At 65.1% G+C, this 112854-nt stretch carries 106 protein-coding genes (2 of these 106 only partly in view); 78 read left to right on the forward strand and 28 right to left on the reverse strand.

The genetic code is table 11. The features are described from left to right. The 6 genes from BLT66_RS09575 to BLT66_RS09600 form a co-directional block, all read left to right on the forward strand. On the forward strand, positions 1 to 1110 hold the 3' portion of the coding sequence (locus tag BLT66_RS09575) for an ABC transporter ATP-binding protein (RefSeq protein ID WP_092757859.1). 609 nt of this gene lie to the left of the window's left edge; the window shows 1110 of its 1719 coding nt (coding positions 610-1719); its start codon lies off the left edge, out of view; it ends in the stop codon at positions 1108 to 1110. Positions 1111 to 1148: 38 nt separating this feature from the next. Further along, positions 1149 to 2345 (forward strand): mandelate racemase/muconate lactonizing enzyme family protein, encoded by a 1197-nt coding sequence (locus tag BLT66_RS09580; RefSeq protein WP_092757454.1) that lies wholly within the window; start codon positions 1149 to 1151, stop codon positions 2343 to 2345. Continuing rightward, entirely contained in the window at positions 2338 to 3258 is a 921-nt protein-coding gene (locus tag BLT66_RS09585) for an aldose 1-epimerase (protein WP_092757455.1), read from the forward strand. The genes BLT66_RS09580 and BLT66_RS09585 overlap by 8 nt, the downstream gene beginning before the upstream one ends. Before the next feature lie 12 nt (positions 3259 to 3270). Next, positions 3271 to 4548 carry a glucarate dehydratase family protein gene (locus BLT66_RS09590; protein WP_218922588.1) on the forward strand — a complete coding sequence of 426 codons (1278 nt, stop codon included), beginning with the start codon at positions 3271 to 3273 and terminating at the stop codon, positions 4546 to 4548. A gap of 91 nt (positions 4549 to 4639) precedes the next feature. Next, on the forward strand, positions 4640 to 5221 hold the full coding sequence (locus BLT66_RS09595) for a DJ-1/PfpI family protein (protein ID WP_092757456.1): 582 nt from the start codon (positions 4640 to 4642) through the stop codon (positions 5219 to 5221). Between the two features lie 62 nt (positions 5222 to 5283). Beyond that, positions 5284 to 5649 (forward strand): ribbon-helix-helix domain-containing protein, encoded by a 366-nt coding sequence (locus tag BLT66_RS09600; RefSeq protein ID WP_092757457.1) that lies wholly within the window; start codon positions 5284 to 5286, stop codon positions 5647 to 5649. Positions 5650 to 5728: 79 nt separating this feature from the next. Here BLT66_RS09600 and BLT66_RS09605 read toward each other — a convergent pair whose 3' ends face one another. Together BLT66_RS09605 and trxA are read right to left on the reverse strand one after the other, a co-directional pair. Further along, positions 5729 to 6247, reverse strand: coding sequence for a DUF4124 domain-containing protein (locus tag BLT66_RS09605; RefSeq protein WP_092757458.1), 519 nt, complete (start codon positions 6245 to 6247; stop codon positions 5729 to 5731). An 11-nt stretch (positions 6248 to 6258) separates the two neighbouring features. Further along, positions 6259 to 7218 (reverse strand): thioredoxin, encoded by a 960-nt coding sequence (gene trxA, locus BLT66_RS09610; RefSeq protein WP_092757459.1) that lies wholly within the window; start codon positions 7216 to 7218, stop codon positions 6259 to 6261. Between the two features lie 57 nt (positions 7219 to 7275). Here trxA and purE point away from each other — a divergent pair, with 57 nt between their 5' ends. From purE to BLT66_RS09630, 4 genes are all read left to right on the forward strand, one after another. After that, positions 7276 to 7779: a 5-(carboxyamino)imidazole ribonucleotide mutase gene (gene purE / locus BLT66_RS09615; RefSeq protein WP_092757460.1), complete on the forward strand. Its 504-nt coding sequence runs from the start codon at positions 7276 to 7278 to the stop codon at positions 7777 to 7779. Beyond that, positions 7776 to 8936, forward strand: coding sequence for a 5-(carboxyamino)imidazole ribonucleotide synthase (locus BLT66_RS09620; protein ID WP_092757461.1), 1161 nt, complete (start codon positions 7776 to 7778; stop codon positions 8934 to 8936). Before purE ends, BLT66_RS09620 begins: the two co-directional genes overlap by 4 nt. Before the next feature lie 2 nt (positions 8937 to 8938). After that, the gene (locus BLT66_RS09625; protein WP_092757861.1) at positions 8939 to 9940 is read left to right on the forward strand and encodes an L-threonylcarbamoyladenylate synthase; all 1002 of its coding nucleotides are present in this window, start codon (positions 8939 to 8941) and stop codon (positions 9938 to 9940) included. Positions 9941 to 10005: 65 nt separating this feature from the next. Next, positions 10006 to 10980: an SGNH/GDSL hydrolase family protein gene (locus BLT66_RS09630; RefSeq protein ID WP_092757462.1), complete on the forward strand. Its 975-nt coding sequence runs from the start codon at positions 10006 to 10008 to the stop codon at positions 10978 to 10980. Positions 10981 to 11182: 202 nt separating this feature from the next. Here the strand turns inward: BLT66_RS09630 and BLT66_RS09635 are convergent, their stop codons facing one another. The 3 genes from BLT66_RS09635 to dacB form a co-directional block, all read right to left on the reverse strand. Continuing rightward, the gene (locus BLT66_RS09635) at positions 11183 to 11851 is read right to left on the reverse strand and encodes an OmpW/AlkL family protein (RefSeq protein WP_092757463.1); all 669 of its coding nucleotides are present in this window, start codon (positions 11849 to 11851) and stop codon (positions 11183 to 11185) included. Between the two features lie 19 nt (positions 11852 to 11870). Continuing rightward, the gene (locus BLT66_RS09640) at positions 11871 to 13103 is read right to left on the reverse strand and encodes an SGNH/GDSL hydrolase family protein (RefSeq protein ID WP_092757464.1); all 1233 of its coding nucleotides are present in this window, start codon (positions 13101 to 13103) and stop codon (positions 11871 to 11873) included. Between the two features lie 91 nt (positions 13104 to 13194). After that, complete coding sequence (gene dacB, locus BLT66_RS09645; RefSeq protein WP_092757465.1) at positions 13195 to 14670, reverse strand: D-alanyl-D-alanine carboxypeptidase/D-alanyl-D-alanine endopeptidase; 1476 nt, start codon at positions 14668 to 14670, stop codon at positions 13195 to 13197. A gap of 161 nt (positions 14671 to 14831) precedes the next feature. Here dacB and tsaB point away from each other — a divergent pair, with 161 nt between their 5' ends. The 7 genes from tsaB (at position 14832) to BLT66_RS09680 (ending at position 20545) form a co-directional block, all read left to right on the forward strand. Next, complete coding sequence (gene tsaB / locus BLT66_RS09650) at positions 14832 to 15527, forward strand: tRNA (adenosine(37)-N6)-threonylcarbamoyltransferase complex dimerization subunit type 1 TsaB (protein WP_092757862.1); 696 nt, start codon at positions 14832 to 14834, stop codon at positions 15525 to 15527. Beyond that, entirely contained in the window at positions 15524 to 16000 is a 477-nt protein-coding gene (gene rimI, locus BLT66_RS09655) for a ribosomal protein S18-alanine N-acetyltransferase (RefSeq protein WP_092757466.1), read from the forward strand. The genes tsaB and rimI overlap by 4 nt, the downstream gene beginning before the upstream one ends. Beyond that, positions 15997 to 16749 (forward strand): uracil-DNA glycosylase, encoded by a 753-nt coding sequence (locus BLT66_RS09660; RefSeq protein WP_092757467.1) that lies wholly within the window; start codon positions 15997 to 15999, stop codon positions 16747 to 16749. The genes rimI and BLT66_RS09660 overlap by 4 nt, the downstream gene beginning before the upstream one ends. 21 nt (positions 16750 to 16770) lie before the next feature. Continuing rightward, entirely contained in the window at positions 16771 to 17595 is an 825-nt protein-coding gene (pyrF, locus tag BLT66_RS09665; RefSeq protein ID WP_092757468.1) for an orotidine-5'-phosphate decarboxylase, read from the forward strand. A 15-nt stretch (positions 17596 to 17610) separates the two neighbouring features. Further along, positions 17611 to 18507: a LysR family transcriptional regulator gene (locus tag BLT66_RS09670; RefSeq protein WP_092757469.1), complete on the forward strand. Its 897-nt coding sequence runs from the start codon at positions 17611 to 17613 to the stop codon at positions 18505 to 18507. Positions 18508 to 18602: 95 nt separating this feature from the next. After that, complete coding sequence (locus BLT66_RS09675) at positions 18603 to 19568, forward strand: Bug family tripartite tricarboxylate transporter substrate binding protein (RefSeq protein ID WP_255406857.1); 966 nt, start codon at positions 18603 to 18605, stop codon at positions 19566 to 19568. A gap of 2 nt (positions 19569 to 19570) precedes the next feature. After that, a complete protein-coding gene (locus BLT66_RS09680; RefSeq protein WP_255406858.1) occupies positions 19571 to 20545 on the forward strand; it encodes a M14 family metallopeptidase in 975 nt (324 codons plus the stop codon). Between the two features lie 72 nt (positions 20546 to 20617). Here BLT66_RS09680 and BLT66_RS09685 read toward each other — a convergent pair whose 3' ends face one another. Further along, positions 20618 to 20809: a hypothetical protein gene (locus tag BLT66_RS09685; protein WP_092757472.1), complete on the reverse strand. Its 192-nt coding sequence runs from the start codon at positions 20807 to 20809 to the stop codon at positions 20618 to 20620. Between the two features lie 203 nt (positions 20810 to 21012). Between BLT66_RS09685 and BLT66_RS27405 the strand changes: the two genes are divergently transcribed. From BLT66_RS27405 to BLT66_RS09705, 4 genes are all read left to right on the forward strand, one after another. Next, positions 21013 to 22761 (forward strand): methyl-accepting chemotaxis protein, encoded by a 1749-nt coding sequence (locus tag BLT66_RS27405; protein WP_304442136.1) that lies wholly within the window; start codon positions 21013 to 21015, stop codon positions 22759 to 22761. A gap of 132 nt (positions 22762 to 22893) precedes the next feature. Continuing rightward, entirely contained in the window at positions 22894 to 23214 is a 321-nt protein-coding gene (locus BLT66_RS09695) for an ElaB/YgaM/YqjD family protein (protein WP_092757474.1), read from the forward strand. 35 nt (positions 23215 to 23249) lie between these two features. Continuing rightward, positions 23250 to 23648, forward strand: a complete 399-nt coding sequence (locus tag BLT66_RS09700; protein ID WP_092757475.1) for a phage holin family protein — start codon at positions 23250 to 23252, stop codon at positions 23646 to 23648. Next, complete coding sequence (locus BLT66_RS09705) at positions 23629 to 23958, forward strand: YqjK family protein (RefSeq protein ID WP_176955025.1); 330 nt, start codon at positions 23629 to 23631, stop codon at positions 23956 to 23958. Before BLT66_RS09700 ends, BLT66_RS09705 begins: the two co-directional genes overlap by 20 nt. A 70-nt stretch (positions 23959 to 24028) precedes the next feature. On the opposite strand, the gene BLT66_RS09710 is transcribed toward BLT66_RS09705, so the two are convergent. After that, positions 24029 to 24961, reverse strand: a complete 933-nt coding sequence (locus tag BLT66_RS09710) for a DMT family transporter (RefSeq protein ID WP_092757476.1) — start codon at positions 24959 to 24961, stop codon at positions 24029 to 24031. A 61-nt stretch (positions 24962 to 25022) separates the two neighbouring features. Continuing rightward, complete coding sequence (uvrA, locus tag BLT66_RS09715; protein ID WP_092757477.1) at positions 25023 to 27956, reverse strand: excinuclease ABC subunit UvrA; 2934 nt, start codon at positions 27954 to 27956, stop codon at positions 25023 to 25025. Positions 27957 to 28095: 139 nt separating this feature from the next. On the opposite strand from uvrA, the gene BLT66_RS09720 reads away from it, so the two are divergent. From BLT66_RS09720 to BLT66_RS09800, 17 genes are all read left to right on the forward strand, one after another. Then, positions 28096 to 29268, forward strand: coding sequence for an MFS transporter (locus BLT66_RS09720; protein WP_092757478.1), 1173 nt, complete (start codon positions 28096 to 28098; stop codon positions 29266 to 29268). A gap of 25 nt (positions 29269 to 29293) precedes the next feature. After that, on the forward strand, positions 29294 to 29845 hold the full coding sequence (gene ssb / locus BLT66_RS09725) for a single-stranded DNA-binding protein (protein ID WP_092757479.1): 552 nt from the start codon (positions 29294 to 29296) through the stop codon (positions 29843 to 29845). Between the two features lie 186 nt (positions 29846 to 30031). Continuing rightward, the gene (locus BLT66_RS09730) at positions 30032 to 34444 is read left to right on the forward strand and encodes a response regulator (protein WP_092757480.1); all 4413 of its coding nucleotides are present in this window, start codon (positions 30032 to 30034) and stop codon (positions 34442 to 34444) included. 3 nt (positions 34445 to 34447) lie between these two features. Continuing rightward, positions 34448 to 35473 (forward strand): HD domain-containing phosphohydrolase, encoded by a 1026-nt coding sequence (locus BLT66_RS09735; protein ID WP_255406859.1) that lies wholly within the window; start codon positions 34448 to 34450, stop codon positions 35471 to 35473. 152 nt (positions 35474 to 35625) lie between these two features. Continuing rightward, positions 35626 to 36444 carry an ABC transporter ATP-binding protein gene (locus tag BLT66_RS09740; protein WP_092757481.1) on the forward strand — a complete coding sequence of 273 codons (819 nt, stop codon included), beginning with the start codon at positions 35626 to 35628 and terminating at the stop codon, positions 36442 to 36444. Next, a complete protein-coding gene (locus BLT66_RS09745; protein WP_092757482.1) occupies positions 36431 to 37324 on the forward strand; it encodes an ABC transporter permease in 894 nt (297 codons plus the stop codon). Before BLT66_RS09740 ends, BLT66_RS09745 begins: the two co-directional genes overlap by 14 nt. A gap of 122 nt (positions 37325 to 37446) precedes the next feature. Then, positions 37447 to 38268, forward strand: a complete 822-nt coding sequence (locus BLT66_RS09750) for an ABC transporter permease (RefSeq protein WP_255406860.1) — start codon at positions 37447 to 37449, stop codon at positions 38266 to 38268. A gap of 34 nt (positions 38269 to 38302) precedes the next feature. Then, a complete protein-coding gene (locus BLT66_RS09755) occupies positions 38303 to 39310 on the forward strand; it encodes an ABC transporter substrate-binding protein (RefSeq protein ID WP_092757484.1) in 1008 nt (335 codons plus the stop codon). Then, a complete protein-coding gene (locus BLT66_RS09760) occupies positions 39286 to 39948 on the forward strand; it encodes a TetR/AcrR family transcriptional regulator (RefSeq protein WP_092757485.1) in 663 nt (220 codons plus the stop codon). Before BLT66_RS09755 ends, BLT66_RS09760 begins: the two co-directional genes overlap by 25 nt. Then, positions 39945 to 40862 carry a PfkB family carbohydrate kinase gene (locus tag BLT66_RS09765; protein ID WP_092757486.1) on the forward strand — a complete coding sequence of 306 codons (918 nt, stop codon included), beginning with the start codon at positions 39945 to 39947 and terminating at the stop codon, positions 40860 to 40862. Before BLT66_RS09760 ends, BLT66_RS09765 begins: the two co-directional genes overlap by 4 nt. A 14-nt stretch (positions 40863 to 40876) precedes the next feature. Then, positions 40877 to 41803 (forward strand): pseudouridine-5'-phosphate glycosidase, encoded by a 927-nt coding sequence (locus BLT66_RS09770; RefSeq protein ID WP_092757865.1) that lies wholly within the window; start codon positions 40877 to 40879, stop codon positions 41801 to 41803. A 6-nt stretch (positions 41804 to 41809) separates the two neighbouring features. Further along, the gene (locus BLT66_RS09775; protein WP_092757487.1) at positions 41810 to 42682 is read left to right on the forward strand and encodes a phytanoyl-CoA dioxygenase family protein; all 873 of its coding nucleotides are present in this window, start codon (positions 41810 to 41812) and stop codon (positions 42680 to 42682) included. Between the two features lie 181 nt (positions 42683 to 42863). Continuing rightward, on the forward strand, positions 42864 to 43835 hold the full coding sequence (locus tag BLT66_RS09780; protein WP_092757488.1) for a BMP family lipoprotein: 972 nt from the start codon (positions 42864 to 42866) through the stop codon (positions 43833 to 43835). 134 nt (positions 43836 to 43969) lie between these two features. After that, complete coding sequence (locus tag BLT66_RS09785) at positions 43970 to 45535, forward strand: ABC transporter ATP-binding protein (RefSeq protein ID WP_092757489.1); 1566 nt, start codon at positions 43970 to 43972, stop codon at positions 45533 to 45535. Next, positions 45532 to 46662 carry an ABC transporter permease gene (locus BLT66_RS09790; RefSeq protein ID WP_092757490.1) on the forward strand — a complete coding sequence of 377 codons (1131 nt, stop codon included), beginning with the start codon at positions 45532 to 45534 and terminating at the stop codon, positions 46660 to 46662. The genes BLT66_RS09785 and BLT66_RS09790 overlap by 4 nt, the downstream gene beginning before the upstream one ends. After that, positions 46655 to 47623, forward strand: a complete 969-nt coding sequence (locus BLT66_RS09795) for an ABC transporter permease (RefSeq protein WP_092757491.1) — start codon at positions 46655 to 46657, stop codon at positions 47621 to 47623. The genes BLT66_RS09790 and BLT66_RS09795 overlap by 8 nt, the downstream gene beginning before the upstream one ends. Before the next feature lie 112 nt (positions 47624 to 47735). Then, a complete protein-coding gene (locus tag BLT66_RS09800) occupies positions 47736 to 48530 on the forward strand; it encodes an outer membrane protein OmpK (protein ID WP_218922589.1) in 795 nt (264 codons plus the stop codon). 90 nt (positions 48531 to 48620) lie between these two features. Here the strand turns inward: BLT66_RS09800 and BLT66_RS09805 are convergent, their stop codons facing one another. Continuing rightward, complete coding sequence (locus BLT66_RS09805; RefSeq protein WP_092757493.1) at positions 48621 to 50636, reverse strand: UvrD-helicase domain-containing protein; 2016 nt, start codon at positions 50634 to 50636, stop codon at positions 48621 to 48623. A gap of 230 nt (positions 50637 to 50866) precedes the next feature. On the opposite strand from BLT66_RS09805, the gene BLT66_RS09810 reads away from it, so the two are divergent. From BLT66_RS09810 to BLT66_RS09855, 10 genes are all read left to right on the forward strand, one after another. Next, positions 50867 to 51868 (forward strand): LLM class flavin-dependent oxidoreductase, encoded by a 1002-nt coding sequence (locus BLT66_RS09810; RefSeq protein WP_092757494.1) that lies wholly within the window; start codon positions 50867 to 50869, stop codon positions 51866 to 51868. A gap of 25 nt (positions 51869 to 51893) precedes the next feature. Continuing rightward, positions 51894 to 53243 (forward strand): LLM class flavin-dependent oxidoreductase, encoded by a 1350-nt coding sequence (locus tag BLT66_RS09815; RefSeq protein WP_092757495.1) that lies wholly within the window; start codon positions 51894 to 51896, stop codon positions 53241 to 53243. After that, on the forward strand, positions 53243 to 54433 hold the full coding sequence (locus BLT66_RS09820; protein WP_092757496.1) for a M20 aminoacylase family protein: 1191 nt from the start codon (positions 53243 to 53245) through the stop codon (positions 54431 to 54433). The genes BLT66_RS09815 and BLT66_RS09820 overlap by 1 nt, the downstream gene beginning before the upstream one ends. Positions 54434 to 54449: 16 nt before the next feature. After that, entirely contained in the window at positions 54450 to 55040 is a 591-nt protein-coding gene (locus BLT66_RS09825) for a GNAT family N-acetyltransferase (RefSeq protein WP_092757497.1), read from the forward strand. Beyond that, entirely contained in the window at positions 55037 to 56830 is a 1794-nt protein-coding gene (locus tag BLT66_RS27410) for an amino acid ABC transporter permease/ATP-binding protein (RefSeq protein WP_092757498.1), read from the forward strand. The genes BLT66_RS09825 and BLT66_RS27410 overlap by 4 nt, the downstream gene beginning before the upstream one ends. Positions 56831 to 56950: 120 nt before the next feature. After that, positions 56951 to 57886, forward strand: coding sequence for an ABC transporter substrate-binding protein (locus tag BLT66_RS09835; protein ID WP_092757499.1), 936 nt, complete (start codon positions 56951 to 56953; stop codon positions 57884 to 57886). A gap of 31 nt (positions 57887 to 57917) precedes the next feature. After that, positions 57918 to 58865 (forward strand): ABC transporter substrate-binding protein, encoded by a 948-nt coding sequence (locus BLT66_RS09840; RefSeq protein WP_218922590.1) that lies wholly within the window; start codon positions 57918 to 57920, stop codon positions 58863 to 58865. 2 nt (positions 58866 to 58867) lie between these two features. Next, the gene (locus BLT66_RS09845) at positions 58868 to 59911 is read left to right on the forward strand and encodes an LLM class flavin-dependent oxidoreductase (RefSeq protein ID WP_092757501.1); all 1044 of its coding nucleotides are present in this window, start codon (positions 58868 to 58870) and stop codon (positions 59909 to 59911) included. 107 nt (positions 59912 to 60018) lie between these two features. Next, entirely contained in the window at positions 60019 to 60990 is a 972-nt protein-coding gene (locus BLT66_RS09850) for an MYG1 family protein (protein ID WP_092757502.1), read from the forward strand. Beyond that, positions 60990 to 61664: a hypothetical protein gene (locus tag BLT66_RS09855; RefSeq protein WP_092757503.1), complete on the forward strand. Its 675-nt coding sequence runs from the start codon at positions 60990 to 60992 to the stop codon at positions 61662 to 61664. Before BLT66_RS09850 ends, BLT66_RS09855 begins: the two co-directional genes overlap by 1 nt. An 82-nt stretch (positions 61665 to 61746) precedes the next feature. Here BLT66_RS09855 and BLT66_RS09860 read toward each other — a convergent pair whose 3' ends face one another. Beyond that, entirely contained in the window at positions 61747 to 62649 is a 903-nt protein-coding gene (locus BLT66_RS09860; protein WP_092757504.1) for a LysR family transcriptional regulator, read from the reverse strand. A gap of 93 nt (positions 62650 to 62742) precedes the next feature. On the opposite strand from BLT66_RS09860, the gene BLT66_RS09865 reads away from it, so the two are divergent. Then, the gene (locus BLT66_RS09865; RefSeq protein WP_092757505.1) at positions 62743 to 63624 is read left to right on the forward strand and encodes an aldo/keto reductase family oxidoreductase; all 882 of its coding nucleotides are present in this window, start codon (positions 62743 to 62745) and stop codon (positions 63622 to 63624) included. Between the two features lie 37 nt (positions 63625 to 63661). Then, the gene (locus BLT66_RS09870; protein WP_092757506.1) at positions 63662 to 64072 is read left to right on the forward strand and encodes a hypothetical protein; all 411 of its coding nucleotides are present in this window, start codon (positions 63662 to 63664) and stop codon (positions 64070 to 64072) included. Positions 64073 to 64156: 84 nt separating this feature from the next. Here the strand turns inward: BLT66_RS09870 and BLT66_RS09875 are convergent, their stop codons facing one another. Next, complete coding sequence (locus BLT66_RS09875; RefSeq protein ID WP_092757507.1) at positions 64157 to 65143, reverse strand: SphA family protein; 987 nt, start codon at positions 65141 to 65143, stop codon at positions 64157 to 64159. Between the two features lie 235 nt (positions 65144 to 65378). Between BLT66_RS09875 and BLT66_RS09880 the strand changes: the two genes are divergently transcribed. After that, complete coding sequence (locus tag BLT66_RS09880; RefSeq protein WP_176955026.1) at positions 65379 to 66359, forward strand: helix-turn-helix domain-containing protein; 981 nt, start codon at positions 65379 to 65381, stop codon at positions 66357 to 66359. Positions 66360 to 66364: 5 nt separating this feature from the next. On the opposite strand, the gene BLT66_RS09885 is transcribed toward BLT66_RS09880, so the two are convergent. The 3 genes from BLT66_RS09885 to BLT66_RS09895 are packed head-to-tail and all read right to left on the reverse strand — an operon-like array spanning position 66365 to position 70510. Next, a complete protein-coding gene (locus BLT66_RS09885; RefSeq protein WP_092757509.1) occupies positions 66365 to 67813 on the reverse strand; it encodes an aldehyde dehydrogenase in 1449 nt (482 codons plus the stop codon). Positions 67814 to 67822: 9 nt separating this feature from the next. Then, positions 67823 to 69280 (reverse strand): carotenoid oxygenase family protein, encoded by a 1458-nt coding sequence (locus BLT66_RS09890; RefSeq protein ID WP_092757510.1) that lies wholly within the window; start codon positions 69278 to 69280, stop codon positions 67823 to 67825. A 45-nt stretch (positions 69281 to 69325) separates the two neighbouring features. After that, complete coding sequence (locus tag BLT66_RS09895) at positions 69326 to 70510, reverse strand: MFS transporter (protein ID WP_092757511.1); 1185 nt, start codon at positions 70508 to 70510, stop codon at positions 69326 to 69328. A gap of 265 nt (positions 70511 to 70775) precedes the next feature. Here BLT66_RS09895 and BLT66_RS09900 point away from each other — a divergent pair, with 265 nt between their 5' ends. The 5 genes from BLT66_RS09900 to BLT66_RS09920 all read left to right on the forward strand — a co-directional run bounded on the left by BLT66_RS09900 (position 70776) and on the right by BLT66_RS09920 (position 76001). After that, the gene (locus BLT66_RS09900; protein ID WP_092757866.1) at positions 70776 to 71612 is read left to right on the forward strand and encodes a VOC family protein; all 837 of its coding nucleotides are present in this window, start codon (positions 70776 to 70778) and stop codon (positions 71610 to 71612) included. Positions 71613 to 71619: 7 nt separating this feature from the next. After that, positions 71620 to 72405, forward strand: coding sequence for an IclR family transcriptional regulator (locus tag BLT66_RS09905; RefSeq protein ID WP_092757512.1), 786 nt, complete (start codon positions 71620 to 71622; stop codon positions 72403 to 72405). Beyond that, positions 72402 to 74069: a bifunctional 3-(3-hydroxy-phenyl)propionate/3-hydroxycinnamic acid hydroxylase gene (locus tag BLT66_RS09910; RefSeq protein ID WP_092757513.1), complete on the forward strand. Its 1668-nt coding sequence runs from the start codon at positions 72402 to 72404 to the stop codon at positions 74067 to 74069. Before BLT66_RS09905 ends, BLT66_RS09910 begins: the two co-directional genes overlap by 4 nt. Before the next feature lie 65 nt (positions 74070 to 74134). Next, complete coding sequence (locus BLT66_RS09915) at positions 74135 to 75118, forward strand: Bug family tripartite tricarboxylate transporter substrate binding protein (RefSeq protein WP_092757514.1); 984 nt, start codon at positions 74135 to 74137, stop codon at positions 75116 to 75118. 43 nt (positions 75119 to 75161) lie between these two features. Next, on the forward strand, positions 75162 to 76001 hold the full coding sequence (locus BLT66_RS09920; RefSeq protein WP_092757515.1) for a fumarylacetoacetate hydrolase family protein: 840 nt from the start codon (positions 75162 to 75164) through the stop codon (positions 75999 to 76001). 25 nt (positions 76002 to 76026) lie between these two features. Here the strand turns inward: BLT66_RS09920 and BLT66_RS09925 are convergent, their stop codons facing one another. Next, positions 76027 to 76491 carry an Lrp/AsnC family transcriptional regulator gene (locus tag BLT66_RS09925; RefSeq protein WP_092757516.1) on the reverse strand — a complete coding sequence of 155 codons (465 nt, stop codon included), beginning with the start codon at positions 76489 to 76491 and terminating at the stop codon, positions 76027 to 76029. A 353-nt stretch (positions 76492 to 76844) separates the two neighbouring features. Continuing rightward, positions 76845 to 79013 (reverse strand): catalase/peroxidase HPI, encoded by a 2169-nt coding sequence (gene katG, locus BLT66_RS09930; RefSeq protein WP_092757517.1) that lies wholly within the window; start codon positions 79011 to 79013, stop codon positions 76845 to 76847. A 339-nt stretch (positions 79014 to 79352) separates the two neighbouring features. Here katG and BLT66_RS09935 point away from each other — a divergent pair, with 339 nt between their 5' ends. Next, the gene (locus tag BLT66_RS09935) at positions 79353 to 79568 is read left to right on the forward strand and encodes a DUF4287 domain-containing protein (RefSeq protein ID WP_092757518.1); all 216 of its coding nucleotides are present in this window, start codon (positions 79353 to 79355) and stop codon (positions 79566 to 79568) included. Then, entirely contained in the window at positions 79565 to 80578 is a 1014-nt protein-coding gene (add, locus tag BLT66_RS09940) for an adenosine deaminase (protein WP_176955027.1), read from the forward strand. Before BLT66_RS09935 ends, add begins: the two co-directional genes overlap by 4 nt. An 85-nt stretch (positions 80579 to 80663) precedes the next feature. Here the strand turns inward: add and BLT66_RS09945 are convergent, their stop codons facing one another. From BLT66_RS09945 to BLT66_RS09975, 7 genes are all read right to left on the reverse strand, one after another. Next, a complete protein-coding gene (locus BLT66_RS09945; protein WP_092757520.1) occupies positions 80664 to 80996 on the reverse strand; it encodes a type II toxin-antitoxin system RelE/ParE family toxin in 333 nt (110 codons plus the stop codon). Next, a complete protein-coding gene (locus BLT66_RS09950) occupies positions 80993 to 81232 on the reverse strand; it encodes a ribbon-helix-helix domain-containing protein (RefSeq protein ID WP_092757521.1) in 240 nt (79 codons plus the stop codon). Before BLT66_RS09950 ends, BLT66_RS09945 begins: the two co-directional genes overlap by 4 nt. Before the next feature lie 75 nt (positions 81233 to 81307). Next, the gene (locus BLT66_RS26430; protein WP_143029185.1) at positions 81308 to 81694 is read right to left on the reverse strand and encodes a hypothetical protein; all 387 of its coding nucleotides are present in this window, start codon (positions 81692 to 81694) and stop codon (positions 81308 to 81310) included. Positions 81695 to 81877: 183 nt separating this feature from the next. Continuing rightward, positions 81878 to 83146, reverse strand: a complete 1269-nt coding sequence (locus tag BLT66_RS09960; RefSeq protein WP_092757523.1) for a Zn-dependent hydrolase — start codon at positions 83144 to 83146, stop codon at positions 81878 to 81880. A gap of 13 nt (positions 83147 to 83159) precedes the next feature. Then, complete coding sequence (hydA, locus tag BLT66_RS09965; RefSeq protein ID WP_092757524.1) at positions 83160 to 84602, reverse strand: dihydropyrimidinase; 1443 nt, start codon at positions 84600 to 84602, stop codon at positions 83160 to 83162. A 72-nt stretch (positions 84603 to 84674) separates the two neighbouring features. Beyond that, a complete protein-coding gene (gene preA / locus BLT66_RS09970) occupies positions 84675 to 85982 on the reverse strand; it encodes an NAD-dependent dihydropyrimidine dehydrogenase subunit PreA (RefSeq protein ID WP_092757525.1) in 1308 nt (435 codons plus the stop codon). Further along, positions 85975 to 87330 carry an NAD(P)-dependent oxidoreductase gene (locus BLT66_RS09975; protein ID WP_255406861.1) on the reverse strand — a complete coding sequence of 452 codons (1356 nt, stop codon included), beginning with the start codon at positions 87328 to 87330 and terminating at the stop codon, positions 85975 to 85977. Before BLT66_RS09975 ends, preA begins: the two co-directional genes overlap by 8 nt. Before the next feature lie 222 nt (positions 87331 to 87552). Between BLT66_RS09975 and BLT66_RS09980 the strand changes: the two genes are divergently transcribed. Together BLT66_RS09980 and BLT66_RS09985 are read left to right on the forward strand one after the other, a co-directional pair. After that, entirely contained in the window at positions 87553 to 88788 is a 1236-nt protein-coding gene (locus BLT66_RS09980) for a zinc-binding metallopeptidase family protein (protein WP_092757527.1), read from the forward strand. Between the two features lie 145 nt (positions 88789 to 88933). Beyond that, entirely contained in the window at positions 88934 to 90484 is a 1551-nt protein-coding gene (locus BLT66_RS09985; RefSeq protein ID WP_092757528.1) for a methyl-accepting chemotaxis protein, read from the forward strand. A gap of 97 nt (positions 90485 to 90581) precedes the next feature. Here the strand turns inward: BLT66_RS09985 and mnmA are convergent, their stop codons facing one another. Next, positions 90582 to 91703, reverse strand: coding sequence for a tRNA 2-thiouridine(34) synthase MnmA (gene mnmA, locus BLT66_RS09990; protein ID WP_092757529.1), 1122 nt, complete (start codon positions 91701 to 91703; stop codon positions 90582 to 90584). A 129-nt stretch (positions 91704 to 91832) separates the two neighbouring features. Then, a complete protein-coding gene (locus tag BLT66_RS09995) occupies positions 91833 to 92753 on the reverse strand; it encodes a LysR family transcriptional regulator (RefSeq protein WP_092757530.1) in 921 nt (306 codons plus the stop codon). A 135-nt stretch (positions 92754 to 92888) separates the two neighbouring features. Between BLT66_RS09995 and BLT66_RS10000 the strand changes: the two genes are divergently transcribed. The 8 genes from BLT66_RS10000 (at position 92889) to BLT66_RS10035 (ending at position 101439) form a co-directional block, all read left to right on the forward strand. Then, positions 92889 to 93890, forward strand: coding sequence for a Bug family tripartite tricarboxylate transporter substrate binding protein (locus tag BLT66_RS10000; RefSeq protein ID WP_092757531.1), 1002 nt, complete (start codon positions 92889 to 92891; stop codon positions 93888 to 93890). 31 nt (positions 93891 to 93921) lie between these two features. Further along, positions 93922 to 94725, forward strand: a complete 804-nt coding sequence (gene hpaH, locus BLT66_RS10005) for a 2-oxo-hept-4-ene-1,7-dioate hydratase (protein ID WP_092757532.1) — start codon at positions 93922 to 93924, stop codon at positions 94723 to 94725. A gap of 11 nt (positions 94726 to 94736) precedes the next feature. Beyond that, a complete protein-coding gene (hpaI, locus tag BLT66_RS10010) occupies positions 94737 to 95537 on the forward strand; it encodes a 4-hydroxy-2-oxoheptanedioate aldolase (RefSeq protein ID WP_092757533.1) in 801 nt (266 codons plus the stop codon). 1 nt (position 95538) lies between these two features. Continuing rightward, a complete protein-coding gene (locus BLT66_RS10015; protein ID WP_092757534.1) occupies positions 95539 to 96954 on the forward strand; it encodes an FAD-binding oxidoreductase in 1416 nt (471 codons plus the stop codon). Positions 96955 to 97011: 57 nt separating this feature from the next. Further along, entirely contained in the window at positions 97012 to 98487 is a 1476-nt protein-coding gene (locus BLT66_RS10020; RefSeq protein WP_092757535.1) for an aldehyde dehydrogenase family protein, read from the forward strand. A gap of 71 nt (positions 98488 to 98558) precedes the next feature. Continuing rightward, complete coding sequence (locus tag BLT66_RS10025; protein ID WP_092757536.1) at positions 98559 to 99434, forward strand: DODA-type extradiol aromatic ring-opening family dioxygenase; 876 nt, start codon at positions 98559 to 98561, stop codon at positions 99432 to 99434. Continuing rightward, positions 99431 to 100375 (forward strand): fumarylacetoacetate hydrolase family protein, encoded by a 945-nt coding sequence (locus BLT66_RS10030; RefSeq protein ID WP_092757537.1) that lies wholly within the window; start codon positions 99431 to 99433, stop codon positions 100373 to 100375. The genes BLT66_RS10025 and BLT66_RS10030 overlap by 4 nt, the downstream gene beginning before the upstream one ends. Before the next feature lie 80 nt (positions 100376 to 100455). Continuing rightward, positions 100456 to 101439 carry a 2-dehydropantoate 2-reductase gene (locus BLT66_RS10035; protein WP_092757538.1) on the forward strand — a complete coding sequence of 328 codons (984 nt, stop codon included), beginning with the start codon at positions 100456 to 100458 and terminating at the stop codon, positions 101437 to 101439. On the opposite strand, the gene BLT66_RS10040 is transcribed toward BLT66_RS10035, so the two are convergent. Then, on the reverse strand, positions 101436 to 101909 hold the full coding sequence (locus tag BLT66_RS10040) for an NUDIX hydrolase (protein ID WP_092757539.1): 474 nt from the start codon (positions 101907 to 101909) through the stop codon (positions 101436 to 101438). The genes BLT66_RS10035 and BLT66_RS10040 overlap by 4 nt on opposite strands. Positions 101910 to 102140: 231 nt before the next feature. Between BLT66_RS10040 and BLT66_RS10045 the strand changes: the two genes are divergently transcribed. From BLT66_RS10045 to BLT66_RS10065, 5 genes are all read left to right on the forward strand, one after another. Continuing rightward, on the forward strand, positions 102141 to 103283 hold the full coding sequence (locus BLT66_RS10045; protein ID WP_092757540.1) for a Re/Si-specific NAD(P)(+) transhydrogenase subunit alpha: 1143 nt from the start codon (positions 102141 to 102143) through the stop codon (positions 103281 to 103283). Positions 103284 to 103321: 38 nt separating this feature from the next. Next, the gene (locus BLT66_RS10050) at positions 103322 to 103648 is read left to right on the forward strand and encodes an NAD(P) transhydrogenase subunit alpha part 2 (protein ID WP_092757541.1); all 327 of its coding nucleotides are present in this window, start codon (positions 103322 to 103324) and stop codon (positions 103646 to 103648) included. 88 nt (positions 103649 to 103736) lie between these two features. Further along, entirely contained in the window at positions 103737 to 105173 is a 1437-nt protein-coding gene (locus BLT66_RS10055; RefSeq protein WP_092757542.1) for an NAD(P)(+) transhydrogenase (Re/Si-specific) subunit beta, read from the forward strand. Positions 105174 to 105315: 142 nt separating this feature from the next. After that, complete coding sequence (locus BLT66_RS10060) at positions 105316 to 106992, forward strand: long-chain-fatty-acid--CoA ligase (RefSeq protein WP_092757543.1); 1677 nt, start codon at positions 105316 to 105318, stop codon at positions 106990 to 106992. Beyond that, entirely contained in the window at positions 106989 to 107732 is a 744-nt protein-coding gene (locus tag BLT66_RS10065; RefSeq protein ID WP_092757544.1) for a 5'-methylthioadenosine/adenosylhomocysteine nucleosidase, read from the forward strand. Before BLT66_RS10060 ends, BLT66_RS10065 begins: the two co-directional genes overlap by 4 nt. A gap of 122 nt (positions 107733 to 107854) precedes the next feature. Here the strand turns inward: BLT66_RS10065 and BLT66_RS10070 are convergent, their stop codons facing one another. Beyond that, complete coding sequence (locus BLT66_RS10070) at positions 107855 to 108844, reverse strand: magnesium and cobalt transport protein CorA (protein WP_092757545.1); 990 nt, start codon at positions 108842 to 108844, stop codon at positions 107855 to 107857. A 297-nt stretch (positions 108845 to 109141) separates the two neighbouring features. Between BLT66_RS10070 and hpf the strand changes: the two genes are divergently transcribed. The 3 genes from hpf (at position 109142) to hprK (ending at position 111023) form a co-directional block, all read left to right on the forward strand. After that, positions 109142 to 109471, forward strand: coding sequence for a ribosome hibernation-promoting factor, HPF/YfiA family (hpf, locus tag BLT66_RS10075; RefSeq protein WP_092757546.1), 330 nt, complete (start codon positions 109142 to 109144; stop codon positions 109469 to 109471). A gap of 105 nt (positions 109472 to 109576) precedes the next feature. After that, complete coding sequence (locus BLT66_RS10080; protein WP_092757867.1) at positions 109577 to 110044, forward strand: PTS sugar transporter subunit IIA; 468 nt, start codon at positions 109577 to 109579, stop codon at positions 110042 to 110044. A gap of 28 nt (positions 110045 to 110072) precedes the next feature. Beyond that, positions 110073 to 111023, forward strand: coding sequence for an HPr(Ser) kinase/phosphatase (gene hprK / locus BLT66_RS10085; protein ID WP_092757547.1), 951 nt, complete (start codon positions 110073 to 110075; stop codon positions 111021 to 111023). A gap of 188 nt (positions 111024 to 111211) precedes the next feature. On the opposite strand, the gene fur is transcribed toward hprK, so the two are convergent. Continuing rightward, entirely contained in the window at positions 111212 to 111628 is a 417-nt protein-coding gene (gene fur, locus BLT66_RS10090) for a ferric iron uptake transcriptional regulator (RefSeq protein WP_092757548.1), read from the reverse strand. 81 nt (positions 111629 to 111709) lie between these two features. On the opposite strand from fur, the gene BLT66_RS10095 reads away from it, so the two are divergent. Next, complete coding sequence (locus BLT66_RS10095; RefSeq protein WP_092757549.1) at positions 111710 to 112255, forward strand: outer membrane protein assembly factor BamE; 546 nt, start codon at positions 111710 to 111712, stop codon at positions 112253 to 112255. 18 nt (positions 112256 to 112273) lie between these two features. Further along, positions 112274 to 112854, forward strand: the 5' portion of a protein-coding gene (gene dapB / locus BLT66_RS10100; protein ID WP_092757550.1) for a 4-hydroxy-tetrahydrodipicolinate reductase. It continues 259 nt past the right edge of the window; the window shows 581 of its 840 coding nt (coding positions 1-581); the start codon lies at positions 112274 to 112276; its stop codon lies off the right edge, out of view.

The following is a 112854-nucleotide window of genomic DNA, read 5'->3' on the forward strand; positions in this document are numbered from 1 at the left end:
GCGCTCGACGTGACCACGCAGGCCGAGATTCTGGACCTGATCAAGCGCCTGCAGAAAAGCCACGGTATGGCGGTGATGTTCATCACCCACGATATGGGCGTGGTGGCCGAGATTGCCGACCAGGTCATCGTGATGCACAACGGCAGGATCGTGGAAACCGGCCCGGTGGACCAGATCTTCCATGCGCCGCAGCACGACTACACCCGCATGCTGATCGGCTCTGTGCTCAAACTGGGGCGCAAGGCCGATATCCGGGTGCGTCGCAAGGCACCTGATCCTGCGCAGCAGCCCATTTTGGAGGTGAACGATCTGAGCATGCATTTTGGCGGCCCCAAATCGTCCACCAAGGCCGTGGACGGGGTGTCCCTGAGCCTCATGCCGGGGGAGTCGCTGGGCATTGTGGGCGAATCTGGCTCCGGTAAAACCACCATGGGCCGCTGCCTGCTGCGGGTCTACGACCCTACGGCCGGAGCCATCAACTACCGCCAGCCCGACGGCACCGTGATCGATCTGGTGACAGCAGACAAACATATGCTCAAGCAGTGCCGGCGTGAGATGCGGATGATTTTTCAGGACCCGGTGAGCTCCCTCAACCCGCGCATGACGGTCGCACAAATTGTGGGTGAACCATTGCTGGTCAATGGCTTGGCCAGCGGCAAGGAGCTGGATGAGCGCGTGGCCGACCTGCTGCAGAGCGTGGGGCTGGAGCCGGCCTGGCGCGAGCGTTATCCCCATGCCTTCTCGGGCGGCCAGCGCCAGCGCATCGGCATTGCGCGCGCCATTGCACTTAACCCGCGCATCATCGTGGCCGACGAGGCTACCGCGGCGCTGGACGTGTCCTTGCGTTCCCAGATGCTGGATCTGCTGCTGAACCTGCAGGACAAGCTGGGCCTGTCCTTCATTTTCATCAGCCACGACATCGCGGTGATCCGCTACTTCTGCGACCGGGTTGCCGTGATGTACCGGGGCAAGGTGGTGGAAACCGGCCCAACCGAGCAGGTGTGCGATGCACCAACCCATGCCTACACGCAAGCCCTGCTATCCGCCATACCGAAGCCGGACCCGCGTGCGCGCAGCATGCACATGCGGTTTCGCTATACAGGAGCCTAGTGCCGCGCGGGTGCCCTTTTTCATTACGGAGATACAGCATGAAAATTGACAGACTGCGCGTGTTCATGTCGCGCGACAAAAACCGGCCTCGTGTGATTCTGGCGATGGACACCGACGAGGGCATTACCGGCTGGGGCGAGTGCTACAACCACGGGCCAGACAAGGCGCTGTTTCCGCTGTTTGACTACCTGGTCACCTTTCTCAAGGGCCAGGACCCGCGCCGCATCGAGTTTCTGGTGCACTATCTGATGCAGCAGACACGCTTTCCACCCGGCGCATTGGGCTTGGCAGCGATCGCGGCGATTGACCACTGCCTGTGGGACATTTCGGCCAAGGCCCTCGGCGTACCTGTGTACATGCTGCTGGGCGGTCACGTGCGGGACCGGGTGCAGGTCTACGCGGGCATGTACACCGCGCCCGACGCAGCCCAGGCGCGCGACGAAATGGACGCGCTCAATGAGCAATGGGGGCTCAAGGCATTCAAGCTCAGCCCCTACCGCATTGACATGCACCGCCACCGCTGGGGCGAGGTGGTCAAGACCTCGGCAGACTACTTTCGCACGCTGCGCGAAACGGTCAAATCCGAGTATGAAATCGCCTTCGATGCGCATGCCAAGATTTTTGAACCGGCCCAGGCCATGCAGCTAGGCAACGCACTCGCACCCTACGACCCGCTGTTTTTTGAAGAGCCGATCCGGCCCGAGAACTTTGAGGCCTGGGGCGAACTCAAGCGCGGCCTGCACTGCACGCTGGCCACGGGGGAGTCGCTGTACAGCCGCTTCGAGTTCCTGCGGCTGCTGCAGGTCCGCGGCTGCGACATCATCCAGCCCGACGTGTGCGTCGTCGGAGGTCTGCTAGAGATGTGCAAGATTGCCGCGCTGGCGGAAGCCCATTTTGTGACCATTGCGCCGCACAACCCGATGGGCCCGCTGGCCACCGCCATCAATGTGCATTTCAGCGCCGCCCAGACCAACTTCCGCATTCTGGAGTACCGCCTGCCGCAGGGCGCCGGCTATGTGTACGGCACCGAAGCCACCGTCACCGCAGAAAGCCGCGATGAAGGCGCCTGGTACGTAAAAGACCCGTACCTGCCCAAGGACGGCTATCTCGAGTTGCGCCCTGATCGCCCGGGTTGGGGGGTAGAGATGAACGAGGAGCTGCTGGGCACCGAGGAATACATCCACTGGGAACGCAAGGTGCCGGTCAAGCCGGACGGTTCGACCGGGTATGCCTGAGGCCGCCCAGAACCCCGTCATCACCTTGCATGCAGGCGGCGCCTCCGCCCGCCTTGTTCCGCATGCGGGTGGGCGGGTGTCCGCCCTGCGCCTGGTCAGTGCGACGGGTGAGGCTGTGGACGTTCTCCACCCGTACCCCGAAGACTTCTTCGACCCCATAGCGTGGGCCAAAGGTGGCATCTATCCATTGATGCCGTATTCCAACCGCATTGCCAACGCACTGCTGCGTGTCCAGGGTGAAACCCATGCCCTGCGCCCGCACCCCGGTTCCATGCCCCACAGCCTGCACGGTAACGCCCACGCACAGCCCTGGCAGGCCACACAGTCGGGCCCCGAAACCGCCACGCTGACCCTGGACAGCCCGCCTGGCCCGGCCTGGCCCTGGCACTACACGGCCAGCCTGCACTTCGAACTGGCGCCTTCGCAGCTGCGTGTCGGCCTGACCCTGCGCAATGCAGACACGCGCACCATGCCCGCCGGCATGGGCCTGCACCCCTTCTTTCGGTATGACCCCGCAGCGCGGCTCAGCTACCGTGCCACCACGCTATGGCCGGTGACGCCGGACTACCTGGCCGGTACCGCGCGGCCACTGCGGCCCGATGAACAGCATGCAAGGCCACGCCATCTGCCACAGGGGGCTGTGAACGCCTACCTGGGGGGATGGGATGGAACGGCGCTGGTCGAACTGCCGCAGGGTGCGCTGCTCAGCATGCAAGCCGACCCCTTGTTTGGCCACCTGGTGGTGCACCGGCCAGACCCGCCTGTTTATCTGTGCCTGGAGCCTGTTAGCCATGTGGCAGACGGCTTCAACCTCGCGGCCCGCGGGGTCGCAGACACCGGCACACACCTGCTGGAACCTGGCGGCAGCCTGAGCGGCGAGATACGCTTCGCGACCCTGCCAAATCACCTCTGAAAGGATATTGGAATGAGCCTGTCGACCACCCGCATCGTGGCTGCCCGTGTGACCCCCATCGCGTTCCGTGACCCACCGCTGCTGAATGTGGCCGGTGTGCATGAGCCCTGGGCACTGCGCAGCATCATCGAGGTGGAAACCGCCGATGGCCGCGTGGGCTTGGGCGAAAGCTATGGCAATCTGGAAACACTGGACCACCTGGCAAAGATCGCGCCCCAGCTCGTGGGGCTGGACCCTTTTGACCTCAACGCCCTGACCCGCGTGGTCTACAGCCTGGTGGGCAACAACCCCGATACCGGCGCTACCTTCGCACCCGAAGGCGACAAGGCGCGTGCCAGCGCACTGGCGGCATTTGAGGTGCCCTTCCTCGACCTGCAGGGCCAGATTCTGGATCGTCCTTTGTACGAGGTGCTAGGGGGTGCGGTTCGACCCCACGTGGCCTACAGCGCTTATCTGTTTTACAAGTTTGCCCAGCACAAGGAAGACCCCGGCTACCCGACCGACGACTGGGGCGAGGCACTCACACCGGCGCAGCTGGTGCAGCAAGCCCGCCGCATGATCGACAGCTACGGCTTTGGCTCCATCAAGCTCAAGGCGGGCGTGTTTGCGCCCGAAGAAGAAATTGCCGGCCTGAAGGCCTTGCGTGCGGCCTTCCCGGGCTACCCGTTGCGGATCGACCCCAATGGGGGCTGGTCGGTGGAGACCACGCGCCGCATCATGCCCCTGCTGGCTGCCAAAGGCTTGCTGGAATACCTGGAAGACCCCGTCAGCACGCTGGAGGAAATGGGCGAAGTGGCCAAGTTTTCGCCCATGCCCCTGGCGACCAATATGGTGACCGTGGCCTTTGGCCACATCCCCAAAACGGTTCAGCTGAACGCCGTGCAGGTGATCTTGTCGGATCACCACTACTGGGGCGGCCTGCGGGCCACCCAGCACTTGGCAACCATCTGCCGCACTTTCGGCATCGGTATTTCCATGCACTCGAATTCGCATATGGGCATCAGCCTGGCCGCCATGACCCATGTTGGCGTCACACTGCCCAACCTCAGCTATGCCTGTGATACCCACTACCCCTGGCAGGAAGACGAAGTGATTGCAGGCGGCAAGCTGTCTATCCGCAACGGCGTGCTCGCACCACCACCAGGCCCGGGACTGGGCGTCACACTGGACCGCCAGGCGCTGGCCAGACTGCACCAGAACTACCTGGACTGCGGCATCCGCAAGCGTGACGATGCAAAAGAAATGCGCAAGCACCAACCCGACTTCAACCCCCAGTGCCCCCGGTTCTAGCCCAACCGTCCCGCATGTAGTAGCCGGCTAACACCCAGCACGTACTCCGCAGGCCAACAATGGACTCCCAACCACCCTTGAGGAGACGAATATGGCGGCGAAAAAGATACTCATGCTGTGCGGCGACTACTGCGAAGACTACGAGACCATGGTGCCGTTCCAGGCGCTGCTGGCCGTCGGCCACACCGTCCATGCGGTGTGCCCGGACAAGAAGGCCGGCGACCACATCAAGACCGCGATCCACGACTTCGAGGGCGCGCAGACCTATAGCGAAAAGCCCGGCCACAACTTCACCCTGAACGCCACCTTTGCCGGCCTGGATGTGGCCAGCTACGACGCGCTGGTGATTCCCGGCGGCCGTGGCCCCGAATACCTGCGCACCTACCCGGCGGTGGTCTCGGCGGTCAAGCATTTCTTCGAGGCCAACAAGCCAGTGGCGGCCGTGTGCCATGGCGCGCAGCTGCTGGCCGGCGCCGGTGTGCTCAAGGGCCGCACCTGCTCGGCCTACCCGGCCTGCCGCGCCGAAGTGGAGATTGCCGGCGGTACCTATGCCGAGATCGCCATCGACGCAGCCGTCACCGAAGGCAACCTGGTATCGGCCCCGGCCTGGCCTGCGCACCCGGCCTGGATTGCCCAGTTCCTGGCCCTGCTGGGCACGCGTATCAGTTTGTGACCAGGCATTGACGCTGGGTATGCAGCCTCCGATGATGCGGGGCTGCATCCAGGGAATTCACCATGTGCCAAGTCTTCATCAGCGCCGACCCCACTCTCTACGACAGCCGCGCCCGCTCGGTGCGGCTGCACGGCGTGGCGACCAGCATCAAGCTGGAAAACCTGTTCTGGCAGGTACTGGACGAGATCGCCCAGCGCGACGGCATGGGCGTGCCCCAGCTCTGCGCCAAGCTGTACGACGAACTGGTGGCCGAGCGCGGCGAGGTGGAGAACTTCGCCTCGTTCCTGCGCGTCAGCTGCGGCCGCTACCTGGCCTTGCAGCTGTCTGGCGGCATTCCGCAAGACGCCAGCATCTCCATCCGCAGCCTGAACGCCCAGCAGGTGCTGGCGACCGAAGGGCACCGCAGCCTGCTGGCGCGGGCGGCCTGAGCTGATAAGCGTTCTGCTATTGAATTAAGAGCTGTTAGCGCAGGTGTTTCCTGCGCTACAGGTCTTTTTTATCTAAAAACTACTGCACCGCCCACCCGAGGCGTTTGAGGTGGATCTTTGTCCAGCCGTCGTCGAGCCGGCCGTTCTTGATCTCGCAGGCTGCGGGTTTGCTGGTGTAGCCACCGAGCGCGTTCTTGGCGTACAGCTCCATCGACAGCACCGTGCCCTCTTTTTGCAGGTTGCGGTAGTAGGGGCTGCCGGGGTCTTTCAGCAGCGGCTTCAGGTACTCCAGGCACATATCGCCTTCAGGCTCCAGGCCGCTGCGGCCGGCGCCCATGGGTACGGGCGCGGGCAGGTCGGCCGGCGATGGGGTGATGCTGGGCGAGGGGTTTTTTTCCATCGACAGCGTGGCCGGGTCGATGGTGACGATGCGCGGTCGCGGAAAGGTCTGGATCGGCTGCGTCTGCGCGGTGTTGGGGCACACGGCCTGCTGGTAGCTGATCTTGCCGTCGGCGCCCACGCACTTCACCACCGCCAGCGCCGGGCCGGCGGCCAGGGCCAGCAGCGCGGCCAACAGGGGGAGCTTGGGGGCGGGCATGGGATGCGGGCCTAGTTCAGCACCATGCTCAGCCGGCGCCGGTAGGTGGCGATCAGCTGGGCCTGCGGGTCCTGGGCGGCGACGGAATTGCCGGACAGCTCGATGCCCCCCGCTGACTTGTTGCCGGCCTCGGCGCTGGCTTTGGGCTTGGGCGGGGTCAGCAGCTCCAGGATGGCGACGAAGACCTTGCGCGGCGCTTCATCGTTCCATTTCTTGTCGCGCATGATGATTTCCAGCAGCTCGTCCATGGACGCAGTCCACTCGCCCACGGCCATCAGCACGCGGGCTTTGCCGAAGCGGGCGTCGAAGTCGCGCTTGTTGGCGGCAATCTTGGCATCAAATTCGGCCATGGCGCCCGCGTCTTCTGCGACAGTAGCTGCGAAATTAAGAGCAGATATCCACTGCGACAAGGCCTCGAAGCGCAGCTGCGCGGGGATGTACTTGCGCGTGGGCTGCAGCGCGGCTTCGGCTTCTTCGAGGTGGCCGGCCTGGACCAGCAGGCGCACGTAGTCATAGCGGGCGTCGTCGTTGCTCGGGTCCAGCGCCAGGGCTTCGTGCAGCTTGTGCAGGGCGGCATCGGTGTCGCCGGCCTCGGCCAGGGCCAGGGCTTGCTCGGCTTCGGAGGGCTCGGCGTCCAGCGGCTCGCCGGCAGGCACGTGCTTGTCGAGGAATTCCTTGATCTTGCCCTCGGGCAGCGCGCCCTGGAAGCCGTCCACCGGCTGGCCGTTCACCACCAGGATGCAGGTGGGGATGCTGCGGATGCCAAAGGCGGCGGCCAGCTGCTGCTCTTCGTCCGAGTCGATCTTCACCAGGCGGAAGCGGCCTGCGTACTCTTCTTCGATCTTCTCCAGCAGCGGGCCAATGACCTTGCAGGGGCCGCACCACGGCGCCCAGAAATCGACCAGCACGGGCGTGGTCATGGAGGCGGCAATCACCTCGGTTTCAAAGTTTTGGACGGTGACGTTGATCATTTCTGAGGGCCTGTGGGGGCAAAAAGTAAAATTCGAGGTTAATCAGAACAAAGCCTTATGAACTCTATTCAAATTGGTGTGGTGATGGGTTCCAGCTCCGACTGGGACACCATGCAGCATGCGGTGCAGATTCTCCAACAGTTTGGCATCGCCCACGAAGCCCGCGTGGTATCTGCCCACCGCATGCCTGACGATATGTTCGCCTACGCCGAAGCCGCGGCCGGCCGCGGGCTGAAAGCCATCATCGCCGGTGCCGGTGGCGCCGCCCATCTGCCGGGCATGCTGGCGGCCAAGACCACGGTGCCGGTGCTGGGTGTGCCGGTGGCCAGCCGGCACCTGCAGGGCGTGGATTCGCTGCACAGCATTGTGCAAATGCCCAAGGGCATTCCGGTGGCCACGTTTGCCATCGGCACCGCCGGTGCGGCCAACGCCGCCTTGTTTGCCGTGGCTCTGCTGGCCAACGAGAACCCGGCTCTGCGCGCCCAGCTGGAAGCCTTCCGCGCCGCCCAGACCGAAGTGGCCCGCAATATGACCCTGCCACCCCCGGCCCCCGTGCTATGAAGCCGGCCCTGCTCCCCGGTGCGACTCTGGGCGTGATGGGTGGCGGCCAGCTGGGCCGCATGTTCGTCCACGCGGCCCAGACCATGGGCTATTTCACCGCCGTGCTGGACCCGGATGCGGCGTCGCCCGCCGGCCGCGTCAGCCACCACCACATCGCCACCGACTACCTGGACACGCAAGGCCTGGCCCAGCTGGCCGGCTTGTGCGATGCCATCACCACCGAGTTCGAGAACGTGCCGGCGCCCGCTCTGGCAGCGCTGGCCGACAGCAAGCCCGTGTCGCCCGCGGCCTCGGCCGTGGCCATCGCCCAGGACCGGGCCCAAGAGAAAGCCCATTTCGTGCGCTGCGGCGTGCCCTGCGCGCCGTATGCGGTGATCGACACGCCCGAGCAACTGGCTGCCGTGGACGAGGCCTTGCTGCCCGGCATCCTGAAGACCACCCGACTCGGCTACGACGGCAAGGGCCAGGCCCGCGTCGCCACCCGGGCCGAGCTGGCCAGCGCCTGGGCGGCGATGAAGAACGTGCCCTGCGTGCTGGAGAAAATGCTGCCGCTGGCCGCCGAATGCTCGGTGATCGTGGCGCGCGGCGCCGACGGCCAGATGGTGAACCTGCCGATCCAGCGCAATCTGCACCGCGACGGGATTCTGGCGGTGACCGAGGTTTATGCAGAAAATATGCCTCTAGCGCAGGTAGAGTCTGCGCTGGCAGCTGCGAAATCCATAGCATCTGGCCTGCAGTACGTGGGCGTGCTGTGCGTGGAATTCTTTGTGCTGCAAGACGGCAGCCTGGTAGTCAACGAGATCGCCCCGCGCCCGCACAACAGCGGCCATGCCAGCCTGGACTGCTGCGATGTGTCGCAGTTCGAGCTGCAGGTGCGCACCCTGGCCGGCCTGCCGCTGGTGCAGCCGCGCCAGCACAGCCCGGCCCTGATGCTGAACCTGCTGGGCGACCTGTGGTTTGTGCGCTCCGAGCAATCCACCACACCGCCCTGGGCCGAGGTGCTGGCACTGCCCGGTGCGCATCTGCACCTGTACGGCAAAGCCACTGCGAGCAAGGGCCGCAAGATGGGCCATCTGACGCTGACCGGCCCCACGGTCGAAGCCGTGCGCGCCACCGCCTTGCAAGCCGCAGCGCTGCTGGGTATCGACGCGTTTTGAACATGCTGCTAGACGGCCAAGACCCTGCCGCCATCCAGCAAGCCGCGCGCGCGCTGGCGGCGGGCGACTTGCTGGGCCTGCCCACCGAAACGGTGTACGGCCTGGCGGCCGATGCGTCCAGCGACACGGCCGTGGCCAAGATATTCAAAGCCAAGGGCCGGCCCAGCGACCACCCGCTGATCGTGCACATCGCGCCCGGCCCTGCGGGCGTGGCCCATTTCGCCACCCAGGTGCCAGCCTTCGCCCAGGCGCTGATGGATGCGTTCTGGCCCGGCCCGCTGACCCTGATCCTGCCGCGCCGCTCCGGCGTGGGCGCGGCGGCGGCCGGCGGCCAGGACTCCATCGGCCTGCGCTGCCCCGCCCACCCGGTGGCCCAGGCGGTGCTGCAGGCCTGTGCGACCCTGGGCGTGGCCGGGCTGGCGGCACCCAGCGCCAACCAGTTTGGCCGCGTCAGCCCGACCACGGCGGCCCATGTGCAGTCCGAGTTCGGTGCCGATCTGCTGGTGCTGGACGGCGGCCCCTGCACCATGGGGATTGAGTCCACCATCGTCGACTGTAGCCGCGGCGTGCCGGTGCTGCTGCGCCCTGGCAGCATAAGCCGCGACCAGGTCGAGCAAGCCTGCGACCAGCCGCTGCGCGACAAGGATGCGGTGGCGGCGACGCCCCGCGCCTCCGGCACGCTGGAGGCGCATTACGCGCCCACCGCCAAGCTGCGCTTGATGGGCACGGCGGCGCTGCAGACCGCGCTCGATCTGCTAGGCCAGGACCTGGACGGCAAGCCCGCGCGCATAGGCGTGTATTCGCGCACCGCGATGCGCAGCCGCTCGACCCAGGTGGTGTGCCGGCGCATGCCGGCCGACGCGGCGGCGGCGGCCCAGGAGCTGTTTGCCGCGCTGCGCGATTTCGACACCCAGGGCGTGCGCCTGATCTGGGTCGAAACCCTGCCCGACAGCCCCGAATGGGAGGGCGTGCGCGACCGTTTGCAGCGGGCCTCGGTGGCTTGACGGTTCTTTACTCCGTGTTACTTCTGGGTCTCGTTAAACTCAGCCATCGAAATTTGGAGTTACCTATGACCGTATTGAGCTTGCGCCGTGCCTTTCTGGGGCTGGCCTGCGCCTCGGCCGCCTTGCTGGCTGCCTGTGGTTCCAGCACCACCGAATCGGCGCTCACGCCTTCTCGCATCATTGCTTTCGGCGATGCCTTCAGCGTGGTCACCCCCGGCGCCAAGTACACGGTGAACGACAGCAGCATCAACAACTGGGTCACGCAATTCGCCTCCAGCTACGGCCTGTCGGTGGCGCCGAACGCCAGCGGCGGCCAGGTGTATGCGCAGGGCAATGCACGCATCGGCACCAAGCCCGATGCCGCCGGCAGCAGCACCACCTTGACCGTGACCGAGCAGATCGACACCTTCCTGGCCGGCAATAGCCTGGGCGCGAACGATGTGGTGCTGATCAACGGCGGCATCAGCGACCTGGTGGTCGACATGGCGGCGGTGACCGCCGGCAGCATCAGCGAGTCCCAGATGCAGACCAATGCCGCCCAGTACGGCAAGGACCTGGGCGCGCAAGTGCGCCGCCTGGTCAACGCCGGTGGCAAGCATGTGGTGGTGGTTGGCCCCTACAACCTGGGCATCACGCCCTGGGCGACGACCCTGGGCAAGACCGATCTGCTGAAGCAGTCCAGTAGCAAGTTCAATGAAGCCATGCTGGTGTCCATCGTCGACCTGGGCTCGACCGTGCTGTACATCGATGCTACCTATTACTTCAACCTGGTCTCGGCCACGCCTACGGGTTATGGCTTCGTGACGGAAAGCACCTTGCACGACAGCTACACGCCGAAGATCGCCTGTACCTCGGTGGATAGCGGCGCGGGCATCGGCACCGGCACCAACCAGGTCAACTCGTCGCTGTGCAGCGCGTCCACCATTGCGTCCGGCGTAACCTACGACCAGTATCTGTTTGCCGACAACCTGTACTTCACGCCGCTGGGTCAACGCTTGTTTGGCCTCTACGCCTACGACAAGGTGCATCTGCGTTGGTAAATTGGGCTCACCCCCAGGCTGCGCGCACTGCATGTCGCTGCGCCAACCCCCTTGCAGGGGGCGATACCTGCGGCCTGGCGTAGCCAGTTCCGCGGTATCTCTGGAAGGGGCGGCTCAGGCCCTTGGGCTGAGTTTGAGCCGTTCGCTGCCACACAGCAAAAAGCCGACCCATGGGTCGGCTTTTTGTTTGGGGGCTTGGCGCCTAGAAGCGGTAGCCCACGCCCAGGGACAGGGTCAGCGGGTCGAGGGTGACCTTGATGGTCTGGCCGGTGGACAGCGTGCCCGTGGTCTTGACGAAGGTCTTGGCGACCATGCCTTCGACAAACCAGCGCTCGTTCAGCGCCAGCGTGCCACCGACCTGCAGAGTCAGCCCCAGCTTGGACTCCAGCGACAGCGTGGTGGGCGTGCTGGCATTGCCGCCGGTGATGGCCGTCAGGGTGGCGGTGCTGCGCTCTTTGAAGAACTTGGCATAGGTCAGGCCGGCGCCGACAAATGGCCGGAACTGGGCATTGGCCTCGCCAAAGCGGTACTGGCCCAGCAGCGTGATGGGCAGGGCCTTGGTCTCGCCGATCTTGCCGGAGCCGGCAATCGAGCCCGCGCCGGTGAGCGTGTGCTTGAACGGCACGGCGATCGGCACGTCCAGTGCCCAGTGGTCGTCCAGCATGTAGGTGATGCCGCCGGACGGCCGGGTGCTGCCGTTCGAGTCGATCTGGGTGTTCGGCAGGCTGGAGGCCGACAGATTGCCGCTGTCGACATCGGGGGTGATGTTCATCACGCCGCCGCGCAGCATCCAGGTGCCGGCCGTTTGGGCTTGGGCCGCCGCTGCGCTCAGCAATACAGCCAGCGCCAGGCAGAGAGGGGTGGTTTTCATCGTCAGTCCTTCGCGGGGGTTACAGCCAGCCAGCCTTGGCCATCTGCAGCGCGATATAGCGGTTCAGCAGCTTGTAGCCGGCGGGGGTGGGGTGCACGGTGTCGGCGTACTGGTAGCTGCTGACGTCCACGCCGCTGAGGGTGTTGCTGGTGGTGCAGGCCAGCGACGAGCCCGCCAGGATGTTGCTGCTGTCGGCCCGGCAGGCCGGCGTGGTGACATTGGTCAGGCCGTACTGCGCGGGGTTGGCGGTCTGGTCCAGGCCCTGGGTGTAGGCGTCCACATAGAGCACACCTGCCTTGCCGGCCAGAGCGCTTTGCAGCGTGTTGTTGTAGGTGGTGGCCATGCTGGTCAGCAAGGCCTGGGTGTTGGCCGACTGGCTCAGGCCCAGCGGCGTATTTGCCACGCTGGGCAGGTTGACCACGAGCACGTACTTCGCGCCGCGGTCCAGCAGCGAGGTCTGGACCAACGCCGCCTGGGTAGTGGCGGCAATCGCCATCTGGGTCACGGCCGCGGTGGTGGCCATGGTGGTGAAGGCATTGGCGGTGGCCAGGGTCACGCCGCCGGCAATCGTGGCCTGGTCGGCTGGCGACCATTCGGCCACCAGGGCTGCAGCCTGGGCCACACCCTTGGCCGTAGCGATCTCTGTGGGGGTGGCGGTGCCGCCCAGGGCTGCGTTCACATAGTCGACCACGGCGGCCACGGCATTCAGGTGCATGAACACATCGTTGCCGCCAACCATCACCGTGACCAGCTCCTTGCCGGTGTAGTTGCCGTGGGCGGTCAGGTGCTTGGTGAACTGGTTCGCCAGCGGCAGGGCGATCAGGCCGATATTGCTGGCCCCCAAGGTGGCTTGCAGCGTCGTGCTGTTTGGCGCGTAGACCGAGGTGACGCGCGCGCTACCCTGGGCGTAGTTGGTGCAGGTCGGGTGGTCGACCACGGCCACGGCGGGCAGGGCGCTCAGGTTGGATTGCAAGCCGGTTTGGGCTGCGCAGGGGGCTGGCAGGTTCAGCTGGCTGGCCAGCAGCTCGGTCCAGTTGACCGGGCCGGTGGTCGTGCCGTTGACGGTCCATTTGCCGCCGCCGACGGCGGCAATTGCGCCCACCTTGTAGGTTCCCACGTCGCTGAGGCTGTCACCAAACGACACCATGCTGCTGAAAGACAGCTTGGTGGAGCTGTCGCTACCCCCGCCGCCGCAGGCGGACAAGGCCAGCGCAGCCATCAGCAGCGCCATTTTGGTGGGAATCCAGTTCATCGGGGGTACTCCTGTGTGAGAAAAAGAACGGTCGTTCGTTTGTGGCCGGAATGTTAAGCGTCCCCGCCCACTTACTGCAAAGGGTTACTACCTAGTTGGGCTTCGCGGCCTGGTCCTTTACCGTCCATTCCACCAGCGCGTCCAGTGCCGGACGGGCGGCTGCGGCCAGCGGATGGTTGACGATGCCGACCACCACGTAGCGCTGGCCGCTGCGCCCGGTGGCATATCCGGCTACCGACGCCACGTCGCGCAGGCTGCCGGTTTTCAGCCGGGCATTGCCCAGGGCTTCGGGCGCCAGGCCGCGGTCGCGCATGCGCTGGGTGGTGCCGTCGACGCCGGCGATAGATAGCGACTGGGCGAACACTGCGCCCTGCGGGTGGCTGGCGGCGCGGCGCAGCAGCTGGCCCAGCGCGCGGGCGCTGGTGCGCTCGTCGCGGCTCAGGCCCGAGCCGTTCTCCAGCGTGGGGGCGGGCACATCCTTGCCGATAGCAGCTGGCCACCAGGCGGCCACGGCGGCGCGCGAGGCGGCCAGGTTGCCGGGCCGGCCGGGCTGCAGGCCCAGGGTCAGGAACAGCTGCTGGGCCATTACGTTGTTGCTGAACTTGTTGATGTCGGCGATCAGCTCGCCCAGCGGCAGCGAGGGCGCGTCCATCAACCAGCGCGCGTCGGCGGGCGTGCTTCCGTCGCGCACCTTGCCGCTGAATTCGCCGCCGGCATTGGTGAACATGGCCTGCAGCACCCGGCGCGCATAGCTGGCCGGGTCGACATAGGCCACCGGCCAGCTGCGTTCGCCGCAGGCCGCCGGGTAGCGGCCCAGGAACTGCACCCGGTCGGGGTCGGCAAAGTCGGCGCCCAGCTCGCTGCGCCAGTCGCCGCAGCTGGCGTTGCTGAGCGGTACGCGGGTGTCGATCTGCACGCCGGCGATGGGCGGCTCGGTCTTGACGAAGGCGGTTTTGCCGTCGGGCTCGGGGGTGAAGGTGAAGATCAGCGACTTGAAGTTGACCAGCAGGCCGTCGGGCGCGGCGTTGTAGGGGCTGAGCGCCTGGCCATCGAAGTCGGCCGGGTTGCGTTCTACGGGCTCGAAGATGCCGTGGTCCAGCACGATGTCGCCGCGCACTTTTTGCACGCCTAGCGCCTGTAGCGCCTGGAAGGCCGGGGCGATGCGCTCCAGCACTAGCTTGGGATCGCCACCGCCGCGGATGTACAGGTTGCCGGCCAGCACGCCGCCGCGCACCGGGCCGTCGGCGTAGAAGCGGGTCTTCCAGGTGTAGTCGGCACCCAGGGTGTCGAGTGCGGCATAGGTGGTCACCAGCTTCATCACCGACGCCGGGTTCATCAGCACATTGGCACGGTGGTTCAGCCGCGGCGAGCCGGCGCCGTCGGCCTTGGCGACCAGCAGGCTGACGGCGCTGGGCGGCACTTTGGCGCGGGCCAGCGCGGCGGCAATCTCGGGCGGCAGGCGTTGCGCCAGGGCGCTGCCGGCGCAGCAGGCCAGGCCGAGCGCAAGCGCGCCGAGTCTGCGCCAAAATCGGGCGGTATGTGTGCGGTGGGGTGTGGAATGGGTCATATGCGCAAAGCTATAGAAATCATAGCTGGTTGCGCTAGATAATCCTGCGCTAACTGCTTGTTTGACCAGGACTTTACGCAAGTTCCCGTGTGCGCCTAAAGGGCGGCACAAGGGGCGATGCGTAAATCCTATTGATACTGAAGATTCTGAATTTTTTGCCCATGCCCCTGCTTGCCTTCGATACCAGCACCGATACCCTGTCCATCGCCGTGACCGATGGCGCGCGGGTGTGGCAGCACAGCGGTGCGGGCGGCGCACAGGCGTCCAGCACGCTGATTCCGGCGATTCTGGCGCTGCTGGAGCAGGCCGGGTTGCGGCTGGACCAGCTGGACGCCATCGTGTTCGGCAGCGGCCCGGGTTCATTCACTGGCTTGCGTACCGCATGTTCGGTGGCCCAGGGCCTGGCTTTTGGTGCCAATAGGCCGGTGCTGCCCATAGACACCCTGATGGCCGTGGCCGAAGAAGCCCGCGAACAACACGGCGTGCTGCAGGTGCAAGCGCTGCTGGACGCGCGCATGGACGAGGTCTACACCGGTTTTTACGCCTATGACCAAGGTCGCTGGACCCAGCGCGACGACTTCCAGCTGGTCCGGCCTGAAAACCTGCTGCAGCAGGACGGCTGGGCCCAGGCTGGCAATGCGCTGGCCGTGTACGCCGAGCGCATCCCCGCGTCTACTGGGCAACGCATCGCCGCTTTACCCACCGCCACTGCCATGCTGCGCCTGGCGCCGGCCCTGCTGGCTGCCGGCCAGGCCGTGCCCGCCGACCAGGCCTTGCCGCGCTACATCCGCGACAAAGTGGCCAAGACCACCGACGAGCGCATGGCCGAAAAAGCCGCGCTGGCGGCCGCCCCATGAGCGCCCAGCTGCAGGTCACCGAGCCTGACCAGGTGCGCTTTGAGCCGCTCACCGGCCTGTGGCTGGACGAGATCGCGGTCATCGAGCAAAGCGCGTATGTGCACCCCTGGTCGGCTACCAACTTTAAGGACACGCTGGCGGCGGGCTACGAGGCGCAGATCCTGCTGGCCGGCGACACCGTGCTCGGCTACTTTGTGGCCATGAAAGGCGTGGACGAGGTGCATCTGCTGAACATCACCGTTGCCCCGGCCTACCAGCGTCAGGGCTGGTCGCGCCTGATGCTGGATGCGCTGGCCCTGTGGGCGCGCGGCCAGGGCGTCGAATGGCTGTGGCTGGAAGCCCGGGTCAGCAATCTGCGCGCGCTGCAGGTCTATACCCGCTACGGCTTCAACCGCGTCGGCCTGCGCAAAGACTACTACCCCGACGGCCAAGGCCAGCGCGAGCACGCCATCGTCATGAGCTTGAAGCTATGAGCCTGGAACTCGACACCCGCCAACGCGCGATGCTGGCCGAGATGCACGTGCCGGTCTGGTGGCCCGAAGCCGCGGCCGAGCCGCTGCCCGAGCCCGTAGCGGCACCGGCCAGAACTGCGCCCAAGAGCATTGCCCAGGCGATTGCCGATGCTCCTGAATTGGTAGCTGCCCGCGCAGCTTCCATAAGCGCCAGAGCCCAAAATGACGTCGAACCCGTAGCTGCCGCCGCTTCCAGCGACTGGACCGGGTTGCGCGCTGTCTGGACTACGGCCCAGGCCTGCGTACCGTTGAACACCGCGCTGGGCGCCCAGGCCGACTGGCTGGTGCTGGGCGAAGCCCTGGGCGTCAATGAAGGCGCCCAGCCATTTGATGCGCCCGAGGCCCAGCTGCTGGCGAATATGCTGCAGGCCGTCGGCATCAGTGCCCGGCCGGATGCGCGCAGCGCCTGCATCACCAGCCTGCTGAAGACCCCGGCGCTCGACGGCAGCGACCCGCTGGCCGCCAGCGAACCCCATCTGCGCCAGCTGGTCGCGCTGCTGCAACCCAAGCTGATCCTGGCGCTGGGCCCGTTTGCCGCCCAGCTGCTGCTGCGCGACAGCACGCCGCTGGGCCAGATGCGCGGCCGCGTGCACCGCTTCCACGGCGTGCCGGTGGTGGTCAGCTACCACCCGGCCATGCTGCTGCGCAATCGCCCGGAAAAAGCCAAGGCTTGGGCCGACCTGTGCCTGGCGCTGGGCGCGATCGCTTAGACAGGCTCGTAAAATCGGAGCATGACCTTTTTAGACATGCTCCAAACCGCCGGGCAGCGCAACGCCTCCATGCTCTGCGTCGGGCTCGACCCCGATCCCGCGCGCTTCCCCGGTGGCTGGCGCGGCGATGCCAGCAAGATTGCCGACTTCTGCGCCCGCATCGTCGAAGCTACGGCCGATCTGGCCATCGCCTTCAAGCCGCAGATCGCCTACTTCGCCGCCCACCGCGCCGAAGAACAGCTGGAGCGCGTGGTGGCCCACATCCGCCGCGTCGCGCCGCACGTGCCCATCATCCTGGACGCCAAGCGTGGTGACATCGGCTCCACTGCCGAGCAGTACGCGATCGAGGCTTTTGAGCGCTACCAGGCTGACGCCGTCACCCTGTCGCCCTTCATGGGCTTCGACTCGGTCCAGCCCTACCTCAAGTACCCGGGCAAGGGCGCGTTCCTGCTGTGCCGCACCTCCAACCCTGGCGGCGACGACCTGCAGAACCAGCGCCTGGCCGATGTGCCCGGCCAGCCGCTGCTGTACGAACACGTGGCGGGCCTGGCCCAGGGGCCGTGGAATCTGAACGGCCAGCTCGGTCTGGTGGTCGGCGCCACCTACCCGGCGGAAATCGCCCGCGTGCGGGCTTTGGCGCCCACCCTGCCGCTGCTGGTGCCCGGCGTTGGCGCGCAAGGCGGCGATGCGCGCGCCACGGTGCAGGCCGGCTGGACCGACAACGGCCCGCTGATCGTCAATTCCTCGCGGGCCATCCTGTACGCATCGTCCGGCGATGACTTCGCCGACGCAGCCCGCCGCGCGGCGCAGGACACCCGCGACCAGCTGCAGGCCGCGCGCAGCTAAACCGCCGCCAGCCACATGCAACTCAAGTGGCTGGAGGACTTTGTGGCGCTGGCCCAGACCCGCAGCTACACCCGCGCAGCCGAGCTGCGCCACGTCACCCACCCGGCCTTTGGCCGGCGTATCAAAGCGTTGGAAGCCTGGGCCGGTGCGCCGCTGCTGGAGCGTGGTAGCGGCCCGGTGCGGCTGACCACGGCCGGCGAGGGCTTTCTGGACACGGCCCAGCAAATGTTGCGCGGTCTGGACAGTTCGCGCGAAGAGCTGCGCGCCGCCGCCGGCCGCGAGGCCCGTGCCGTGACCCTGGCGACCGGCCGGACGCTGGCCTGCACCCTGGTGGCCGAATGGCTGCCGCGGCTGCAGCCGACGCTGCAGCAGGGTGAGGGCGAGCTGCGCATCCTGACCCGCGCGCTGGCCGAAACCGTGCTGCTGCTGGAGCAGCACGAGGCCGATTTCTCGCTGACCTACCACCACCCCGTTCTGGCGCTGCGCCTGGATGCGCGGCAGTTCAGCCACCTGACCCTGGCATCCGACAAGCTGGTGCCGGTGGTGCGCGCCGATGTCCAGGGCCAGGCCCTGCACGTGTTTGGCGACAGCGCCGTGCCGTACCTGGCCTATGCGCGCAGCCTGGCGCTGGGCCGCCTGGTCGAAGACCACCTGGCGCAGAACCGGCATGCGCCGCTGCTGCAGCGCTGGGTGGAGTGCGATTCGGCGGATGCGGTCTACCAGTACGTGCGCCAAGGCCAGGGTGTGGCCTGGCTGCCGTGGTCCATGGTGCATGCCGACTGCAAGGCCGGCCAGCTGGTGGTGCTGGGCGATGCGCGCATGGAGGTGCGCTTCGATGTGCGCCTGTACCGGCCCAAGCGGCGCCTGGGCCCGTTGGCCGAAGCCGTCTGGCAGGTGTTCGCACGCCGCTAATCCGGCCTGAAATAGCACGGACTGGTGCTGTTTCGGCACCATCCGTTAGGGCGGCTGTCTGCAGAATCCAGTCCAACCTAACCAAGATGCCCACCATGAAAACTTTGCTTCTTCGTTGCCTCGCGGCTGCTGCGTGCAGCGCCGCTGTGCTGGCCAGTGCCCAGACTGCCTACCCGGCCAAACCCATCACCATCGTCGTCGGCTACCCGCCGGGCGGCAGCACCGACCTGATGGCCCGCACCCTGGGGACCGAGCTGTCGACCCGGCTCGGCGTGCCGGTAGTGATCGACAACGTGGGCGGGGCCGGCGGCAGCATAGGCGCGCAAAAAGTGGTGCGTGCCGCGCCCGATGGCTACACCTTGCTGGTCGGCGCGAACAACGAGATCGCCATCAGCCGCCTGGTGTCGGCCTCGGTCAAATACGAGATCAAGGACTTCACCCCGCTGGGCCTGATTGCTTCTCAGCCTATGCTGCTGGTGGCTTCGGCCAAAAGCGGGGTCAAGAACCTCGACCAGTTCATGGCCCAGGTCAAGGCCAACCCCGGCAAGTTCAGCTACGGCAGCTCGGGCGTGGGCACAGGCCTGCACCTGGCCGGCGAAATGGTCAAGGACCAGGGCGGCCTGTTCCTCACCCACATTCCCTACCGCGGCGTGGCGCCGCTGGTCAACGATTTGCTGGGCAGCAATATCGAGTTCGGCGTGTTTGTGCTGTCCAGCGGCCTGCCCTATGTCCAGAACGGCCAGATGGTGGCGCTGGGCACCACCGAGCAAAAGCGCTCGGCCGTCACACCGCAGATCCCGGCGCTGGCCGAGAACCCCAAGCTCAAGGGCATCGACATCAGCACCTGGTTTGCGTTGATGGGCCCGGCGAACCTGCCCGAGCCGGTGGCCAGCCGGCTGAAGAAAGCCCTGGCCGAGTCGCTGCAATCGCCTGATCTGCGCAAGAAGCTGGAGGCCTCCGGCTCGGCCATCGCGCCTTTGAGCGTCGACATGCCCAAGTTCCTGGCCGAAGAGACGCTCAAGTACAAAAAGATCGTCGACTTCGCCAAGATCAAGGAATGAGCATGCTGACCCCGACCCTGGCCTGCCCCGACATCAGCCCCTGGCGCGCCGGCAATACCGGCACCGAAGGTGTGTGGCAGTTCGACTCCGGCCAGCCCGGCCGCCATGTGATGCTCAGCGCCCTGGTGCACGGCAACGAACTCTGCGGCGCCTGGGCGCTGCTGGGTTTGCTCGAAGCCGGCTTGCGGCCGCAGCGCGGCAAACTCACCCTGGCTTTCTGCAACCTGGCGGCCTTCGACCGTTACGACCCGGCCCAGCCCGATGCGGCACGCTTTGTCGAGGAAGACCTGAACCGCCAATGGGTGCCCGAGCGCATGGCACTGGGCGATACGTTGGAGCGCCGCCGCGCCCAAGCCCTGCGCCCGTTCGTCGCGCAGGCCGACTGGCTGCTGGACCTGCATTCCATGCATGAGCCCTCGGCCCCGCTGCTGCTGACCGGCCTGCAGCCGCGCAATTTGGCTCTGGCCCATGCGATGCGCAGCCCGGCCCATGTGGTGGTTGATGCAGGCCACCAGGACGGCGTGCGCATGCGCGACTTCGGCCGTTTTGGCCAAGCGGACACGCCGGGGGCGGACGACGGCACGCGTTCCCTGCTGGTTGAGTGTGGACTGCACAGCGATCCGGCCAGCCGCGACCTGGCCCAGGACCAATGCGTACGCTTTCTGCACGCCGCGGGCACGCTGGACCCGGAGGCGTTGGCGCAGCAGTTGCCCGGTTGGCGCCTGGCCGATGCGCCGCAGCAGTGGGTGCTGGAAGTCACCGGCCCGGTGGTGGCGCGCAGCAAGGACTTCTGTTTCGCCGCGCCCTATACCGGCCTGGAATTGTTTGCCCAGGCGGGCACGGTGATAGGTTGGAACGACGGCGAGCCCGAATGCACACCCTACGACGACTGCGTGCTGGTCATGCCCTCGCTGCGCCAGCTGCGCGCCGGCGTCACCGTGGTGCGCTACGCGCGGCAACGGCTGTTGGTTGTGTAAACCTGTTTGCTATTGAATAGATAGCTGCTGGCGCTGTTGGAATATGCGCTAGAGCCTGATTTTTCTTGAATTTCAGGGCGGCGTTTCAAAGCTGATGTTGTTGATCAGCATCAACCACATGATGAGCGCCGGTATCACTACCGGCAGGGACAGGGCGCAGAACATCAGCGCTGTCATCAGGAACGCAGCAATATCGTTCCACCAGAGCAGCAGCAGCGCACCCAGGTCTATTTCCCAGAACCGTTGTTGTGCTTGATTTTTCATGGTGGACCTCTTGTCGGGCCAGTGTAGTCCGTTGTGCGGGACTTTTCAGCTTTGTTGGGCCGTGGGGGGCTGTCGGGAGCCGCGAAAAGAAATCATCGTCTATTTGATGGATGTACGGCGCGGCACACGCTTTACATTCGCTTGCACCGTGGCGCATGCTTTGAAAGCTGCCATGCCGGCAGTCCCAAGCAGAAGGGCACGCGATGAACTTTCGGAACATGACGGTAAAAGGGCAGTTGACGTTTGCGTTTGGCCTGTTGGTGGCCTTGGTGCTGGGGGTCGCACTGGTGGCGGTGCAGGCCCTGGTCAATGCGCATGAAAAGTTCACCTTCTACAACGAGGTGACGGTGAAGCAGAACCATCTGGTGGACGATGTCCGTGCGGCCATCAGTGCCCGGGCGATTGCCGCGCGCAACCTGGTGCTGGCCACTGAGCCGGCAGACCGTGAAATGGAATATGCGGCTGCGGTCAAGGCGCACCATGCCACCGAGGAGTCCATGGCCCGGTTGAACCAGGCCCTCAAGGACAACCCCAGCCCGCTGGCCGGCGACGTGCGCATGGTGGCTGAAATGGGCCGGATCGAATCGCTGTACGGGCCGGTGGCCTTGGCCATTCTCAAACTGGCGATGGAGGGCAAGAACGAGGAAGCTATCGCCCGGATCAACAAGGACTGCCGTCCGCTGCTGGTGGCCCTGGTGAAGGCCAGCCAGCAAGGGGGCGACAGCGTTTTGGACGAGGGCGGAGGCTACAACCAGGCGCGCGCCTTGCTGCTGCTGGCCAGTGCCTTGGCGATTGCGGCTGCGCTGGTGATGGGCTTTTTGATCACCCGTAACCTGGTGGGTGCGCTGGGCGGTGAGCCGCGGCAGGCGGCCGATCTTGCGCGGTCGGTAGCCCAGGGCGACTTGACGACGCCGATCCAGCTGAAGGTCGGCGATATGTCCAGCCTGATGGCCCAGCTCAAGCGCATGCAGGAAAGCCTGGTCGGCGTGGTCAGCACCGTGCGCCAGGGGTCGGACGGCGTGGCCACGGCCAGCGCCGAAATCTCCCAAGGTAACCATGACCTCAGCAGCCGTACCGAGCAGCAGGCCAGCGCGCTGCAGCAGACCGCAGCGTCGATGGAACAGCTCAGCTCCACCGTGCGGCAGAACGCCGACAACGCCCGTCAGGCGAACCAGCTGGCCGTGAGCGCCTCCAGCGTGGCGGTGCAGGGCGGTGCCGTGGTGTCCGAGGTGGTGGAGACGATGAAAGGCATCAACGACAGCTCGAAGAAGATCGCCGACATCATCGGCGTCATCGACGGGATTGCCTTCCAGACCAATATCCTGGCCTTGAATGCTGCGGTGGAAGCCGCGCGCGCCGGCGAACAGGGGCGGGGCTTTGCCGTGGTGGCCAGCGAGGTGCGCAACCTGGCCGGTCGATCGGCCGAAGCCGCGAAGGAGATCAAGAGCCTGATTTCTGCCAGTGTGGTCCGCGTCGAACACGGTTCGGCCCTGGTCGACAAGGCGGGCACCACCATGACCGAAGTGGTCGCCGCCATCCGCCGCGTGACCGACATCATGGGCGAGATCAGCGCCGCCAGCAGCGAGCAAAGCACCGGGGTGAGCCAGGTCGGCCAGGCGATTTCACAGATGGACCATACGACCCAGCAGAATGCCGCGCTGGTAGAGCAGATGGCGGCAGCGGCCAGCAGCATGAAGGTCCAGGCGCAGGATTTGGTGGAAGCCGTGGCGGTGTTCAAGGTGGGCAACGGAGATACGGCAGCGGTTCCTCCTGCCCGCGCCGCGGCCGTGCCGCCGCGACCTGCAGCCGCGGCGCCGGTGCGAACGGTGGGGGCTGCTGCAAAGGCAAAACCGGCTGCAAAGCCGGCGACCTTGGGCGCTGCGCGGCGCTTGCCACTGCGCGCGGTGGCCACGGCCGGCGCGGGCAGCCAGGACGACTGGGCGGCATTTTGAGCGGCATCCACTGCGTGGGCAGACCGGGCTGGTAAAGTGTTTCAAAGTGTCAACACGTGGCGGTAGGCACCGAAATCCGCAGAGCGAATCTGCTACCCTTTATTTACTTTTTATCCACCAGAAAGATGCGCCATGTCCAAAGTCAACCAAGCCAGCATTGAGTCCCAAGAAAAATTGGTCAGCGACATCAAATCCGTGATTACCGACGCCGAAGAAATGCTCAGCGCCACCGCTGACCAGGCCGGCGACAAGATCAGCCAGCTGCGCGCCCGCGTCAAGGCCCGCCTGGGCGATGCCCGCGAACGCCTGATCGATGCCGAAGCCGCGTTGATCCACAAAACCAAGGCCGCGGCCCGCGCCACCGACGACTACGTGCACGAGTCCCCCTGGACCGCCGTGGGCGTTGCCGCCACTGTAGGCTTGCTGGTCGGCCTGATCATTGGCCGCCGTTAAGCGGCTACAGCCCTCGTCCCGGCAGCAGTCTGGCCATGCGTAGCGCAGGCGGCGGCCCTTTCGCCGCGCTCAGAAGCATTCCCATCACCCTGCTGACCATGGCGCAGACGCGCCTGGAGCTGCTGGGCAACGAGCTGCTGACCGAAAAGAACCTGGCACTGCGCCAACTGGCGCTGGTGCTGGCCATGGTGGCCTGCGCTGGCCTGGGCCTGTTGCTTGCCGTGGTTCTGGCGCTCAGTCTGCTGTGGGAACAGCGGGTGATCGTGCTGTCGGTGCTGGCGGTGGTCTTCTTGGCGGCGGCGGGCGGCTGCTATGCAGCGCTGCGCCAATCCAGCCGGACGTCGGCTGGGGTGTTCGCCAGCAGCCTGGCTGAACTGCAAGAAGACCTGCGCCAACTCAAAGCCGCGTCCCAGCATGGCCAAAACCCGGATTGAACTGGCCCAGCAACGGGCCCAGCTGGTCGAGCGGATTGCCGCCCAGCGGGTCTTGCTGGCCCACGATCTGGCGCCCTTGCAGCGGGTGGGCCAGGCCGGCAACCGCGTGAGCAGCCTGGTGGGTGATGTCGTCGCCTATCTGGGCCAGCACCCGTTGGCGCTGGCGGCGGCACTGGGCAGCCTGATGCTGTTCAAGCCGCGTGCGGCCTTGCGCTGGGCCAAGCGCGGTCTGTTCCTCTGGCGCAGCTGGCGCGCAGTGCAGGTCTGGCAGCCGGCCATCTTGCTGGGCTTGCTGCGCCGCTTCATTTAGCCAAGCGCTATTGAATGTATAGCTGCTCGCGCTGGTTGTATCTGCGCTGAAGCCCTAAAACGCTTGAATTTCAGCGGCGCGGCGCTTCTTCTTTGGTGACCAGCCAGATGCCGCCGCAGACCAGCAGCAAGGCCACGCCGTTCTTCCATTCCATAAAACTCTCGTCCAGGAACAGGGCCGACAGCAGGGTGCCGAATACCGGCACCATGAAGTTGAATACCGTGATCATGCTGACCCGGTTGTACTTCAGCAAAATCGTCCACAGCGAGAACGCCACCGAGGTCAGCGCCACCATGTAGAGCATCAGGGCCGCGGAGACCGGCGTGAAGGACTCCAGGTCACCGCCGGTGGCAAAGCCGATCAACAGCAGCGCCACGCCGCCGATGGCCAGCTGGTAGCCGGTCAGCACCACCGAGTCCACCTGCTGTGAGATCTTTTTGCCGTAGATGCTGGCGGCCGACAGGATGAAGGCCGCTAGCACGATCGCGCCTTCTCCCAGCAGGCTGAAGTCGAAGCTCAGCAGGCCGGGGCGGAAGTTGACCACCATCACCCCCACAAAGCCGACCACGCAGCCCAGCACCTTGTTGAAGCTCAGCCGGTCGTTCTTGTAGATGAAGTGCGCGAGCAGCACGCTGAAGAAGGTGCCGGTGGCGTTCATGATCGAGCTTTTCACGCCGGTGGCATAGGCCAGGCCGATGTAGAAGAACACATATTGCAGGCTGGTTTGCGTCAGGCCCAGCAGGGTCATCTGGCCGAAAGTGCGCAGCTTGATGGCGAACACCGGCTTGCGGCTGATAACGGCAAAGGCCAGCAGCACCAGGCCGGCAAACGCAAAGCGGTAGCCGGCAAACACCAGCTTGGTGGGGATGTCGTCGGCGGCGATATGGAACAGCGCATAGCCATTCTTGATCGCCGGGTAGGCGCTGCCCCAGAGCAGGCAGCACAGCGAGGCCAGGAGGAAGACCACCTTGCGGTGGGTGAAAACAGAAGGGCTTTGGGGCACGGGAGATCCGGATCAGGTTGAGCGCCCGCTGCGCTCGATGGGGCGGCAGCGGGGGCAGGGATTACAGCAGGCGTGCCAGGTATTTGCCGGTGTGGCTGGCCGGGTTGGCGGCAATTTGTTCGGGCGTGCCGACGCCCACCACGGTGCCGCCACCGGCGCCGCCTTCGGGGCCCATGTCGATCAGCCAGTCGGCGGTCTTGATCACGTCCAGGTTGTGCTCGATCACCACGATGGTGTTGCCCGCGCTGCGCAGCTGGTGCAGCACCTTGAGCAGCAGGGCGATGTCGGCAAAGTGCAGGCCGGTGGTCGGCTCGTCCAGAATGTACAGCGTGCGGCCGGTGTCGCGCTTGCTCAGCTCCAGCGCCAGCTTGACGCGCTGGGCCTCGCCGCCCGACAAGGTGGTGGCCGACTGGCCGAGCTTGATGTAGCTCAGGCCCACGTCGAGCAGGGTGTGCAGCTTGCGCGCGATGGTCGGCACGGCCTTCAGGAACTCGTAGGCCACCTCTACCGTCAGCTCCAGGATCTGCGCAATGTTCTTGCCCTTGTACAGCACCTCCAGGGTTTCGCGGTTGTAGCGCTGGCCCTTGCAGACGTCGCAGGGCACATACACATCGGGCAGAAAGTGCATCTCCACCTTGACCATGCCGTCGCCCTGGCAGGCCTCGCAGCGGCCGCCGGCCACGTTAAAGCTGAAGCGGCCCGGGCCATAGCCACGCTCGCGCGCCATCGGCACCTCGGCCATCAGCTCGCGGATGGGGGTGAACAGGCCGGTATAGGTGGCCGGATTCGAGCGCGGCGTGCGGCCGATCGGCGACTGGTCGACGTTGATCACCTTGTCGAACTGCTCGATGCCGATGATTTCCTCGTGCTCAGCCGGCTCGTCGTGCGCGCGGTACAGCTGGCGCGCCACGGCGGTGTACAGCGTGTCGTTGACCAGGGTGGATTTGCCCGAGCCGGAGACGCCGGTGACGCAGGTGAACAGGCCGACCGGGATGTCCACATTCACCTTCTTCAGGTTGTGGCCGCTGGCGCCGACGATGGACAGCCAGCCTTCGCCGGGTGCGGGCTGGGTCTGCTTGTGGCGTTCTTTGGGCACTTCGATCTTCAGCGTGCCTGCCAGGTACTGGCCGGTCAGCGACTCGGGATTGGCCTTGACCTCGTCGAACGTGCCCTGGGCCATGATGCGACCACCGTGCACGCCCGCGCCAGGACCCAGGTCGATCACATGGTCGGCAGCGCGCATCATGTCTTCGTCGTGCTCGACCACCAGCACGCTGTTGCCGATGTCGCGCAGATGCTGCAGGGTGGCGATCAGGCGGTCGTTGTCGCGCTGGTGCAGGCCGATGCTGGGCTCGTCCAGCACGTACATCACGCCGGTCAGGCCCGAGCCGATCTGCGATGCCAGGCGGATGCGCTGCGACTCGCCGCCGCTCAGGGTTTCGGCGCTGCGGTCCAGGCTCAGGTAGTTCAGGCCCACGTCGTTCAGAAACTTCAGGCGCAGACCGATTTCACGCACGATCTTGTCGGCTATCTCACCCTTGGCGCCGCTCATCTTCAGCTGGCTGAAATAGGCAAAGGCCTCGCGCAATGTGGTGTGGCTGATCTCGAAGATGGCGCGGGCTTGCGCGCCTTCGCCCACCTTGACGTGGCGGGCTTCGCGCCGCAGCCGGGAGCCGTTGCAGGTGTTGCAGGGCTGGGTGGTGCGGTAGCGGGCCAGGTCTTCGCGCACCAGGTTCGAGTCTGTTTCGCGGTAGCGCCGCACCATATTCGGGATGATGCCCTCGAACGGATGCTTCTTGCTGACTTTTTTGCCTTGCGAGGCGCCCGAGTCCATCACATAGCTGAACTTGATGTCTTCGCTGCCCGAGCCGTGCAGCAGCGCATGCTGGGCCTCGGCGGGCAGGCTTTCAAAGGCCTGCTCGATGTCGAATTTGTAGTGCTTGGCCAGGCTTTCCAGCATGGCGAAGTAGTAGGCGTTACGCCGGTCCCAACCCTTGATGGCGCCGCTGGCCAGACTCAGCGACGGAAAGGCCACCACACGGCTCGGGTCGAACAGCTCTTGCGCGCCCAGGCCGTCGCAGGCCGGGCAGGCACCGACTGGCGAGTTGAACGAGAACAGCCGCGGCTCCAGGTCGCTGATGGAGTAGCTGCAGATGGGGCAGGCAAACTTGGCGTTGAACAAATGCTCCTTGCCCGACTCCATTTCCACCACGATGGCCTTGCCTTCGGCCAGGCGCAGCGAGGCTTCGAAGCTCTCGGCCAGGCGTTGGCGCTGGGCGGCACGGGCTTGCGGATCGGCATCGGCATGTACCTTGATGCGGTCCACCACCACGTCAATATTGTGTTTCTCCGTCTTTTTCAGCTTGGGCAGCTGGTCGAACTCGAAGGTTTCGCCGTCCACCCGGAAGCGCACATAACCCTGGGCCTGCATTTCGGTAAACACGTCGGCGTATTCGCCTTTGCGTTCACGGGCGATGGGTGCCACCACCAACAGGCGGGTGTCGGCCGGCAGAGCCAGCACCGCATCCACCATCTGGCTGACGGTCTGGGCCTGTAGCGGCAGATCGTGGTCGGGGCAGTAGGGCGTGCCGGCGCGGGCGAAAAGCAGGCGCAGGTAGTCGTGGATCTCGGTCACCGTGCCCACGGTGGAGCGCGGGTTGTGGCTGGTGGCCTTTTGCTCGATGGAGATGGCCGGGCTCAGGCCTTCGATCAGATCCACGTCCGGCTTGTCCATCAGCTGCAGGAACTGGCGGGCGTAGGTGCTCAGGCTTTCCACATAGCGGCGCTGGCCTTCGGCGTACAAGGTGTCGAACGCCAGGCTGGACTTGCCCGATCCGCTCAGGCCGGTGATCACCACCAGCTGGTTGCGCGGGATGTCCAGGTCGATGTTCTTCAGGTTGTGGGTGCGCGCGCCGCGGATGCTGATGCGCTGCAGCTGCAAGGCATTGCGCAGGTAGGTGCCTTCAAAAGAGGCATTGGAAAGGGCTTGATTCAAAGTAGTGCCGGCTTAGGGGTAACCCGCCATGATAGACAATCGCAGAGTTTGTGCTTGCCTACGGTCTACGGTGTCCTGCGTGTCTCAACCCTCTGTCTCTATTTCCCCCACTCCCGCCTCGCCTGCGGCGTCTGCTGCCATGACGCCGCTGGAGCTGCGCTCCAGCCTGTCGCTGGCCACGATTTTTGCGCTGCGGATGCTGGGTTTGTTCCTGGTGCTGCCGGTGTTTGCGCTGGAGGCGGCCAAGTTCCCGGGGGGCGATGATCCGGCCAAGGTCGGCCTGGCCATGGGGATTTACGGGCTGACGCAAGGCCTGCTGCAGCTGCCGTTCGGCATGGCATCGGACCGGTTTGGGCGCAAGCGCGTCATCGTGCTGGGCTTGCTGCTGTTTTCGCTGGGCAGCTTCATGGCCGCCGTGGCCGATAGCCTGACCGGGCTGATGATCGGCCGCAGCGTGCAGGGCGCGGGCGCCGTGTCTGCCGCTGTGACGGCGCTGCTGGCCGACCAGACCCGTGATGTGGTGCGCACCAAGGCCATGGCCCTGGTGGGCAGCAGCATTGCGCTGATGTTCGCCTTGTCGCTGGTGCTGGCGCCGGCGCTGGCCGCCCTGGTGGGCCTGAACGGCTTGTTCGCCCTGACCGGCAGCCTGGCGCTGGCCGGTGTGGCGGTAGTGCTGTGGGTGGTGCCGACCGAGCCCTTGCAGCATAAGAATCAGCCGCGCGGCAAGCTCAGCGAGGTACTGTCGCACGCCGGCCTGCTGCGCCTGAATTTCGGGGTTTTCGTACTGCACGCGGTGCAGCTGGCGATGTGGATGGCCATACCGGCCTTGCTGGTGCAGGCTGGGCTGGACAAGGCCCAGCACTGGTGGGTGTACCTGCCGGCGGTGCTCGGCTCGTTTTTGGTGATGGGTGGCAGCCTGTTCCCACTGGAGCGCCGGGGCTATCTGCGGGCGGTGTTTTTGCTGGCGATCGGCTTGATTGGGCTGGTGCAGGTCGGCTTGTTCCTGCTGGTCGACACGCCGCAGATCAGCACGCTGGCCGGCTTGTTGTTCTTGTTCTTCTGCGGCTTCAATGTGCTGGAAGCCAGCCAGCCGAGCCTGGCCTCGCGCCTGGCGCCGGCCCATGTGCGGGGCAGTGCGCTCGGGGTGTACAACACTTTGCAGTCGCTCGGCTTCTTTGTGGGCGGGCTGCTCGGGGGGACTTTGCTGAAAATATGGGGCCCGCACGGCCTGTTTCTGGCTTGCGGGCTGGCGATGCTGGCTTGGCTTGCCGTCGCATGGCCCATGCGGGCTCCGGCCAAAGTGACCGCATAATCTACCCCCTCAAGAGGAATTCACCATGGCATCCGTTAACAAAGTCATCATTGTCGGCAACCTGGGCCGCGACCCCGAAGTGCGCACCTTCCCCAGCGGCGACCGGGTGGCCAATGTCACCATTGCCACCACCGAAACCTGGAAAGACAAGCAAACCGGCGAACGCCGCGAAGCCACCGAATGGCACCGCGTGGTGTTCCGTGGAGGCTTGGCCGGTATCGTCGAGCAATACCTGCGCAAAGGCTCACAGGTGTACGTGGAAGGCTCAATCCGCAGCCGCAAATACAACGACGCAACGGGCATGGAGAAGTCGATTACCGAAATCGTCGCCACCGAAATGACCATGCTGGGCAGCCGCCAGGGCATGGGCGGCCCACAAGGTGGTCAGGGCGGAGGCAATGACGGCGGCTACGACGACGGTGGCTATGACAATAGCCCGCCACCCGCGCGCCGCGCGCCTGCTGCAGCCCCTGCCAGCCGTCCCGCGCCGCCGCCCATGCAGCGCCCAGCCGCGCCAGCACCTGCGGCCCGCGCGTCCAGCGGCTTTGACGACATGGACGACGACATCCCGTTCTAAACTGCAGCTCTGCCGCAGAGCAGCCGCTAAAAAACCCCGACAAGCCCGCCGCTTTCGGGGTTTTTTGTATTCGGGGCACGGAACCTTTCCATTTTTCATGCAAATGGGGGATGCGAAACCAAGGCATAAGGCGCTGGAGTGCACGAATGATTGTGTCTGTTACATAAAGTAGCTAGCATGGGGTGAATGTCAACTCACATTGCGCGCCCGGTGCCACGGCGAAAACGGTCTGAATGGCTGCTGTTGTTTGCCGGACTCTCGCTGGTGGGGTTTTTTGTGATCTACGTGCACCTCACCGCGGTGGACAGAGTGGACACCAGCGAACGCAACCGCTTGCAGGTGCAGGCCGATGTGATCGCCTACGAAATTCAGCGCAACCTGACAGCGACCAATCTTGCTTTGACCGGCGTGCTGCAGGATTACGTGGACAGCCCCGGCGTAGTGGGGCCGGTGTCGGATATTTCTCGGCGCTTGCGGGCATTGGGGGTGGCGGTTCCGGGTCTGCGCGCGGTCGTCATGCTGGATGCCAATGGCGAGGTGATCGCCGCCAGCCGCACCGATTTGATCGGCCTGAACCTGGCCCACCGCGATTACTTCAAGCTGGCCCGGGACAAGCCGGACGCGCACAAGCTGTATCTATCGGCGCCCTATACCTCCGTCATGAATGACCTGGTCGTTTCGGCCACCCGCGTGGTGGTAGGGGTGGACGGCGTGTTTGCCGGCGTGCTGGTGGCAACGCTCGACCCTGAGTATTTCACCGGTATCTTCCGGCCGACCATGTACGCACCCGATGTATGGGGCTTCGTGGTGCATGGCGATGGCCAGCAGGTGCTGAATTTCCCGCGCAAGCGCAATATCGACGGCACCAACCTCAACCAGCCTGGTTTCTTTTTCAACCAGCATCGGCAGAGTGGCCAGACTGCCAGCGTGCTGACCGGCGCGGCCTACGCCGCCGGGGAGCAGAGGGTGATGGCCTTGCGCACCATCCAGCCTGCCGTGCTGGAAATGGACAAGGCGCTGGTGATCGGTTTGAGCCGCGAAACCTCTGCCATTGCGCGGCCATTGCAAACCCAGGCCACGATTTACGGCCTGTTTTATGCCACGCTGGTGTTGCTGTGCTGTGGCGGGCTGTACTGGATGCAGACCCGCCGCACCCGCCTGGAGGTCCTGGCGTCGGAGCGCGACCATGAACGGCTAGAGGCCGCCGACCGGTTGAAGCTGGCATTGCGCGGTGCCAATCTCGGGCTGTGGAGCTTCCATGCACCGACCGGGGCGCGCACATTTGATGAGAACTCGCGGGCCATGCTGGGTTACACCATGACGGACCTGCAGGACGACCCAGAGTTCTGGCGCCGCCGTATCCACCCCGACGACATGCCCGCCTACAACGCGGCGAGGGCAGCCTGCATGGACGGCAGCGTGCCCTTCTATGAAGTGATCTACCGTGTCCAGCACCGGCTGGGCCATTGGGTCTGGATTCTCGGGCGGGCCCAGGCGATCGAGCGCGATGCGCAGGGCCAGGCTATCACCATCATGGGCACGCACATGGACATCACGGCGGCCAAAACCGCCGAGCAGGAGGTGATCCGCACCCGCAACGAATTGCAGGCCGTGTTTGAGAACATGAACGACGCGGTGTTCGTGTTCGATCCCCAGCACCGGATCGCCCGTATCAACCGTGAAGGGCGGACCATGCTCGGGCTGTTTGACGTGGACACGCCGTTTGAGGAGGTGCTGGCCAGCGTGGACGCGGTGTTGCCCAACGGAGACCCGGTACCCCCTGACCAATGGCCTAGCCGGCGCGGTTTGCGCGGGCAATTTGTGCGCGACATGCAGATGGAAATCCGCCGCCGGGGTTCCGACAAGTCGGTTTTCGTGGAGCTCAGCACCGCGCCGATCCGCGAAGCGTCGGGGGCCATCGAGCTGCTCATCGTGACCTGCAAAGATGTTTCCGAGCGCCTGCTGACCCATGCGCTGCGGGAAAGCGAGGCCCGGTTCCGCACCCTGATCGAGGATGCGCCGCTGGCCATAGCGATTCTGCGGGCCGGTTTGATTGTGTATTGCAATCCGCGGTACCGGGCGCTGCATGGCTTTCCGCAGACAGAGGACCTGAACGGCATCCCCTGGAGCGAGATGGTTGCCGATGAATCCCGTGTGCTCTTGCAAGAACAGGAAGCCTTGATCCAGCAGGATTCGCATACCGACCTGATGTTTGAAGCTCTTGGCATAGGCAAGGATGGTCGCCGGGTGCCGGTTTTCAAAACCACCACCCGGGTGGTGCTGGCAGACGGACCTGCCACCCTGGTGTTTGCGCAGGATATTTCGGCCCAGAAGCTGGCCGAGGCCGAAATGCTGGAGGCCCGTAACGCCGCCGAAGCCGCAAACCGCAGCAAGGCCGAGTTCCTGGCCAATATGAGCCACGAGATCCGTTCGCCCCTGAATGCCATCCTCGGGCTGGCCTACCTGCTGGAGCAATCGCGCCTGGATGCGGGGGCCCAGGACATGGTGCGCAAGATACGGGTGTCGGGCCGTTCGCTGCTGGGCATCATCAACGACATTCTGGACATCTCCAAGATCGAAGCCGGCCACATGCTGCTGGAGCACGCGCCTTTCCGGTTGAGCGACGTGGTGGACAACCTGGCAACCACCATGGGCATCGCTGCCGGCGATAAAAACATCGAGCTCATCATCCACCCGCTGCCCGCAGCCATGGCCAACCTGCAGGGCGATGCCTTGCGGCTGGAGCAGGTGCTGGTGAATCTGACGGGTAATGCGATCAAGTTCACCCATGCAGGCCAGGTAGAAGTGCGGGTCGAGCTGGTGTCCGAGAAGCCGGAATCGCCCATGGTGCGCTTCTCGGTCAAAGACACCGGGATCGGTATCCCGCCGGAGCTGCAAGCCAATGTGTTTTCGGCCTTCACCCAGGCCGACAGCTCGACCACCCGGCGTTTTGGCGGTACCGGTCTGGGCCTGGCAATCTGCCGCCAGTTGGTGCAGCTGATGGGCGGTGAGATTGGGGTGATCAGCACGCCGGGGCGCGGCAGTGAGTTTTGGTTCACCTTGCCATTGCGGCAGAGCGATATGGCCGACGCCTCCTCGCCCGATATGGTGCATGTGGATGCGCTGGTGGCCGACGACAGCGATGTTGCGCTTGACGCCGTGGTGTCGATTGCCCAGCGCCTGGGCTGGCAGGTGCATGGCGTGCATTCCGGCGAGGCGGTGCTGAACCAGGTGCTGGAAGCCCCGCGCGACAAGTTGCCCAATGTGGTGGTGCTGGACTGGAAGATGCCCGGCCTGGATGGCCTGGCCACGGTGCGCGCCATCCGCGAGGGCATGCCCCAGGAGCTGTGCCCGATTGTGATCATGGCCACCGCCTATTCGCTCTCCAGCCTGGCCATGCAGCCCGGCGTGGACATGGTGGATGCGATCCTGAGCAAGCCGGTCACCAGCTCGACCCTGTTTAACGCGGTGATGGAGGCGCAGCGCCGGCGCTCTGCGGCCGCCGGCCTGCCCGCCGCGTTGCGCCAGGTCAGCAGCCCGAGCCTGGCCGGTGTGCGGGTGCTGGTGGTGGACGACAGCGAAATCAACCGCGAAGTGGCGCAGCGGATTTTGTCCGACCAGGGCGCCACCGTGTCTTTGGCGGAGCACGGCCAGGCCGCGCTCGACTGGTTGAAGGCCCAGCCCGATGCCGTGGACCTGGTGCTGATGGATGTGCAAATGCCGGTGATGGACGGCATCGAGGCCACGCGCCAATTGCGCTTGCTGCCACAGTTCCACAACCTGCCCATCGTGGCGTTGACCGCGGGCGCCTTCAAATCGCAGCAAGAGGCTGCCTACGCGGCGGGCATGACGGACTTCATCAGCAAGCCGTTCGACGTGCCCAGCACCATCGCCCTGATCCAGCGGCTGCGCCGCCGTGCCAACCCCGATGCCGCCCCGCCAGAGCCCAGCGCGCCCGCGCAGCTGGCCCCTGAGCCGCAGGTGCAGGACGCGCCCACCGAGTTGTCGGTGATCGATGTGGGCAAGGGCTTGCGCATCTGGACCGACCTGAAGGTCTACAAAACCTATCTGCGGCGCTTTGTGGATACCTACCGCCGGGCGGTAGACGAGATGAACGCCAGCCTGGCGCTGGACCAGCGTGATGCAGCCGCCGCGCTGGCCCATAAGCTGTCGGGCGTGGCGGCCAATATGGCCTTGCCCGAGACCCAGCGGCTCGCTGGGGAGGCCGAGCGGATTCTGCTCTCCGGCTACGACCCGACCGGGGTGTTGGCACGCCTGGATGCCGCCTTGCAGCTGGCCATTGAGGCGGTGGAGCGGTTTGCGCCGTTGGCGGCGGTGGTGGACATGCCACCCGCACCCAGCGTGCCCACGGCCCCCGAAGTGCTGGACGAACTCGCTCCGCAGCTGGAGGCCTTGTTGGCGGCCCTGGATACCGACAACCCCACGCCCATAGAGGCGATCCTGGCCCAGCTATCGTCCGTCCTGCCGGCCTCGGAGCTGGCCGCGGTCCAGGAGGCTGTCCGCGACTTTGATTTCCGCGGCGCCGAAGCGCATACCCGCAAGCTTGCCCAGGCGCATGGCGTCAGATTCAAGGAGTAGACCGTGTTCCTACCGACGATTTTGGTGGTGGATGACGAGCCGGGCAACCTGGCCATCATGCGCAGCATCCTGCAGGACACCTATTCCCTGGCGTTTGCCCGCAACGGCGATGAAACCCTGGCCGCCGTGGTGAAGCACCAGCCCGCCATGGTGCTGCTGGACATTGGCCTGCCCGACACCAATGGCTACGACCTGTGCCGGCGCATCAAGCAGCTGGACACCACCCACACCACCCAGGTGATTTTCGTGACCGGCTACACCGACCTGGTGCATGAAGCCGCGGGCTTCGAGGCGGGTGCCGTGGATTACATCGCCAAGCCGGTGTCGCCGCCCATTGTGCGGGCCCGGGTGGCGGCCCATTTGTCGTTGGTGCGGGCGGCGGCGCTGGAGCAAAGCCACCGCGATGCGGTGCTGATGCTCGGCCAGGCCGGCCACTACAACGACAGCGACACCGGCTCCCACATCTGGCGCATGGCCGCCTATGCGCGGGTGATTGCCCAGGCCTGCGGCTGGGATGCCGAAAGCTGCGCCCGCATGGAGCTGGCTGCACCCATGCACGACACCGGCAAGCTGGGCGTACCGCAGACGATTCTGCGCAAACCGGGGCCGTTGAACGCCGAGGAATGGGACACCATGAAGACCCATTCCCAGATTGGCTACGAGATTCTGAGCAAGAGCAAGGCCCCGGTATTCCAGCTGGCGGCCGAGATCGCTTTGCGCCACCATGAGCGCTGGGACGGCAGCGGCTACCCCGATGGTCTGCAGGGGCAGGACATCCCCAAATCTGCGCGTATCGTGGCGCTGGCCGATGTGTTGGACGCCCTCAGCATGCGCCGGCCCTACAAGGAGCCCTGGCCGATGGATCGGATCGTGGAATACATCCACGCGGCATCGGGCACGCACTTTGACCCGATGGTGGTCCATGCATTTACCAGCGTCCTGCCCGAGCTCATCGAGATCGGTCGCCGCTGGGCAGAAATGGACCAGAGCGAACAGGAAAAGCCGGACACGCCGGAGCGCAGCCGCTGATTTCCCGCCGCGGCGGCGGGCCGCTGCCTGCACCCCATCGGTGCAGATAGCCGAAAAATATTGGCATAGAACTAGCTTAAACCCCAAGAAGCTGACCGTTTGGTTAGCTTTATAGTGGGTTTTTATGTCTGTCCCTACGCTGTGCTGTGCCCATGAAACCATCTGACCTGCCCGCCGGGGCTATCGCTGCTGCCGTGCCGGCCGCGCTTGCCGTGGAGGTACGCCAGGCAAACGTGGTCTACCCCGCGGCCGATGCCCCGGTGCATGCGCTGCAAGACATCGACCTGTCGGTGCGGCAAGGCGAATTCATCTCGCTGATCGGCCCCTCGGGCTGCGGCAAGACCACGCTGCTGCGCGCCATTGCCGACCTGGAGCCCATCAGCTCCGGCAGCATGCTGGTCAACGGCGTGAGCCCGCATGCGGCGCGCATGGCGCGATCCTACGGCTATGTGTTCCAGGCGCCGGCGCTGTTCCCCTGGCGCACGGTGCTGGCCAATGTGGTGCTGCCGCTGCAGATCCAGGGCCGCGGCAAGGCCGACAGCCAGCGCATTGCCATGGAGCAGCTGGAGCGCGTGGGGCTCAAAGGCTTCGAGAAGAAATACCCCTGGCAGCTCTCCGGCGGCATGCAGCAGCGGGTGTCGATTGCCCGCGCGCTGGCCTTCGAGCCGCGCATTTTGATGATGGACGAGCCGTTTGGCGCGCTGGACGAGATCACCCGCGACCGGCTCAACGAGCAGCTGCAGCAGCTGTGGCAGCGCGAGCGCCGCACCGTGGTCTTCGTCACCCATTCGATTGCCGAGGCAGTGTACTTGTCGACCCGCATCGTGGTGATGTCGCCGCGACCGGGGCGCATCGTCAAGGTGATCGATTCCACCTTGCCCGACGAGCGGCATCTGGGCCTGCGCGACACGCCCGAATTCATGGCCCTGGCGCACGCGGTGCGGGAGTCGCTGGCCGATGGCCACCATTAAGCGCAGCTCCGCTTTCGATAGCGGAATCCCCATAGCCAGTGTGCTGCTGGCGCTGATTTGCCTTTGGTATGCGGGCGCCGTCTGGCTGAACGCGCCGGGGGCTATCGAGCGCGTGCTGGCACCGCGTGGCACGGCCTGGAGCTTCACCGATCTGGTGCAGACCACGCTGTCCATGCAGCGCCCGGTGCTGCCTGCGCCGCAGCAGGTGGCGCTGGATTTCTGGTCCAGCCTGGTCGACTGGCCGGTGGATTCGCCGCGCAATCTGCTGTACCACGTAGCCGTCACCGCGCAGTCCAGCCTACTGGGCTTTGCCATGGGCACGCTGTTCGGCCTGCTGCTGTCGGCCGGCATCGTGCATTCGCGCACCTTGGACAAAGCACTGATGCCCTGGATCGTGGCTTCGCAAACCATTCCGGTGCTGGCCATTGCGCCCATTGTGCTGATCATTCTGGGCAGCCTGGGTTTCTCCGGCGTTTGGCCGAAAGCGGTGATCGCCATGTATTTGTGCTTCTTCCCGGTCACCGTGGCCATGGTGCAAGGCCTGCGCTCGCCGCAGCAGATTGACACCGAGCTGCTCTATACCTACGCGGCCTCGCCCTGGCAGGCGTTCTGGCTGCTGCGCCTGCCCGCTGCCCTGTCGTTTCTGTTCCCCGCGCTGCGCGTTGGCATCGCGGCCGGTCTGGTCGGCGCCATGGTGGCCGAGCTTCCTACCGGCGCGCAGGCCGGCCTGGGCGCCAAGCTGCTGCTGGGCTCGTACTACGGCAACACGGTGGCCATCTGGTCGGCGCTGCTCATGTCGGCCCTGCTGGGCCTGGCTTTGACCGCGGCGGTGCTGGGTGTGGAGCGCCTGGTGCTGCGCCACCATGGGGTGCGTCCATGAAGGCGCGCAGTCCGCAGGCCGTGGCGGCTGGGGTGCTGGCCAGCATGCTGTTTGCTGCAGTTTTTATAGCTACTTCCGCAGGTATATCCAGCGCTAGTGGCCTATTTTTGCCAGGACTTTTGTTGACGCTGGTCTTGGCAGGCTGGACGGTGCGCGCAGCCGCGGCCCTGGAAGGGCGGGCGATTTACGGCCTGTTGACGGCTGGCCTGTTCGGCCTGTGGCTGCTGTACTTCTGGCAGCTGTTGGTGACGGCTTTCGACGTGCCGCGGGTGCTGCTGCCGGCGCCGGCGCTGATCGTGCAAGCCATGGCCGAGGGCTGGCCTGTGCTGTTCAAGGACTTCGTGCAGACCGTGCTCAAGTCGGTGCTGACCGGCTGGCTGCTGGGCTGCGGCCTGGGCTTTGCGGTGGCGGTGGCGATTGACCGGCTGCCGTTTCTGCAACGCGGCCTGCTGCCCATCGCCTCGCTGACCAGCACCGTGCCCCTGGTGGGCGTGGCACCGATTGCGGTGATGTGGTTTGGCTTCGACTGGCAGTCCAAGGCGGCGGTCGTGGTGTTGATGACCTTCTTCCCGATGCTGGTGTCCACCCTGGCGGGCCTGAAGGCCGCGGGCAAGCTGGAGCGCGAGCTGATGTACAGCTATGCCGCCGGCTACGGCCAGACCCTGCTGGCGCTGCGCCTGCCCAGCGCCATGCCCTTCATCTTTGGCGCACTCAAGGTGAACGCCACCTTGGCGCTGATCGGCGCCATCGTGGCCGAGTTCTTCGGCTCGCCCACGGCCGGCCTGGGTTTTCGCATTTCCACCGAGGCGGCCAAGATGCATATGCCGCTGGTGTGGGGCGCGATCGTGGTGGCCGCCATCACCGGCTCGGCCGCCTATGCCTTGCTGGTGCAGCTGGAGCGGCGCTTTGCGTTCTGGCATCCGTCGGTGCGTTCCCAAAAATAAGTTTCCCCCACCTGTCCCCACCTAGGAGTATTTGATGAACAAGCTGTCCAAGTTGAGTCAATGCCTGCTGGCCGCCGCATTGGCGGTCGGCGGCCTCGCCGCCCAGGCCCAAGAGAAGGTCACCGTGCAGCTCAAATGGGTGCCGCAAGCCCAGTTTGCCGGCTACTACGTGGCAGCGGCCAAGGGCTACTACAAGGCTGAAGGACTGGACGTAACCATCAAGCCCGGCGGCCCGGACATCTCGCCGGTGCAGGTGATTGCCGGCAACAACGCCGACGTGATCGTCAACTGGATGCCCGATGCGCTGGCCGCCCGCGAAGCCGGTGTGCCGCTGGTCAACATCGCCCAGGTGTTCAACCGTTCCGGCCTGATGCTGACCTGCAAAAAAGCCAGTGGCGTGACCACCCCGAAAGACCTGAAGGGCAAGACCTTGGGCGTCTGGTACGGCGGCAACGAATACCCGTTCCTCAACTGGATGGGCAAGCTGGGCTACAAGCCCGATACCGACATCAAGGTGCTGAAGCAGGGCTTCAACGTCGACCCGCTGCTGCAGAACCAGGCGGCCTGCGTGTCCACCATGGTCTACAACGAGTACTGGCAGATCATCGACGCTGGCGTCAAAGAAAGCGACTTGGTCACCTTCTTCTACGAAGACCAGGGTGTGGCCTCGCTGGAGGACGGCTTGTATGTGCTCGAATCCAAGCTCAAAGACCCGGCCTTCGTGGCCCGCATGGGCAAGTTCTTGAAGGCTACCTTCAAGGGCTGGAACGACGCGGTGAAGAACCCCGAAGAAGCCGCGAAGATCGTGGTGTCCAACGACATGTCGGGCAGTGCCACCCTGGCCGTGCAAAAGCGCCAGATGGAAAACGTGGCCAAGCTGATCACCACCGCTAACGGCCCCAAGATGGGCTACCTGGAGCCCGCCGCCTATGAGCGCACCGTCAAGGTGCTGATGTCGGGCGGCAGCGCACCGGTGATCAAGAAAGACCCTGGCAATGCCGCCATGAGCCACGTGGTGTGGGACGCCGCGACCAAGAAGTGAAGATAGCTGGTCCTCTTTCGGCGGAGGCCAAGGGCCAGATCCGCCAGGCCAACGAGGGCCTGATCCTCGCCGCCGCAGAGCGTGTCTTTGCGGGGGCGGGGTTCAGCGGCGCCACCATGGCCCAGATCGCCGAAGAATCGAGCCTGCCCAAGGCCAATCTGCACTACTACTTTGGCAACAAGGAGGCGCTGTACCGCGCGGTGCTGGCCCGCATTCTGGACGACTGGCTGGCGCCCACGCACGGCATCACGCCCGAGGCCGACCCGGCCCAGGCGATTGGCGACTACATCCGCAGCAAGATGGCCTTGTCGGCGGCGCGGCCCGATGCATCCAAGGTCTGGGCTAATGAGCTGCTGCATGGTGCCAGCTTCGTCAAGCAGCTGCTGGCCACCGAGCTGCGCGCCACCGTCAAGGCCAAGGCCGCCGTGATCGACCAGTGGATTGCCGAGGGCAAGATGCCGCCGGTGGACAGCACGCACCTGTTCTTCACCATCTGGGCCGCAACCCAGACCTATGCCGACTTCGACGTGCAGGTCAGCGCGGTGCTGGGCCGCACCAGCCTGGGCAAGGCCGACCACCGCCGCGCCTCCGAGCACGTGGTGTCTCTGGTGCTGCGCGGCTGCGGCCTGCAGCCATGAGCTACATGCTGGCCGTCGGCGCCTCGAATATGGACATTGCCGGACATAGCGCGTGCAGCCTGGTGCTGGGCGACTCCAACCCCGGTCGTATCCGCTATGCGCCGGGCGGCGTGGCCCGCAATGTGGCCGAGAACCTGGCCCGCCTGGGCCACTCCACGCGCTTGCTCACGGCGCTGGGCGACGACGCTCCCGGCCATAGCCTGCTGCAGGCCACGTCGGCTGCCGGCGTGGACATGCGGAGCTGCTGGGTACTGCCGGAGCAGGCAACGTCCAGCTACCTGTCGGTGCACGGCGCCGATGGCGACATGGCGGTGGCCGTCAACGACATGGGCATCGTCGACAGCATCACGCCCACGCGCCTGGCACCGTATGCGGCCGATCTGGCGGCGGCCCAGGCCTTGCTGTTTGACTGCAATCTGTCGGAAACCAGCCTGGCCTGGCTGTGCGCCCACAGCGGCGATGCGCCGGTGTTTGTGGATACCGTGTCCACGCACAAATGCCTGCGCATTGCCAGCAGTTTGGCGCGCGTGCATTTGCTCAAACCGAACCGCCTGGAGGCCCAGGCTCTGACCGGCCTGCCTTTGGACAGCCCAGCCGATGCCGCCGCCGTCGCCCAGTGGCTGCATGCGCGGGGTGTGCAGCAGCTGGTGCTGAGCTGGGGCGCGCAAGGCGTTTTATGGAGCGATGCCCAGGGCGCACAGGGCTGGCAACCGGCGCCCGAGGTGGTAGTGCAGAGCGCTAGCGGCGCGGGCGACGCCTTGATGGCCGGCCTGATGCACATGGCTGGTCAGCCGCTGGGCCAGGCCGTGCGTTTTGCCTGTGGCTGCGCGGCTTTGACCCTGGGCGTGGCGGGCACCAACGACCCGGCCCTGTCGGTGGCGCGCGTGCAGCAATGGCTGGAACTGAATCCTTGAAGAGTGAGACCCTGATGCAACCCAATCCTTTCCTGGACATCCATCCTGAAGTGGCTGCTGCCTTGGCTGCCAAGCGCCCGGTGGTGGCGCTGGAGTCCACCATCATTGCCCATGGCATGCCGTATCCGCAGAACGTGGCCACGGCCTTGCAGGTCGAGGCCGAGGTGCGCACCCATGGCGCCGTGCCGGCCACCATCGCCATCCTTAACGGCCGGCTCAAGGTCGGTTTGACCCAAGCCGAGATCGAGCAGCTGGGGCAGGGCGGGCGCGATGTGGTCAAGGTCAGCCGCCGCGATGTGGCTTTCATCGTGGCGGCTGGGCAGACCGGCGCTACCACGGTGGCTTCGACCATGCTGATCGCGGCCATGGCCGGCATCCGGGTGTTTGCCACCGGCGGCATTGGCGGCGTGCACCGCGGCGCGCCGCAGAGCTTCGATGTGTCCGCCGACCTGCAGGAACTCGCCCAGACCCCGGTGGCAGTGGTCTGCGCGGGCATCAAGTCCATCCTGGATCTGCAGCTCACTCTCGAATACCTGGAGACCCATGGCGTGCCCGTGGTCGGTTTCCAGAGCGACAACCTACCCGCCTTCTACACCCGCGACAGCGGCTTCAAGGTGGACTACCGGCTGGACACTGCCGAGGCCATCGCCCGCGCCATGCAGGCCCAATGGGCCATCGGTTTGCCGGGCGGCATGGTGGTGTCCAACCCCATCCCCGCAGCCTATGCGATGCCGCGCGCCACCATCGATGCGGCCATCGAGCAGGCCTTGCAGGAAGCCCAGGCCCAGGGCATTGCCGGCAAGCAGTCCACGCCCTTTCTGTTGGCCCGGGTCAGCGAAATCACCGGCGGCAACAGCCTGGCGTCCAACATCCAGCTGGTGCTGAATAACGCCCGCCTGGCCGCGGCGATTGCCGTCGCCTACCAGCAGATCGTCGCCTGATCTGCCATGGTCTACCGCTGCCGCTTTGACGAAACCCTGGGCCTGCCCATCGAGGCCCGCGCAGCTTATGCGCGCGACGGCGTGCTGGTGCTGGAGGACTTTGTGCCGGCGGCGCAATGCCAGGGTTTGCAGCAGCGGGCGCTGGAGCTGGTCGCCGAACACGCGCCCCAGGCGCCGGGCACGGTGTTCTCTGCGCGCGACCAGCGGCATGCGAAGGACGCGTACTTTGAAAACTCGGCGCGCGGCATCGGTGCATTTTTTGAAGCCGGCGCTTTCGATGCGCAGGGCCAGCTGTGTGTGCCGCTGGAGCGCGCCATCAACAAGCTCGGCCACGCGATGCACGATCTGGACCCGGTGTTCCAAGCGTTCTCGCACGGTGCACGTTTGCAGGCGGTGGCCGAGGGCGTGGGCCTGGTGGATGCCAAGCTGGTGCAGTCCATGTACATCTTCAAGCAGCCCGGGATTGGCGGCGAGGTCAATTGCCACCAGGATGCAACCTATCTGTACACCGAGCCGCAGTCGGTGGTCGGCTTCTGGTTCGCCATCGAAGACGCGCACCGCGGCAATGGCTGCCTGGGCGGTGTGCCGGGTGGGCAGCGCGGCGGGCTGAAGCAGGTGTTCCGCCGGCAGGCCGGTGGCGCGCTGCAGCTGGAGTCTTTGCAAGTAAACCTGGACTGGGACATGGACGCCCTGGAGTGGCTGGAAGTCCGCCAGGGCACGCTGATTGTGTTCAACGGCCTGTTTCCGCACCTATCGGAGCCCAATCATTCGGCGCAGTCGCGCCATGCCTATACCTTGCATGCGGTCAGCGGCCAGGCCGCCTACCCGGCCAGCAACTGGATCCAGCCGGGCGGCATGCCGTTTACCGGTTTTGTGTAACTGCCAGACCCGCGCCACCCGGCGCACAAGGAGGACGTATCGGGCCCAAGATGTCGCGTAAAGCTCTCTATCCCCGTGCCCATGGGCACAGTTCCTGCTGAATGGAGCCGACCTGGCGCGCTGCGCCCGGACGCCCTGCCAGCCCTTTGTTTTCTTTTCCAACCCCACCACGGATACCGCCATGAAAACTTCTCTGCAACTCAGCTTCCTCGCCGCCACACTCTTCTCTGCCCTGTCGGCCTGGGCCGAGCCGGCCATCGTTTACGACCTGGGCGGCAAGTTCGACAAGTCCTTCAACCAGTCGGCTTTCGACGGCATGGAGCGCTGGAAAAAGGAAACCGGCAAGAGCTACCTCGAATTTGAAGTCGCCAATGAAACCCAGCGTGAGCAGGCGATCCGCCGCATGGCCGAGCGTGGCGCCAGCCCCATCATCGCCATGAGCTTCAGCCAGGCTTCTGCCCTGGAAAAAGTAGCCAAGGAATTCCCCAAGCTGCAGTTCGCCATCATCGACATGGTGATCGAGTTGCCCAATGTGCAGTCCGTGGTGTTCAAGGAGCATGAGGGCAGCTTCCTGGTCGGCATGCTGGCGGCGCAGGCCAGCAAGACCGGCAAAGTCGGCTTTGTGGGCGGCATGGACATTCCGCTGATCCGCAAGTTCCAGTGCGGCTACGAGCAGGGCGCCAAGTTCGCCAATCCCAAAGCCGAAACCTTCGCCAACATGACTGGCACCACTGGCGCTGCCTGGAACGACCCCGGTCGCGGCAGCGAGCTGACCAAGGCCCAGTTTGCCAAGGGTGCGGACGTGGTGTTTGCTGCTGCTGGCGGCACCGGCATCGGCGTCTACCAGGCGGCCAAGGATGCGGGCAAGCTGGCCATCGGTGTGGACAGCAACCAGAACTACCTGCAGCCCGGCACCATGCTGACCTCCATGGTCAAGCGCGTCGACGTGGCCGTGTACAACGTGCTCAAGGCCTACAAGCCCGGCATCTCCAATCTGGGCCTGAAGGAAGAGGGCGTGGGTTACGCCATGGACGAGCACAACGCCAAGCTGGTCACGGCCGACATGAAGAAGAAGGTGGATGCGGCCAAGGCCGACATCATCAGCGGCAAGATCAAGGTGGTGGACTACATGGTGGCTAACGCTTGTAAGTAAGGCTCACCCCCAGGCTCCACGCTGCGCGTTTCCGCCAACCCCCTTGCAGGGGGCGAACCCAGTGGCCCGGCTAAGCCGGTTCCACGGGTTCTCTGGAAGGGGCGCGTTGCATTGCGCTGGTATCACGGATTTCCATGACAACCCTTAACTCCTCTGCGGCGGACGCTACCGCCGTGCACATGGCGGGCATCAGCAAGCGTTTTGGCGCGGTGCAGGCCAATGACCAGGTGGATCTGAGCGTGCGCGCCGGTACGGTGCACGGCATCGTGGGCGAGAACGGCGCGGGCAAGAGCACGCTGATGTCGGTGCTGTACGGCTTCTACAGCGCTGATAGTGGCAGCATCGCGGTGTTCGGCCAGCCGGCGCGTATCCGCAATGCATTCGACGCGATTGCGCTGGGCATCGGCATGGTGCACCAGCACTTCATGCTGGTCGATTCGCTGACCGCGCTGGAGAACGTCATGCTGGGGGCCGAGCCCCATGTCTTGCTGCTCAAGGCCGAGGCCCTGGTGCGCAGCGCGCTGGGGGCGTTGATGCAGTCCACGGGCCTGCACGTGGCGCTGGACGCCACGGTAGAGCAACTGTCGGTGGGCGACCGGCAACGGCTGGAAATCCTCAAGGCCTTGTACCGCGGCGCCAAGATACTGATACTCGACGAGCCCACGGCGGTGCTGACGCCGCAAGAGACCGAGCAGCTGTTCGAGGTGTTGGCGCGGCTGCGCTCGCAGGGCACGACGGTGCTGCTGATCACCCACAAGCTGAAGGAAGTGATGCGCCTGTGCGACCAGGTCACGGTGATGCGCAGCGGCCGCGTGGTGCATGAATGCGCGATCGCCCAGGCTTCGGTGGAGATACTGGCCGAGGCCATGGTCGGGCGCAAGGTAAATATGGGCCGCCAGGGCGATGCGGCTCCACGACTCGGCGCGGTGCTGCTGCAGGCGCGTGGCGTGGCGGTGCGCGATGCACTGCAGGTCACGCGCCTGGTGGACTTCAACCTCAGCCTGCGCGCTGGCGAAATTGTGGGCATCGCTGGTGTGGCGGGCAACGGCCAGAGCGAGTTGCTTGAAGTGCTGGCCGGTCTGCGCACGCCGAGCGCGGGCACGCTGGAACTTGGCGGCACCTCGTTCACCGCAGAGCATTGGCTGGACCCCAGCCTGGCGCGCAGCCTGGGCCTGGCCCATGTGCCCGAAGACCGGCATGCGCGCGCCATGGTGATGGGCTTTGCCTCCTGGGAGTCGGCGGTGCTGGGCTACGAGGGCCTGCCGGTGTACAGCCGCTGGGGCTGGATGCGCCACGCCGCCATGCGGGCCGCCACCGCCGCCATGATGGAGCGCTTCGATGTGCGGCCCCGCGACCCATCGTTGATGAGTTCTAAATTTTCCGGCGGCAACCAGCAGAAGCTGGTGCTGGCGCGCGAACTGGGGCAGGCGCCCAAGGTGCTGCTGGTGGGCCAGCCCACACGAGGCGTCGACATCGGCGCGATTGAATTCATCTACACCCAGCTGCGAGCCTTGCGCGATGCGGGCTGCGCGGTGCTGGTGGTGTCGAGCGAGCTGGATGAAATCCTGGCCCTGGCCGACCGGGTGCTGGTGCTGAACCAGGGCCACGTGACCGGCGAGCTGCCGATAGCCGACTGCGGCGAGGCAAAGCTCGGCCTGCTGATGGTGGAAACCAAAGAACCCGAAGGAAGCCCCGTATGAGTACCCCGCAAGCCCTGCCCCGCTGGGCCGATGTGGTGTTGCTACCCGCCGTCAATCTGTTGATCGCGCTGCTGGTGGCCGGTCTGGTGGTGTCGCTGGTGGGGCAGAACCCGCGCGAGGTGATGTCGGTGCTGCTGCACGGCGCGTTCGGCACGCAGCGCGGCCTGAGTTACACGCTGTACTACGCCACTACCTTTATCTTCACCGGGCTGGCCGTGTCGGTGGCCTTCCACGGCGGCTTGTTCAACATCGGCGGCGAAGGCCAGGCCCTGATGGGCGGCCTGGGCACGGCGCTGGTGGCGTTGTGGCTATCGCACAGCCTGCCGGCGCTGTTGTTGTTGCCGCTGATGCTGCTGGCGGGTGTGCTGTTTGGCGCGGTCTGGGCGGCCGTGCCCGGCTATCTGCAGGCCTACCGCAACAGCCATGTGGTGATCACCACCATCATGTTCAACTTTCTGGCCAGCAGCTTGCTGGCCTATCTGCTGGTGAACCGGCTCAAGCCGCCAGGCACCATGGCGGTGGAGAGCGCGGCCTTTGGCCGGGCGGCCAAGCTCACCAGCATGCAGGATGCGCTGGCCTGGCTGGGGCTGGACTGGCCTTCGTCGCCGTTGAACATCAGCCTGTTCCTGGCCCTGGCGGCGGCCTTCGGTGTGTACCTGCTGCTCTGGCATAGCCGGGCCGGCTACCGCCTGCGCGCCATGGGTTCCAGCGAAAGCGCGGCCGCGTATGCGGGCATCCACCCCAAGCGGCAGGTGATCTTTGCCATGGCTTTGTCGGGTGGCCTGTCCGGCATGGTGGGCATGAACGAAATCGCCGGCGTGAACGGCAAGCTGCTGCTTGACTTTGCGGCCGGCGCCGGCTTCACCGGGATTGCAGTGGCCTTGATGGGGCGCAACCACCCGTTCGGCATCGTGCTGGCCAGCGTGCTGTTTGGCGCACTGTTCCAGGGCGGGGCCGAAGTCAGTTTCGAGGTACGGGGCTTCAGCCGCGACATGGTGGTGATGCTGCAAGGCTTCATCGTGCTGTTTTCGGGGGCCATGGCCTATGTGATTGCGCCGTGGCTGGCGCGCTGCCTGGCGCTGCTGGCGCGCAAGCCCGTTGTGGCAGTAGGAGCCCACCGTGGATGAGGCTTTGCTGGGGGCCTTGCTGGCCTCGACCCTGCGGGTGGCGACCCCTTTGATCCTCTGTGCGCTGGCCGGCCTGATCTCCGAGCGCGCGGGCGTGGTCGACGTGGGACTGGAGGGCAAGATGCTGTTTGCCGCCTTCATCGCCGCGGCCAGCGGCGCGGCCTATGGCTCGACCAGCCTGGCTCTGCTGTTGGCGATCGCCACGGCGATTGCCTTGTCGTGGTTGCACGGCTTTGCCTGTGTCAGTCACCGGGGCGACCAGGTGGTGTCGGGCGTGGCGCTGAACATCGTGGCCGCGGGCCTGACGGTGGTGCTGGGCCTGGCCTGGTTCCACCAGGGCGGGCAGACGCCGGCGGTGTCGGACAGCGTGCGCCTGCACGCGCTCTGGCCGGGGGCGGCCAGCGCCTGGCAGGGCATGCCCCTGGTCGGCACCATCGTCGGCGAAGGACTGCTCGGCCACAATCTGCTGGTCTACCTGGCGTTGGCCCTGGTCGCCGGGGTCTGGTGGCTGCTGTACCGCACCCGTTTCGGCCTGCGCTTGCGGGCGGTGGGCGAGAACGCCCACATGGTGGACGCGGCCGGGGTGTCGGTGCTGCGTCTGCGCTATGCGGCGCTGACCTTGAACGGCATTCTGTGTGGCCTGGCGGGGGGCTATCTGGTGCTGGCGCAGAACGCCGCCTTTGTGCCGCATATGACGGCGGGGCGCGGCTTCATGGCCTTGGCGGCGATGATCTTCGGCAACTGGCGGCCGGTGCGCGCGCTGTGGGCTTGCCTGCTGTTCGGCTTTCTGGATGCTTCGGCGATCCAGTTGCAGGGCGTCAGCCTGCCGGGCATTGGCGAGGTGCCGGTGCAGGCCATCCAGGCGCTGCCCTATCTGCTGACGGTGATCCTGCTGGCCGGTTTCATCGGCAAAGCCGCCGTGCCCAAGGCTCTGGGCCAGCCCTACGTCAAAGAGCGCTGACCCCAGCCGGCGCAGGCCGCGGTTCCAGAGTGGGTAAAGCTGACCAAAAGGCCAGCTTTTGGCATGGGCCTTGCGTTAGCCCTTGCCCAACCATTACTTCGAGGGAACCCCCATGGCTATGTATAAATTTCTGACTGCGCTGGCGGCAGTTGCGGCACTGGCACCGGCTGCGCATGCAGACGACAACTGGTCGTTCAAGGATATTAGTATTCAACACCTGGACTGGACCAACCACACGGAGAACCAGACCGGCAAGGGTCCATTTGGCGTGAAAAAGGACTTCACCTTGCTCGAGGTCGAAGGCGGCATGGGCGGCAAGTGGGGCGATGTGTATGGTTTCTTCGACGTGGAGAACCCCAGCAAATCGTCCAACAACAGCGACTCGGCAATGGACCGCCGCTACGCGATGAAGGCCGTGGCCCACATCAACATGACCCAAGCCGGCGGTATGCCAGTGCAGCTCTACGGCCACATCTACAACTTCATGGACAACGGCTTCCGTGATCAGAACAATGTGCTGGGCCTGAGCACGGCTTACTTCAATGGCGGCTTCTGGATCAAGCCGTTCTTCGGCGCGCACTACGAAACCAAGACCGACCTCGGCACCCAGTACAACGGCACGATGGCAGGCTGGGTATTCGGCTACAACTTCAAAGCCTGGGACCAGTCCTTCATGGTCTCCAGCTGGCATGAAACCGAGATGGGCCGCAAGGACAGCTACCTGGTCATGGCCCGCGATGGCGGCGTAGTCACCGCCAACAAGACGGCGCAAAACGGTGCGCTGTCGCTGTGGTGGAACATCACCCCCAGCGTCACCACTGGTTTAACCTACCGCTACGCCAAGAACAAGCTGGGCTCGGCCACCTACCAGGACGCATTTATCTACACCGCCAAGTACAACTTCTGATTCAACAAACAGAGTGCTATTGATTCAATAGCTGCTTGCGCAAACAGAATAAGCGCTACGGGCCTGTTTGGCTTAAATCTTCAGTAGCACTTAGGCGCTGGGCACCAGCTGCATCTCGGCCACAAACTGGGATGGCTGGGCCTGGCTCACCAGCAGGCTGAGCGTGCTGCGCGCCCGCGTCACCGCCACGTACATCAGCTTGCGTTCGTCCACCATGCTGACGCGCTCGGCCGCTGGGAACGCGCCCTGGGCCAGGAAGGGCAGCACCACGTGGTCGAACTCCAGGCCCTTGACCTGGGCAATGTCGGCCAGGCACAGCTCGGCTGTTTTGGCGCTGCGCTTGCTGTGCTCGCGCTGCTTCTCAAAATGCACCTCGGCCTGGTTCAGATGCGCAAAGAAGGCGGCCACGCTGTCGAAGCGCGCCGCCGCCTGCTTCAGCCCTTCGAGGTGGGCCACCGCGTCGGCCTGGCGTTGCTTCTCCACCCAGTGCTCGGCCGCCCATTGCCGCATCTCCAGCGCGTCCAGCATCTGGGCAAACATGGCAGGCCCGGTCTGGCTGCGCGCGATGGCCATGGCCTTGCGCAGCCGCCGCGTGATCTGCGGCTCGGTGCGGGCGATCTGCGATTCGAAAAACGTGGCCAGTATGCTGGGGTCGGCCACCACCGGGCGGACGGCTTCCTGCAGGCGCTCGGCCGGGGTCTCGCTTTCGTCCCTAAAAAAGCCCAGCTGGAAGCGGCAGAACACCACCAACTCTTCGACCATGCGGCGCCGCGTCTCGGCGCTTTGCACCGCGCCGAAATGCTGGGTGGCTACGGCCAGCAGGGCGCGCACCAGAATCACCTCGGGCCGCTGCAGATAGGTGCCGAAGCCGCGGGTCTGGTAGGGCAGGCCGGCCTCCAGCAAGGCGTTTTCCAGCAGCACCGACTGGTGCGGATGGCGCAGCAGCACCACGAACTCGTTCATCTTGCGCTTCTCGGCGCGCCATTGCAGGGCGGCCTGCACCACTTGCTGCACGCAGTCCAGGTCGTCCGCATAGGTGGTGCAACGCAGCTGGGTGGTATGCGCGGCCTGGGTGGCATAGGGCTTGTTCGCCAGGTGGCCGGCACTGGCCGCCAGCGCCGGGCCAAAGCGGTAGCTGGCGGTCAGCGGCAGGGCCTGTACATGGCGGCCGGTCTGCGGCTCGAACATCTCGGCCTGCATGTAGCGCGCATCGGCGCCGGCGTGCGCGTGGATCACCTGGTCCACGTCGCCCACGCCGCAAAAATAGCACTTCGGGTTGCTGGCCAGCAGGCCGCGGGTGATGGCGAACAGCGCGTGGTTCAGGTCGTGCATTTCGTCCAGCATCAGCGCCGCCAGATGCCGCGGCCACTTGGGGATGTCGTTCCAGAACGTGGGCTGGTCGGGGTCGCCCACCAGGCGCGCCAGGTCGTAGCTGGCATCGTGCTCGGCGCGGAACTTCGGGCTGTCGGTGCCGGGCGGGTGGCGCAGCTTCTCAAACTCGGCCAGCACGCACAGCAGGCTGAAGTCCAGCCCGCATTCCTCGGCATATTCGGCCGTGATGCGCTGGTCGTCCCAGTAGGCCATCTCGCGTGCCAGCATGCCCTTGGCGCGCAGGCTTTGGCGCAGGAACAGCTCGACGAATTCACTATTGCCTTCGGTCGGCAGCCACAGCTGCTCCAGCAGCTCCGGCGTGGCGCGTTCGCGCAGCTCGGCCACGGCCGCCCAGACGCTGGCCTGCAGTGCCTCCGGGTCGTGCAGCGCCGGCAGGGCCACGCCTTCCACGCTTTTCAGGCAGTACAGCGCAAAGGTTTCAAAGCTGGAAATCCACACCTTCTTCACCACATCGGGCGCCACGCCGATCTTGCGCAGCGCGGCGCGCAGCGCATCACAGGCCGGCTCGGTATAGGTCAGCGCCAGGATGCTGGTCGGCACCAGGCCGCGGGCCAGGCCTTCGGCGATGCGCAGCGCCAGGCTGGTGGTCTTGGCCGCGCCGGCATTGGCGTGGACGATGACGGTGTCGTCGTTGCTGGTCTGGATCGCCAGCTGCTCGGCCGTGGGCACGATGCCCTGGGCGGAAAAAGAGGGGAGGGAGTTGTCGTAATGCATGGTGAAGCGCGCAGCATACGCGAGGGGTGGGTGCGGTACCGCCAGGGTCGCTATTGAATAGATAGCTGGTTGCGCAGGTGGTTATTGCGCTACAGCCCTGTTTTGCTTGAAGAAACGCACAGCCCGTGGACCTGCCGTTAGCGCATATCGATAGAAGAAGATAGCGCAAACGGCAGCCCTGCCGCGGGTCAGAATGAATCGACATTCTTACCACGCACCGCGCCAAGGCCATGCCGTATTCTCTTTCCCTGCTCGACAAAAGCCCCATCCCGCCCGGCGCCACTGCGGCCCAAGCCTTGCAGCGCACCGTGGCGCTGGCCCAGCGCGCCGAAGAGCTGGGCTACCGCCGTTTCTGGGTGGCGGAACACCACGGCAACCCGACCCTGGCCAGTAGCGCGCCCGAGGTGCTGATCGCCCACATCCTGGCCCACACCACGCGCATCCGTGTCGGCTCTGGTGGCGTCATGCTGCAGCACTACAGCCCGTTCAAGGTGGCCGAAGCCTTCAAGCTGCTGGCCTCGCTGGCGCCAGGCCGGGTCGACCTGGGCGTGGGCAAGGCGCCCGGTGGGTTGCCGCTGGCCACGCGTGCGCTGCAGTGGCTGCACGACGCGGCGCGCAAACCCGACTTTGCCCAGCAGCTGGCCGATCTGGATGCGTTTCTGGAGGGCACGGTGATCGACAGCCACGCGCTGCAAGGCGCCGTCGCCTACCCGGCGCCACCCGAGTTACCCGAGCGCATCCTGCTCGGTGGCAGCGCCGACAGCGCCCAGTTGGCAGCGCGCCTGGGCTGGGACTTCACCTATGCCGGCCACTTCAATGCCGACCCGGCCAATATCGAGCGCTCGGTCACCGCCTACCAGCAGGCCACGGGCCGGCCCGCAGCGCTGGCGCTGTACGCGTTTGCGGCAGAGAGCAAGGACGAGGCCGAGCACCTGGTCGGCGCGCTGCGCATCTTCAAGCTGCACCTGTCTACCGGCCAGAGCGTGAACCTGCCGAGCCTGGAGGCCGCGGCCGAGTTTGCGCGCCAGGCCGGCGTGGCCGACTGCCGCGTCGAAGAAACCCGGCCCTATGTGCTCACCGGCACGCCGGACGGCGTGCGCCGCGAGCTGGATGCGCTGAGCCAGCGCCATGGCATCCAGGAATTCGTCATCGACACACCGGTGGTCGGCTTTGCCGAACGCTGGGCGTCGGTGGAGCTGCTGGCCGGCGCCGAGCAGGCCGTGGCCGCCTGATTTTTTGACCCACAACGAGACAGCTATGGCAAACACACCCATCCGCTTCGGCATCATGCTGCACGGCGCCGGCGGCCACATGAACGCCTGGAAGCACCCCAGCGGCCCGGCCGACGCCAGCGTGAACCTGGACTTCTACATCCGCACTGCGCAGAAGGCCGAAGCCGCAGGCATCGCCTTCGCCTTCGTCGCCGACGGCCTGTACATCAACGAGAAATCGATCCCGCATTTTCTGAACCGCTTCGAGCCGATTTCCATCCTCTCGGCGCTGGCCACAGTGACCAGCAAGATCGGCCTGGCTGGCACCATCTCCACCTCGTACAGCGACCCGTTCACCGTGGCCCGGCAGTTCGCCTCGCTGGACCTGATCAGCCAGGGCCGCGCCGGCTGGAACGTGGTCACCACGCCGCTGGAAGGCTCGGCCAAGAACTACAGCCGCACGCATCCCGAGCACGCGCAGCGCTACCAGATCGCCGACGAATACCTGCAGGTCACCCAAGGCCTGTGGGACAGCTGGGACGACGACGCGCTGGTGCGCAACCGCGCCACCGGCCAGTTTTTCGACAAGAGCAAGCTGCACACGCTGGGCTTCAAGGGCCGCTTCTTCGAGGTCGCAGGGCCGTTGAATATCGGCCGCTCGGCCCAGGGCCAGCCGGTGATCTTCCAGGCCGGTTCGTCCGATGCCGGCATCGGCCTGGCCGGCAAATTTGCCGATGCGGTATTCACCCATTCGCCGTCGCTGGAAGAGACGCGCAGCTTCTCGCGCCAGGTGAAAGCCAGTGCCGTGGCCCAGGGCCGCGCCTCCAGCGACGTGAAGATATTTCCAGGCATCGGCCCTGTCGTCGCGGCCACCCAGGCCGAGGCCGAGGCCAAATACCAGGCGATCCGCGAGCTACTGAGCATCGACGAAGCGCTGGCTTACCTGGGTCGCTTTTTCGACCACCACGACTTCAGCCAGTACCCGCTGGACGCGCCGTTTCCCGAACTCGGCGACATAGGCAAGAACAGCTTCCGCTCGACCACCGACCGTATCAAGGCCGATGCCGCCAAGAGCGGCCAGACCTTGCGCGAGGTGGCGCTGGAAGTGGCCACGCCGAAGTCGCAGTTCGTTGGCACCGGTGAGCGCATTGCCGATGAAATCATCCGCTGGATCGACGCCGAAGCGGCAGATGGCTTCATCCTCGGCTTCCCGGTGGTGGCCCAAGGCCTGGACGATTTCATTGCGCATGTGATCCCGGCGCTGGAAGCCCGCGGCCGCTACGAACGCACGCTGCCTGGCAGCACGCTGCGCGACCACCTGGGCCTGCCACGCAAGGCCAGTCGCCATGCAGTGCCTGCTGAGTCCACCGAATCCAGCGAACGGAAGGTGGCCTGATGCCGCGTGAAGAAGCCGCCGACATCCGCCGCGTCGAATCGCGGGTGGCGTCCTACATCAACGAGTTCGTGGCGCTGCGGCAGGACATCCACCAACACCCCGAGCTGTCGTTCAAGGAGCACCGCACCTCGGACATTGTGGCCGCCAAGCTGGCCGCCTGGGGCTATGAGGTAACGCGCGGCATCGCTGGCACAGGCGTAGTCGGTAGCCTGCGCCGCGGCAGTGGCAGCAAGACCTTGGGCATACGCGCCGACATGGACGCGCTGCCGATCCAGGAGGCCACCGGCCTGCCCTACGCCAGCGTGAATGCCGGCGTAATGCATGCCTGCGGGCATGACGGCCACACCGCCATCCTGCTGGCAGCGGCACGGACGCTGGCCGAGGTGGGCCAGTTCGACGGCCAGCTGCAACTGATTTTTCAACCCGCCGAAGAGACCGGCTCGGGTGCCCGCCAGATGATTTCCGAAGGCCTGTTTGACCGCTTCCCTTGCGACGCGGTATTCGGCCTGCACAACTGGCCGGGCGTGCCCGCCGGGCATCTGGGCTGCGTGGCCGGGCCCGCGATGGCCTCTATCGACCAGGCGGTGATCACCATCCGCGGCAAGGGCGGCCACGGCGCCGAGCCGCACAAGACGGTGGACCCGGTAGTGGTCAGCGCGCACCTGATCACCGCGCTGCAGACCATCGTCTCGCGCAACGTCGATCCGCTGGACATGGGTGTGGTCACCGTGGGCTCGATCCACGGCGGCGCGGCGTCGAATGTGATCCCCGACGCGGTAGAGCTGAAGCTGACCATGCGCTCGTTCCGCCCGGAAATCCGCCAGCTCTTGCAAGAGCGCGTGCCGGCGCTGGCCAAGGCCCAGGCCGAGAGCTTTGGCGCCGAGGCCGAGGTGGACTACCAGCTGGGCTTTCCGGCGGTGCTGAACCACGTTGATGAAACCGCGTTTGCCCGCACGGTGGCCGAAGACACCTTTGGCGTCGGCCAGGTCGAGGCCGGTTTTCGCCCGCGCACCGCCAGCGAAGACTTCGCCTACATGCTGCAGGCGCGCAAGGGCAGCTATGTGTTTCTGGGCAATGGCGAAGGCGCTTCGCTGCACAGCCCGCGCTACGACTTCAACGACGCCGTACTCGGCCTGGCCGCCACCTACTGGACGCGGCTGGCCGAGCGGTTTCTGGCACCCGCCGCATAAACCCAGGAGGCATTCTGTGAGCGAACAATTCCTCTACACCCATCCGCACGATCCAGCGGCCCAGCCGCTGATAGACGCACTGACCCACGAGTATGACGCGCGCTACGGCGACATCCCCCGCGCCGAAGGCGAACCGAAGGAAATGCACCGCTACCCGCCCGAGGTGTTCGCACCGCCGCACGGCAATTTCGTGCTGCTGCTGCGCGACGGCGTGGCGATTGGCGGCGGCGCCTTCATGCGCCTGGACGCGCACACTGCCGAGTTCAAACGCATCTGGACCCATGCCGATCTGCGCCGCCAGGGCCTGGCGCGCAAGATCATGGTCGAGCTGGAGGCGCAGGCCGTGCGCCAGGGCTATAGCCGCGGCTACCTGACCACCGGCTTCCGCCAACCCGAGGCGGTGGCGCTGTACCTGGGCCATGGCTACACACCGCTGTTCGACCTGGCGCAAGACCCGGCCACCATCGGCAGCCTGCCGTTCCAGAAGCTGCTGGTGCCCACGGCCCAGGTGGCGTTCGAGAAGATCGTGGTCAAGCGCAGCGACCTGCTGCAAGGCGTGCTGGCGTTGGGCGGTGCAGCCGCGCTGAATGGAGCGCGCGCAGCATGACCAGTACCACCTATTTCGATCTGGCGCCCGAGGCCGCTACGGCTCCCGCGGCGCCGACAGCCGCACCCGCCACTGCCGCCAAGGGCGACTACTCGCACTACCGCGTGGTGCCGGCGCGCTACCCCGGCCGTACCGTGGGCACGGTGCTGGCGCTGCTGCTGATCGCTGCCGTGCTGCAATCGGTGTTCACCAATCCGCGCTGGGGCTGGGGTGTGTTTGCTGAATGGTTTTTTGCCGAGCCGGTGCTGATCGGCCTGGGCCGCACGCTGCTGCTGACGGCGGCCGGTGCGCTGTTCGGCTTCATCCTCGGCACCGGGCTGGCGCTGGCGCGGGTCTCGCGCTCGCCGCTGCTGGCGCGGCTGTCCTGGGGCTTTGTGTGGATCTTCCGCTCCATCCCGGTGATCGTGCTGCTGCTGATCATCAACAACCTGGGCTATCTGTACGAGACCGTGTCGCTGGGTGTGCCCTACACCAGCACGGTGTTTTTCTCCTACCCCACGACCCAACTGATCAGCCCCTTCGTGGCGGCGCTTTTGGGGCTGACGCTGAACCAGGCGGCGTTCTCGTCGGAGATCATCCGCGGCGGCATTCTGTCTGTCGACCAGGGGCAGCTGGAGGCGGCTGCCGCGTTGGGCCTGCCGCGGCGCCGCCAGGCCTTCCGCATCGTGCTGCCGCAGGCTATGCGATCCATTCTGCCCAGCGCCTTCAATGAAATCATCGGTCTGGCCAAGGGCACGTCGAACGTCTACATCCTGGCGCTGCCCGAGCTGTTCTACACCATCCAGATCATCTACCGCCGCAACCTGGAAGTGATTCCGCTGCTGATGGTGGCCACCGTCTGGTACTTGGTGATACTGACCGTGCTGTCGATTGCCCAGCACCAGATCGAGCGGCATTTCTCCAAGGGTGCGCTGCGCAACCACCAAGCTGCGCCCTGGGCCCGTTGGCTGCGGGCGCGCCGCCCGGCACAGGCCACGCCACCTGTCGTGCGCAGCGAAGCGCCGGCACGCCGGGCTGTGCCGCCCAGCACCGGTGGCGAGGTCACGGTGCACGGCGTGTCGAAGAGCTTTGGCGCGCTGCAGGTGCTGGATGACGTGACCCTGAGCGTGCCGCCCGGCAGCGTGACCGTGGTGTTGGGCCCGTCGGGTTCCGGCAAGTCGACGCTGCTGCGCACTATCAACCATCTGGAGCGGGTGGACGAAGGCTTCATCGCCATCGACGGTGAACTGGTCGGCTACCGCAAGGACGCTGACACGCTGTACGAGCTGCGTGAGAGCGACATCCTGGCACGGCGTGTCGATGTCGGCATGGTGTTCCAGAACTTCAATCTGTTTCCGCATCTGACGGTACTGGAGAACATCGTCGAAGCGCCGATCGCGGTGCGTGGCCAGCACCGCGCAGATGCGGAGTCGCAGGCCTTCGAGCTGCTGGCCCGTGTCGGCCTGGCCGACAAGGCCCATGCCTATCCGCGCCAGCTGTCGGGCGGCCAGCAGCAGCGCGTGGCGATTGCGCGGGCACTGGCGCTGCGGCCCAAGGTGTTGCTGTTCGACGAGCCGACCTCGGCACTCGACCCCGAGCTGGTGGGCGAGGTGCTGGACGTGATCAAGGAGCTGGCGCGCTCCGGCACGACGCTGCTGATCGTCACGCACGAGATCGGTTTTGCCCGCGAGGTGGCCGATCGCATCGTCTTCATGGAGCAGGGCCGCATTGTTGAAGTCGGCACGCCCGACCAGGTGTTCAACGCGCCGCAACACGCGCGCACCGCTGCCTTTCTGGCCAAGGTGCTGTAGACCGCAGCCCACTACTTATCCACGCTGATCTCCCGGCCGGCCGCACGCCCTGTGCGGCCGGCGGGGGAGAGGCTTGCCCGGATTTTTCCCAACCCTGAACCTTTTGATTGGAACCCCACCATGCGACTCCATGCTCCCATCCGCCACGCCCTGATCGGCATCGCCTCCGCTGCCGCGACCTTGCTGCCGCTGCACGCCAGCGCGCAGGCCGGCGATCTGGACCCGGCGCAGCCGGGCCGCATCCGCGCGCAGAAGTCCGACGAAGCACTGAAGCTGCTGTCCAAGGATTTCAAGTTCGCCAAAGAGGGCATCTTCACCGTGGGCGTTGCGCTGGGTCGGCTGCCGCTGGGCTCGTTTGCCAACGACAACAAGACCTTTGTCGGCAACGAGCCCGACATCTCTCTGCTGGTGGCCGACAGCCTGGGCCGCAAGCTGGAACTGGTGCCGGTGGCCTGGGCCGACTGGCCGCTGGGTCTGCAGTCCGGCAAGTTCGATGCGGTGGTGTCCAACGTCACCGTGACCGAGGCGCGCAAGGAGAAGTTTGACTTCTCCACCTACCGCAACGACACGCTGGGCATCTACGTGAAAAGCGACAGCAAGGTGGCGGCCGTGAAGGAGCCTAAGGACATTGCCGGCCTGCGCGTGATCGTCGGCGCCAGCACCAACCAGGAACAGATACTGCTGCGCTGGAACCAGCAGAACGTGGCCGCCGGCCTGAAGCCGGTGGAGATCCAGTACTACGACGATGACGTGGTGCAGCGCCTGGCGATCCAGTCGAACCGTGCCGATGCCTACCTGGGCCCGAACGCGCTGGCCGCCTACGAGGCGCGCGACGGCAAGACCCGGCTGGCCGGCACCTTCTCCGGTGGCTGGCCGCTGAGCGCCGAGATCGCCGTCACCACGCGCAAGGGCTCGGGCCTGGCCGACGCGGTGACCGCTGCCCTGAACGAGCAGATCCGCAACGGTAACTACGCCAAGGCGCTGGCGCGCTGGAACCTGGGCTCCGAGGCGATTGAGAAGTCGCGCACCAACCCACCCGGCCTGCCCAAGTCCTGATCGGCGTTGAACCCTTTTTGCGATGACTTTTATGCGATCCCTACGAACTTTGAACACCCTGGCGCGCAGCTGCGCCAGCGCGCTGGCGGCCTGTGCGCTGCTGGCTGTGCCGGCCGTGGCCGCCACCGCTTTCGACCTCAGCCCCGAGCAGGCAGCCCGGATTACCACGGGCAAGGACGCGGCTGCCGCGGCCACGCTGCCCAAGGACTACAAATGGGTGAAGGAGGGCGTGCTGACGGTGGGCATCAACCCGTTTGGCCTGCCCATCTCCAGCTACGCCAGCGACAGCAAGACCATCATCGGCGCCGACCCCGAGCTGGCCTTGCTGGTGGCCCAGACGCTGGGGCTGAAGCTGGAACTGGTACCGACACAGTGGGCCGACTGGCCGCTGGCCTTGGCATCGGGCAAGGTGGATGCGGTGATCTCCAACGTCGGCGTGACCGAGCTGCGCAAGGAGAAGTTCGACTTCTCCTCGTACCGCCTGGGCCTGCACGGCTTCTATGTGCGCAACGACAGCGCGGTGAAATCCATCAAGGAGCCCAAGGACGTGGCCGGCCTGCGCATCATCACCGGCTCGGGCACCAACCAGGAAAAGATCCTGCTGGAGTGGAACAAGCGCAACGTCGCCGCCGGCCTGAAGCCGCTGGAGCTGCAGTTCTACGACGACCCGCAGGTGCAGTCGCTGGCCCTGGTGTCGGGCCGGGCCGATGCCAACTTCAACCCCAACGGACCGCAGGCCTATGTGGCCGCGCGCGACGGCAAGACGCGGCTGGTCGGCACGGTGAACGCCGGCTGGCCGCTGCGTTCCGATGTGGGCATCGCCACGCGCAAGGACAGCGGGCTGGCCCCGGCCCTGACGCAGGCGCTGAACGGCCTGGTGCAGAACGGCAAATACGCCCAGGCGCTGACCCGCTGGAGCCTGGCCGAAGAGGCCTTGCCGAAGGCCGAGACCAATCCGCCGGGCTTGCCGAAGTTCTGAATATGGCGATCCAGCAACTTGGCTTTCTGACCCCCGGCAACTACACCGATACCGACCCATTCACCGGTCTGGAGCAGAGCCTGCAGCTGTTCCAGCAGGGCGAAGACCTGGGCTACGACCACGCCTGGGTGCGCCAGCGGCATCTGGAGCGCGCCGTGTCCTCGGCCAGCGTGTTCCTGGGCGCGGCCAGCCAACGCACCCACCGCATCGCGCTGGGCACCGCGGTGATCCAGATGGGCTACGAGAACCCGTTCCGCCTGGCCGAAGACCTGGCCACGGTGGACGTGCTGTCGCGCGGCCGCCTGCATGTGGGCCTGAGCGCCGGCGCGCCGCCCTATGGCCCGCTGCTGGGCGAGCGTTTTCTGGACGGCGACGCCAAGGATGTGGACTATTCGCACCAGCGTGTCGTCCGGCTGCGCGGCAACTTGCAAGGCGGCTGGATCGGTGACGAGACCGCGCTGATCCCGTCACCCGCCGGTCCGCAGCGCGCGCGCCTGCACCCCTGGGCGCCGGGCCTGGCCCAGCGCCTGTGGTACGGCGGCGGCTCGCGCCGTTCGGTGGAATGGGCGAGCCGCAACGGCTTCCATCTGCTGCTGGGCAATATCAACACCGGCGAAAGCTCGGACGACTTCTACGCCACCCAGTGCGGCCATGTGGCGCTGTTCCAGCAGCACTGGACGGCCGACTACACGCCCCGTATCGCCCTGGGCCGCGTCATCGTGCCGCTGGACAGCGCCGACGCCGCCACGCGCCAGCGCTACCGCGCCTATGCCGAGGGCCGCAAGGCCCGCACCCTGCAGCCGCAGGGCGAGCGCCGCACGCTGTTTGCGCCCGATCTGGTGGGCAGCAGCGACGAGATCCTGGAGCAGCTGCGGAAAGACCCGGTGCTGCCGCTGGTGCGCGAGCTGCGGCTGGAGCTGCCCTACGACTTTGCCCCACAAGACTACGCGCAGATCCTGTACGACGTGGTGCGCTCCATTGCGCCGGAGTTGGGCTGGCGGCCTACCGCCGAATCGTCACCCCCGGTGCTGGAGCCCGTGATTTGAAATACTATCGTTTTGATAGCTGCTGGCGCAGGTAGTACCTGCGCTGGAGGCCGATTTTCTTTAAATTCCGCGGATTCGCGCAGTTGGGCCTTCATTAAAATCGGCCCATGACCCACACCACGATAGCCACGCACAGTGGCACCTTCCATGCCGACGACGTTTTTGGCGTCGGCGTTTTGATGGGGGTTTTCCCCTCACATTCGCTGCTGCGCACCCGCGACAAGGCCTTGATCGCCACCGCCGACTTTGTGGTCGACGTGGGCGGCACCTGGGACGCGGCGACCGGCCGTTTCGACCACCACCAGCGCGGCTTTGACGGCGCGCGCCCTGCGCGCTTGGTAGACGGCCAAAGCGTGCCCGGCGTGGGCTACGCCAGCGCTGGCCTGGTCTGGTCGGCCTTTGGCACCGCCTATGTGCAAGCCTGGGCCCAGACGCACGGCCACGCGCTGGACGAGGCGGCGGTGGCCGGCGTGGTCAACACCATCGACCACTCTCTGGTGCAGTACCTGGACATCGTCGACACCGGCCAGGGCGATGTGGCGCCCGGCATCTTCGGCCTGTCCAGCCTGGTCGCGCAGCTGAACACCCATTGGCTGGAAGAGCAGGGCCTGGACCTGGCGGCCAAAGCCCAGCTGCTGGAAACCCGCTTCCGCGAGGCCATTGCCATCACCCGCAAGTTTCTGGACCACGCGATCAGCAAGAAGGTGGCGCAGATCCGCGCCATGGACATCGTGCGCCAGGCGCCGCGCCTGCTGGACGGCAAGCTGCTGCACCTGCGCGAGGGCGGCATGCCCTGGACCCGCGTGGTGGTCGACGAAATGCCCGAGGTGATGTTCGTTATCTACCCCGATTCCGACGGCAACCAGTACCAGATCAAGACCGTGCCGCTGGAAGTCGGCTCGTTCGACACCCGCATGGACCTGCCCGCCAGCTGGGCCGGCCTGCGCGACCAGGAACTGGCGGCAGTGACCGGGGTGGAAGACAGCGTGTTCTGCCACCTGAACCTGTTCATCGGCGGCGCGCGCAGCTTCGAGGGCGCGCTGAAGCTGGCCGAACTGGCGCTGGCCGAGCCCGCCTGATGGACAGGGTGGCCCCCGCCACGCCGCTGCAGCAAGTGCGTGCGGCGGTCAAGGCCAATCTGCTGCCGGGCATGGTGCTGTGGGCCGGCCTGGTGGCGCTGACGCTGGCCTATGCATGGAGCCCGGCGGTGCAGTCCGGCCTGTCGCAGTGGGGCGCTGTCAAGCAGGCCTGGGGTTACCCGTTTTCGTTTGCCACCTACGCCTTGTTTGCCGTGCTGGTGCCCGAGCTGCTGGGCATTGCGCTGCTGCGCCAGCCGCTGCGCCGCACGCTGTGGGCCGACATGGCCTACGCCACCCTGGTGTTTGGCTCCATCGGCATCACCGTGGACCTGTTTTATGCGCTGCAGGTCCAGCTGTTTGGCGAGGGCAATGACGGCCTCACCATCGCCAAGAAGATGCTGGTCGACCAGTTTGTGTATTCACCGATGACCAACTTCATCGTCATCGCCATGTTCGCCTGGCGCGAAGACGGCTTTCGCGCCAGCGCCTGGCAGCGCATCTTCTCTGCCGACTTTTTAAGCAGCCGCTACCTGCCGCTGCTGGTCGCCTTGTGGTGCGTGTGGATCCCCGGCGTGGTGGCCATCTACCTGATGCCCACCGCGCTGCAGTTCCCGGTGGCATCGCTGATCCTGAGCTTCTGGATACTGATCTTCAAGTTCATCCGCAAAGCCTAGTTGCTATTGAATTGGTAGCTTGTAGCGCAGATAGATATTGCGCTAGCGGCATATTTCTTTCATACACCTGCCGCCTAAGCGGCTACGGGCGCAGCGCCTGGATGAAATCGATAAAGGCGCGCAGCGGCGCGGGCAGCTGGCGGCGGCTGGGGTAGTACAGATAGGGGCCGGAGAAGCTTTGCCACCAGGGTTCCAGCACGGGCTCCAGTGCGCCACTGTCGAGATGGGGGCGCAGCCAGTCTTCGAACAGGTAGATGACACCGCTGCCGGCCATCGCGGCATGCACTGCCAGGTCCACAGCGCCGCCGACCCTGACGATCAACGGGCCGCTGGTATCCACCTTGACGGTTTCGCCATCCCGCTCGAATTCCCAGGCCGGCATGGCGCCGCTGGCAAACTTGCCGCGCAGGCAGGCGTGGGCCAGCAAATCGCGTGGATGCTCGGGGCGGCCGTGCTGGTCCAGGTAGGCCGGGGAGGCCGCGGCGGCAAAGCGCTGTACACGCGGGCCGATGGGAATGGCGACCATGTCCTGCTCCAGCCGCTCCTCGTAGCGGATGCCCGCATCGCAGCCTTCGGCCAGCATGTCCACAAAGCTTTCTTCGGCGATCACCTCCAGCACGATGTCGGGATAGGCCGCCAGAAAGGGCGGCACGATGCGCGGCAGCACCAGGCGGGCCGCGCTGAGCGGCACATTCAGCCGCAGCGTGCCGGCGGGCCGGTCACGGAAGCCGTTGGCCACATCCAGCGCGGCCTCTACTTCGACCAGCGCCGGGCCCAGCCGCTCCAGCAGGCGGGTGCCGGCCTCTGTCAGCGCGACGCTGCGCGTGCTGCGGTTCAGCAGCCGTACGCCGAGCCGGGTTTCGAGCCGGCGCACGGCTTCGCTCAGGCTCGAAGCGCTGCCGCCGCTGGCAATGGCTGCGCCGCGAAAGCCGCCTGCACGCGCCACCGCCACGAAGGCCGTCAGGTCTGCAAGGTTTGCCGTCATTGTTCGCCTTTTCGCACAACCTGTGCTGATTCAACCTACTTATCGTACGCGGTGTTCTTCCCTACATTCGTGGCTCACTACAGAGGAACGAACATGATCGACATTGGCCAGGCAGGAACTTACACACTCGGCGACCGCAGCGTGCAGCGTCTCGGATACGGCGCCATGCAGCTCGCCGGCCCCGGCGTATTCGGGCCGCCGAAGGACCGCAACGCGGCCATCGCCGTGCTGCGCGAAGCCGTAGACAGCGGCGTCAACCACATCGACACCAGCGACTTTTACGGCCCGCACGTGACCAACCAGATACTGCGCGAGGCACTGCACCCCTACCGCGACGGTCTCACCATCGTTACCAAAATCGGCGCCCGGCGCGGCGCGGACGGCTCCTGGAACCCGGCTTTCACCCGCGAAGAACTGACCCAGGCGGTGCACGACAATTTGCGCAATCTGGGCCTGGATGTGCTGGATGTGGTCAACCTGCGCAGCATGTTCAGCATCCACGGGCCGGCCGAAGGCTCGCTGGAAGAACCGCTCAGCGTGCTGGCCGGGCTGCAGCAGCAGGGCCTGGTGCGCCACATCGGTTTAAGCAACGCCACCCCCACCCAAATCGAGCAAGGGCGCAGCATCTGCCGCATTGTCTGCGTGCAGAACCAGTACAACCTGGCGCACCGTGCCGACGACGGGCTGGTCGCCGACCTGGCCCGCGACGGCACCGCCTACGTGCCGTTCTTCCCGCTGGGCGGCTTCAGCCCCTTGCAGTCGGCCGGGCTGTCGGCCGTGGCCGAAGAGCTTGGCTCCACACCCATGCAGGTCGCACTGGCCTGGCTGCTGCAGCGTTCGCCGAACATCCTGCTGATTCCCGGAACCTCGTCTGTGGTGCATCTGCGCGAAAACCTGGCAGCTGCCCAACTGGTGCTGACCCCCAGCACCGTGGCGCGGCTGGACCAGATCGCGGGTGAAACCCCGCCAGCCTGATGCGAGGCTGGTCGGCCAGGGCGCTTAAACTTTTGCAATGACCATCGAATCGACTCCTTCCGCCGACAAACCCAATGCCCGCACCGAAGCCGCGCTGGCCCGCCTGCACAAGGCCATGCGCGACATCGAGACCGAGATCGCGGCGCACCAGGGCATCTACCCGTTCAACTTTGGCCGGGTGACCCAGTCCGAGCTGTGCCGCCGTGCCGACGTCAAAAAGGCCACGCTGCAGAACCCGGTGCACAAGGACACGACGCGGGTGGAGATCATGGCTTGGCTGGATGGGGTCAGCGCCCAACTTGCGCAGACCCGCGATGGCACGCGCGAGCGCGTCACCGAGGTGGCCGATGGCCTGGCGGCGGAAGTCCAGCGCTTGACGCTGGCGCTGCAGGCGGCCGAGCAGCGCATCGCGCAGTTGGAGGCGGAGAACGCCGCGCTGCGGGGGTAACTGGCAGCTCCCAGTTTGCTCCTAAATAAGGAGCTGCTTGCGCAGGTACTACCTGCGCTACAGGCCTATTTTGTTTAAATCTTGCTAGAAGTGCATCGCCAGCCGCACCTGCGCGGTGAGCGGGGCGCTGGTGCGGTTGCGCACCAGGGTCTCGTGGTAGGTGTTGACCCACAGCGAGGTGTCGCGGCTGATGCGCCACATCAGTCCGGGGCCGATGCCGAGCACGCGTTCTTTCGAGTCGGCAAGCGTGCTGCCGTTGGCCTTGCTATCGCTCAGCTGCTGGAACAGGTAGCCGTTGATGCCCAGGCTGAGTGCGGGTGTCACCGCATACGAGGCGGTGAAATTCACCCAGCTGGCCTGGCCGGCCTGCGTGCTGGTGAGCGGGGCGCCGTTGAAGCTTTGCTGCGGGTTGCTGGAGGCCGGTTTGTCGTTCTTAAAGTTGTACAGGTAGTGCAGCCGCCAGCTGACTTCCCAGCGGTCGGCCGGGAACAGCGTGGCCGCCCAGTAGGGGTTCAGCGAGGCGAAACCTGCGCTCTGGTTGATGTCGGTGTGCTGGTCGTACTTGCCGGTAGGCAGGATGGTGTCGAGCGACAGGCGCTGGACGAAGACGGGCTGGCCTTGCGCCCCCATGACCGGGTCGCTTTGCAAGAACGCGCCCACGGTGATGTCGCCCAGATCGGTGCCGCCGTCCGTCATAGACGCTCCCGGGCCAAAGCTGCTGTTGAGGGCGACCAGGGGCAGGATGGCGGTCACGCCAGGGTGCCAGCCTCCCCAGTTGGTGGGTGAGGAGTAGCTGAGCTGGTTGGCCCACGAGGTGCTGTTGATCTTGGGGCTGTTGAACGCAGCCACGTTGTTGCCGCTGTTGTCCTTGATGGCATTTGCCGATGCGTGGCGTACCCAGCTCAGCCAGGTCCATCCCGGCGCACCGGAGAATCCGTCGTAGAAGCTGGTGCCGCCCAGGTTCAGGCCGGCGGGTTGGCTCACGATGGGCACTTGTGCGCTTGCGCTGGTCGCTGCCAGTACGCTTGCCGCAGCGATCACCCAGGTGGCGTGGGCATGTTTGTTTTTCATCAATGGTCTCCTCCAGAACGCGGTAGTTCGAAGCGGGGTGCTCCGATGCCTGAAGGATAAAAATCGAGAGCCGATGCAGCTTGCTTGAGGGTGACACACTTGCCCAGATATGCCGCGCCGTCGTCGTGGTTAACCCGGGCGCAGGATTTTGGGGTGCATTCTCATATGCTGAGACTGTGGTTTGACGCGCGCCAGCGGCAGGCGGACTATGCTGGAGCAGAAGAAGGAGACATACATGGCCAGTCGCACCCACGTTTCGGTAGATGCCGTCAGCCCGTCCCAGCGGCTACCGGCCTGGCACGATTTGATCAGCACCCATGTGGGGCGCACGCCAGAGTCGTTTCGCCTGCGCGATGCCAGCCACTGGGAGCCTTTGGTGGGCCAAACATTTTCCGGCAGCCTGGAGTACGGCATGCTGGGCGGCGCGGGCTTTTGCCGGCTGGTGGCCACGCCCCACCGCTTCAGCCGCGCGATGGGCGCCCGGCAGGAGGACATCCCCAGTCCGCTGATGCTGCTGATGCAGCAAAAAGGCTGCGCCCTGCTGGAGCAGGATGGCCGCAGTGCGATGCTGGAGCCAGGCGACTGGTGCATCCTGGACGCTGCCCAGCCCTTTGTGGTGGACCACCCCTACGGATGTGACCAGATCATTCTGACGCCGCCCCGCCCCTCCGACCCGGCGCTGGTGGACCTGATCGCGCGCACCCGCGCGTCGCGCTGTGATGGGCGCACCGGCTCGTCGCGCCTGGTGCAAACCATGGTCCGCGAGGCCTATGGGCAGTTTGACCGGCTGCCGGCCAGCACCGCCAAAACCCTGGCCGATGCGATCACGGCGCTGGCCTGGCATGCGGTGCAGGAACGGTTCGCAGCCCCGGGCAAGGACACGGTGCGTGACACCCAACGCAACAAGTTCAAGGCCTTTATTGACAAGCACCTGGCCGAGCCCGGGCTGTGTGTAGAGATGGTGGCGCAGGGCTGCGGCTGCTCGGTGCGCACGGTGCACCGCGCCTTTGCCAACGATGCCCTGGGCTCTGCCTCCGAATACATCTGGCAGCAGCGGGTGGCCCAGTGCGCCAGCGACCTGAAGAACCCGCGCCATGCGTCACGCTCTTTGACGGACATTGCCATGCAGTGGGGCTTCTCCAGCTCCTCGCATTTCAGCCGGGTGTTCCGCAGCAGCCTGGGGGTCTCCCCCAAGGCCTACCGCGCCGGGTCGTAAGTCATTCAGATAGGATAGTGCTGCGGCGTGGTCTGGATGCTGAGCCAGCGCAGGTCGGTAAACGCGTCGATACCGGCGCGCCCACCAAACCGGCCGACACCACTGGCTTTGACGCCGCCAAACGGCATTTGCGGCTCGTCGTGCACCGTGGGGCCGTTGACGTGGCAGATGCCGGATTCAATGCGCTGTGCTACCTGCAGTGCGCGGGCAATATCGCGGCCGTAGACGGCGGCCGACAAGCCGTAGGCGTTGTCATTGGCGCAGCGAACGGCTTCTTCCACCCCGCGGACTCGCACGATGCCTTTGACCGGGCCGAAGGATTCTTCGCTGTAGATCTTCATGGCGGGGGTGACGTGGTCGATCAGCGTTGGCAGCATGAGCGTGCTGTCTGCGCGGCCACCGCACAGTAGTTGGCCACCGGCCTGCAGCGCGTCGTCCAACAGCATATTGCAGCGGTCCACCGTGGTCTGGTCGATGACCGAGCCCAGGGCGGCGCCCGAGCCTGTTGCGCCAGGTACCAGCGTACGGGCCTTGCGGGCGAGCCGCGCCACGAATTCGTCCGCAACGCTCTCGTCCACGATGATGCGCTCGGTGGACATGCAGATCTGCCCCGAGTTGAGGAATGCGCCAAAGATGGTGCCGTCCACGGCCTGGTCCAGGTCCGCATCGTCGAGCACGAGCAGCGGTGCCTTGCCACCCAGCTCCAGCACCACGGGCTTGAGGTGTTCAGCGCATTGGGCGGCGATGATCTTGCCCACCTTGGTGGAGCCCGTGAAGTTGACGCGGCGTACGGCGGGGTGCGCAACCATGGCAGCCACCACGGCGCCCGCGTCGGCATGTGCGTTGCTGATGAAGTTCACCACTCCCGCAGGCAGGCCGGCGCGGGTGAACGCATCGGCGATGGCCCGGTGGGTTGCCGGGCAGGATTCCGATGCCTTGAAAACCACGGTGTTCCCGCAGGCCAGGGGCACGGCAATGGCGCGCACGCCCAGAATCAGCGGCGCATTCCAGGGGGCGATGCCCAGGGACACGCCGGCCGGCTGGCGTACCGCCAGCGCCAGATTGCCGGGCACGTCCGAGGGGATGACTTCGCCGTTGATCTGGGTGGTGAGCGCGGCCGCCTCGCGCAGTATGCCCACGGCGGTGACGGCGTTGAAGCCGGCCCAGAGTTCGCTGGCGCCGGTCTCGCCCACCATGGTCGCAATCAGGCTGGGTAGGTGGCGCTCCAGTTCGTCCGCTGCTTTGCTCAGCATCAAGCGCCTCTCGGTAGGGCCGGTTCGCGACCATGCCGCAAAGGCCTGCTGCGCCGCGACCACGGCCGCCACGGCGTCCGCTGGGCTGGCCGCTGCAGCCGTGGTAACGACCTCGTGGGTGACCGGGTTGCGGCGCTCGAAGGTGGCGCCCGAGCGGGCATCGGCAGATTCGCCTTGGATCAGAAGTTGGACGGTGTTCATGGGTATCTCCTAAATGGTTTGGGGGGTCGATGGCGCCCAGTCGCCGTGAAAGCTATCGCGCAGCCGTATGGGTAGCTTGATCTGCGCGATGGGGCCGGCCGTGATGTCGGCGGCGTTCAACACCACCACGGAGGCCAGCCCCGTATCGTGGTGGTCTACCACGGCCAGCAGCAGACCTTCCGCGCCGGGAACCGGCACCAGCTGCGGTTCCTGGAAGGTGGTGGTGTCCGATAGAAACAGCGACGTGACGCCACCCGTTTGCGTGTCAACGCGCACCAGGTGGTTCGAGCCCAGGCCGATGGGGCCCGTCACGAGCTGGCTTTTGCGGGGGTCGATGCCGCCGTAGTAGATGAAGCGGTGCGGCTGCATGGACACGCGCTCGTCGATGCGTGGCAGCTCCCCCGGTATCGGGCTCAATACGCGCGAGTTGAATGAAGACTCGGGGTTGTCGGCGTCGAAGCACCAGCGCGTGAGATAGGGCGCATTGGCCTCCGGGTCGTGCGCGCTGCCGTCCCGCGCCGGTACATAGGGAAAGACATTGCGTGCCGAGACGCACAGGTCGACGGTGATCTGGCTACCGGTATTGAAGGCGTTGGCCACATGGTAGGAATAGCAGGCCGGCCGGCGGAACCAGCGCATGTCTTTGGCCGAACCGTCTCTGCGCATCACTCCTATCCAGGTGTCCAGTGCGCCGTCCCACATCCAGTGCGTGCCGCCGGCCTTCATGCGGTCCAGATCGCAGACCGTGGGGAAGACGGAGAAGATGACGTAGTCGCGCGTCACCGCGAAATCGTGCTGCATGGCGGCGTAGGGCGCTTCGAACCACTCTTCGCGCACCAGTGCGCCGTGCTTGTCGGCCACGCAGAAGGCGACGTCTTTGCTGGCATCGCCGGCCGCCTCGTAGCCAAAGAACAGCCATTCGTCGGTTTCCGGGTCGCGCTTGGGGTGGGCGGTGACGGTGCGCGAACGCAGTTTTCCATCGAAGTCGTGCCGGCCCTTGGTTTCCAGTGTCACCGGGTCCAGCTCGTAGGGCAGGCTGTCTTCCTTGAGTGCAAACAAGCGCCCTGCGTGTACGAAGGCGGTGGTATTGGCCGTGCCACGGTCCAGCCCGCGTACCGAAGCATGGTCGGTGTACGGGTTGCGGTACAGGCCGAACAGGGATCGGTGGGCTGCACGCTCGGCTTCAAAGCGCTGCGTGCGCACGTAGCGCATCGTGAAATCCACCCGGCCGTCGGCAAAGCGGAATGCGCTCACGGCACCGTCGCCATTGATGTAGATGTCGTCGCCCAGCATGGGTGGGTATTGGGGGTCGGGGCCGCACCGGTACCAGCTGCCTTGCAATGCCTGGGGCAGCTCGCCCACGACTTCCAGGTCTTGAATGTGGCATTCGATGCGCGAGGGCGCATTCATTCCGCTGAATTGCGGCAGAGGTGGAAACTGGCGGCTGGGGCTTGAATCGTTAGGCATGGCTAGGGATGGTGGAGTGGAAAGAGACAGTGGGTGCTTGCAGCTTCATGTGGGGCTGAGCGGTGAGGCGCTGCGGCGATGGCCTGCGTGCGCATGGCGTGAGGTCACCACCACGGACAGGGCCAGCGCGATGGCGTAGACCATGGCGGCCGCCCAGCCCACGTTTCGAAAGCTGCCAGCCCCGACGGCGAATGCGCCGATGGCGGGGCCCAGCGCCTGACCCATGAAGACCGACGCATTGGCCAGGCCTGGCAAGCGGCCTGTGGTGTCCATCTCGGCGGAAAGAGTCAGCAGATAGGTCAGTCCGAAGAACCACACCAGCATGGTGACGCAGGCGGTAAGCGCATACACCGCCACGTTGTCGCCATAGACCATGAGCAGCGTCGCAATCATGGAGCCCGCAAACCCCAGCAGCTGGGCCGTGCGGTGGCCCATGCGTTGCCCCAGCATGCCCGCTACCGCTGCGCCAGCCGCACCCGACAAAACGCTGAGTCCGAGGATCATGCCGATGTGCTCGGGCGCGATGCCGATGGCTTTGCCAATGCGCTCCTGGTAGATCCACAGGGCACCATGTCCGGCGAAGAGCAGAACCACCAGCACCAGCAGCAGAACGTGGTTCAGCTGCAGGGGGCTGGATGCAATCGAGTCTGTGCCCTTGTTGTCCGCTGCCAGCCCATGCGCAGGAATCCGTCCACACACCAGCAGGCTCGCCACACACATCACAACGAAGCCTGCGAACACGGCGGGAATGCCGTGCGCCGCAATGACTGGCGGCAGTATGCCCAGTGAGATCGCGCCCCACAGCAGGACGCAGATGTTGAGCGTGGCAAAAGTCTTGTCTTTGTGGGTACGCAAGGTGGTGCTGGCGTAGACCACGGCCTGGGCTACGCCACCCGCAGCTCCCGACAGCAAACGGGCCGCGCAAAACAGGGTGAAGCTATCGGCCACCATGCTCCAGGCGTTGGAGGCCAGCAGAACCACCAGGGCGGTACGCATCAGGTGCTGCCGGTTCTGCCGGTGCGCGCCAAAGGCTGTGATGGTGCAGGCCAGCGCCATGGACACCAATTCAATGCCAAACAGCATGCCCATTTGCTGCAGGCTGATTCCCATGCGGTCCACCAGGGCGCCGCCCAGCACGGGTTGCATCTGGATGGTTCCCATGGCGGTCACCATGCAGAGGGCCAGCGCGAACATGGTGGTCTTGCTGTCGATTTTTGTAATAGCGTGCATAGCACTGTCTCCGTAGATAGGGTCCGGCAAGAATAGGAAATACGGCGGTATGCATCTGGCATCAGCGCGCCGGGATTGACTGAGCGTGTCAGCGCCATCTCAGGGATTTCCCTGGCGCCATGTCCTCGGCCCCTCGGGGCATTTGGCAAGGCCAGGTTAGGTGCGGGAAATGAGTATTCAAATCTCACCTATTGAGACTTTGCGTTGACGGTCTTGGGAATGAAGGCGACAGTCGCTGCACTGCTCCATCACCTTGATTGCCGCTATGCACAACACGACAGAACTGCAGGCTGCCCTGCACACCATCAGCTTGTATTCACCCGACCCGCTGGCCATGGCCCGCTTCTACAGCGCTGCGTATGGCATGTCGCTGGAGGCGGTGGAGGGTGGTTATGTGTGCCGCGGCCCGGGCCGCCAGGTGCAGATCACCACCGGCCCCGCCAACCAACTGGGTTATGCGCAGTTTGCGCTGCACACCCCGGCCGCCTGGCAGCATCTGCGCCAACGCGTCCAGGCCTTGGACGCCCAGGCCGTGCCTGCCCATTACCCCGCCGGAGCCGTCGCCGTGTGCGACCCCGATGGCAACCGGATCGTCTTCACCGCGCCGGAGGATTCTTCTTTGGCTGGCAGCCATGCCGAACTGCCTGCGGCCACGCTACAGCATTTCGCCTTGCGCACGCAGCAGCTGCCACAGATGCTGGCCTTCTATACCGACCAGTTGGGCTTTGTGCTGTCCGACGCGGTGCGCGACGCCGAAGGCCAGCTGCGCGCCTGCTTTCTGCGCAGCGACCATCTGCACCATGCGCTGGCGCTGTTCCTTGCGCCCGTATCCTGCTTTGACCACCAGTCCTTTGAAGCGCCCGACTGGGCCAGCATGAAGGCCTGGGGTGACCACATGGCCAGCCTGCGCGAGCCCATCGTTTGGGGCATAGGCCGCCATGGGCCGGGCAACGACGTGTTTTTCATGGTGCGCGACCCGGATGGCAACCTGGCCGAGATTTCCGCAGAGATTGAGCATTGCGAACCCGGCCGTCCCGCCGGTGAGTGGGCCCACGAGGAGCGCACGCTCAACCTCTGGGGCAAGGCCATTTTGCGGAGTTGAGGACAGCATGCCCAGTACCAACCGCATGTTGCGCATCCTCGGCCTGTTCGCCCTGGACCGCCCGGTGATATCGCCGGAGTGGCTGATGGAAGAGCTTGGGGTGTCGCGCGCCAGTGTGTACCGCGACCTCGGCCAGCTGACCCGCGCCGGCATGCTCGAACGCGTGGCCGATCGGGGCTATGTGCTCGGCCCCATGGTGGTCGAGCTGGACCGGCAAATCCGCCTGACCGACCCCTTGCTGGAAGCCGCGCAGGAATTGCCTGGCAAGTTGGCCGATGAGACCGGCGGCACCATCCTGCTGTGCCGTTTCCATGCCAACAAGGTGATGTGCATCCACCAGGTCAATGGCCAGAACCCGGCCTTGTCCGTCAGCTACGAACGTGGCCGTGCCATGCCGCTGTACCGCGGTGCCACGTCCAAGATCATCCTCGCCTGCCTGCCAGCGGCCCAGCTGAAGCAGCTGTGGGCCAGCGAGCGCCAAACACTGGTGGCTGCCGGCCTGCCCGACGACTACGCCCAGCTCGTGGAGGTGCTGGCCGCGCTGCGGCAGACCGGTTACTGCGTGACTGCGGGCGAGGTCGATCCCGATGCTGTGGGCTTCGCGGTGGCGCTGCGCGACGGCGAGCAACTGCTGGGCAGCCTCAGCGTGGTGATGCCCGCCGCCCCCCTCACCGCAGCGCAACGCAAAACCACATTGAGCCGCCTGCAAAGTGCGGCCGGCCGTATCGAAGGGCGGCTGCAAGACCAACGCGACAAGGCGCGCGCCCAAAAAAGCAAAACGGAGACCCCATGAACGCAGCCCTGCCTGTGTCGGCCATTCCCCCCGGGATGGCCGACGAGATACCCGACGAGATACCCGACGAGACACATTTCCCCGTGGCCATCGTCGGCGCCGGCCCTACCGGACTGATGCTGGCCAACCTTCTCGGCCAGCAGGGCATCCGCACGCTGGTGATTGAGCGCAGCACCAACACTGTGGGCGAGCCCCGTGCCGTCACCATTGACGATGAAAGCCTGCGCACCGTGCAGGCCACCGGCCTGATTCACGAGGTGCTGCCGCAGGTGGTGCAAGGCTATGGCGTGCACTACTACTCATGGCGCGACAAGGAATTCGCCCGTATCGAGCCGCAGAGCCAGGAGTATGGGTTCCCTAAGCGCAATGCGTTTCGCCAGCAGTTGCTGGTGGGCCAGCTGCGCGACGGACTGCAGCGCTTTGCACATACCGCCATTTGGTTTGGCCACGAGCTGGTGCAGTTCCGCGACGAGGGCGAAGATGGCCAGGTCGTGCACCTGCAGCTCAACCACGGCGGCGAGAGCAAACACATCACCTGCCAATGGCTGGTAGCTTGCGACGGCGGCCGCAGCCCGGTGCGCGAGCAGCTGGGCATCAAGCTCACAGGCAGCACCTACGACGAGAAATGGCTGATCGTCGATCTGCTGGAGCGCAACTCGGCCTTTCGCCACACCCGCACCTATTGCGACCCGGCACGGCCGGCGATCCGCCTGCCCGGGCCGCAGGGCACACTGCGCTACGAGTTCATGTTGCATGAAGGCGAAGACCATGACGTAGCTCTGGACGAGGCGAATGTGCGGGCCTGGATACGCGCCCGCAACCCGGCCGATGCGGAACTGGCCATTGCCCGCAAGGTGGTCTACGCCTTCCATGCGCGGGTGGCCGAGCGCTGGCAAACGGGCCGGGTGTTTTTGGCAGGTGATGCAGCCCATCTCACGCCACCGTTCGCCGGCCAGGGTATGAACAGCGGTGTACGCGATGCCGCCAACCTGGCCTGGAAACTTGCCGCCGTGGTGCGCGGTGACATGGCGCCCAACCTGCTTGCCAGCTATGCGCAGGAGCGCAAGCCCCACGCCTGGTCGCTGATCCGCATGGCGGTGCGCATCGGCACCTTCATGCAGCCCAAGTCGGTGCTGGCGGCCATGCTGACCCAGGGCGCGCTGAAGTTGTGCAGCCTCTATCGGCCGGTGCGTGACTATGTGCTGCACCTCAAGTTCAAACCCAAGCCGCGCTTTTTTGAAGGATTTTTTGTTCCGGGCGAGCATGCCGATGCGCTCGTGCCTGCGGGCCAACTGCTACCCCAGCCACAGGTGGAGCTGCCGGGTGGCGCCCATGTGCCGCTGGACGACCTGCTGGGCCACGGCTTCGTATGGCTGGGCCTGGCCGACGCCCCGCTGCCTGCCGGCTTCAGCCTGCCCTGCCGCACCCTGCGCATCGTGGCGCAGCAGGATGACTTTTTGCCCGCAGCAGACGGTGTGGACGCGGTGCTGCGCGACGTAGAGGGTGTGCTGGAACGCATCCTCCGCAGCGCCGGTGCCCGCGCGCTGCTGCTGCGGCCCGATCGCTATGTGCTGGCCTACCTGGGCTGCGCCGGTACACAGGACGACATGCATGGGCTGCGGTTACTCGAACGGTTTGCACAGCCGCAGTACACCCCGTCTTAGCTGCCCGTGCAACTCCTTTTCACCGCGGCGACAAGACCGCCTTTTCATCCATCCAGGAGACAACCATGGTTCTTATTTCTTCCAAACTGCTTGGCGTAGCCGTGCTCGCCTCCTTGGCCTGCGTGGTACTACCCACGCGGGCGCAAACCTTTCCCAGTAAACCGGTGCGGGTGATTACGCCGTTCCCGGCCGGAAGCGGACCTGAGGTGGCCTTGCGTCTGGTAGCCGATGGGCTCAGCAGGCGCTGGGGCCAGCCGGTGATCGTCGACAACCGTCCCGGCGCCAGCGGCTTCATCGCCATCGAGGCTATCAAGCGCGCTACGCCTGATGGCCACGAACTGCTGCAGATGGACAACGCGCAGATGGCGGCCCAGCCCTTTTTGTTCAAAAAACTTCCCTATGAACTGCTGCGCGACTTTGAGCCAGTGACGCCGATCCTGCGCAACTATTTCTTCGTCAACGTGCCCATTGGCAGCCGCTACAAGACCATGACCGATCTGCTGGCCGGCGCCAGGGCTGCACCGAACCAGGTGAACTACGGTTCCTGGTTTGTCGGCAGCCCCGGCCATATTGGTGCGGCGATGCTGGAGGCGGCCACCGCCACCCATATGACCCATGTGCCGTACAAGGAAATGTCGCAGCTCTATGTGGCTGTGGGCAACCAGGAGGTGGACTGGGCTTTTGGTAGTGCCGCCAGCGCCGGTGGCATGCAGCGCGCGGGTAGGACGCGCTACCTGGCCGTTGCGGCGCCCCAGCGAGTTGCCGCTTTCCCGGACGTGCCCACGGTGGCCGAATCTGGTGGGCCGGCTGGCTTCGAGCTTAGCGCCTGGACCGCGTTGCTGGCGCCCAAGGGCACACCCAAGGCGGTGATCGAAAAGATCCAGAAGGACGTGGCGGCCGTGCTGGCCGCGCCCGAAGTGAAAGACAAATACGCTGCCATGTTCTACGAGCCCTATGCGCTCGATTCCATGCAATTTTTGCAGCAGCTGCGTAGCGACACCCAGCGCTATGGCGACACCATCAAGCGGCTCAATATTTCGCTCGATTGACCCGATTTGCCCCGATTCAACCAACCTTTCCAGAAAGCCCTTCATGAAACTCATCAGTTATCTCTACCAAGACCAACCCGGCTGGGGCTGGGTCACCGATGCCGGCGTGCAGCCCTTGGGCAGTGCCCGCTACCCCAGTCTGCTTAGCGCGCTGCAGGCAGGCCAACTGGATGCCATTGCCGCCGAAGCAACCGCCCCTGTGCTGCCGCTGGCCGACATCGTTTTTCTGCCGGTCATCCCCGCACCGGGCAAGATTTTTTGCGTAGGCCATAACTACGAGGAGCACCGCGTCGAGACCGCACGCGACAAAACCCAGTACCCCTTGTTGTTCATGCGCGTGGCCGAATCGCAGACGGCCCACGGCCAGGCCATCCTGCTGCCGCCTGAATCCACGCAGCTCGACTACGAGGGCGAGATCGCCATCGTCATCGGCAAGGCCGGGCGTCGTATCCGCGAAGAAGACGTATGGGAGCATGTGGCCGGCTACAGCGCCTACAACGATGGCTCCATCCGTGATTGGCAGCGCCACACCCTGCAGTTCACCGCCGGCAAGAATTTCAGCGGCACCGGCGCCTTTGGCCCCTGGCTGGTCACGCGCGGCGAGATCGCCGACGGCGCCGAGCTGACGCTGGAGACACGCCTCAACGGCGAGCTTATGCAGCGCAGCACCACCGCGTCGATGATCTTCCCCATCCCGGTGTTGATCCACTACATCTCCACCTTCACCACGCTGCAGCCTGGGGATGTGATCGTCACGGGCACACCCGGCGGCGTGGGCGCAAAGCGCAATCCACCCGTGTGGATGCAGCCGGGCGACCGCGTCGAGGTAGAGGTCGGCCAGGTTGGTGTACTGTCGAACACGGTAGAGCGCGACCCAGGCTGAATCCGCCGGCTTGTTGGGGGCAGGCTCAGCCCAGCGCCAGCGCGGTCCTGTCCACCACCCGGCGCAGTACAAAGCTGGAATGCACGCCGGTCACGCCTTCGATCCGCGTCAGCTTGTTCAGCAGCAAGTCCTGGTAGTGGTCCATATCGCGCACGAACACTTTGACCTGGTAGTCGGCGTCTTGCCCGGTGATCAGCAGGCATTCCAGCACCTCGGGCAACACGTCCACCGAGGCTTCGAAGTTGGCGAAGCGCTCCGGGGTGTGGCGGTCCATCGAGATATGCACCAGGGCCATCAGCGATAGCCCCAGTTTTTTGGCGTCCAGCAAGGCCCGGTAGCCGAGGATCAGGCCCGATTCTTCCAGCGCCCGCACCCGGCGCAGGCAGGGCGAGGGCGACAAGCCTATGCGGTCGGCCAGGTCCTGGTTGTTGACGCGGCCGTCCACCTGCAGAATTTCCAGAATTTGCTTGTCATAGCGGTCTAAAACCATTTGGGTGCCTTGATATTCTGAAATATTGGCAGATTATGCCAATAAAACAGAATTCAAAGGCAACAACGCAATATTCTGCCCGCGACTTGGGCCTACACTGAAGTCTCTGCAACCCACAGACCCCAGCCACTCTGGCCACAAGCCAGAACCGAGCATTTCGACCCCACAAAGGTTGTGACCCTAAAAGCAAAATCCCCGGCCATATCCATGCCCGGGGATTTTGTTTTTGCCTCCATGCAAAGGCGCTCCAAATTCGAGATGGACCCACGCCACCAGCACCCCAATTCACCCCGGATGAAGCAAGCGACGGGCTCCATCCGGGGCTGCTGAAGTCGGCCTTTCAGCCTGGGGGCTTAGGCCAGGTCGAAGCGGTCCAGGTTCATCACCTTGGTCCAGGCGGCGACGAAATCGGCGACGAACTTCTGCTGGCCGTCTGCGCTGGCGTACACCTCGGCATAGGCGCGTAGCACCGAGTTGGAGCCGAAGATCAGGTCGGCCCGGGTGCCGGTGAACTTCACCTGGCCGGTCTTGCGGTCGCGCCCTTCGAACACTTCGCTCTCAGCGTCCACAGCCTTCCAGGCGATGCCCATGTCCAGCAGGTTCACGAAGAACACGTTGCTGAGCACACCCACCTGGTCGCTGAACACGCCGTGCTGGCTGCCGTCGGCATTCGCGCCCAATACGCGCAGGCCGCCGACCAGTGCGGTCAGCTCGGGCGCGGTCAGGGTCAGCAACTGGGCCTTGTCGATCAACAGCGCTTCGGTCGCGGCACCGATGGGGCCCTTCTTGTAATTGCGGAAGCCATCGGCCAGCGGCTCCAGCGCGGCGAAGGACTCGACATCGGTCTGCGCTTGCGTGGCGTCGACACGGCCGGGCGCGAACGGCACCTCTACGGCTACACCGGCCGCCTTGGCTGCCTGCTCGATACCCACGCTGCCCGCCAGCACGATCACATCGGCCAACGAAGCTTTGCCAGATGCCTGCTGGATCTCGACCAGTTGGGGCAGGGCCTGGACGGCGATGCGGTTGACTTCCCAGTCCTTCTGTGGCGCCAGGGCCAGGCGCGCACCATTGGCACCGCCGCGCTTGTCGCCGCCGCGGAAGGTGGATGCCGAGGCCCAGGCCACCGACACCAGCTGGCTCACTGACAGGCCCGAGGCCGCGATCTTGGCCTTGATGTCGGTCACGTCTGCTTCCGTCGGGTGCAAGGTGGCCGCTGGCAGCGGGTCTTGCCAGATCAGGTCTTCCTGGGGCACTTCAGGGCCGAGGTAGCGGGCCTTGGGGCCCATGTCGCGGTGGGTCAGCTTGTACCAGGCGCGGGCAAAGGCTTCGGCAAAGGCTTGCGGGTCTTCGTGGAAGCGCTTGGAGATCTTGCCGAACTCCGGGTCGAAGCGCAGCGTCAAATCGGTGGTCAGCATGGTGGGCTTGTGAAACTTGCCCGGCACGTGCGCGTCCGGAATGATGTCTGGCCCGTTGGTGGCCACCCACTGCTTGGCGCCGGCGGGCGAGTGCGTCAGTTCCCATTCGAACTTGAACAGGTTTTCGAAGAAGTTGTTGCCCCACTGCGCCGGGGTGGTGGTCCAGGTGACTTCCAGGCCGCTGGACACGGTGTCTTTGCCGTGGCCGCTGCCAAAGCTGCTGTTCCAACCCAGGCCCTGGGCTTCGATGCCCGCGCCTTCGGGTTCTGCGCCTTTGTGCGACTCGGGTGCGGCGCCATGGGCCTTCCCAAAGGTGTGGCCGCCGGCGATCAGCGCAACGATTTCTTCATCGTCCATCGCCATGCGGTAGAACGTGGTGCGGATGTCCTTGGCCGCGGCCAGGTAGTCGCCGCTGGCGTTCGGGCCTTCGGGGTTCACGTAGATCAGGCCCATGTGGGTGGCGGCCAGGTTGCTGTTCAGCTCGCCTTCTCCCTTGTTGCGGTCTCCGCCACCGCTGAAGCGTTTGTCTGCGGCCAGCCAGGCGGTCTCTGCGCCCCAGCTCACGTCCATATCGGGTTCCCACACGTCTTCACGGCCGCCGGCAAAGCCGAAGGTGCGAAAGCCCATAGATTCCAGCGCCACATTGCCGGCCAGGATGAACAGGTCGGCCCAGGAGATGCTCTGGCCATACTTCTGCTTGATCGGCCAGAGCAGCCGGCGCGACTTGTCGATGTTGACGTTGTCGGGCCAGGAGTTCAGCGGCGCAAAACGCTGCTGACCGCGACCGCCACCGCCGCGGCCGTCTTGGGTGCGGTAGGTGCCAGCGCTGTGCCAGGCCATGCGGATGAACTGCGGGCCGTAGTGGCCGAAATCGGCCGGCCACCAGTCCTGGCTGCCGGTCATCAGCTTAACCAGGTCCGCCTTCAGCGCCTTGTAATCCAGCTTCTTGAATTCCTCGGCGTAGTTGAATTTTTCACCCAGCGGGTTCGATTTGTTCGAATGCTGGTTCAGCAAATCAACCCGCAGTTGCTTGGGCCACCAATCCTTGTTGGTCGTACCGCCGCCGGCAGCATGGTGGACGGGGCATTTGGCTTCAGTGGACATGGGTAGCTCCTTTGTCTTGTCGATGGGATGGCGAGGTTTTTTAGTGCATCGTGCCGCAGAGATTTGACACGAGCAAGCATGGTAATTAATTACTATGACTTTCAGAACTCAATAAAATTTATACATCGGATAGGCGTTTTCAAAGATGCCTATCGGCGGGCGAAAGAGGGCCATGCGGAGAGAGCCACTGCCGTTGATTTGCTACGGAATAAGGAGCTATTGGTGTAGGTGTGGTCTGCTCCAGAGGCTGGTTTTATGTAAATCTTCCGTTATGCATTCCGGTTAGCATCTTGCTGGCACCGTACAGCAGTCCCTACCCCCTATGGCAAGGAGTTCACCATGGCAGCACCCGAAAAAGTCAAAGGCCCGGCCTCGTATTTCCCCTCTATCGAGAAGACCTACGGTCACCCCATGGACCATTGGTTCGGCCTGGTGCGCCAGCAGCAGGGCAAGAAGCACATGGAGATCGTCAACTGGCTCAAGGCAGAGCACGGCATGGGCCACGGGCATGCCAATGCGGTCGTCGCGCATTGCCTGGCCCAGGCCAAGCCATGAGCCTGCCTTCGCCATCTGCAGAAGAGATGCGCCTGAAGGCCCTGCCCAAGGCCGAAGTGCACCTGCACCTGGAGGGCTGCTTTGAAGCAGCGCTGATCGCGCAGTGGGCCCACACCGAAGGCGTGGCCTTGCCCCGCCCGCAAGAGGACTTGTTCAAGTTCTCGGGCCTGGCGGACTTCTTGGGTTTTCTGGACCTGGCCTGCGGCCTGGCCCGTACCCCAGACCGCCTGGTGGAGCTGAGCTACGGCCTCAGCCAGCGCCTCGCGGCCAACGGCACCGGTTATGCCGACGTCATCTTCAACCCCACCCACTGGCATGCATGGCACGGCCGCCTGGGGGCCATGCTCGATGCGATCCACGCGGGTTTTACCGCGGCAGAGCAGGACGGCCTGCCCGGCGTGGGCCTGTGCATCAGTCTGCTGCGCACCCAGTCGGCCGACGCCGCGATCGAGCTGGTGGATACGTTAATTGCCCTGCGCCATCCGCGCGTGGTGGCGCTGTCGGTAGACGGCAACGAAGCCACCGCCGGCCGCACTGGCCCCCGGTTTGCCGAAGCCTTCCGCAAAGCCTGCAGTGCCGGCCTGCGCCGCACCGTGCATGCAGGCGAATCCAGCGGCCCCGAAGGCGTGTGGGACGCGGTGGAGCTGCTGGGCGCAGACCGCATTGACCACGGCGTGCGCGCCATCGAAGACCCGGCGCTGGTACAGATGCTGGCGGATCGGCAGATCCCGCTGGGCGTGTGCCCTACGTCGAACTTGGTGTTGGGGGTTTATCCGTCGATTGACGCGCACCCGATTGAGCGGTTGCGGCAGGCGGGTGTTCGCGTCTCGGTCAACACCGATGACCCGGCGCTGCTGGGTACGAATCTGGTGGGGGAGTACGCGCTGTGTCGGCGGGCTTTTGGGTGGACGGATGAGGTGACGCGGGCTGTGGCGCGGACTTCTATTGAGGCGAGCTTTGCGGACGCGGATTTGAAGGCTGGGTTGCTGGAGAAGTTGAAGAACTGGTGAGATCAGTCTGTGGCTATCGCTTGTGGTTTGCTATGAAAAAAGAAGCTGTTTGCGCAATGGATATAAGCGCTGCAAGCTGATTTTTCTATTTTTCGCCTGTGCCGTCGATCATCCAGGCCGGAATGTCACGCTTCATGTGCAACACACGCCATACGTCTATGTGCTCGGGCTGCTCCACATAGAAAACCAGATAGGGGTACTTACTCAAAGGCCAAGAGCGCAGGTCTGGAATTCCCAGTTCGTGTGCGTAGCGCGGTGAACCCGTGGCGGGGTGTTTGCTGATGTGCGCATAGGCGCTCTCCAACGCATCCACAAAACCCAGCGCCGCAGCCTCGGCGTCTTGATCCAGGTAATGCGTGATGGCTTGGTCTACGTCGCCCCGTGCCAGCGTGCGCTGAATCAGCGCTTTGGACTTCACTTGGACTTCTTGCTGGTGACGCGCTGACGCAGGCTATCGAAGTAGGCAGTATCTGCAGGCGCCGTGGGTGCTGACTGGGCGCCCGCCAGCAACAGACCGCGCAGTTGTTGCCGGTCCTGGTCTTTGCGAATCAGCTCACGTACGTACTCGCTGCTGGTGCCAAAGCCGCGCGAACCGACTTGCGTGTCAACGAAGTCCTTGAGGCCGTCGGGCAGGGAAATGTTCATGGTGCTCATTCGCGAATTTTAGAGGTTTTGGCAAATTTTGCCAAAACTCATAACGCAATGTAACTGAGCCCGGTGAGGACAAAGTCAACCAATTATTGGTCGCCCATCCAGTTGCGGTCGAATCCTAGCCCACTCAAGGACTTTGAGTTCTTTGTCGAGTGCTTCCAGCTCGTGGAGTACCTCTTTGGGATCAAAAGTTTCTCTGGTGGCGAAGCTGTTTCCAATTCGATCGGCTGGATAGCGATGTCGTTGATCCAAAGTGGCGTGAAATGACTTGTGATCTTCGGGGAATAGGTGAAGAGTTGTATTGACACCAAAACGCGCGGGTATTTTGAAAGCGAATATAAGCGCCGGATATGCAAGGCGGTACTCAGAAAATAATCGATCAATGTCGTGAGTCAGTGGTACGGAACCAATGGCACCTAAAGCAGCCTTCAGAAAGAGTTCAATACCCTGACGGGTTAGATGCAAGATGACTCTGCTGGACGAATATTGGGATGTAAAGTCACCCGACAACATGCTTGTGCATAGGCACCGACTGGCCTCTATATAAGCGCGTGATAGCCAGAATGATCGGTCCCATTCTGGCAATGAGGACAGCTCTTCGGAGAAAGACGGATCATCGTCTTCTTTCGTTTCATATTTCATCTAAAGTTAAACCACCCCAGCCCGCTCCAGCATCGCATGCAACAACACATTGCACCCCGCGGTAATGTGCTCCGGCTTTGCATCCTCGATCTCGTTGTGGCTGATGCCGTCCTTGCAGGGGATGAAGATCATGCCGCTGGAGGTCAGCTTGGCCATGTAGACGGCGTCGTGGCCGGCGCCTGACACGACGGGCATGTTCGAGTAACCCAGGCTCTTGGCGGCGCGGGCCACGGCGTCCACGCAGTTGTCGTGGAAGGCGATAGCGTTGTAGCTGGACACCATTTCGATCTTCACATCCACGCCGTGTTCTTTGGCTACGGTGACGGCCAGGGCTTTGACTTCTTCCACCATCTGGTCCACCAGCGCGTCGGTGCTGTTGCGCAAGTCGATGCTGAACTTCACGCGGCCAGGGATGACGTTACGGCTGTTCGGAAACACCTGCACCATGCCGACCGTGCCGCGGCCATGCGGCGGGTGGCGGTGGGCGGCGGCGACCACGTCTTGCATGATGTGGGTGGCGGCCAGCATCGCGTCTTTGCGCAGCGCCATGGGCGTGGGGCCGGCGTGGGCTTCCATGCCGGTGACGGTGCAGTCGAACCAGCGGATGCCCAGCACACCCTGCACCACGCCGATGGTGATGTCGTTGTCTTCCAGCACCGGGCCTTGCTCGATGTGGGTCTCGAAGTAGGCGCCAATCGGGTGGTCGCCGGGCTCCTGCTCGCCGACGTAGCCTATGCGTTCCAGCTCGCCTTTGACGCTCTTGCCTTCGGTATCGGTGGCCGCGTATGCGTGCTCCAGCGTGAATGCCTTGGCGAACACGCCCGAACCCATCATCACCGGCACAAAGCGTGAGCCTTCTTCATTGGTCCAGAACGCGACTTCGATCGGCGCCTCGGTTTCGATGCCGTGGTCGTTCAGTGTGCGCACCACTTCGATGCCGGCCAGCACGCCGTAGTTGCCGTCGAACTTGCCGCCCGTCGGCTGGGTGTCGATGTGGCTGCCGGTCATGATGGGCGGCAGGCTGTTGTTACGGCCCGGGCGGCGCATGAAGCCGTTGCCTATCTTGTCGATGGTGACGGTCATGCCGGCCTCTGTGGCCCAGCGGGTGACCAGGTCCCGGCCCTGTTTGTCCAAGTCGGTAAGTGTCAGGCGACACACGCCGCCCTTTGGGGTGGCGCCGATCTGGGCCAGCTCCATCAGCGAGTCCCACAGGCGCGGGCCGTTGATGCGCAGGGCCTGGATTTTTTCGGAAAGAGGGGCGAGTGCGCTGTCCATGTGGAACTCCAGATTAACGGCTGACGGGGTGGGGCGCATGCAGCGCGGTCTTCTTGGCCAGCGCATCGAACTGCGGGCCGAACGGTGGGCGCTTGACGTACTTGCCGACGCCGCGCTCGGCGCGCAGATCGCCATTCGCGTAGACCAGCTTGCCCTGGCTCAGCGTGTGGCTGGGCACGCCGGTGACCGTGCGGCCCTCGAAGATGTTGAAGTCGCCCAGCGACTTCTGCGTCTTGACGGACAAGGTCTTGGTGCCCGCCGGGTCCCACACCACCAGGTCGGCATCGGCGCCGGCCACCACACAGCCTTTGCGCGGGTAGATGTTGAACAGCTTGGCGGCATTCGCCGAGGTGATAGCGACGAATTCGCTGGGCGTGAGCCGGCCGCTGTTCACGCCTTCGTCCCAGATCACAGCCAGGCGTTCTTCGACGCCGCCGCAGCCGTTGGGGATCTTGCTGAAGTCGTCTTTGCCAGCGGCTTTTTGCGCGGCGCAGAAGGTGCAGTGGTCGGTCGCCGTGGTGTGCAGGTGGCCGGCCTGCAGGCCGTGCCACAGCGCGTCTTGGTTCGTCTTGTTGCGGAACGGCGGGCTCATCACGTGGCCGGCGGCGTAGGCGAAATCGGGGTTGCGGTAGACGCTGTCGTCCACCGTCAGATGTCCTGCCAGCACCTCGCCAAACACGCGCTGGCCGGCGGCGCGGGCGCGGGCAATCGCCTCGGCCGATTCGGCACACGACACATGCACCACGTAGATCGGCACGTTCAGCACATTGGCGATGGCGATGGCGCGCTGGGCGGCCTCGGCTTCCACCGCGGGCGGGCGCGACAGCGGGTGGCCTTCGGGGCCAAGGATGCCCTTGGCTTTCATGTCGGCTTGCAGCAGGTAGACCAGCTCGCCGTTCTCGGCGTGCACCGTGGGCATGGCGCCGAGTTCCAACGAGCGCTTGAAGCTGTTCACCAAGGTTTCATCGTCGCACATGATGGCGTTTTTATAGGCCATGAAGTGCTTGAAGCTGTTTACGCCTTCGTCCTGCACCAGGGTGCCCATGTCGCGGTGCACGGTTTCGTCCCACCAGGTCACGGCGACGTGGAAGCTGTAGTCGGCGGCGGATTTTTCAGCCCACTCGCGCCAGGTGCGGTAGGCGTCCATCAGTGGCTGCTTCGGGCTGGGAATCACGAAGTCGATGATGCTGGTGGTGCCACCGGCCAGGCCGGCCGCTGTGCCGCTGTAGAAGTCGTCCATGGTCACCGTGCCCATGAACGGCAGCTGCATATGCGTGTGCGGGTCGATGCCGCCGGGCATCACGTACTGGCCGCCAGCGTCCACCACCTGGGCACCTGCGGGCGCCACCAGGTTCTCGCCGACTTCGGCGATCTTGCCGTCGATACACAAAACATCGGCGCGGAACGCGCGGTCGGCGTTCACCACGGTGCCGCCTCGGATCAAAACACTGGACATGGTTGCTCCTAAATTAGTAGCTGCTAGCGCAGGTATTTTCTGCGCTGCAAGCATGTTTAATGCCTAAGTCCGTTAGGCGGCGGTGCGCATGGGGTTATTGGCGTGCGTCGTCCAATCCGCATGTTTATCGCTCACGATGAGGCCGGTGCGCAAGTCTTTTTCGCCGGGCTGCAGATCGCGCAGGCTGATGGTGTTGGGCACGGGGCAGACGGTGACGCACAGGTTGCAGCCCACGCATTCGTCTTCCATCACCTCGAAGTGGCGCACGCCGTCTTTCATTTTGGTGATGGCCTGGTGCGAGGTGTCTTCGCAGGCGATGTGGCAACGGCCGCAGGAGATGCACGAGTCCTGGTTGATCACGGCCTTGCTGACGTGGTTCAGGTTCAGGTTTTTCCATTCCTTCACCGTGGGCAGGGCCGCGCCGCGGAAGTCGTCCAGGCTCTTGAAGCCCTTGCTGTCCATGTAGTCCGACAGGCCGGAGGCCATCTCCTGCACGATCTTGAAGCCGAACACCATCGCGGCGGTGCACACCTGCACCGTGCCGGCGCCCAGCGCGATGAAGTCCAGCGCGTCGCGCCAGTTGCCCACGCCGCCGATGCCGCTGATCGGCAGGCCACGGGTTTCGGCGTCGCGGCCGATCTCGGCCACCATGTTCAGCGCAATCGGCTTCACCGCCGGGCCGCAGTAGCCGCCGTGCGAGCCCAGGCCGCCGGTGGTCGGCGACATCATCAGGCTGTCCGGGTCTACGCCCATGATGGAGTTGATGGTGTTGATCAGCGACACCGCGTCGGCACCGCCGCGCTGGGCGGCGCGGGCCGGCAGGCGCACATCGGTGATGTTGGGCGTCAGCTTCACGATCACCGGCAGTTTGCTGTACTGCTTGCACCAGCGGGTGACCATTTCGATGTACTCGGGCACCTGGCCCACGGCCGCACCCATGCCGCGCTCGCTCATACCGTGCGGGCAGCCGAAGTTCAGCTCGATGGCATCGGCACCGGTGTCTTCGACGCGCGGCAGGATGGCCTTCCACGACGATTCGACGCAGGGCACCATCAGCGAGACGATCATCGCGCGGTCAGGCCACAGGCGCTTCACCTCGGTGATCTCGCGCAGGTTCAGCTCCAGGTCGCGGTCGGTGATGAGTTCGATGTTGTTGAAGCCCAGCATGCGCCGGTCATTCGACAGCAGCGCGCCGTAGCGCGGACCGTTGACGTTGACCACCGGCGGGCCGGCTTCACCCAGCGTCTTCCAGACCACGCCGCCCCAGCCAGCTTCGAAAGCGCGGTTCACGTTGTAGGCCTTGTCGGTGGGGGGCGCGGAGGCCAGCCAGAAGGGGTTGGGCGTCTTCACGCCGGCGAAGATGGTGGACAGATCAGCCATGGTTCAATTCCTTGTGCATGCTTTCAGCGGCGCGTTTGCCGTGCTCTACAGCTTCTACGGTCAGGTCGCGGCCGCCGGCGCGGCAGTCGCCACCGGCCCATACGCCGTTCAGATTGGTCTTGCCGTCTTCCGCGGTCACGATGCGGCCGCCCTGCAGGGCCAGGCCGGTGGCTTGCAGCGGGCTGTCGTCCAGCTTCTGGCCGATGGCTTTGAACACCATGTCGGCGCCAAGCACCAACTCTTTGCCAGTGGCTTGCAGCTTGCCGTCCACCAGCGCCTGCTCGGCAAAGCGCACGCCGCTGGCGTGGCTGCTGCCCAGAACTTCGACCGGGGTCAGCCAGTGGTGCAGCACCACGCCGTTGGTTTGCGCCCACTCTTGCTCAGCGGCGGATGCGCCCATGGTTTCGACACCGCGGCGGTACACCATGTGCACCTCTTCGGCGCCCAGCAGCTTGGCCTGCACGGCGGCGTCCACTGCGGTCATGCCGCCGCCGATCACCACCACGCGGCGGCCGACGGGCAGCTGGTTCACGTGTTCGATCTGGCGCAGCTCGGCGATGAAATCCACCGCGTTGCGCACATTTGCCAGCGCTTCGCCGGGCACGCCCAGGGCTTGCACCTTGGACAGGCCCAGGCCCAGGAACACGGCGTCGTATTCGGTCTGCAGCTTGTCCAGCGAGGCCGCGCCGTCAAAGCGCCAGCCGTTCTGGATGCTGATGCCGCCAATGTCCAGCAGCCACTGCACTTCCTTCTGCGCGAAGTCGTCGGTGGTCTTGTAGCTGGCCAGGCCGTATTCGTTCAGGCCGCCGGCCTTGGGCTTGGCATCAAAAATAACCACCTCGTTGCCCAGACGCGCCAGGCGGTGCGCGCAGGCCAGGCCGGCCGGGCCGGAGCCGACCACGGCGATGCGCTTGCCGGTGGGGGCGGCGCGGGTGAACAGCTGCGGCTGGGCGCTGGCCATCAGCGCATCGACGGCATGGCGCTGCAGCCGGCCGATCTGGATGGGCGTGTCGGTCTGGGTGTTGCGCACGCAGGACTGTTCGCACAGCACCTCGGTGGGGCAGACCCGGGCGCACATGCCGCCCAGCGGATTGGCTTCCAGGATGGTGCGTGCCGCGCCGCGCAGGTTGCCATCGGAGATGCTTTTGATAAAGCTGGGTACGTCGATGTCGGTGGGGCAGGCGGTTTGGCAGGGCGCGTCGAAGCAGTACAGGCAGCGCTCGGATTCGAGCATGGCCTGGGAGGCGTTCAGCGGCGGCGTGGCGTCGGCAAAGTGCTGCGCGTACTGCGCGGCGCTGAGGCGGCCGGCGCGGATGTCCGGCGCGGCGGTGGAGGAAGTCTCTGGCACGGTAACTCCTGTGGCTGGGTCTACAGGCGTCGCAGGCTGCACCAATTTGCAGCACGCAACACCCGGAATTGGCTGGGGGCGTCCAAATCCTGACCAAATGGTCAAGAAGTGCCGACGATATTGCAAAACCCGTGCCACCTGCATAGGGAATCTACCGGGGCTGGATGGCGCTATGTGTGATGGGACACATTGCCGTCACCCGGCTGCGCATAGACTGGAGCTATGGCTTTTACCTCCCCCGTTTTCCGTCCGTTCCACAGCTACGACAGCTTTTGGACCCCCTTGCCCGATGCCGATGGGGCGATCCGCGCGTCGCGCGCTTATCTGTGCCAATGCGGCCGGCCGATCTTCTTCCGCAATAGCGTCTGCCTGGCCTGCGGCGCGCCCCTGGGCTACGAGGTGGACAGCGCGCGGCTGCAGTCCCTGGTGCCGGTGCAAGACCAGCCCGGCCAATGGGCGCTGTGGCACGACACACAGGGCGGGCATTACCAGCGCTGCGCCAATCTGGATGCCGTGGGTTGCAACTGGCTGGTGCCGGGCGATGCGGCGCCGGGTTCGGTGTGCCTGGCCTGCAGCCTGAACCGCACGGTGCCCGACCTGTCGCAGCCGCAGAACCTGGCCGCCTGGCGCGCGCTGGAGATTGCCAAGCGCCATCTGGTGGCACAGCTGCTGTCCATGGGCTTGCCGGTGGTGTCCAAGATGACCGCCGACGCCGCGCAGGGCGTGGCCTTCGACTTTTTGCAGCCGCACCCCGACAAGCCGGTGCTGACCGGCCACGACGAAGGCATCATCACCCTGAACATCGAAGAGGCCGACGACGCCCGGCGCGAACAGGTGCGCAACGCCATGGGCGAGCCCTACCGCACCCTGCTCGGGCATTTGCGCCACGAAATCGGCCACTACTACTGGGACCGGCTGGTGCGCGACACGCTCTGGCTGGACGACTACCGCGCGCTGTTTGGCGACGAGCGCGCCGACTACGCCGAGGCCCTGAACCGCAACTACACCCAGGGCCCGCCGCCCGACTGGGCGCAGCGCTTCGTCAGCACCTATGCCGCCTCGCACCCCTGGGAAGACTGGGCCGAAACCTGGGCCCATTACCTGCATATGGTCGATACTCTGGGCACCGCCATGCGCTTCGGCCTGGATGCGAAAGACGTGGAGCTGCCCCACGCCCCCTTCACCCGCGACGCCCTGTGGCGGCCCGACGACCCGGGCGCCGAAAGCTTCTTGCACATCGCCAACGCCTGGGTCGAGCTGACCGGCGTGCTCAACGAGATGTCGCGCAGCATGGGCGAGCACGACTTCTACCCGTTTGTGCTGACCCCGCCGGTGGTCGCCAAGCTGCAGTTCATCCACTGCGTGGTGGTACAGGCGCGGCAAACCCAGGCCGCGGAGAACGTGGACCAGGCCCAGGGCCAAGTTCAAGCCCTGGGTCAAGCTCAGGGTCAACCCTAGGTGCTATTGAAAAAATAGCTGACGGCGCTGTAGAAATATGCGCGGGATGCCGATTTAATACATGGGCTGGATGCAGTGCCGCAGGGCGCTGCCTGTGATGCCAGCGTGTTGATCCAAGCCATCTCACCCTAGGAGACAAGTCGCCATGTCCGCTTACCGATCCAACCTCTCCATCACCAAGCGCCTTGGGCTGGGTTTTGCACTGATTTTGCTGCTGTCCTTGGTGTCCATGCTGGTCGGCATCACCAAGCTCAACACCTCGGCCCACGCGACCGAATACATCCTGGGCAACCCGATCCAGACCGAGCGCCTGGTCAGCGACTGGTACCGCGACATCCACACCAGCGTGCGCCGCACCACCGCCATCGCCAAAAGCAGCGACCCCTCGCTGGCCACCTATTTCGCGCAAGACGCCGCCACCTCCAGCGAGCGCTCCAGCAAGGCCCAGAAGACCCTTGAGACGCTGATGAAAACCGACGAAGAAAAGGCCTTGTTTGCCGCCGTCGGCGAGGCGCGCAAAAGCTATGTCACAGCCCGCGACGCGGTGTCGGCCTTGAAGAACGAAGACAAGTCCGAAGAAGCCAACCAGATGTTGGAGCAAAAATTCGTTCCTGCCGGCAAGGCCTACCTGGATGCGCTAGACGCCATGATGAGCGCCCAGCGCAAAGACATCGACCAGCAAGCCCAGAGCATCGCCGAGAACACCACCCAGGGCCGCAATCTGCTGATAGCCGTGGGCACCGTCAGCCTGCTGTTTGGCGTGGTCTGCGCCTGGTGGCTGGCCGGCTCCATCACCCGGCCGCTGGCCGAAGCCAACGCCGCGGCCCGCCAGGTGGCAGCGGGCGACCTAACCGGCCGCATCCAAGCCAATAGCACCGACGAAGTCGGCCAGCTGCTGACCAGCCTGCAAGACATGCAGGCCAACCTGGTGCGGGTGGTGAGCAGCGTGCGCCAAGGCTCGGAGAGCGTGTCCACCGCCAGCGCCGAAATCGCCGAAGGCAACCACGACCTCAGCTCGCGCACCGAGAACCAGGCCGCCGCGCTGCAGGAAACCGCCGCCTCCATGCAGGAGCTGAGCAGCACCGTGCGGCAGAACGCCGACAACGCGCGCCAGGCCAATCAACTCGCCATGAGCGCATCCACCGTGGCCGCCCAGGGCGGCGCTGTGGTGGGCCAGGTGGTAGAGACCATGAAGGGCATCAACGACAGCTCGCAAAAGATCGCCGACATCATCGGCGTGATCGACGGCATCGCCTTTCAGACCAACATCCTGGCGCTGAACGCAGCCGTCGAGGCCGCCCGCGCCGGCGAGCAGGGCCGGGGCTTTGCGGTGGTGGCCAGCGAGGTGCGCAGCCTGGCCGGCCGTTCGGCCGAAGCCGCCAAGGAAATCAAGACCCTGATCAGCACCAGTGTGGAACGCGTGGCCCAAGGCACGGCCCAGGTCGACCAGGCCGGCGCCACCATGACCGAGGTGGTCAACTCCATCCGCCGCGTCACCGACATCATGGGCGAGATCAGCGCCGCCAGCACCGAGCAAAGCACCGGCGTGTCCCAGGTCGGCGAAGCCGTCACCCAGATGGACCAGGCCACCCAGCAAAACGCCGCCCTGGTAGAGCAAATGGCCGCCGCCGCCAGCAGCCTACAGAACCAGGCGTCTGACCTGGTGCAGGTGGTGTCGCAGTTCAAGTTGCAGTGATTAGGCGCACCTCAGCCTGGCAGAGCCAATTCGGTGGCGTGCTATTTAAAAAATAGCTGTCGCCGCAAGCCGCATATGCGACTGGGCCAGATTTTTCTTAAATGCCTGCGAGGTCAGCAGTAATTACCCCGCCGCCCAAACACACATAGCCGTTGTACACCACGGCCGATTGGCCGGGGGTGACGGCCCATTGCGCGTCGGGGAACTGCAGGCTGAAGTGCTGCGGGCCGTCGGCGGCCAGGGTGCAGGCCGCATCGGCTTGCCGATACCGGCTCTTGGCGGCGTAGGCGCCGGGGGCGGGCGCGTGGCCGGCAACCCAGCTGGCGTCGTCGGCCGCCAGGGTGTGTGACTGCAGCCAGGGGTGGTCGTGGCCTTGCACCACCCACAGGGTGTTGCGTTCCATGTCCTTGCGGGCCACAAACCAGGGCGCGTGTTCGCCGCCGCCCCGCTGTGCGCCTTTTTCCTTGATGCCGCCTATGCCCAGGCCCTGGCGCTGGCCCAGGGTGTAGAAGCTCAGGCCCACATGCTTGCCCAGGACACGGCCTTTTTCGTCCTTGATCGGGCCCGGCTCCTTGGCGATGTAGCGGTTCAGAAAGTCGCGGAACGGCCGCTCGCCGATGAAGCAGATGCCGGTCGAATCCTTCTTGGCGGCGTTCGGCAACGCCATCTCGGCGGCGATGCGGCGCACCTCGGTCTTGTGCAGCTCGCCCACCGGGAACAGGGTTTTGCTCAGCTGCGCCTGGTTGAGGCGGTGCAGGAAGTAGCTTTGGTCCTTGCCCGGGTCCAGGCCTTTCAGCAGTTGGAACTGGCCGTCCACCTCGCGGACTCGGGCATAGTGGCCGGTGGCGATTTTTTCGGCGCCCAGGCGGATGGCGTGGTCCAGAAAGGCCTTGAACTTGATCTCGGCGTTGCACAAGATGTCGGGGTTCGGCGTGCGGCCGGCCTGGTATTCGCGCAGGAACTCGGCAAACACCCGGTCTTTGTATTCGGCGGCGAAGTTGACGTGCTCGATCTCGATGCCGATCACATCGGCCACGGCGGCCGCGTCCACAAAGTCGATGTTCGACGAGCAGTATTCGCTGTCGTCATCGTCTTCCCAGTTTTTCATGAAGATGCCGATGACCTCGTAGCCCTGCTGCTTGAGCAGATAGGCGCTAACGGCCGAATCCACGCCGCCGCTCAATCCGACCACCACCCGTTGTTTGCTGTGTGTACCCATGCCCCGATTGTAAAAACCTGGGGCGGCTGGCCGGTGGCTGTGCGGCAGAGGCGGTAAGCCATGTAAGGCCATTGACGCAAAACCATAGCATGTACCGCAGATGGGGATTGCGCCAGGGGCCGATTTTGTTCATAAAGCGGGTGGCCTGGGGGGCTTTTGCAGCCGCTCCACCAGGTACTCCGCAAAGCCCTCGGTCGCTGGCGACGCCACGCGGTGCGCCGACCGGTAAAGGCAGACCTGGCGCATGGCCTCCGGGTCGACGATGCGGCGCATCACCAGGCCCTGGCGCTTGGCCCAGGGGGCCACGTAGGCGGGCGAGGTGGTGACCGCCAGGCCGGCGGCGGCCATGCCGAAGGCGGTGGAGATGTGGTCCACCACCTCGCTCGGGCTGATGCGTTCGTCCTCGGGCAGGGCAGCGCCCATCTGCGCCACGCTCAGCTCGTGGTCGCGCCCGGCCGTCACCAGCGCGTGCGAACGCAGGTCGCTCCACTGCAACACCTGCTTGGCCGCCAGCGGGTGGTCTTTGGCGCACCACAGCACCCAGGGGCTGCTGAACAGCGCAATCCGCCGCACGTTGGCGCTGCCTTGGCGGTCGGGGCCGAGGGCCAGGTCGACCTCGCCGCTGTCCACCATGTCGGTCAGTTGTTCGACCGCCGCGTCGCGGATGCGCACGACGAGTTTGGGGCGCTCCTGCGTGTAGGCCCGGATGAGGGGCGGCAGGATGGCGCTGGCAATCACCATCGGCGCGGCGATGCGCACCAAGCCGGCGGCGCGGTTGCGCAGGTCGGTGGCCGCCATTTCGGCCAGGCGCAGGTGCTTGAGCACGGTCTGGGCCGAGCCGTAAAACTCCTTGCCCGCCGCCGACAAGGCCACTTTGCGCGTGCTGCGCTCGAACAGCTTGAAGTCCAGGCTGGACTCCAGCTCGACCACCAGCTGGCTCACCGCCGACGGGGTCAGCGCCAGCCGGTCGGCGGCCGCGGTAAAGCTCAGCACCTCGGCCACGGTGACGAAGGCATCAAGCTGGCGCAGGGTGTAGCGGGGCAGTGGCATTGTGAAGACAACCTAAGTAATACCGCAATATATATCGATTGTTGTGCGGCGAGCGCGCTTGCAAACTGCGTGGACTGGAACAGCTGAAACGCCCGCGTTCGACCCTTGCATAACAACCAGACAGGAGACATCCCCATGCCCATATCCCCCATATCCTCCATATCCCGCCGCCAACTGCTGCATATCGCTTTGGCCACCGCTGCCGGTGGCCTGCCCTCGGCCAGCCGGGCGCAATCCATCGAAACCCTGAAAATCCTGTCGGGCTTCGCGCCTGGCGGTACGGTGGACACGCTGGCGCGCCGGGTCGCCACCCAGTTGACAGGCGGCTACGCCAAGGCGGCGGTGGTGGATACCCGCACCGGCGCGGGCGGGCAGATCGCCATCTCGGCGCTGAAAGCCTCGGCGCCAGATGGCGCCACCTTGCTGGCGACACCCATGTCGATGCTGGGCATCTACCCGCACACCTACAAGAAGCTGCCCTACGACCCGGTGGCCGATCTGACGCCGGTATCGCTGGGTGTGGTGTTCGACATGGGCTTCGCCGTGGGCCCCCAGGTGCCGGCTTCGGTCAAGAGCGTTCCCGAATTTCTGGACTGGTGCAAAGCCCACCCCGAAAGCGCTAATTTCGGCTCGCCGGCGCCGGGCTCCGTGCCGCATTTTGTGGGCGAGCTGATCGGCCGGGCCGGCAAGGTGGATTTGCGGCATGTGGGGTTTCGCGGTTCGCAGCCCGCCATCTTGGACATGCTGGGCGGGCAGATCGCCGCCGTGTCGGCGCCGGTGGGCGAGTTCCTGCCGCATTTGAGCGGTGGCAAGGCCCGCCTGCTGGCCACCTCCGGGGCGGCGCGCAACAAGTTCGTGCCGGGCACCAGCACCCTGGTGGAGCAGGGGTTGAAAGACCTGGTGTTTGGCGAATGGTTTGGTTTTTACCTGCCGGGCAAAGCGGCTGCGGACGTGGTGGCCCGAGCCAATACTGCCCTGCGCAGCGCCTTGGGCAACAAAGAGGTGATCGACGGCCTGGCCGCCATGGGCTTGGAGGCCCGCTCGTCCACCCCGACGGAGCTGGCCGCCCTGCTCAAGGCCGACAGCGAGAAGTGGGCTCCCATCGTGAAGGCGATCGGCTTCACCGCCGAATCCTAGGCCCACGTCCCCAAGAAGCAAAGGACCCCACATGCTGACCCCCGATATCCACCAGGCCCTGGCGCGCGAACTGCACCAGGCAGAAAAGACCCGCGTGCAGGTCGAACATTTCTCCAAGCGCTACCCGGCGATGGAGATGGCCGACAGCTACGCCATCCAGCGGGCCTGGGTGCAGATCAAGCGGGACGAGGGCCGCAACATCCTGGGCCACAAGATCGGCCTGACCTCGCGCGCCATGCAGATTTCGTCGCAGATCACAGAGCCCGACTACGGTGCCATGACGGACGATATGCTGTTCCCCGAGGGCGCCGACATTCCGGTGCAGCGCTTCATCCTGCCGCGCGTCGAGGTGGAGCTGGCCTTCATCCTCGGCAAGCCCCTGCACGGACCGAACGTGACGATTTTTGACGTGCTGGCCGCCACCGACTACGTGGTGCCGGCGCTGGAGATCATCGACGCCCGCATCGAACAGCTCGACCGCGTGACCAAGGCCCCGCGCAAGGTGCTGGACACCATTGCCGACAACGCCGCCAATGCCGGCATCGTGATGGGCGGGCGCCCGGTCAAGCCCGAAGCGGTGGACCTGCGCTGGTGCGGCGCGCTGCTCTACAAGAACGGCGTGATCGAAGAAAGCGGCCTGGCCGCCGCAGTGCTGAACCACCCGGCGAATGGCGTCGCCTGGCTGGCCAACAAGCTGGCACCGTATGGCGAAGGCCTGGTGGCCGGCGAGGTGGTGCTGGGCGGCTCTTTCACCCGCCCGGTGGCCGGGGCGGCGGGCGACACCTTCCATGCCGATTACGGCCCGCTGGGTGCCATCTCGTTTCGCTTCATGTGAGGCCGCGCAGCATGCAGACTCCTGACAATTTATTCAAGCAAGCCCTGGCCCGCGGCGAGGTGCAAATCGGCCTATGGCAGGCCCTGGCCGACCCCTACGCCGCCGAACTCTGCGCGGGCAGTGGCTTCGACTGGCTGCTGCTCGACGGCGAGCACGCGCCTAACGACCTGCGCAGCCTGTTGGGTGCGCTGCAAAGCGTGGCCCCGTACCCCACGCACCCGGTGGTGCGGGTGCCGCACGGTGACGCGGCGTTGATCAAACAGGTGCTGGACATCGGCGCCACCACCGTGTTGGTGCCCATGGTCGAGTCGGCCGAACAGGCCACTGCACTGGTGCAGGCAATGCGCTACCCGCCGCAGGGCGTGCGCGGCGTGGGCAGCGCCATCGCCCGCTCGGCGCGCTGGTCGCGTTACCCGAACTATCTGCATGAAGCCAACGAGCGCCTGTGCCTGCTGGTGCAAGTCGAGTCGCTGGCCGCGCTGCAGCAGATTGACGCGATTGCGGCGGTGGACGGGGTGGACGGCGTGTTCATCGGCCCGGCGGATTTGTCGGCCTCCATGGGCTACCTGGGCCAGCCCGCGCACCCCGAAGTGCGTGCCGCCATTGACCACGCGATAGGCCGCATCCTGCAAGCAGGCAAGGCGCCCGGCATCTTGTGCGCCGACGCAACCCTGGCCCGGCACTACCTGGCGCTGGGCGCGCGCTTTGTGGCCGTGGGGGTGGACACCTCTTTGCTGGTGCGGGCGACTGCCGCGCTGGCGGCGCAGTTCAAACAGGCGGCACCCATGGCCGCGGCGAGTGGAGCCTACTGAGATGCTGGAATCCTTGCGCTCCGCCTTCAGCGGCCGGCTGCTCACCGGTGCCGACGCTGTCCCGTTCCTGACCGACTACCGGGGCAAATGGACCGGCCAGGCCCTGGCCGTGGCCCAGCCCGACAGCGCCGAAGAGGTGGCGAAAGTCATCGCCTGGTGCCATGCCCAGCGGGTGCCGGTGGTGCCGCAAGGTGGCAATACCGGGCTGTCCGGCGGATCGGTGCCGGAGGCTGCATCCGACCCTCTGCCCGTCGTTCTGTCGCTGACCCGCCTGAACCAGATTCGCGCCATCGACCCGTTGAACAACACGATGCTGGTCGAGGCAGGTGTCACGCTGCTGCAAGTGCAAGAGGCCGCCAAAGCCGCCGGCCGGCTGTTCCCGCTGAGCCTGGCGGCCGAGGGCACGTGCACCATCGGCGGCAACCTGGCCAGCAACGCCGGCGGTGTGCAAGTCTTGCGCTACGGCAATGCGCGCGAGCTGTGCCTGGGGCTGGAAGTGGTGACGGCCGAGGGCGAACTGTGGAACGGCCTGCGTACCCTGCGCAAGGACAACACCGGCTACGACCTGCGTGACCTGTACATCGGCTCCGAAGGCACGCTGGGCATCATCACCGCCGCCGTGCTCAAGCTGTTCCCCTTGCCCGCCGCGCAGGCGGTGGCGCTGGTGGCTGTGCCGAGCCCGCAGCAAGCGCTGGACTTGCTGAGCTTGGCGCAGGCGCGGCTGGGCGCGGGGCTGACGGCGTTTGAAATCCTCAGCGACACCTGCGTGGAACTGGTGCTGCAGCACATCCCCGGCACGCGCCGCCCGCTGGCCGAAGTCTCGCCCTGGTACGTGCTGCTGGAGCTGTCGGCCGCCACCGACGAGGCGCAGGCAGCGGAGGCGATGGAAGGTCTGCTCGAAGCTGCGATGGAGAGGGAATGGGTCACAGATGCCGCCCTCGCCACCAACCTGGCCCAGGCCGAGGCGCTGTGGGCGCTGCGCGAGAACATCTCCGAAGCGCAAGGTGCCGAGGGCAAGACCATCAAGCACGACATCGCGCTGCCGATCTCGCAGATACCGGCCTTTATCGCCAGCACCGATGCGCTGATCGCCGCGCAGTTTCCGCAGCTGCGCCAGGTCACGTTTGGCCACCTGGGCGACGGCAATCTGCACTACAACGCCTCTCCGCGGCCAGGCAGTGGACCGGAACAAGTAGCCAAATTTCTGGAGTTTGAAGGCCCGCTGAACCAGCTGGTGCACGACGCGGTGCACGCCCACCAGGGCTCGATCTCGGCCGAACACGGCCTGGGCGTGCTGCGTCGCGACGAGTCGGCCCGCTACAAGGCGCCGCTGGAGCTGCAACTGATGCGGCGCATCAAACAGGCGCTGGACCCGCTGGGGCTGATGAACCCCGGCAAGCTGCTGAGATTTGAATGAAATTGGCCTTTGCCGCATATACCACCTGCGCAAGCAGCTATTAATTTAGGAGCAATCATGTCTACCGAAACCCTCAGCGTCGCGGGCCACAGTGTCTCGCCGCACCACTACATCAACGGCCAGCGCGTGGCCTCTGAGCTGTTGTTCGATCTGCACAGCCCCATCGACCAGAGCCTGCTGGGCCGCATCAGCGAAGGCACGGCGGCGCATGTGGACGCCGCCATCGCCGCCGCCACCGCAGCCTTCCCGGCCTGGAGCGCGCTGAGCGCTGCCGAGCGCAAGCCCTACCTGGACCGCTTTGCCGCCGAGATCGGCCAGCGTGCCGAGGCCTTCTGCCAGCTCGAATCCACCGACGCCGGCGTGCTGCTGTCGCGCATGGCGCACGGTGTGGTGCCGCGCGCCATGCTCAACATCCGCTGGTTTGCCGAGCACGCGCTGACCTTGCAAGACCAGCCCATCGACACCGAGCAGGCGCAGCACATCGTGCGCCACGACCCGGCCGGCGTGGTCGTCATCATCACGCCGTGGAACGCACCGCTGATGCTGGCCACCTGGAAGCTCGGCCCGGCGCTGGCGGCCGGCAACACGGTGATCGTCAAGCCGCCGGAATGGGCGCCGCTGACCAGCAGCCTGCTGGCCGACTGCGCCCACGCCGCCGGCTTGCCGCCGGGCGTGTTCAACATCGTGCAGGGCAGCGGCGCCAGCACCGGGGCCAAGCTGGTGTCCGACCCGCGCCTGGCCCGCGTGTCGTTTACCGGCTCGGTGCCGACTGCCAAGTGGATCGCCCAGGCGGCAGGTGCGAACCTCGTGCCCTGCAGCCTGGAGCTGGGCGGCAAGTCGCCCTTCATCGTGCTGGAGGATGCAGACATCGACAACGCCGCCGCCACTGGCGCGCTGATGTACCGCAACGCCGGCCAGGTGTGTTTGGCGGGCACGCGTTTCCTGGTGCACAGCCAGATCCGCGACGCCTTTGTGGCCGCTATGCGCAGCTATGTGGACAAGCTGAACGTAGGCGACCCGCGCGATGCGGCCACCGAGGTCGGCCCCATCATCCACCCGCGCCAGGTGGAGCGTGTGCAGGGCTTTGTGCAGCGCGCGCTGGCCGACGGCGCCGAGCTGCTGTGGGGCGGCGCGCCGCATCCCTTCGGCGCCCAGTACTACCAGCCGACCATGCTGGCGAATGTGCGGCAAGACAGCGAGATCGTGCAGAACGAAGTCTTCGGCCCTGTGCTGACCCTGCAAACCTTCGACAGCGATGCGGAGCTGATCGCCCTGGCCAACGGCACCGACTACGGCCTGGGCGGCGTCTGCTACGGCGCGGTCGAACACGCCACGCAGATTGCCCAGCAGGTGCGTACCGGCTTCATCTGGGTCAACAGCTTCGGCATCCGCGACCTGGCCGCGCCGTTTGGCGGCATCAAGCGCAGCGGCATCGGGCGCGAGGGCGGCAACTGGAGTTTTGAGTTCTTCTGCGACATCAAGGATGTCGTCGTTCCCAAGAAGCCCTTCCGCGCGAGCTTCAGCCAGCGCTGAGCATTTTTATACAAAAACACCCGTTGACGCAGGTATTACCTGCGCCGGTAGCTATCAAATATGGAGTAAACATGGGACACATCGTGGGCGCAGCCCTGGTTTCACACCACCCCGGCCTGATGCAGTGCGAAGAGTTTCGCGTGCTGCAGGGGGCAGGTTCGGACTCGGACCTCATCCCCGGCTATGCCCGGCTGCGCGCGAAGATCGCGGCGGCCCAGCCGGATGTGGTGCTGGTCTTTGACAGCCACTGGTTCACCACCGGCTACCACCTGGTGGACGGCGCGGCCCGCTACCAGGGCAATTACATCTCGGACGAGATGCCCTGGTATCTGCATGGCGTGCCCTACGACTACCGCGGCCACCCTGGGCTGGCGCTGGCCATCGAGGCCGTGTCGCGCGAACAGGGCGGCTACAACCGTGCCATCAACCACCCCGATCTGGGCAAGCAGTACGCCACCATCAACCTGGTCAAACATTTGCGGCTGGAGCTGAGCGATACCCCGGTGGTCACGGTCAGCTCCTGCCAGAACTGCGACTGGAAGCACTTCCTGAAGTCCGGCGAGGCGATTGGCGAGGCCGTGAGCCGCAGCGACCTGAAGGTGCTGCTGCTGGCCTCTGGCGCGCTGAGCCACAAGTTCAACCCCATCGACTGGAAGCCGAACCACCCGCGCATCTTCCACGAGAGCAATGTCTCGCGGCCCGAGAACATCGCCAGCGACAAGGCCGCCATCGCGCTGATGCAGCAGGGCCGGCACGACGCAGTGCTGGAACGCTGGGACGACGACTACCGCAAGAAGCCCTGGGAGGCCTTCGGCGCGCATTACCTGCAGATGCTGGGCGCCATGGGCGGAGCCGCCTGCCGCGCCAAGGGTGAGCCGCTGTCGGCGTATGAGAACGCACGCGGCACCGGCAATATCCACATCTGGTTTGACCAGGAGACAACATGAACTTCGAATTCCCCTTGCAAGAACTCCCCGCCGTCATGCGCGGCCCGCGCGTCGAGCGGCGCCGCGTGCTGGTAGGCGGAAGCGCCACCTGGGGCACCATCATCGAAGACGGCTCCGAACAAGGCCTGCTGCGCCTGGACGACAACCGCGTGGTCGACCCTGCCACCGTGCAGCATTTGCCGCCGGTGGCACCGAGCAAGATCATCGCCGTGCACATCTCGTACAGCTCGCGCAGCTTCGAGACGCGCAAGCAGCCCAAACCGACCGAGACGCCGACTTACTTCACCAAGCCGCCGACATCGATCAATGGCCATAACTGCGAAATCTTGAAGCCGGCCGACAGCCTGTACCTGAACTACGAAGGCGAGTACGCCGTGGTGATAGGCAAGACCTGTCGCAACGTGCTGCCCGACGAGGCCTGGGACTACATCGAAGGCTTTTGTCCGGCGCTGGACATGGGCCTGCAGAACTACCGCGACACCGACCAGGGCAGCATGCTGCGCGTCAAGGGCGCCGACACCTTGCTGCCCATCGGCCCCGGCATCGTCAAAGGCGTGGACCTGTTTGCCCAGACCTTGCGCACCTACCGCAACGGCCAGGTGGTGCAGGAGGCGCATATCGGCGACGAGACGATTTGGGGCCCGCACTACGTGATCGCCGATATCGCCCGGCATATCACTTTGCTGCCCGGCGATGTGATCTTGATGGGCACGCCCTGCCATTCGCGCTCGGTCGATCCAGGCGACCTGGTGGAGTGCGAAATCACCGGCCTGGGCCGGCTGGCCGGCACGGTGGTGGCCATTCCCGCGCCGCGTGCCTCGGCCCTGGGCGTGGGCCACCAGCCCACCGACAGTCCTGAGGTGCGGCGCGTCGCCTTCGGCTTTGACGAGCGCGTGCCGGAGCGCTTCAAGGCCAACTACCGCGCCGCCGGCAAGCTCTGAGGCGGCTAGACTGGATAGCTAATTTGCTCCTGAAAATATAGCTGGTAGCGCAGGTAGTATCTGCGCGGAAAGGCCTTTTGATGAAGATTTGTATCTATGGCGCGGGCGCCATTGGCGGCTGGATCGGTGCACGGCTGGCGGTCATCGGCGAGCCGGTGAGCGTGGTGGCGCGCGGGGCCACGTTGGCGGCACTGCAATCGCAAGGTCTGCAATTGCAGCAAGAAGGCCAGCTGCTGCGGGTGCCGGTGCAGGCGTCTGACAACCCGGCCGCGCTCGGCGTGCAAGACCTGGTGGTGCTGGCGGTCAAAGCCCCTGCTCTGGCCGAGGTGGCGCGCGGCATTGCGCCGCTGCTGGGGCCGCAGACCCTGGTGCTGACGGCGATGAACGGCGTGCCCTGGTGGTTCTTCCAGGGCTTTGGCGGCGCCTACCAGGGTACGCCGCTGCGCGCGGTGGACCCCACGGGCGCGATTGCCGCGGCCCTACCGGCAGAACAGCTCATAGGTTGCGTGGTGCATGCGGGCACCTCGGTGTCCGCGCTGGGCCTGGTGCAGCACCATTTCGGCAACAAGCTGATCCTGGGCGAACCGGCGGGCGGGCGCAGTGCGCGGGTGCAGCAGCTGGCCGAGCTGCTGTCGCGCGCTGGCTTTGATGCGCCGGTGTCCGACTGCATTCAGAAAGACGTCTGGTTCAAGCTTTGGGGCAATATGACGGTCAACCCGGTGAGCGCGATCACCGGCGCCACCACCGACCTGATCATGGCCGACCCGCTGGTCTGCGGCTTCACCAGTCGGGTGATGCTGGAGGCCAAGGAAATCGGCGCGCGCATCGGCATCCCGATAGACCAGCAGCCCGAAGACCGGCATGCCATCACCCGCAAGCTCGGGGCTTTCAAGACCTCGATGCTGCAGGACGTGGAGGCCCGCAAGTCGGTGGAGTTGGATGCGCTGGTCAGCGCGGTACAGGAGCTGGGCCGTCTGACCGGCGTGGACACGCCGTTTCTGGATGCCTTGCTAGGCCTGGCGCGTTTGCACGCACGGGTGCAGGGCCTGTATCCGGCGGCTTAGCCCATGTCGGGCGCGGTGTACACCAGATCCAGTGGGTAACGCCGACCGGCCAGGTAGTCTTCGACACAGCGCAGCAGCAGCGGGCTGCGGTGCCGCGCGGTGCTGGCGCGGATCTCGTCAGGCGCCATCCATAGCGTGCGCACAATGCCGCGGTCCAGCTTGCGCTGCGGCTGGAACGCGCCCAGCGTGCCGCAAAAGGCAAAGCGCAAATAGGTGGTGGTTTCTTGCGTGCTGGCGTTGTGCAGCCGGGCCTGGTACACGCCGACCAGCGCGCTGGGACTGAACAGGTAAGCGGTTTCTTCCAGCGCTTCGCGCGCGCAGGCCTCGGCCAGGGATTCGCCGGACTCCAGATGGCCGGCCGGGTTGTTCAGCTTCAGGCCCTCGGGCGTGTGTTCTTCGACCAGCAGAAAGCGGCCTTCGTGCTCGACCACGGCGGCCACCGTGACGCTGGGTTTCCATCGGGGTTTCATGCGCCCATTATGCGGAGAGCCTGTCACGCATGTTTGGCCGCCGGTCGGGCGGGCTGCCAAAGTCAGTTAAGCTTGCTCGGATAAGAAGCAGGCCATTTTTCGAGAAAACTGCACACCGTTGCGATTTTCTTTACCGAACACGGCTGTCTGCGGCAAGCAAATAGGGGGTCCAGCTCCCCATTTGCCAGCTGCGGCCAGCCGTTCCGAAATTCAAGACCCGAGGAGACGTGAATGCAGATAGGCGTGCCGCAAGAGACGGCGACCGGAGAAACCCGAGTTGCCCTGACCCCCGAAACCGCCAAGAAGCTCACAGCGCTTGGCCATACGGTACGCGTGCAGTCCGGTGCCGGCGTTGCCGCCAGCGTGACCGATGCCGCCTATGCAGCCGCCGGGGCCGAGATCGTGGATGCCGCCGGCGCCTTTGGCTGCGATCTGGTACTCAAGGTGCGCAGCCCCTCGGACGCCGAAGCCGCACTGATGCGCCCCGGCACCACCCTGGTCGGCATGCTCAACCCATTTGACGCACCCGGCCTGGAGCGCCTGGCCGCCGCCGGCCTGACCAGCTTCGCGCTGGAAGCCGCACCCCGCAGCAGCCGCGCCCAAAGCATGGACGTACTGTCCAGCCAGGCCAACATCGCCGGCTACAAGGCCGTCATGATGGCCGCCGACAAATACCAGCGCTTCTTCCCCATGCTGATGACCGCCGCCGGCACCGTCAAAGCCGCCCGCGTGGTGATCCTGGGCGTCGGTGTCGCCGGCCTGCAGGCCATCGCCACCGCCAAGCGCCTGGGTGCGGTGATCGAAGCCAGCGACGTGCGCCCCAGCGTCAAGGAACAGGTCGAATCCCTGGGCGGCAAGTTCATCGAAGTCTCCTACGACACACCGGAAGAGCAAGAAGCCGCCGTCGGCGTCGGCGGCTACGCCAAGCCCATGCCCCCCAGCTGGCTGGCGCGCCAGCAGATCGAAGTCGCCAAGCGCGTCGCCCTGGCCGACGTGGTGATCTCCACCGCCCTGATCCCCGGCCGCGCCGCGCCCACGCTGATCACCGAAGAGATGGTCAAAAGCATGAAGCCCGGTTCGGTCATCGTCGACATCGCCGCCGGCAAAGGCCCGATGGGCCCGCATGGCTCGGCCGGCGGCAACTGCCCGCTGTCCGAAGCCGACAAGACCGTGGTGAAACACGGCGTGACCCTGATCGGCGAAACCAACCTGCCAGCCCTGGTAGCCGCCGATGCGTCTGCCCTGTACGCCCGCAACCTGCTGGACTTCCTCAAGCTGGTGCTGACCAAGGAAGGCACGCTGAACGTCGACATGGCCGACGACATCGTCGCCGCTTGCCTAGTCACCCAGGCTGGCGCGGTGACCCGCAAATAACAAAGACAAGCAACAAAGACAAGAAGAAGGAGCAAGCCATGGACATTCTTTCCCCGACGATCACCAACCTGATCATCTTCGTGCTGGCCATCTACGTGGGCTACCACGTGGTCTGGACCGTCACTCCCGCGCTGCACACACCGCTGATGGCGGTAACCAATGCCATCTCGGCCATCGTCATCATCGGCGCCATGCTGGCCGCGGCGCTGACCGAAACCACGCTGGGCAAAACCATGGGTGTGCTGGCTGTGGCGCTGGCCGCCGTCAACGTGTTTGGCGGCTTCATGGTGACCCGGCGCATGCTGGAGATGTTCAAGAAGAAAGAGAAGAAGGCACCTGCGGCAGGGCAAGGAGCTGCCAAATGAGCGCCGCGCAGAACCGCTTCAAGCAAGCGAACGCCCCCTTGGGGGGCAGTGAGTACACGCCAGTGACGAACGTGGGGGGCCTGTCATCATGAGCATGAACCTCGTCACGCTGCTGTATTTGTTTGCCAGCGTCTGCTTCATCCAGGCGCTCAAGGGCTTGTCGCACCCCACCACCTCGATCCGCGGTAACTTCTTCGGCATGCTGGGCATGGGCGTGGCGGTGATCACCACCATCGCGCTGATCTTCAAGCTGGCCGGCCAGATGGGACAGAATGGCATGCAGGGCATGGCCTGGGTGCTGGGCGCATTGCTGGTCGGCGGCTCGGTGGGCACGCTGATGGCCAAGCGGGTCGAGATGACCAAGATGCCCGAGCTGGTGGCCTTCATGCACAGCATGATCGGCCTGGCGGCAGTGTTCATCGCCGTGGCGGCAGTGGCCGAACCCTGGGCGTTTGCGATTGCGGCCAAGGGCATGGAGATTCCCGGTGGCAACCGGATTGAGCTGGCACTGGGGGCCTTCATCGGCGCAGTGACCTTCAGTGGCTCGGTGATTGCGTTTGGCAAGCTCAGCGGCAAGTACAAGTTCCGCCTGTTCCAGGGCACGCCGGTGAGTTTTCCTGGCCAGCACAAGCTGAACCTGGTGCTGGGCCTGGCGGCGGTGTTCTTCATCTTCGGTTTTTGGCATTCACAAAGCTGGCTGGACATGTGCCTGGTGATCGCCCTGGGCTTTGCCCTGGGCGTGCTGCTGATCATTCCGATCGGCGGCGCCGACATGCCGGTGGTGGTGTCGATGCTGAACAGCTACTCCGGCTGGGCCGCGGCCGGCATCGGCTTCAGCCTGAACAACAGCATGCTGATCATTGCCGGTAGCTTGGTGGGCTCGTCGGGTGCGATCCTGAGCTACATCATGTGCAAGGCCATGAACCGTTCGTTCTTCAACGTGATTGGTGGCGGCTTTGGCGGTGATGCCACCGCGGCAGCGGCGGGTTCCGCCGTGCAGCGCGCGGTCAAGAGCGGCAGCGCCGACGATGCGGCCTTTGTGCTCGGTAATGCCGAGACCGTGGTCATCGTGCCCGGCTACGGCCTGGCCGTGGCCCGCGCCCAGCATGCGGTCAAGGAGCTGGCGCAAAAGCTCACCGACAAGGGCATCATCGTCAAGTACGCGATCCACCCGGTGGCCGGGCGCATGCCGGGCCACATGAACGTGCTGCTGGCCGAGGCCGAGGTGCCCTACGACCAGGTGCATGAGATGGAAGACATCAACGGCGAGTTCGGCCAGGTCGACGTGGCCATCATCCTGGGTGCGAATGACGTGGTGAACCCCGCCGCGCACACCAAGGGCAGCCCGATCTACGGCATGCCCATCCTGGAGGCCTACAAGGCCAAGACCATCATCGTCAACAAGCGTTCCATGGCCGCCGGCTATGCGGGGCTGGACAATGAGCTGTTCTACATGGACAAGACCATGATGGTGTTTGGCGACGCCAAGAAGGTCGTCGAAGATATGGGCAAGGCCATTGAATAGCTAACGCTCACCCCCAGGCTGCACACTGCGTGTTTTCGCCAACCCCCTTGCAGGGGGCGATGCCAGTGGCCCGGCAAAGCCGGTTCCACGGCATCTCTGGGAGCAGATGGTTATGCCGTTTTAGATTTTTGGAGATTTTCTTATGACCGAGCGCATCTGGCTCAACAGCTACCCCCCGGGCGTGCCCGCCGATATCGACCCGACGCGTTACCAGTCGCTGCAGGCCTTGCTGGAAGAGAGCTTTCAGAAGTACGCCGACCGACCCGCCTACAGCTTCATGGGCCGGGACCTCAGCTATGGCGAAACCGATGGGCTGAGCCGCAAGTTCGCCGCCTATCTGCAAAGCCTGGGCCTGGCCAAGGGCGACCGCGTGGCGGTGATGATGCCCAATGTGCCGCAGTACCCGATTGCGGTGGCGGCGCTGATGCGGGCCGGCCTGGTGCTGGTCAATGTGAACCCGCTGTACACCCCGCGCGAGCTCGAGCACCAGCTGAAGGACTCGGGCGCCAAAGCCATCGTGATCCTGGAGAACTTTGCCGCCACGCTGCAGCAGTGCCTGGGCAACACGCCAGTCAAACACATCGTGCTGTGCGCCATGGGCGACCAGCTGGGGTTGCTCAAGGGTGCACTGGTCAACTACGTGGTGCGCAAGGTCAAGAAGCTGGTGCCGCCCTATGCCTTGCCCAGCGCGGTGCGCTTCAATACCGCACTGGCCCAGGGCAGCCGGACCACGTTCACCCCGGTGCCCGTGCAGCCCGACGATGTGGCAGTGCTGCAGTACACCGGTGGCACCACCGGCGTATCCAAGGGCGCGGTGCTGCTGCACCGCAATGTGATCGCCAACGTGCTGCAGTCCGAGGCCTGGAACCAGCCGGTGATGGATGCCGTGCCCGCCGACGAGCAACCGACCAGCGTCTGCGCGCTGCCGCTGTACCACATCTTCGCTTTTACCGTGGGCATGATGCTGTCCATGCGCACCGGCGGCAAGCTGGTACTGATCCCCAATCCGCGCGACATGAAGGCGGTGTTGAAAGAACTCTCACAACACCGCATCCACAGCCTGCCGGCGGTGAACACCCTGTTCAACGGTCTGGCAAACCACCCGGATTTCAACACCGTCGACTGGAGCCATCTGAAGGTGTCGATTGGCGGCGGCATGGCGGTGCAGGCGGCGGTGGCCAAGCTCTGGCTGGAGAAGACCGGCTGCCCCATCACCGAGGGCTACGGCCTGAGCGAAACCTCGCCCACCGCCAGCTGCAATCCGCCGACCGACAAGTCCTATACCGCCTCCATCGGCGTGCCGCTGCCCAGCACCTATTTCAAGCTGCTGGACGATGCGGGCGCCGAGGTGCCCATGGGCCAGCCGGGCGAGATCGCCATCCGCGGGCCGCAGGTGATGGCCGGCTACTGGCAGCGCCCGGACGAAACCGCCCAGTCCATGACGGCCGACGGTTACTTCAAGACCGGCGACATCGGCACCATGGATGCGCGCGGCTATTTCAAGATCGTCGACCGCAAGAAAGACATGGTGCTGGTCAGCGGCTTCAACGTCTACCCGAACGAGGTGGAGGACGTGGTGGCGGCCATGGACGGCGTGCTGGAATGCGCGTGTGTGGGTGTGCCCGACGAGAAGACCGGTGAGGCCGTGAAGCTGGTCATCGTCAAGAAGAACCCGGCCCTGACCGAAGCCCAGGTGCGCGAGTACTGCAAGGCCAAGCTCACCGGCTACAAGCAGCCGCGGGTCATCGAGTTCCGCACTGAATTACCCAAGACGCCGGTCGGCAAGATTCTGCGCCGCGAGCTACGCACCAAGGCATGACCCTGGCGATCTTGAGTGCCCTGGCCGAGGAGCAGCAGGGCATCTTCGAGCAACTGCAGCAGCCACGCCGTGTGCAGCATGCGGGGCGCGCATTCGGCCTGGGCATCTGGCATGGTCAGCCCGTGGTGCTGGCCTTGTCGCGCATCGGCAAGGTGGCTGCGGCGACTACGGCGACCGCGCTGATAGAGAAATTCGGCGTAGACCGCATCGTCTTTACCGGCGTAGCCGGCGGTGTGGGCGAGGGCGTGCAGGTCGGCGACGTAGTGGTGGCCAGCGGTTTCGTACAGCACGACATGGATGCCGCACCGCTGTTCCCGACCTTCGAAGTGCCGCTGTATGGCCGGGCGCGTTTCGACTGCGATCCCGCGTTGACTACTATGCTTTTGGAAGCTACTCGCGCAGGTGTATCCAGTGCTAGCGGCCTGTTTTCTTTAAATCATCGGCTGCCGCAAGTGCACCATGGCCTGGTCGCCAGTGGCGACCGCTTCGTGTCTGCAGCCACCGAAGTGCAGCGCTTGCAAGCCGCCTTGCGCGCTGGCGGTTTTGAAGCGCTGGCGGTGGAGATGGAAGGCGCCGCGGTGGCCCAGGTCTGCCACGATTACGGCATCCCCTTCGCCGTGGTGCGCACCATCTCCGACCGGGCCGACGACACCGCGCACGTGGATTTCCCCTCGTTCGTCAGCACCGTCGCCAGCCGCTATGCGCAGGCCATTCTTGCGGAGTTTGTGCAGCGCTTGTAGCCAAACGCTGGCCACGGACACGCCTGACTTTTCCAGAGATACCGCGGGACCGGCTTTGCCGGACCGCTGGTATCGCCCCCAGCAAGGGGGAGCCGCAGCGAAGCCGCGGCATGGGGGTGTGCCTAAGTCAGCCAGCCGCGTTTATAGAAGTACCACATGGGCACCAGCGCACTGGCCGTCATCATGGCGACCACGTAGGGGTAGGACCAGCTGCCCAGGAACTCCAGCTCGGGGAACTTCATGTTCATGCCGTAGATGCTGGCCACCAGGGTCGGCGGCAGCAGCGCCACGCTGGCCACCGAGAAGATCTTGATGATCTTGTTCTGGTTGATGTTGATGAAACCGACGGTAGCGTCCATCAAGAAGTTGATCTTGTCGAACAAAAACGCGGTGTGCGAGTCCAGCGAGTCGATGTCGCGGTGGATCTGCCGGGCTTCTTCGAACTGCTCGGCGTTCAGCATCTTGCTGCGCATCATGAAGCTCAGGGCGCGGCGCGTGTCCATCATGTTGCGGCGGATACGGCCGTTCAAATCCTCGTGGCGGGCGATCGAGGCCAGCACTTCACCGGCCAGGCCGTCGGTCATATTGCCGGCCAGTACCCGGCGACTGACCTTTTCCAGGTCCACGTAGATGTCTTCCAGCGTGTCGGCCGAATATTCGGCGTCGGCGTCGAACAGCTTGAGCAGCACTTCCTTGGCGTCTTCGATCAGGCCCGGGGCCCGGCGCGCGCGCATGCGCAGCAGGCGGAACACCGGCACGTCTTCGTCGTGGATGGAAAACAGCACGCCCTTGCTTTTCAGCTCGGCGTTGTGCTGGTTCAGGATGAAAGCCACGCGCACGGTGCGCGGGTCGGACTCGTCGGCCACCAAGAAGTCGCTGCGGATATGCAGCTCGCCGTTGTCTTCTTGGTAGAAGCGGGCGGATTCCTCGATGTCCTCGTCCATCGCGTCTTCCGGAATGGACAGGCCGTAGTATTGTTTGATCCAGCGCTTTTCTTCCAGCGTGGGCGATTCCAGGTCCACCCAGATCGGTTGGAACTTGGACAGCTCTTCCAGCGACTCGATCTCTTCCTGGAAGAGCCGGCCGTTGGCGAGCGAAAAAATATTGAGCATGGGGCACTCCCTGAGAATGAGGGCAACGAACGGGGCTGGGGTGGATGGGCTGGCTTTCAACCCCCGTGCTGCGCAGGGAGGTGAAAGCTACCGACTGGGGGCGCTTTCCATGGTGTGTCTCTGGAGTGGAGGAGGTCGGGATTATGGCATTGCAACATGTTGAAAAGATCTGCTACCAGCGAGGTTTACCTCCGCTTAAAGCGTAACAAATGCAGGGTTTAGGGTTGCATTCCCATCCCAACGGGCGCATAGTGAATTGACTTTCAACGGTGAAAGTACAGCATTAGGAGGCTATACATGAACTTGACGATCAGCGGACACCACCTGGATGTAACTCCCGCTCTGCGTACCTATGTGACAACCAAGCTGGACCGAATAACCCGGCATTTCGACCAGCTGGTAGACGTCAAAGTGTTACTGACGATTGAAAAGCAAAAGGAAAAGCAAGGCCGCCAACGCGCCGAATGCAACATCCATGTCAAAGGCAGCGATATGTTCGCCGAAAGCTCCCACGCTGATTTATACGCGGCAGTCGATGATCTGGTCGACAAGCTGGACCGCCAGGTAGTGCGCCACAAAGACCGTGTGCAAGACCATCACCACGCGGCACCCAAGCGCCTGATGTAAACCCCGGGCGTTCTCCGCCCCGAGCAAAAGCCGCCGATTTTTGAGGCGGCTTTTTTGTTGGGACTGCCCCTCGCATTGCTGCACGTGCATAATTCGCCACTCACCATGAACCGACTCGCCTCCATCCTGCCCTCCGCTCAAGTGCTCGTGAGCGTCGATGCGTCCAGCAAAAAGCGTGCTTTTGAAGAAGCCGGCTTGCTGTTTGAGAATCTGCACGGCCTGAGCCGGGCCCTGATCACCGACAGCCTGTTCGCCCGCGAACGCCTGGGTTCGACCGGGCTGGGTCATGGTGTGGCGATTCCGCACGGCCGCATCAAAGGCCTCAAGGCGCCTATGGCGGCGGTGGTGCAGTTGGCCCAACCCATCGGCTTCGATGCGCCGGACGAGCAGCCTGTGGGCTTGCTGATCTTTTTGCTGGTGCCCGAGGCTGCGACCCAGAAGCACCTGGAAATATTGTCCGAAATCGCCGAGTTGCTGAGCGACGCGCCCTTGCGCGAAAAAATCAAAACCGCTGCAGACGCCGAGGCCTTGCACGGCCTGATCGGCACCTGGCAGTCAGCGCAACCCGCCTGATCCCGCAACTTCGGGCCCGGTACTGCCTTTGAAACCCACCGTAGTCAGCGCAGACGTCCTGTTCGAGGCCTTCCGCGCGCTGTTGCGCTGGGAATGGATTGCCGGCCTGGGCGCTTCCGAGCGGCGCTTTGACGAAGTCGCGGTGCGCGCAGCCCGCTCTGGCGCCGATCTGGTCGGCTACCTGAATTACATCCACCCCTACCGCGTGCAAATCATGGGCGAGCGCGAGGTCGCCTACCTGACCAGCGCGTCGGCCGAAGACTGCGCGCGCCGGATTGCCCGCATTGTTACGTTGGAGCCGCCGGTGCTGATCATGGCCGACGGCCAGGTGGCGCCCGATGCCCTGCTGTCGATGTGCGAGCGCGCGCAGATACCGATGTTTTCGACCGAGGACTCGTCGGCCTTCGTGATCGACGTGCTGCGCGCTTATCTGTCCAAGCATTTCGCCGACCGCACCTCGATGCACGGCGTGTTCATGGACATTCTGGGCCTGGGCGTGATGATTACCGGCGAATCCGGCCTGGGCAAAAGCGAGCTCGGCCTAGAGCTGATCTCCCGCGGCAACGGCCTGGTGGCCGACGACGCTGTCGACCTGTACCGCATCAACCAGACCACCATCGAAGGCCGCTGCCCCGAGCTGCTGCAAAACCTGCTGGAAGTGCGTGGTATTGGCCTGCTGGACATCCGCGGCATCTTCGGCGAGACCGCGGTGCGCCGCAAGATGCGCCTGAAGCTCATCGTGCACCTGGTGCGCAAGGAAACCATGGAGCGCGAGTACGAGCGCCTGCCCTACGAGCCGTTGACCCAGGACGTGCTGGGCGTGCCGGTGCGCAAGGTGATCATCCAGGTGGTGGCCGGCCGGAATATCGCCGTGCTGGTGGAGGCTGCTGTGCGCAATACCATCTTGCAGCTGCGTGGCATCGACACCTATCAGGAATTCGTCGAGCGCCACCGTAAGGCGATGGAAGACGCGGAATAAGTCGGTTGCTATTATTTAAGTAGCATCATGCGCAGATGCAATAAGCGCTGGCGGCCTAAAAAGCTCTAAAACTGCCGCTTAGATACCCCTTCCAGAAGCAGCGCGGAACTGGCTTCACCAGGCCGCTGCTGTTGCCCCCTGCAAGGGGGTTGGCGGAAAGCGCTCGCGCTGCAGCCTGGGGGTGAGCCTTATTTAGCGCTGCATTCGGCGCACAGGCCGTACAGCGACATCGCGTGGTCATGCACTGTCCAGCCCTTGGCCTTGGCCACGATCTGCTGGCGCTGTTCGATTTCGGCGTCGTAGAACTCTTCCACCTTGCCGCAGCCGGTGCAGACAAAGTGGTCGTGGTGCCGGCCTTCGTTCAGCTCGTACACCGACTTGCCAGATTCAAAATGGCTGCGCGACAGAATGCCGGCTTGCTCGAACTGGGTGAGCACGCGGTACACCGTGGCCAGGCCGATGTCGGAATGCTCGAGCAGCAGCACGCGGAACACGTCTTCTGCCGTCATGTGGCGCAAATCGCCCGTCTGGAAGATTTCCAGGATCTTCAGGCGGGGCAGGGTGGCCTTCAAGCCGGTGTTCTTCAGTTCTTCGATATTGGCCATGGACGGAGGTCTTTCTTTACAGGCAGTGCCGTGGAGGCTACCGCTACAATCATTCGATCATATCGCTAGAGCCCCTTATCCATGTTTGCACCTTTCTTGCGCGGTACCGGTACCGCTCTGACCCTTGCGGTTTGCGCGACCTTGGTAGCGTGCAGCGGCCTGGATAACCGCACCCGCAGCTTCGTCAGCTCCTTGTCGCCCTACCAGATCGAGGTGGTGCAAGGCAACTTCGTGTCCAAAGAGCAGGTCGACGCCCTCAAGCCCGGCATGGCCCGCGAGCAGGTGAAAGACATCCTGGGCACCTCGCTGCTGCAAGACGTGTTCCACGGCGACCGCTGGGACTATGTGTTCACCCTGCGCCGCCAGGGCACCGAGCCGCAGGCGCGCCAGCTGACCGTGTTCTTCAAGGGTGACGTGCTGGACCGCGTCGAAGGCGACACCATGCCCAGCGAGAGCGAATTCGTCAGTTTGCTGGCCAAGACGCGCTCTACCAAGGCCGTACCGGTGCTCGAAGCTGACGAAAGCCGCTTGAAATCCTTCCCGGCGCCCGCTCCCGTGGCGGCAGCCTCGGCTCCGCAGGCCCCAGTAGCCACCGCCTACCCACCGCTAGAAGCTCCCGCCCCGTAAGACCGGCGGTTTTTTGCCATGACTGACTCTCTCTCGGGCGCATCCGCCCAAACTCCTGCCCACGCAATTGCCGTCGCCGGCTCCTCTGGCCGCATGGGCCACATGCTGATCGAAGCGATCCGCGACGCCGATGACTGCGTGCTGGCCGGCGCCCTGGACCGGCTGGAAAGCCCGTCCATCGGTACCGATGCCTCGGCGTTTTTGGGCCAGAGCGCCGGTGTGGCCATCACGGCCGACCTGCAGGCGGGCCTGAAGAATGCCCGGGTATTGATCGACTTCACCCGCCCCGAAGGCACGCTCGCGCATCTGCAGGTCTGCCGCAGCCTGGGTGTGAACGCGGTGGTGGGCACCACCGGCTTCAGCGACGCGCAAAAAGCCGAGATCGCCGAGATCGCCAAGGACATCGCCATCGTGATGGCGCCGAACATGAGCGTGGGCGTCAACGTCACCCTCAAGCTGCTGGAAATGGCTGCCAAGGCCATGTCTACCGGCTATGACATCGAAATCGTCGAAGCCCACCACCGCCACAAGGTGGACGCGCCCTCCGGCACCGCGCTGAAGATGGGCGAAGTCATCGCCGACGCGCTGGGCCGTGATTT

The organism is Rhodoferax sp. OV413, from assembly GCF_900104385.1.
Lineage (GTDB): Bacteria > Pseudomonadota > Gammaproteobacteria > Burkholderiales > Burkholderiaceae_C > Rhodoferax_B.

Excerpts from the sequence above, each read along its gene's own strand:
- BLT66_RS09620 (WP_092757461.1), top strand. The coding sequence starts at position 7,776 with ATGAAGCCGGCCCTGCTCCCCGGTGCGACTCTGGGCGTGATGGGTGGC.
- BLT66_RS09810 (WP_092757494.1), top strand. The coding sequence starts at position 50,867 with ATGCCGTATTCTCTTTCCCTGCTCGACAAAAGCCCCATCCCGCCCGGC.
- BLT66_RS09745 (WP_092757482.1), top strand. The coding sequence starts at position 36,431 with ATGGCCACCATTAAGCGCAGCTCCGCTTTCGATAGCGGAATCCCCATA.
- hpaI (WP_092757533.1), top strand. The coding sequence starts at position 94,737 with ATGCAGACTCCTGACAATTTATTCAAGCAAGCCCTGGCCCGCGGCGAG.
- BLT66_RS09980 (WP_092757527.1), top strand. The coding sequence starts at position 87,553 with ATGGCTTTTACCTCCCCCGTTTTCCGTCCGTTCCACAGCTACGACAGC.
- BLT66_RS09960 (WP_092757523.1), bottom strand. The coding sequence starts at position 83,146 with ATGGACAGCGCACTCGCCCCTCTTTCCGAAAAAATCCAGGCCCTGCGC.
- hpf (WP_092757546.1), top strand. The coding sequence starts at position 109,142 with ATGAACTTGACGATCAGCGGACACCACCTGGATGTAACTCCCGCTCTG.
- BLT66_RS09780 (WP_092757488.1), top strand. The coding sequence starts at position 42,864 with ATGAAAACTTCTCTGCAACTCAGCTTCCTCGCCGCCACACTCTTCTCT.
- BLT66_RS09920 (WP_092757515.1), top strand. The coding sequence starts at position 75,162 with ATGAAACTCATCAGTTATCTCTACCAAGACCAACCCGGCTGGGGCTGG.
- ssb (WP_092757479.1), top strand. The coding sequence starts at position 29,294 with ATGGCATCCGTTAACAAAGTCATCATTGTCGGCAACCTGGGCCGCGAC.
- BLT66_RS10015 (WP_092757534.1), top strand. The coding sequence starts at position 95,539 with ATGCTGGAATCCTTGCGCTCCGCCTTCAGCGGCCGGCTGCTCACCGGT.
- BLT66_RS09885 (WP_092757509.1), bottom strand. The coding sequence starts at position 67,813 with ATGAACACCGTCCAACTTCTGATCCAAGGCGAATCTGCCGATGCCCGC.
- BLT66_RS10055 (WP_092757542.1), top strand. The coding sequence starts at position 103,737 with ATGAGCATGAACCTCGTCACGCTGCTGTATTTGTTTGCCAGCGTCTGC.
- BLT66_RS09580 (WP_092757454.1), top strand. The coding sequence starts at position 1,149 with ATGAAAATTGACAGACTGCGCGTGTTCATGTCGCGCGACAAAAACCGG.
- BLT66_RS09865 (WP_092757505.1), top strand. The coding sequence starts at position 62,743 with ATGATCGACATTGGCCAGGCAGGAACTTACACACTCGGCGACCGCAGC.
- BLT66_RS09755 (WP_092757484.1), top strand. The coding sequence starts at position 38,303 with ATGAACAAGCTGTCCAAGTTGAGTCAATGCCTGCTGGCCGCCGCATTG.
- BLT66_RS09895 (WP_092757511.1), bottom strand. The coding sequence starts at position 70,510 with ATGCACGCTATTACAAAAATCGACAGCAAGACCACCATGTTCGCGCTG.
- fur (WP_092757548.1), bottom strand. The coding sequence starts at position 111,628 with ATGGCCAATATCGAAGAACTGAAGAACACCGGCTTGAAGGCCACCCTG.
- pyrF (WP_092757468.1), top strand. The coding sequence starts at position 16,771 with ATGACCTTTTTAGACATGCTCCAAACCGCCGGGCAGCGCAACGCCTCC.
- BLT66_RS09695 (WP_092757474.1), top strand. The coding sequence starts at position 22,894 with ATGTCCAAAGTCAACCAAGCCAGCATTGAGTCCCAAGAAAAATTGGTC.
- BLT66_RS09835 (WP_092757499.1), top strand. The coding sequence starts at position 56,951 with ATGCGACTCCATGCTCCCATCCGCCACGCCCTGATCGGCATCGCCTCC.
- hpaH (WP_092757532.1), top strand. The coding sequence starts at position 93,922 with ATGCTGACCCCCGATATCCACCAGGCCCTGGCGCGCGAACTGCACCAG.
- BLT66_RS27410 (WP_092757498.1), top strand. The coding sequence starts at position 55,037 with ATGACCAGTACCACCTATTTCGATCTGGCGCCCGAGGCCGCTACGGCT.
- BLT66_RS10070 (WP_092757545.1), bottom strand. The coding sequence starts at position 108,844 with ATGCTCAATATTTTTTCGCTCGCCAACGGCCGGCTCTTCCAGGAAGAG.
- BLT66_RS09800 (WP_218922589.1), top strand. The coding sequence starts at position 47,736 with ATGGCTATGTATAAATTTCTGACTGCGCTGGCGGCAGTTGCGGCACTG.
- tsaB (WP_092757862.1), top strand. The coding sequence starts at position 14,832 with ATGCCCCTGCTTGCCTTCGATACCAGCACCGATACCCTGTCCATCGCC.
- BLT66_RS09585 (WP_092757455.1), top strand. The coding sequence starts at position 2,338 with ATGCCTGAGGCCGCCCAGAACCCCGTCATCACCTTGCATGCAGGCGGC.
- BLT66_RS09915 (WP_092757514.1), top strand. The coding sequence starts at position 74,135 with ATGGTTCTTATTTCTTCCAAACTGCTTGGCGTAGCCGTGCTCGCCTCC.
- BLT66_RS09790 (WP_092757490.1), top strand. The coding sequence starts at position 45,532 with ATGAGTACCCCGCAAGCCCTGCCCCGCTGGGCCGATGTGGTGTTGCTA.
- preA (WP_092757525.1), bottom strand. The coding sequence starts at position 85,982 with ATGGCTGATCTGTCCACCATCTTCGCCGGCGTGAAGACGCCCAACCCC.
- BLT66_RS09635 (WP_092757463.1), bottom strand. The coding sequence starts at position 11,851 with ATGAAAACCACCCCTCTCTGCCTGGCGCTGGCTGTATTGCTGAGCGCA.
- BLT66_RS09720 (WP_092757478.1), top strand. The coding sequence starts at position 28,096 with ATGACGCCGCTGGAGCTGCGCTCCAGCCTGTCGCTGGCCACGATTTTT.
- BLT66_RS10040 (WP_092757539.1), bottom strand. The coding sequence starts at position 101,909 with ATGAAACCCCGATGGAAACCCAGCGTCACGGTGGCCGCCGTGGTCGAG.
- BLT66_RS09995 (WP_092757530.1), bottom strand. The coding sequence starts at position 92,753 with ATGCCACTGCCCCGCTACACCCTGCGCCAGCTTGATGCCTTCGTCACC.
- BLT66_RS09880 (WP_176955026.1), top strand. The coding sequence starts at position 65,379 with ATGGCCAGTCGCACCCACGTTTCGGTAGATGCCGTCAGCCCGTCCCAG.
- BLT66_RS10030 (WP_092757537.1), top strand. The coding sequence starts at position 99,431 with ATGAACTTCGAATTCCCCTTGCAAGAACTCCCCGCCGTCATGCGCGGC.
- mnmA (WP_092757529.1), bottom strand. The coding sequence starts at position 91,703 with ATGGGTACACACAGCAAACAACGGGTGGTGGTCGGATTGAGCGGCGGC.
- BLT66_RS09660 (WP_092757467.1), top strand. The coding sequence starts at position 15,997 with ATGAGCCTGGAACTCGACACCCGCCAACGCGCGATGCTGGCCGAGATG.
- katG (WP_092757517.1), bottom strand. The coding sequence starts at position 79,013 with ATGTCCACTGAAGCCAAATGCCCCGTCCACCATGCTGCCGGCGGCGGT.
- BLT66_RS09680 (WP_255406858.1), top strand. The coding sequence starts at position 19,571 with ATGCTGACCCCGACCCTGGCCTGCCCCGACATCAGCCCCTGGCGCGCC.
- BLT66_RS10000 (WP_092757531.1), top strand. The coding sequence starts at position 92,889 with ATGCCCATATCCCCCATATCCTCCATATCCCGCCGCCAACTGCTGCAT.
- BLT66_RS09870 (WP_092757506.1), top strand. The coding sequence starts at position 63,662 with ATGACCATCGAATCGACTCCTTCCGCCGACAAACCCAATGCCCGCACC.
- BLT66_RS09815 (WP_092757495.1), top strand. The coding sequence starts at position 51,894 with ATGGCAAACACACCCATCCGCTTCGGCATCATGCTGCACGGCGCCGGC.
- dacB (WP_092757465.1), bottom strand. The coding sequence starts at position 14,670 with ATGACCCATTCCACACCCCACCGCACACATACCGCCCGATTTTGGCGC.
- BLT66_RS09765 (WP_092757486.1), top strand. The coding sequence starts at position 39,945 with ATGAGCTACATGCTGGCCGTCGGCGCCTCGAATATGGACATTGCCGGA.
- BLT66_RS10020 (WP_092757535.1), top strand. The coding sequence starts at position 97,012 with ATGTCTACCGAAACCCTCAGCGTCGCGGGCCACAGTGTCTCGCCGCAC.
- BLT66_RS09600 (WP_092757457.1), top strand. The coding sequence starts at position 5,284 with ATGTGCCAAGTCTTCATCAGCGCCGACCCCACTCTCTACGACAGCCGC.
- BLT66_RS09900 (WP_092757866.1), top strand. The coding sequence starts at position 70,776 with ATGCACAACACGACAGAACTGCAGGCTGCCCTGCACACCATCAGCTTG.
- BLT66_RS10050 (WP_092757541.1), top strand. The coding sequence starts at position 103,322 with ATGGACATTCTTTCCCCGACGATCACCAACCTGATCATCTTCGTGCTG.
- BLT66_RS09675 (WP_255406857.1), top strand. The coding sequence starts at position 18,603 with ATGAAAACTTTGCTTCTTCGTTGCCTCGCGGCTGCTGCGTGCAGCGCC.
- hydA (WP_092757524.1), bottom strand. The coding sequence starts at position 84,602 with ATGTCCAGTGTTTTGATCCGAGGCGGCACCGTGGTGAACGCCGACCGC.
- add (WP_176955027.1), top strand. The coding sequence starts at position 79,565 with ATGAGCCTGCCTTCGCCATCTGCAGAAGAGATGCGCCTGAAGGCCCTG.
- BLT66_RS10025 (WP_092757536.1), top strand. The coding sequence starts at position 98,559 with ATGGGACACATCGTGGGCGCAGCCCTGGTTTCACACCACCCCGGCCTG.
- BLT66_RS09890 (WP_092757510.1), bottom strand. The coding sequence starts at position 69,280 with ATGCCTAACGATTCAAGCCCCAGCCGCCAGTTTCCACCTCTGCCGCAA.
- BLT66_RS09905 (WP_092757512.1), top strand. The coding sequence starts at position 71,620 with ATGCCCAGTACCAACCGCATGTTGCGCATCCTCGGCCTGTTCGCCCTG.
- BLT66_RS09605 (WP_092757458.1), bottom strand. The coding sequence starts at position 6,247 with ATGCCCGCCCCCAAGCTCCCCCTGTTGGCCGCGCTGCTGGCCCTGGCC.
- BLT66_RS09770 (WP_092757865.1), top strand. The coding sequence starts at position 40,877 with ATGCAACCCAATCCTTTCCTGGACATCCATCCTGAAGTGGCTGCTGCC.
- BLT66_RS09845 (WP_092757501.1), top strand. The coding sequence starts at position 58,868 with ATGGCGATCCAGCAACTTGGCTTTCTGACCCCCGGCAACTACACCGAT.
- BLT66_RS10080 (WP_092757867.1), top strand. The coding sequence starts at position 109,577 with ATGAACCGACTCGCCTCCATCCTGCCCTCCGCTCAAGTGCTCGTGAGC.
- BLT66_RS09875 (WP_092757507.1), bottom strand. The coding sequence starts at position 65,143 with ATGAAAAACAAACATGCCCACGCCACCTGGGTGATCGCTGCGGCAAGC.
- purE (WP_092757460.1), top strand. The coding sequence starts at position 7,276 with ATGAACTCTATTCAAATTGGTGTGGTGATGGGTTCCAGCTCCGACTGG.
- BLT66_RS09775 (WP_092757487.1), top strand. The coding sequence starts at position 41,810 with ATGGTCTACCGCTGCCGCTTTGACGAAACCCTGGGCCTGCCCATCGAG.
- BLT66_RS09805 (WP_092757493.1), bottom strand. The coding sequence starts at position 50,636 with ATGCATTACGACAACTCCCTCCCCTCTTTTTCCGCCCAGGGCATCGTG.
- BLT66_RS09700 (WP_092757475.1), top strand. The coding sequence starts at position 23,250 with ATGCGTAGCGCAGGCGGCGGCCCTTTCGCCGCGCTCAGAAGCATTCCC.
- BLT66_RS09855 (WP_092757503.1), top strand. The coding sequence starts at position 60,990 with ATGGACAGGGTGGCCCCCGCCACGCCGCTGCAGCAAGTGCGTGCGGCG.
- BLT66_RS09625 (WP_092757861.1), top strand. The coding sequence starts at position 8,939 with ATGCTGCTAGACGGCCAAGACCCTGCCGCCATCCAGCAAGCCGCGCGC.
- BLT66_RS09685 (WP_092757472.1), bottom strand. The coding sequence starts at position 20,809 with ATGAAAAATCAAGCACAACAACGGTTCTGGGAAATAGACCTGGGTGCG.
- BLT66_RS09985 (WP_092757528.1), top strand. The coding sequence starts at position 88,934 with ATGTCCGCTTACCGATCCAACCTCTCCATCACCAAGCGCCTTGGGCTG.
- BLT66_RS09640 (WP_092757464.1), bottom strand. The coding sequence starts at position 13,103 with ATGAACTGGATTCCCACCAAAATGGCGCTGCTGATGGCTGCGCTGGCC.
- BLT66_RS09820 (WP_092757496.1), top strand. The coding sequence starts at position 53,243 with ATGCCGCGTGAAGAAGCCGCCGACATCCGCCGCGTCGAATCGCGGGTG.
- BLT66_RS09935 (WP_092757518.1), top strand. The coding sequence starts at position 79,353 with ATGGCAGCACCCGAAAAAGTCAAAGGCCCGGCCTCGTATTTCCCCTCT.
- BLT66_RS10035 (WP_092757538.1), top strand. The coding sequence starts at position 100,456 with ATGAAGATTTGTATCTATGGCGCGGGCGCCATTGGCGGCTGGATCGGT.
- BLT66_RS09950 (WP_092757521.1), bottom strand. The coding sequence starts at position 81,232 with ATGAGCACCATGAACATTTCCCTGCCCGACGGCCTCAAGGACTTCGTT.
- BLT66_RS09740 (WP_092757481.1), top strand. The coding sequence starts at position 35,626 with ATGAAACCATCTGACCTGCCCGCCGGGGCTATCGCTGCTGCCGTGCCG.
- BLT66_RS27405 (WP_304442136.1), top strand. The coding sequence starts at position 21,013 with ATGAACTTTCGGAACATGACGGTAAAAGGGCAGTTGACGTTTGCGTTT.
- BLT66_RS09595 (WP_092757456.1), top strand. The coding sequence starts at position 4,640 with ATGGCGGCGAAAAAGATACTCATGCTGTGCGGCGACTACTGCGAAGAC.
- BLT66_RS09925 (WP_092757516.1), bottom strand. The coding sequence starts at position 76,491 with ATGGTTTTAGACCGCTATGACAAGCAAATTCTGGAAATTCTGCAGGTG.
- BLT66_RS09785 (WP_092757489.1), top strand. The coding sequence starts at position 43,970 with ATGACAACCCTTAACTCCTCTGCGGCGGACGCTACCGCCGTGCACATG.
- BLT66_RS10095 (WP_092757549.1), top strand. The coding sequence starts at position 111,710 with ATGTTTGCACCTTTCTTGCGCGGTACCGGTACCGCTCTGACCCTTGCG.
- BLT66_RS09670 (WP_092757469.1), top strand. The coding sequence starts at position 17,611 with ATGCAACTCAAGTGGCTGGAGGACTTTGTGGCGCTGGCCCAGACCCGC.
- BLT66_RS09730 (WP_092757480.1), top strand. The coding sequence starts at position 30,032 with ATGTCAACTCACATTGCGCGCCCGGTGCCACGGCGAAAACGGTCTGAA.
- BLT66_RS09590 (WP_218922588.1), top strand. The coding sequence starts at position 3,271 with ATGAGCCTGTCGACCACCCGCATCGTGGCTGCCCGTGTGACCCCCATC.
- BLT66_RS10045 (WP_092757540.1), top strand. The coding sequence starts at position 102,141 with ATGCAGATAGGCGTGCCGCAAGAGACGGCGACCGGAGAAACCCGAGTT.
- BLT66_RS09630 (WP_092757462.1), top strand. The coding sequence starts at position 10,006 with ATGACCGTATTGAGCTTGCGCCGTGCCTTTCTGGGGCTGGCCTGCGCC.
- BLT66_RS09840 (WP_218922590.1), top strand. The coding sequence starts at position 57,918 with ATGCGATCCCTACGAACTTTGAACACCCTGGCGCGCAGCTGCGCCAGC.
- trxA (WP_092757459.1), bottom strand. The coding sequence starts at position 7,218 with ATGATCAACGTCACCGTCCAAAACTTTGAAACCGAGGTGATTGCCGCC.
- BLT66_RS10065 (WP_092757544.1), top strand. The coding sequence starts at position 106,989 with ATGACCCTGGCGATCTTGAGTGCCCTGGCCGAGGAGCAGCAGGGCATC.
- BLT66_RS09705 (WP_176955025.1), top strand. The coding sequence starts at position 23,629 with ATGGCCAAAACCCGGATTGAACTGGCCCAGCAACGGGCCCAGCTGGTC.
- BLT66_RS09910 (WP_092757513.1), top strand. The coding sequence starts at position 72,402 with ATGAACGCAGCCCTGCCTGTGTCGGCCATTCCCCCCGGGATGGCCGAC.
- BLT66_RS10060 (WP_092757543.1), top strand. The coding sequence starts at position 105,316 with ATGACCGAGCGCATCTGGCTCAACAGCTACCCCCCGGGCGTGCCCGCC.
- rimI (WP_092757466.1), top strand. The coding sequence starts at position 15,524 with ATGAGCGCCCAGCTGCAGGTCACCGAGCCTGACCAGGTGCGCTTTGAG.
- BLT66_RS09860 (WP_092757504.1), bottom strand. The coding sequence starts at position 62,649 with ATGACGGCAAACCTTGCAGACCTGACGGCCTTCGTGGCGGTGGCGCGT.
- BLT66_RS09850 (WP_092757502.1), top strand. The coding sequence starts at position 60,019 with ATGACCCACACCACGATAGCCACGCACAGTGGCACCTTCCATGCCGAC.